Origin of the sequence: Paenibacillus sp. FSL E2-8871 (genome assembly GCF_038000345.1) — a bacterium.
GTDB lineage: Bacteria > Bacillota > Bacilli > Paenibacillales > Paenibacillaceae > Paenibacillus_AQ.
Genome location: NZ_JBBOBV010000001.1, coordinates 634,384 through 749,726, shown reverse-complemented (window position 1 = coordinate 749,726; position 115,343 = coordinate 634,384). Strand labels below are relative to the sequence as shown.

The following is a 115,343-nucleotide window of genomic DNA, read 5'->3' as shown; positions in this document are numbered from 1 at the left end:
CAAGCATAATCACCCGCGAGCAAAGGGCTTCAATATCTTGCAGGTCATGTGTAGTCAACAGTATGGTCGTTCCATGCTCACGGTTCATATCTTTAAGGAATTCACGGATCTCTGACTTCACCACAATATCTAAACCAATGGTTGGCTCGTCCAGAAATACAATCGAAGGGTTATGAAGTAATGCTGCGACTAATTCACAACGCATCCGCTGACCGAGACTGAGCTTACGAACAGGACGATTCAGTAGTTCTTGCAACTGCAATCGTTCGACCAATTCATCCAGCCGTTTCTTGAAGTCTTGTTCAGATACCCGGTATACCTTGCGCAGCAGCTGGAAGGATTCAATGACCCCAATGTCCCACCATAGCTGGCTGCGTTGCCCGAACACTACACCGATATTCTTCACGAATTTCTCGCGCTCCAAATAAGGAACATAACCACCCACCGTAAGATTTCCTGAAGTGGGTACGAGAATGCCCGTGAGCATTTTGATCGTGGTTGATTTCCCAGCACCGTTCTCGCCGATATAACCACAAATCTCACCTTCGGGAATGGAAAAGGAAATATCCTTCACAGCAGTTACTTCCGTATACTCCCTTTTAAACAAATCAGCGAAGGCCCCTTTGAGACCTTCGCGGTTTTTTTGTACTTTGAATGTTTTGCGTAAGTCTTGTACTTGAATAGCAGTCATATTGTACCTCACTAAGCTTAAAGTTGGGTTCCAGTAACCCATTATAATTGAAGAAGTGCAAAAGCACTACCTCAATTTTTACTTAGCCAGTCTTCCTACAATTGGATTCGCTTCTTTCACTGCCTCTAAATGTCCTGAACGAGCCACTTTGGTGCGTAAGTATTTCTCGTTAAAAGAAGATACATCTCCCCACAGCGGTACTCTTTTCACAGCATTCATACCTGCAGTCTTGAGAGCTTCCAGTTTCTTCGGATTGTTCGTAATTAACGTGACTGGTTTATGACGTAGATGTTGTAGAACGCTAATCGCTTCTTCATAATTTCTTGAATCATCAGAAAAACCCAGCTCTAAATTAGCCTCAACTGTATCGTATCCTTCTTCTTGTAAAAGATACGCTAAAGATTTGCTAAACAGTCCAATGCCTCTACCCTCATGGTTAGCAAGATAGAATAACGCACCTGAACCGTGCTCTACGATCATTTTCATGGACTGATGCAGTTGGAAGCCACAATCACAACGTTTGCTGCCAAAAATATCGCCGGTATGACAAATGCTATGCATCCGAATCAATGCTTCATCTGAGCCTTCGAAATCACCATATACTAAAACACTGGATTGCTGACCATCTGCGAGGCTCATGGATGGTAACTTTGAAATCAAAGCGGCTGTTGCTTTACTATTATCACCAAGAAGCTCTGCATCCGTAGTGTTCAGCCAGTTGTACCATTTAAAAGTAACAGTCTCTCCGTCTAAATTCACGGGTAAAGTAATCGGTCCAACTAATATATTTGTACTGTTTTCTAAAGGAATTCGAGTAATTTTATTTTGTAGGATAGAAATAATATCTGGTTTAATCATGGGTACACCTTCCTCAATGTCCATCGATGCTTAGCAGTAGCTAAACTTAAGGATCGAATATTAGTTAAAATATAAGTAACTATTTGTAAGTAAGTTTATCATTGTAATATAACTTCGTCAAGTTATAATATATCTTTAAATATTCATAATTACTTTATGTAAGTTTATGATATAATGAATGTCGAGGTGATATTATGAATGATTTCAACATGTGTCCTCGCTTTGAAAAAGCGGTAGACTTGCTAAGTAAACGTTGGGTCGCGCTGATCGTTTTCGTGCTTATGCCAGGTCCACGTCGTTTTGGCGAAATAGAAAGCTGTCTGTCCAATCTAAGTGGTAAAGTGTTATCTGACCGATTAAAAGAAATGGAAATCGAAGGTATTATTGAGCGAACCGTATATCCAGAAATGCCAGTACGCATTGAGTACTCCCTTACTCCAAAAGGAACCGCGTTGGCTCCTATACTTGGTGAAATTGGAAATTGGTCAACAGACTGGATTGAGCTTGGTGTTACAAATTAATCCGACTTATACTAACTTGAAGAGCCCTTTTTGTTCCGTAAATCCGGCAACAAAAAGGGCATTTTAAGTTCTTCGAAATATTGTTAAACTGCTATAGATCCTTCCGTTGAAAACGATACAATCCGATTAAGAACGCTATTAGTGTATAGAAGATCGCATAGACGATAAATGAATTAGATGGGACTGAGGTGAAGTTATCTAGCCCAAATAGACTATTGGAAGCGTTAAACATCCCGTTCATTTCGTTAATACTAAACAGTTCAGCAGTCATTCTGCGCTGTAACCCATCTACAGGCATAAGTAAGGACATTATACCCGTCATATTATTTAGAGTGCTAAGTGCTTCGGGCTTAGATAATAATGAACTACTTACCTTGTCAATCATTCCTCCTAGCCATCCTGCTCCATAAAGCATCGTCATAAAGACTCCATTCCCAAGGGCTGAGAAGAATCCTGAACCCAGCATAGAAACAGTTATTAGCAACGGTACGATGGAAGAAAAGAGCAAAAATGATTTGAATAACGCTAATCCATCTCTTGGAATTGCGGTATGGGCTTGTGTAATTAGCAATATAGAAACAAATAAAATAAGTGCATAACCTATTCCTAGTGTTACATAACCAAGCCAGCGACCTGCGTACCATTTCCAGCGTGGAATTGGTCTTGGAAGCAAGGCTTGCATCACTCCCTGCTCTGCCTCACCTGAAATGGCGGAAAACGAACTAAAAATAGCTAAAAAAGCAATTACAAATGCTCCGAAGAAAAATCCAAACGATAAAATAAATAAACCATTTGTAAAACGAATAAGGAGTTCTTCTCCGCTAGGAAAACTCGATCCGTGAGACATAGAACTTTGCCCGATCGTACCCGCAATAAACCAAAACCCAATAAGAAAGACCACGGTCATAATTAATGTCAGCACCATTACTCTTTTGCGCATCAGTTCTTTCCAGGTCATACCCATTATAATTCTCATTCGTGTTCACCTCTGTGGCTTAGTCCTGATACAGCATTCATAAACCACTCTTCTAGACGTTCTTGCTGATGTGAAACTTCATATAAGGTCATCCCTTGTTCTATAATCAGTGTATTCAGCCAACCCACCTGCTCTTCACTTTCCAGCTCCGCTTCCAACCAAACCCTACTACTGTCTATGGATTCTTCGGTATGGGAAGACACCCGGATCTGCAAGCCTGTCTGATCTTTTAGCCACGACAATAAAATAGGCGCATAGCCGCCTACTTTAAATCGCCAGCTCATACGCTTGTTTAACACCTCGGACACTTTACCATGCCGGAGAATAACTCCGTTATTTAGTAGCGCCATTCGGTCGCAAAGTACTTCAACATCCTCTAACAGATGAGAGTTTAGAAATATCGTAACCCCTTTTTCTTTTAGATTCTGTAATATACGCCGGACTTCCTGACGTCCGATTGGATCTAGTGCCGATGAGGGCTCATCCAAAAATACGATAGCCGGCTCATTAACAAGTGCACAAGCTAAACCCAGTCTTTGCTGCATTCCCTTAGAGTAATGCTTCACTCGGTCACGTCCACGCTTACCAATTCCAACCTCATCAAGAAGTTGTGGAATTCTCTTATCTGCTACAGACCGCTGCATTCCGCATAGTCTTGCATGCAGCCTCACAACCTCCTCACCCGTTAGCCATTCCTGATAACGGTACAATTCGGGTAAATAACCGATTAGCGATTTAGCTTCTAGCGAACCAATCTTATGCCCGAACAGAGTTCCACTGCCACTTGATGGATGAATAAGTCCTACAAGCATTTTTACAAAGGTGCTTTTACCTGCACCGTTAGGGCCGAGGAAGCCAAAGGCTTCCCCTTTCCCTACAGTAATACTTACATCTCGACAACCGCGCCCGTTATCATATTCTTTAGTTAGGGACTTGGCTTCTATTGCTGCAGTACTCATGATTCAATCAGCTCCTGAACCTTGGTCATAAGCTTCTCTTTACTCGAATAGAGCTCACCTGACAAATTGAATAGCTGTCCATCCTGAATCCATGTAGCTTGATATACAGGACCGCGGCTGTATTCATAATTGTCAACGATGACTAAAGTGTCACCCACAGTTATTTGCTCCGTATTTTCACCAGCGATTAACGGCATTGGGATTTCTCCGGATAAGACCCTGCTTTGCATTAAGCTAGTCTTCAAGTAATCTGGGAGCAGTGGGAAATTCATTACAGCTTCCAAAGCCTCTTCCACTTTAATAGAAGGATCAACGTTAAGTACAGGTGCATTCATCTGCGACAGACTTGCCCAATGCGTTTCGTCAGATGAGAGATTGTAATTCACAAATTCCGGGATATGAAGTGTAATTGGTTTACCGTCAATCGATTCGGGCAGCAGATGTTCTGCTCCAATTTTTTTCAGGGCTTTGTTCACTTCGTCCACTTTCAGATTTAGCGTGATATCTTGTGAAGCACCCACCGTAACTGAATTATGCCCTTCCACTAAAGCAGCGGTTTTCGCTGGATAGCCTAGGGTAGCCTTCAGTTGATCCGCAGGCAACTCACCAATGTAAGCCCCGCTAGCGTTTGTAAACTCACCGAATTGATTAATTGATCGATTAAGTTCACCGTCTTCAGCCACCTGTGTGAAAATATTACGCAGATCACTCTCATGAACAACCGTAACCTGTTCCATCCGGAACTGATTCAGAATGGATGCCATTGCTGTGTTTCCTATTGGGGTCGCGAGAATGACTGCAAAAACAGCTACACTTGCTGCAACAACTCCTAGCTTCCGACGACGGTTCATACGCAGCCGACGCGGACGTTGCACTTTCTTATCAAGGGTAGTTACAAGTATGTCCTGTACTACCGTTGGAGTTGACTCTGATTCAATGTTCTCTAGATTTTCTGGTTGACTTAAGATAACAGAATCCTCAGTTTGAGCTTCCGTATGTTGACTCCATTTTGCCCATTGAGGATTATAAGGCTCATTCTCTAACTTACTCTGCAGCTTGACCCAGGCTTCGTCTGCACTTTGCTTATCTTTATCTTGCTTTCCTGAATAGTTATTCATTATTGTACCTCCTGATTTTAAAGATTACTTCGTAACTTCTCCTCAAAAGAAGTCTACTTCGTCTGGGGTATCGCCTTCGTTGCATTTTGTCTTAGTTTTTCTGTCGCTCGGTGAAGCAGGGTCCCTACTACTGGAGGTCTTACTCCAAGCTCTCCCGCGATTTCCACATAACTGTACCCCGAGTAGCGAAGAAGAAGCGCTTGTCTGTCTCTTTCAGGCAATTCATTCAGCCAGATGTGTACATCTTCCTGATCTAGCTTACTAATTATGACTTCTTCACCAGAAGGGGGAGATTCACTAGCATCATAAAGCTGCTCTTGTTTATTCTGCAGTCGCCGTTCCCTTGCTTTTTTGTCCAAATAATCATATCCAATACGAGTTAGGACTCTATGAAGCCAGGCACCCAGCGCTGCTGGATCATCTGGTGGATTACGGTACAATCTCAGAAAAACTTCTTGAGCTAAATCATCAGCCGCCGATTCATCACGTACCAAAGCGGCAAGCTTACGGCGGACAACAGGGTAATGTTCATAAAATATTGTTTTAAAAATTTCAGATTCCGGAATTTCCATCGTGTAAATCCTCCTTATCAGCTGCAGCTATAAGTAAGACGACTGTCAGTACATTTTTGTATCAGAATTCTTCATAATTATCATAACCCATTGTAAAACATACAAAAAGACAGCCCCTAATTAATAAGGTAACTGTCTTCATTATTGGTCTTACCTATCTGTTTTGATTCCAATTATCGAATTCGAATATATCGGTTAAGAATCTTTTTGGACAAAATACTCCGCTCCAGCTTAAGCTCCAGCAGCTGTTCTTTCCAATGTAACACTTCATCTGATTCTTCATTCTTACGCAGCTTCTCAAACAACTTCATGATCAATATGTTAACGGAATCAAACCGTGACCATAATTCTATCACACTTTCTTCTTGAACCTGAGGTTCTTCCGATACTGTGTTAAGATTCTTTAAGCTCTCTATGATGTCAGCCTGCCACTGTCCATCGTTAATTGCTTTGGCATAATTTAAAAGGTCCAGATAATCGTCGACTGACATATGTACCGACTCCTTTGTATGGTTATACCAAGTATTATACTAGGCATTATATATATTGCAACACTTTATACCTGTAAGTATACAAAAAAACAAGGGCTAGTATGCGGACTAGCCCTTGCTAATAAATTTAAACGGAGTACGTTAAGTTATAGTAACTTCTCGATTTCCTCTTTGTATTGCTCCGATTTCGGACCAAATACGATTTGTACAGCACCTTGACCAAGTCTCATTACACCCGAAGCACCGAGTTGTTTCAGAGCGGAATCTTTAACGGCTTTTTCGTCTTTAACGATCAGACGAAGGCGTGTAATACAAGCATCGATATTTTCGATGTTTGAAGGTCCGCCGATGTGCTCAAGAATTTGAGCAGCCTTGGAAGAAACAGCTGAACCTGTTCCGTTACCTCCAGTTGGTGCTACAAGCGCATCATCATCATCTTCGCGACCAGGGGTCTTAAGCTTGAACTTCGTGATGATAAAGCGGAACAACACATAGTACAGAACGAAGAAGCACAGACCTACAGGGATAAGAATCCATGCATTAGTGGATAGTTTCATGTTCACCAGGTAGTCAATCAAACCAGCGGAGAAGCCGAAACCAAGCTTAACATCTAGAATGTACATTAACGCCATAGAGAAACCAGTAAGTAAAGCATGCACTAAGTACAGTACTGGTGCCAAGAACATAAAGGAGAATTCAAGGGGTTCTGTGATCCCTGTTAAGAAGGAAGCGATAGCAGAACCGATAAAGATGGAAGCAACCATTTTACGTTTTTCTGGTTTAGCTGTATGAATAAATGCAAGAGCTGCACCTGGAAGCGCAAACATCATGATTGGGAAGAAGCCTGTCATAAACATCCCAGCTGTTTTGTCTCCAGCGAAGAAGCGATACAAGTCACCGTGTACCAATTCACCAGCTGCATTCGTAAAGTCACCAATTTGGAACCAAGCAATCGTATTAAGTACGTGGTGAAGTCCAATCGGAATCAACAAGCGGTTAGCTGTACCAAAGATGAAAGCTCCAACTGCACCCAGGGATACAACCCAGTTTCCGAAATCACTAATTACGTCTTGAATCGGACTCCAAATCATTCCAATTAATACGGCAAGAACCATCGTGGATGCTGCGGTAATAATTGGAACAAAACGTTTACCAGCAAAGAACCCGAGCCAATCTGGCATCTTTATATTGTGATATTTCTTATATAGAAATGCTGCCCAGGCACCGGCAAATATACCCCCAAGCACACCCATATTCAACACTACATCATCATTGATGAAGGAGAATTGAAGTGGTACGACAGCTAGTATCTTAGTCAGTACCATATATGCAATTACTGCTGACAAGGCTGCTACAGCGTCCTTGGCAAATCCAATGGCAACCCCGACAGCAAATATCAAAGCAAGATTTCCGAAGATCGCATTCGCACCGGCATTTAGGAATGGAGCAAAATATTGATTCAGGAATCCCCCTACTGTAGCTCCTAGATGCAAATCTTTTTCATAGTTAAGCAATCCAAACCCTTGAAGAATAGCTGCCGCTGGCATAGTAGCAACTGGAAGCATAAGCGACTTACCTAATTTTTGTAGAAAAGCCAACATAACAATATCATCCTTTCGATTCAATAGTAGTAATGCTCTATCAGCCTATTACTTTGAAGCCACTGTAAGAATCAGATCCTGTCCTGCTGTAACCTGACCATAATGTCCGTTCACTTGAGGTGGTGTTTCCTCCGTACTAGTCACGATTACAGGTGAAATTGTGTCACAGCCTGCTGCGCGAATAACGTCCAGATCAAATTCGATTAAGGTTTGACCTGCCTTCACTTGATCTCCAGAGGCAATATGACTGACAAATCCGTTGCCCTTAAGACTGACAGTATCGATTCCGATATGTAACAGCAATTGCACACCGGAGGAATGTTCCAGAATAACTGCATGACTCGATTTCACGATATGAGCAACCGTGCCATCAAAAGGAGCCTTTAGGATCCCCTCGGAAGGTCTGATTGCAACTCCGCTACCCATATGACCACCAGCAAAGGTTTCATCCGGAACCTCTGTTAATGAAACTGCTTCTCCGCTGATTGGTGCCATGATTTCGATTGTATGTCCAGTATGTTTCTCTTCTTTTTTTGATTTCCATTTGGAAAACATATGCTCCACTCCTCTAAAGATGTTAGTTTTGTTTCACTAAAGTCTGAAATAATCGATGTAAGTGCATCGCCAGGAAACACAGCTCTTCTTCCGGGATATCTACACCAAGAGATTTTTGCATCACTTTACCGAGCTTTTGAGATAACTTGTATTCTTCCTTGTATTCCTTCTTAATATGTTTCACAAAAGGATTATCTATTAGTGATCCCTTCAAAATACGTTCCAGTGAAAACCGTAAATGGATCATTAATCGAATATGATTCATACTGCCATGCTCAAAAGTTATATTCCGTTCTTGCTGTATCATGTCCAGAAGTTCACTTACAATATTAGATGCTTTTACTAACTGACCCACCGATACATTGTTAACTGCGGAGTACACATGATAAGTTAGAAATCCAACCTCGTCTTCGGGAATTTGCACCTGAAATTCAGCATTGATCTTCTCTGATGCCTTGTAAGCGATATCAAATTCCTTCGGAAAAGACATCTTAGTTTCTTGTAAAAAAGGATTAATAATATCCATCCCGTTGCGCAGACGGTAAATGGTGAACTGAATGTGGCTCGGGAGTGCCAAATAAATCTTGTCGTTTAATTTGTCAGGAAATTGACTTTGGATATCAGCAATTATTTCATCAGTTATTCTCATCACTTTGGGATCTATGTCTTCCAGCAATATTTGATACTGACTCCAGGATTCGCGGTCTTCTAGACGAAACAATTTCTCAATACGAGGATCGTTTCCTTCAATCACACCTGAACCTTTCACAGCAAAACCAATGCCTTTACCGATGATGACATATTCCTTGCCGTTCTTGCTTCCCTGAACCATTACAACGTTGTTCCCAATCACACGCTGTACTTGAAATTGCTCGATCTCCCGCGACAAGCTCATCACTCCTTTCCCATATTATCGTCAATTAGGAACAAAAAAAGCCAAGAAATGTCTCATCGAGATGAAGACAATCCTTGGCTCATGCCCTTAACGGTAACACGCCACTAAAATATAAATGATCATTTATGAACATATCATAAATCATGAACTGCTTACTCGTCAATGGTAAATTTATAAATGTCAAGCGCAGCTCCTGAACTCAAAAATTCACGAGTTACAAATAGCTTTCAATTTGGGGAAGCTTTTCTTTAAGCTGACGGACATTGGTCTCCAGTTTTAGAATGACCTCTTCTAATTCCTTAGGGTCGATACCTCGAAGTACAGGAACCTGAATTACCTCTGTGGCTTTTGTTTCTGATTTTAATTCTCGCATCTCCAGCTGCTGTTCTTGCCATTTATCCATCAGATCAGCAATTGTCGCATAAAAACGCTCATAATCCTTGATTACACTATCTAAAAATGTATCCACTTCCTCCGCATCGTAACCACGAAGCTTCATACTGAATTCTTTTTCATGTATGGTTAGAGCATCTAGAGTGATGCCAAGTTGGCTGAATAGCTTACGTTGTTTGTCCAATCGACGTTTCATATGTTCATCCATCATTTGTTACCTCCAAGTATATACTGCAATTATCCGGCAGTAACCATTATAACAGGGTGAGAGCATCCTGAAAATATAACTAAAGTTCCAGTTCTAGAAGTTATCCGCAACCGCTTTGTTTAAAATACCTAAGCAGCGATCAAGATCCGTCTTCACCTGCTTCTTATATAGCTTCGCTTTCTCTTCTCCATCGGAAGTAAAATGATATAAGACGATTTCTTGAAAATCTACCTTCGGGTCATTCCCTTTTAGCTGTTTAGTACGATATAAAATCCCTTGCTGTACCAGCTCATGCAAGGCGCGATAGATTTCGCTCTGTGGGGGGGAATATCCATGTGCCTTGAAATCTCTACGTAAATCCTCAAGCATCTGGTATCCATACCCGCGATGTTGTTCTACCATTGTTATAAGATACACCTTGATAAAAGCCCGTTGAGCAATCATAAACGCCATATAAACCCTCCTCATGTTGTGTTTTTTTGGTTAATCTTACCTTCTATAACTCTAGTATAAGCACTATTTTCCAACTTTCACAACATGAAATGTGGTAGTGGGTTCACTTTTTCCAATTTGTATAGAAATTTAATAGGGATAGATGATGAATTTATTGAAAGTAACTAGATAGAGTTGTTTATTTTGTGATTTTCTATTGTGAATTTTTCATATGATGAAAGTTGGTTTTCTCGAGTAATAAATAACGGTCATCGAGAACTTAACCCCATAAAGTTCTCGATGACCGCTGAATAATGATTGAACAATACCTTAGCGTTTATTGGCCTTGTGCCATTTAGCGAGTAATTCCTCTCGGTTCGCAGCAGCGATATCGAATCGATACGTAATCATTAATTTTTTCAGCTTAACAGAAGACAATAGCGGATGGATCTTAATATTCGGCATCACAGGTAAGGAAAATGCGGAATTCATATAATCTGTCTGAGCATCTGTTGACAGTACAAAATCTACCAGTTGCTTAGCAGCAGTCACGTTGTTCCCACCTTTCAAAATCGACACTGCGCCTATCTCCCATCCAGCTTGTGGAGGAATAGAAGATTGTATAGCATATCCCGAATTCTTAAATCGAAGCTGGTCGCCCATAAAGCTGATAACAGCAGCAACTTCACCTACTGCAAGCCGCTGCGCAGAACTAATTCCTGAGAATGTAGTTGATGAACTCTGCTTCTTAAGAGCACTCACCAATGCTAGAGCTTGCTCCTCCCCACGTTCTTGTGCAAGAGAGGCTAGCAATGTGTATCCTGTACCTGAGGTTTCTGGGTCCGGAATTTCAATTTTCCCCTTGAGCTCGGGACGTAATAAGTCTTCGTAGCGTTCCGGAAGAGGTAAAGCTACAAGCTGAGGATCTTGATTCCAGACCTGCTCATTTACACCAATAGCCAATGCACCCATGTATATACCTGTCCAATAGCCCATTTTATCTTTATAAATGTCGGGGATCTCATCAGCAACATGTGATGAATAGCGAATTAATTTCCCTTTGTTCTTGAGCTGCTCATGAAGATCAGCAGGCCCACCGAGAACAACATCAATGCCAGTCTTATTAATCGACATCAAATGGTAGCTTGCCTCACCGCCAGACATGCGAATAAGCTCATAAGACTGTCCCGTCTTCTTCTTATATTTTTCCAACAGAATACGCGCTTCATCCTCTTGAAAAATTACATATACTTTGAGAGGCTGATTGCTTTTCTGTCCAGGATAGAAATATATTAGAAGAAGTATTGTTACCGCAACCAATGACATGATAATTACCTTTATTCTCAATTAGAACGTCTCCTCCCGCTAAACTAGCCTATAGCCGCCGTTCTATAAAAAAACGATACGCCAAAAAAGGAAAACGACTGTTTTCCTTTTTTGGAACATCTACTTCAGTTTACGGACTAACCTTTTTAATAATATGAATTTTGTCTATTGCCGCACTCATCCGAACTTGACCATCGAAAGTCTTTTGACCAATATCATAAGCATCGACAATCCATTCTTTGCCCCATTGATCTGCAAGGAAATATCTTTCCTTTTCTCCTAGAAACATCGAGGATTGGACTACTCCCATGATGTTAAATCCGCTAATGTCCGGATGATTTAGTCGCAATGATTCGGGGCGAACACTCAGAAGAACTTCCTCACCCTCTGTCAGCTTCTCTTCTGTAGTAATAGTAACGTTATCCCCTCCAAAGCCGTAGCTAACTGTTGCCGTACCCTCTTTACTTTGCATGACTACTGCCTCAATAAAATTGGTAGAACCAATAAAATCAGCTACATATTGTGTACGAGGTTTATAATATATTTCGTGCGGCGTACCGTACTGATCGATAGCTCCTTTATTAAAAACAACGATCTGATCTGACATCGACAAAGCTTCCAATTGATCATGCGTTACATATATTACGGTTAGTCCAAGTTCCTGTTGAATTGTTCGCAGTTCAACGCGTACCTCTTCACGTAATTTAGCATCTAGATTACTTAGTGGCTCATCCAGGAGAATAATCGGCGAATTCATCACTAAGGCACGAGCCATAGCTACACGTTGCTGTTGTCCACCAGACATTTCATGGGGATATCGCTCTTCAAGTCCGGATAATTTGACCTGGGCCATAACAGCCATTACCCGTTCCTGTACTTCTGCTTCAGGTCTTTTCTTAATATCTAGTCCATAAGCAATATTATCAAATACCGTCATATGCGGGAACAAGGCATATTCCTGGAACACCATTGGAGTGCCCCTTTTATATGGAGGTAATTCATTAACCAAATTCCCATCAATCCACACCTCACCATCATCGATGGTATAGAAACCCGCGATGGAACGTAATAAAGTCGTCTTCCCACAACCACTCGGACCAAGGAAGGTGATGAACTTCCCCCGTTCAATCTTTAAGTTGATATTTTTCAAGACATGGTTATTGCCGAACACTTTATTCACATTTTTCAAATCTAGTAGTATGTTGGATTCCATCGTGCCCACTCCCTTCAAAATCATTAGAAATCAAATATTTTCACTTTGGAACGGAAGATCAACTTGATTACTCCCAGTGTTCCAAGCGTTGCACCCATCAAACCCACTGCCACAGCGGCTGCCCAATAATAGGTTCCCGTTTCGGCATAGTTAAAGATCGATACTGCTGCAACAACCCATTTAGGGGTAATTAGGAAGATTATCGTACTCAAAGTATTCATATTTTTCATAAACGCATAGACAAAGTTCGCTACGACGGTTTTTTGCAACATTGGAAATACAATCGTTGTTAGCGTCTTACGGCTACTCGCACCCAGATTGGTGGCTGCTTCTTCGATCGATTTATCCACTTGTTTAAAAGACGCAGTCAAGCCCCGATAACCTACAGGCATCTGTTTAAGTAACATCGCAATGACAATCAATGCTGCAGATCCCTGCAAAACAATCGGACCTTTACTAAACGCAACAATCAGTGCAAGACCAACGAATGTTCCTGGAAGCGCAATTGGAAGAACCGCGCTGAAATCTAGTAATTTTTTACCTGGAAAAGGTTTGCGAACTACTATATAGGCGAGCACTAATGCAAGAGCCACCGCCAGCAACGCACTAATTAGCGATAACACTAAGCTGTTCAAAACGGCTGGACTAGATGAACTAAAGACAACTTTCATAATATGATCCAGTGTGAACGTATTATCTCGACCAAAGTTTTTCGTAAAGGCGAAAAGAATGGTGATCGCAAACATCGAAATAATGAACAATGAGATTAAACTGTTAAAAGAGAAAAGTAATGCATCTGTCCTCTTAGATGTAGTGATACGTTTCAAACCAGATACCGGCTTACCAGTTATCGTTGAGTAGGAGCCTTTAGATAAAATCTTATTCTGAACCCAGAATACAATCAGTGCAGGAATTACTAAGATAATCCCCATGACCGAAGCTAGTCCTGCCTCGTTATTAATGATTTCTCCGTAAATTTCAACTGCTAAAAGTGAATAGTTACCACCAATTAGCTTTGGATTTCCGAAGTCAGCGAAGCAGTTAATCGCTACCAGCAAGAATGCGTTAATAACACCTGGAAGTGCAAGTTTCAGCGTAATCGTCCTGAATAATTTAAACCCTCTCGCCCCAAGATTCTGTGCTGCTATCTCCAGATTCGGTGATATAGCGCGGAGCACACCTGTTATAGTCATGTAGGCAAGTGGAAAATAGGATATCGTCTGAACAATCCACAGCCCCGGTAATCCATACAAATCAAGCTCAAAATTAAAGTTGGTATTTAACCATTGTGAGATCATTCCCCCACGTCCAAAAAGCAATAGGAATGCTAAACCACTCATAACCGAAGGAGCTAATAATGGAATAAAGGCTATAAATCGAAAGAACTTCTTTCCTCTGATGTTACTGTAGTGAATCGCATACGCATAAATAAATCCAAACACTGTTGCTGTAAAAGCGGATAATGATGAGCTAACTACCGTATTTAATAGCGCTTTTCCATAACGGGGTTTACTAAAAAACGTTGCCCAATTATCAAATCCAGATGTAAACACAACGACTACCAGCGGATAAATAACAAATAGAATGAGAAATGCAAAGCTAGTCAGTACAAGTACGAGTGACGATGGATCTTTAAAGAGCCTGTTGATCGACTCCCCAATGCCTTTTTTTTCTTTCATAGGGGGCGACTCCCACCTTTCTGCCATCCAATTTGAGGGGCATTACAGTCACCATATATAGTCCAGCCATGCAATACCCCTATTGGCTCTTTTATTTCAAATCTTTTAATGCATTTTGCAACTCTTTACGCTGCGATGCTGCTTTTAACAAATCATAAGCATCGTTGTATTTCGTTGTTTCAATATCAATGCCACCTTTAGGAATCGGTACTGATGCTTTAACGGATACTGCGTATGCAGATTGCGTATACAACTCACCCGGTTCATTGGTAAGCATATAGTCCATAAGCTTCTTCGCAGCCTCTGTATTAGGTCCACCCTTAACAATGGATAAGGCTCCAACTTCATAACCTGCTGCTTCTGGAACAACACTAACAATTGGGTTGCCTTGGTATTTAATCTTCAATTGATCGCCTAGGAAAGTCACACCAATTGTATACTCCCCTTTAGCAGCTTTCTGAATGGGCTCAATGCCAGACTTAGGTCTTTCCTTAAGGTTAGGTAGCAACTGTTTGATATAGTTCAACATCTCATCATCACCCCATACTTGGGCTAAAGAAGCTACTGCTGTATATGCTGTACCCGATGTTGCTGGATCAGACATACCGATTTCACCTTTGAATTTAGGATCGAGTAAATCCTTAAAAGTTTCAGGGTATGGATCACTACCATATTTCTCTTTCCAACGTTCTTCATTAATACCTATAGCGATTGGATTTAGATAAAACCCTGTCCAGAAGCCATCTTTGTCTTTCATATTGTCAGCGATGTCAGAAGCATTCGGAGAAGCGTAAGCTTCCAATGAACCTGCCTCTTTCAGTACTTGGTGCGAATCTGCTGGCCCTCCCATCAGAAAGTCGGCTTGTGGATTCGACATTTCATTCTGTACACGGGATACCGCTTCTCCACTTGGCAAACGTAGGATGTCATAGTCAATTCCGGTTTCAGCTTTGAATTTATCCAGAATTTTACGAGCCTCTTCCTCTTGAAAAATGGAATATACGGTAATTTTTTTGATTTCTTTACCGCCAAATACTCCTGATTTATACATGAAGAACCCCGCTACCAACACAACTACTATGACTGACAATAAAATGACTGACTTACTGTTTTTTTTCTTTCTCGCCATAGACTAAACCATCCCTTCAAGATCAGTATGAGGCATTATTTAGTTTGAAATAGACTCTTTGATTGGTCTCATCCAGAAGGTCATAGACCACGAAGTAAGCACCGTTATAGCAATCCACATGGATCCAGTGCTTTTTCACTCGATAATCATTCGTGAGCTGAATGACAAAGTGAGCATCGGGTGTACGTTGTAAGTCATCAAAATGGCTGAAATCGATAATACGCTCTGCTGCACGAATCTGCGATATCAATGCCTTCCTCTCAACCTGAGTGAGAGCTGTAAGTACTCCCTGCTGTAGTGTAAACACATCATTAATCTTGTTTTCCACAGCAGATCCAATACTCGACGTTGTTAACATCTTATCGATGAGTGTACTTTGCAGCTTGCGGATAGTAGCACTTACATTAAGCGAATTAACTGACTCTGCACCGAAGTGAAACGCATTCGTTTCCACTTGAAAAGGAATATCTTCTTGATCCAGATAGGCCATCGTTCCCGTCAACAGAAGTCTCGGAACCAACTGTTGTGGACGCTGCATTCCTGATGATAACAACCCAGAAAAAGTAGATCTCAATTTCAGCAATTCCTTCGGATCCTCAATGGATATCGTCCCTAGGCCTGGATACGTAATATCCACGCGCATCGGAACGCCAGCAATGCGGTCAAGTTGATCCTCCTGTCGAGGTACAACATGCACTTCATCAAGAGGTATTCGAAAAGTGTAAGCGCACATGCCGATTAGCAGACTGCCTATGATGACTTGCAACAAGATGAGGCGAAACCATGAAAGCCCTTTCTTATCCTCTGGCACTTACTTTAACCTCCTCATATATCAGAAAAATTTTAAATTTGTATCAGTTTTGTAACAGCGCTTACATTTGTTGTGTTAAGGGGAATCTCAGCTGAATCTCTGTCCCCTTCTTCTCCGAGCTAGTAATGACGATACTCCCTCCTTGAAGTTCCATAAACTGTTTACATAGAGGTAATCCTAACCCATGTGATTCGTTTGAAATAATACGATCCTGTTTTTCTGCCGAGGGTAGAAATAATATACTTTGCAATTGTTGCGATATCCCTCTCCCGTTATCTATGATACGAACCAGCCCAAAGCCCTCATGCTCCATTAACTCGATATAGAGATTTGTGCATTCGCTATGCTTAATAGCGTTATCAATCACGTTAAATAGAACTTGCTGAGTTCTCTTGGGATCTAAATTCACTTCACAAGATGAGATCTTTAGCGTGGTAACAATCGCGGATTTTTGAAGGGTCGGCTCTAAGATTCGTAGACTATCCATAATGACAGCCCCTAAATCAGTACACTCCAGCTTGATACGCCAAGCCTCATCACCAATCAGTGAGGTCTGTAACAAATCCTCAACCATATTTAACAACCGAGTACTCTCTTTACGGATATAGGTATTACACTCCTGTATATCATCCTTCTTATTCATTCTTTCAATTAAATCCGAAAACCCGATAATCGAAGTTAATGGTGTTTTTAATTCATGAGTTATGTTGTCGTAGAAAGCTTTCTGCTTTCCCTGTTCATACTTTAACATTTTGATATGATGTTGCAGCGCATCCGACATATGATTGAAATCCTTAGCTAATTCTCCTACCTCATCCTGACTACTCGCCTGTATCTTTCTGCTAAAATCGCCAATGGATACAAGCTTAAGCGCCTGCTGCAAGGCATGTAGAGGCCTCACCAACAAAGATGAGAATGAATAGCTGACCATAAGCGAAAAAATTAAACATCCTACAGCTGCAGCGATGAACCATGTGCGCATCTGGTTTAATGTCTGCAAATTCTCATGGAGGTCCAATAAATATCGAAATCCACCCACAATTTCTCCTTCATACCAGAAGGGAACTGAGTAGATTAGATATTGTGTACCTTCACCTGCAGTTATGACTGTGGCAGCATTACCAGTAAGCGCTTTCTGAATATCGTTACGTTTAAGTAAGTTTTCTTTATCGCTGCTGCTCCCAACAATCGTCTCATCTAGTGCGAATAGTTGTACTTGAAAATTGCTGTTTGACGCCAAATGCGACGCAATAAAGGGGGCGTACTTACCTGAAAATAATTGTTCTATATTAATTTTCTGATCACTGACAATCTTCAATGCCTCAATACGATGCAAGCCAAAATACTGACTTAACGTCTGAGTATCCCGTTTAATCATACTTTGGTTAAGCGTATAATTAACGATAAAAAACATCGCTGTGAGCAGCATAACAATCGTAACGGCATGCTGAATAAACATTTTATTTCGCAGCCCCATCTTCTATACCTCCAGCTTATAGCCTGTCCCATGTATAGTGGCGATCAGATGCTCGTTGGGTTTCATTTTCTCCCGAAGACGGTTTACCACCATGTCCACGGATCTTGTATGCCCATAATAATCATAACCCCAGACCTGATCAAGCAAGTCTTCGCGAGTGAAAACTTTCTTAGGATGAGCACATAAGAGCCACATGAAGTCAAACTCTTTACTAGTTGTCTTAAGCCATTGTTCCCCTATCTTACAGGTACGTCCATTCTTATCAATTTCAATAGGTCCAATCTTGATCACTTCAGGAGGCGCCACCATCTTCATTCGTCTCATAACTGCCTTAATGCGCTCGATAAGTTCCCTTGTCTCAAAAGGTTTCGTTAGATAATCATCTGCTCCCAACTGAAAGCCAAGGATTTTATCATTCATTTCATTCTTAGCGGTGAGCACGATTACCGGTACTGACTTATACTGTTGTTGAAGCATTTGAAGAAGCTCGAACCCGGAACGGTCAGGTAACATAAGATCTAACAGAATTAAATCGGCAGACCATGTTGCAAGTTCATCCCACGCCTTAGTCACCGTTCCTACAGCTTTCGTCTGATACCCTTCCACCTCTAAGCTCAATTTTAGCAGCATTTGAATGCTGGGATCGTCTTCAATAATTAAAATATTCATACGTAGCCCTCTTTTCCTTAGATGCTATTTTACACTGAACTTTCATATTTTTAGTTACCCTCTTATAATAGCGGATATCGTTCAATACGAAAACGCTTTCCATTTATGTACAAATAGAAATACAAATCAAACAATGAAAAAAAACCCCCATTAAATGGGAGTGTTAAATTTGTACTATATTTACTATTTAATATGCCGAATCAGCGATTGTGCTCATAATTGTTCATCTCTGTTTTTCTCTATAAACTCATCCTTCGTCAATCCGAACAATATCAAATCATAATATCTTCCATTCGTGTAAATGACTTTCCGCCGCACGCCCTCTTGCACGCATCCGACTTTCTTTAACATCCCTATAGAACCTTCATTACCTTCAAGCGCACATTCATTGAATTTATTTAGCCGTCGCTCGAAAAAAGCATATTTTAAGAGGATGGTTATAGCTCTCGTTCCATACCCTTTACCTCGATGATCTTTATCCACCTGCACACCTATACTGAACGTACCATTTTTCTCGTCAATGCTATTGAGATTTACGCCGCCAACATTTTCACCATGCAAATCTTCGATCGTAAACATTAGTCTATCGGATGAGAATTCAGCGTAAGTCTCCGCAAAATTTTTGGCTTCGGCAATGGTGGGTGGTAGTTCAACTGCACATTGTAAGAGTCGCCGCGCTGGAGTATCGAATCGGTTCGTATAATAACCTTCCCAATCCCCTTCTTGTATTGAACGCAATCTAATTTGGTCATCTTTCCAGTAATAATTGCTATAATCTATCTCTCTCATTTTCTAGCCTCCAAATAATATTGGGATTGTTTTTTTATAATAAACATTACTTTATAAGCATGTAGTAAGATATAACCATTAAACGTGACTATGAAAAACACTTTGGAAAAGAGGCATACTTATGAGTGATTACCAATTGGTAAGTGATTATAAGCATATCGAAAAATATAAAGAAAGCTTTAATGCCTTAGCTAAATCGATCTTCGGGATTGATTTCTCGCCATGGTATGAACAAGGAGGCTGGAGTGACAAGTATATTTGTTATTCCTACATCGATAGGGACCATGTGATCGCAAATGCGTCCATAAACAAAATGACGATTCTCATAAATCAAAAAGAGTATAACGCCATTCAAATTGGCACTGTAATGACACAACCTGATTATCGCATGCAAGGATTATCCAGGAAATTAATAGATCATATTATCGCGAAATACGAACATGAATATGACTTCATTTACTTATTTGCAAACGACAGTGCTTTGGACTTTTATCCTAAATTCGGATTTGAACGTATGCAAGAAAGCAGCTTTTCGATTAACGCTTCTAATCTTAGAAATCAAGCGTCTAAAATCTTCTCTGTGCGTCCCTTATCTATGAATAACTCCGTTGATTTCACCATGATAAAAAAATTCGCTGAAGAAAAAGTTCCGGTGTCCTCTATACTCAGCGTTGTAAACAATGAACATCAGCTGCTGTTTTATTTTATCCTTCCTTTCCATGATTCTTTTTACTATATTGAAGAAGCTGACGTCGTAGTGGTCTTTAGACATGAGGAGCATCAGCTTCATATTTTTGATATTATCAGTACTAAAAGTATAGATATTAACGCGATATTGAATAGCATTATTTCTCCTGAAACGGAGGTTATACATTTTCATTTCACACCAGATTTCAATATAGATCACATGGAGACCGAATTTATTCCCGAGAGTGAGGATGTGTTATTTGTACGTCCACTTTTAAAAGAACTACCTAAACATTTCATTTTCCCCATAACCTCACATGCCTAGATAGGATGAAGAAGGCTGCCCTCCGGCAGCCCTTTTATTAATTTTAGAAATTATAAATTCCCCGCCTATACTCGCTTAAACGCTTACCACCCTTAGAAGAACGCAGAACGTTTATGCTTGATCGTTCACTGGAATATACATGCTCTGTATCTCTTGTACTCCTGGAACAAATCCTAGATTCGTATAAACAGACTCCGCGTCATTACCTTCCATGACATATAATCTAAGGAGAGGATACTTATCTTTAAGGAGACTTAGTCCTCTTTTCATCATCAGTGTCGCTAACCCTTTGCCTCTATAACTGGGCATTACACCAATACTATAAACCGCTGCGTAATCGTCTTGTAAACCCAAGAGACAATTCGCAATTAACTGTCCCGATTTCCTATCATACACAAGCGTTGACGCGGTAAGTAATGCTTCATTAGTATAATTCGGTTCTTCACTTGGAATAAAATCTTCATAAGAGAATTTTTTTCTTCTAGTCGCCTCGAGACTTCCATTAAAGCTTGCATAGCTACATTCGGCGATCTGATCTTCAAGAATAAAGCGTTTAGCTCCTTTTCCATCCTCTTCGATCTGTGGACTTTCAATTCTAAATTCTTCGTTCCATTCCACCTCAAAATGATCTGTAGGACGCTGCATCCAGCGACATCTGAACTCATCAGGCCAAAATCCTGCCCGCGCAAATAAATGAACTTGATCTGGTAGAACCTCAAATGTTTTTATAGGCTCCGTTCGGTCAGACCAATAGATCAAAAGCTTTTTTAGAAGTTTAAGCACCACAAATGTATCGTTAAAAGGTGGAATAACAAATAAATGATAGATCCGATTAGGCGACATCCTTACTCCACCTATTTTCGTCTCCCCTTTATAGATCCAATAAGCATTCTTTTGGGCAGAATTGAACCCATCTTCTCTAAAAAAGCCAATATATTGAATATTATAATAAATGGAGCAATACACTCCCCACTCTTTCGAATCAGCCTTACGAATTGAATAATCATTACTTAACTCATACGATATTTCATCCTCAGACCATCCCATTAATTGCATGTACAATTCCTCCTCGCTGCTACTTCACCTTCTATTTTCTATAGTATCACTTCTTAAAGTAAATGATTGGTAATAAACACTTATAATGATTATTTACTAAACTACAGCAAGTATAATTGCATCTGGAAGTCCAATATATAAGAAGAAACCTTATAATAAAAAAAAAACTGCCTATTGGCAGTCTTATCCTCAATAAATTCTAGAGCATAGCAAAATGGCGGTTCCCACAGCGATAATACCTGCTAACGTTACAAATAGGACATACCCTCTCTTTGTTCTAGTAACCGTGTGATTATCATAAAATTCAGGTTTTCGTACGATTCCAAACCATAGATCCGCGATTAAATTCACGACCACTAGAGAGAAATTTTTTATTACCCCCACGTCATCACTCCTTTTCAACTTTAGCTAGCCAAGTTTATTATTAATTTCACTTAGTGACTCATTCATTTCGTCCATTTTCTTGATCATCGCATATTGATTGCTAATCATCATGATTAAACCAATAAAGAACAAAATCACAAGAAGTAAACTCATACTGCACTTCCTTTCAGTAGCTGAATTCATTCACTCTGGACATTCAAGCTCCGAGCAAATCCTGACCTCCATGACGGGTACAGTGGACTCCATTCGTAATCCATTCGAGCTTTCGTATTGGAGGCTCCGCGTTCCCATCCTGCTCTGCCTTCTTGAACATTAGGAGCAGGAGCACCTATGGTATCTGAATAAGCTGATAACCAATCCAATCCATTAGCAGGCTCGTCGTCTACGATGTTCACAGGACCTGAAGGCCAGTTCAGAGCAAGCACCGCCGCGTTAGCTGCATCCTCCACATGTAGGAATGATACAACTGCATCTGTCGCTGTCACTCGTCCTTGACGAATTTCCTCTGTCATATAGCCATTAGTGTCATACCAAGTTCCTTGGCCGTACAACATTCCATACCGCAAGATCACATGATTGGGGATCTCGGCAACTGCTTTCTCTAATGAGCATATACCTTCAATCGTTCTTATCCGAGGCTCTAAAGCCTTCAGATCTAAAGGAGTTTCCTCCGTAGCTGGCTCCTCTCCAGCTTCATAAGCCCAAGAAATTCTTTGTGCAATGATTTGTTCCACGCCTGCTGCAAGGGAAGCATCCACAATATTTCGTGTTCCTTCTATTCTTATCCTCGAATTATCTGAGAAATTCCGCTGACTTAGTGAAGTTAGCTGATGAATAACCACTTCTGGCTGTGCTTTGTGAATGGACGCAAATACGGCCTCTCGATCGAAGACATCCGCGACTACCGCCTGCGCTCCACACATCTCAATAAATGCTCTATTTTCTTCCTTATGGGTCATTCCGACAACCTCATGCCCTGCTTCTAATAACTTGGGTAGCAATAGCCGTCCAATCACGCCTGCTGCACCGGCTACAAATATCTTCATCTAAGCCCTCCTTAAGAACAGCCTCTAAGTATAAACATTGCTATGTACATCAGAAATAACTGCCATGTTATCTGCTTTGTGCATTTTTCAGTTACTTCTCAAACGTCCAATTATAATTTGGATTATTATCCATATCATACCACATGCATAATAAAGACTGCACCTCACAGCTTATCGCTAGGAGGTGCAGTCTTTAATGGATTGTTTATAGTAAAAGTAGGTCGATTAACATTTTAAATTTTATCTCGGTTGTAAACTTCAGCCGTTCGGTCTGCTCTGTTAGCCATCGAATTACCTAGTCGAGTGTCTTCGTTATAGACGCCTTCGTAACGCTGCGCATTTAGTGAGCGATTGTCTCGGAACACATCATGCGCTTGATACCCTCGTCCATTATCCTCAACTAGCACAAGGATCTTGCCACTTTCAACGTATCCTTCGTACTCTTTTGCCTCATCCTCAGGAATGCCAAGACCGATCAAGCCACCAACTAAGCCACCTGCACCTGCACCCACGGCTACACCTGTTAACGTTGCCACAATAGGTCCCGCTGCCAGAATAGGACCAATCCCCGGAATTGCGAGCGCTCCGATACCTGCTAGCAGTCCGGTAACACCACCCAATACGCCGCCTGTAGCTGCACCTGTTGCAACACCCTCGGGAGCTTTTGTGCCTGTATCATCCGAAATATGTCTTAGCTCATCGCGATCACGTGTGATTACTGATATTTCATCATTACTAAACCCTTGATTGTGAAGTCCTTCAATTGCTCTGGTTGCTTCTTGTTCTGTATCAAAGATACCTACGATTTTTTTAGTCACTTGAAGCCCTCCTTAGTAATTGTCTTCGCTAGTTAATTACCCTGTAAGCTGAAGACAAAACATCTAATTAAAATTTCAAGTGCACGAAGGAGCCTATTATTTCTTGGGACGTGTTCGATTGGTCGGAATTGCTTGTAAGGGGTCGTCTGGCCAATAGTGCTTCGGATAACGTCCTTTTAGATCCTTTTTAACCTCAAAATAAGTACCACGCCAAAAGCTTGCAAGATCAGAAGTCACCTGCATCGGTCTTCTTGCCGGTGACAAAAGATGAAGCAAGACAGGTACCTTTCCCCCACCAATTCTAGGGGTGTCTATCTGTCCAAACATCTCTTGTAATCGTACCGCCAGTACGGGAGTAGCTGGATTAGCATAGTCCACGGGCACACGCGAACCACTAGGAACTGTTATATGTGTCGGCGCTTCCTGTTCAAGAAGCTGTCGCTGATTCCAGTCCAGCAACCCCTCAAGAGCACGGGATAACGGGATTCGCTGAAGGTCGCGCAAGTTACGCATACCGTGAATGTAAGGTAATAGCCATTCATCAAGCGTCTCAATCAATGCTTCATCAGAGACATCCGGCCAATCTGAACGTAAGGCGTGCATAAACATTAGCCGCTCACGAAGCTGCAGAGGTCCCTTTTCCCACGGTAAGATATCAATCCCATCCTCTGCGATTACACTTAGCAGTACTTTCGCTGTTTCTTCTGCGGAGGGTCTTTCATGTGACGTTTCTTTTAAGACAAGAGCGCCAAGCATCGTTCGGCGGCGTTTCTTCACACTTCCACTTTCTTTATCCCAATGCACGTCAGAATCCTCTGTGATGTGATCTATATGATATTTAAGCAGTTGTCCTTCTTCAAGCTCAGCTGCCAGCAAGATTGCACCTTGTGTGGCTCGATCGTCAACAGACGCAGCCACAATATAAGCGGATCGTGCCAGCGGTTGCCCTTCCCGCATGGCCACGCCACGACCGGCGGAGAGCAGAAACGCGCCATCACCGCGTTTCTGCCCGATACGGTCGGGATAGGCGAACGACAGAAGCAGCCCGCAGAGACTGATGTCGTTCACGGTCCCGCCCGGCGCTGCTTGCAGCTGCGCCAGGAAATTGCGGCTCTCGCGCACCACCGCGCGCAGAGCCGCAGAGTCCGCTCCGCCCGTGTCGGCGGAGCGTTCGAACCGGAGCAGCGCCTCTACGCGGAGCGTGAGGTCGCAATCTAGTGCCGCGGGACCCTTGAACAGGTCCCGCTCTTGCAGCAGCGCCGCCAGCCGGCAGGCGAGCGGTGCTGCATTAAGCTCTGCCGCGCGCAGCAGCATATGCGCGGCTCGCGGGTGCGCGCCAAGCGCGGCCATGCTGCGGCCGTGCGGCGTGATGGCGCCGCCGGCGTCCAGCGCGCCGAGCTGGCGCAGTAACGCGGTGCCCTGCGCATAGGGCGCAGCGGGCGGCGCGTCAAGCCAAGCTAGCGCGGCAGGATCGCGCACGCCCCACAGCGCCAGCTCCAAAGCGAGCTGCGCAAGATCCGTCTCCATAATCTCCGGCACATTGTCATCCGGAAGGCGATTATGCTCCTCCTGACTCCACAGCCTGTAGCATACGCCCGGAGCTGTCCGCCCGGCCCGTCCTCGCCGCTGATCGGCAGAGGCTTTCGATACCGGAACCGTCGTAAGACTTGGCATTCCCGTACGCGGAGAGAAAATCTGCGTACGACGCAGCCCTGTATCAATTACCGTTCGCACACCTTCGATCGTCAAGCTTGTCTCCGCAATGGAGGTCGCTAGTACGACTTTACGTTCGCCGTTTATGGATGGAGCCACTGCAGCATCCTGCATAGCCTGTGGTAATTGTCCGTATAAAGGACGAAGCACTATCCCGTCAGGCAGTTTTCCATGTTCCAACTCATTTTGGGTTCTGCGAATCTCCCGTTCACCCGGCAAGAATACAAGTACATCTCCCGGCTGTTCAGCAAGCGCATGTCTCACTGCGGCTGTGGCCGATTTTTCAATCGGAAGATTCCCTGTAGTTGGGGTATAAATAGTTTCCACCGGATAGGTTCGTCCCGGACAATCAACTACTGGCGCATCGCCCAGCATAACCGAGACCCGTTCACTATCCAGTGTTGCTGACATAATCAGAATCCGAAGATCATCACGCAGCACTGCCTGCGCTTCCAGCGCCAGAGCAAGTCCCAGATCCGCATGTAGACTACGCTCATGGAACTCATCAAAAATAATCAGACCCACATCCCCTAGTGATGGATCACTCTGAAGCATCCTCGTTAAGACACCTTCAGTCACTACAACAATTCGTGTATTCTTGCCTACCTTAGTGTCGTTCCGCATCCGATAACCTACCGTCTGTCCAACACTTTCTCCAAGATTGGACGCCATGTAAGTTGCAGCTGATCTAGCGGCAAGTCTTCTAGGCTCAAGCATAAGAATGCTTTTACCAGCCATCCATGGCTCGTCCAGAAATGCCGGAGGCGTTCCAGTTGTTTTGCCCGCACCGGGTTCTGCGATCAGAACAGCTGCCCGTGTTGAGCGAAGTATGTGTTTCAGGTCTGGAAGCACCTGTATAATTGGAAGCTGTTTCATTATATCTCTCCATCGTTTGTAATAATATGTTATGATTTCCTTTGATGTGGTCTAAACCCTATTCATCATGTGCGAAAAAACTTCAAAGATCAAGACAAACTGTACTTACCATTTCAAGTATAACTTTCTTATATTATAAAAAAGGAGACTTTCTAAAATGCTCGTAACTAAAGCCACTATTTCAGATTTATCTATACTTAGCAAGATCGATAGCATGGTCATTGGCAGCGAAATTCGCAAACCTAAAATTGAACAATATATTCTAAACGAGCAATGTGTTGTAGCATCGATTAACAGTGAGTATGTCGGTTTTGCTTGTTACGATACCACTTTTTTCGAATGCTGTTTTATTCAGCTCGTAATTGTGAATCCCAATTTCAGACGTCTTGGCATTGCAGGTGCACTTATTCGTTACATTGAAGAACACTCTCCAACCCCCAAGCTGTTTACATCCACCAATGAATCCAATACGATCATGCAGCAAGTGTGTCTTTCTCTAGGATTTGTAAGAAGCGGAATCATTGAGAATTTAGACGATGGTGATCCAGAATGGGTATATTTCAAGCAAGTAAAATGAAATACACTTGTGAAGCGAAGCACGCAAAAAGGCAGCTCTTTCGTCTCTTTATGGACTAAGAGCTGCCTTTATATCACACTATTTATCCTCATGTCCATACAACATGACCCTAATAAGCGTTATTCTTCTTCCCTAATTATCTGTTCATGTATTTGAACACTGTATTGCATATAAGCAGGATTACTATCTAAGCCTCGTTCACGCAGAAGCTCTTGCAGACGCAGCCTTTTCAAAGACAATTTTGCCCGGATTGCCTTACCTTCACTAGTTTCAGTGCCTCCGCTATTGTGGCAGGCAGCAAGCAGCCCTTCGAGGGTAACGCATTCTGCACGCAAAGATACTTCTTCGGGCACCAGCCCGGAATTCTTCATAATTTTGAAAGACATGCGTAATTCTTCTGGCACGCCCGATAAATCCTCAAGCTCCAGTGGCTTGCCATGCCCAGGTAAATCTCCAAATTCCCCATTACGCATAGATTCCTGAATCCGCTGCTCAACCAGCCAGGACATCATCCCCATATACGCAGCCTCCTTCACCAATACCACTACTATGATCTATCCCGTCTAAGCAAAAGTATGGTAAGCAGAATTGCGTCTATTTTAGCATAAATAACTGTAGATTTACATCAAACTGCCGCAATGCATTCTTATAAAAGACGATCCTTCTCCGTTCTATGAATCTTCCTCGTCATCGCAGATCGTTCGGACTAAGGAGCCCTTATTTCGCAATTTCAGGCTATTTTGCTACACTATCGGACTCAGTTGCACCTATTCACGCAAATACACCCTATTTTTAATAGAAATTGTGGAAATAAGAGCTATGCAGTCCGATACCGCTAAAATAAGCACTAAAAAGCTCAAATAGCTGCAATGCAGTCCGAAAAGTCTGCGCATCCTCATATTCGCCTCCGCAGATCGCTCAGGACTCAAGAGTCCCCATTCCGCAAATTCAATTCATTCTGCTACACCATCATTATCTGCTCCCTGTCCGCAACATATTACAGACGCCTAACCAAACCGTACAATAGTTTTTTTTCATGCGAACAATTGTTATACTCGTTCTAATAAGCCTCAACTCAACAAGAAAAACGCCTGACGTCGTCCTTGGAGGTAGAGTTACAAGCTGAGTACATCCGTAATTCCATACTCGTATCCATATACACCTTCGTAGTGAGGTTCCGCTTACGGACCGAATGGCTTTATTTCGATGAAATGAGCACATCTATTAGGGACGGACCGTATTGCACTTATTCCCTAATAACAAGCCCCTTCCCGGTGATCTGGGGCGAATAACAGCGCTGGCTCGTTTACGTTACCGGCGGCACATTGTATTCGGTTTTTCGCATACATTTGGCTCGTTTACGTTACCGGCGGCACATTGTATTCGATTTTTCGCATACATTTGGCTCGTTTATGTTACCGTCGGCACATTGTATTCGATTTTTCGCATACATTTGGCTCATTTACGTTATTGGCGGCACATTTGTATTCGGTTTTTCGCATACATTTGTCCGTAGGCTCGACTAAAACATGCATTTCGGAGGATATAAGGTCCGCTCGGTTTTTAGAATCTGACGGATGACTCCTCGTTTATTTCATGTCTCCTGCTTCTTCACGTTCACCCCTCTTCCTCTTTCTTCGGAGTTATCCACATTTTTTTTGTATTGTATAATTTCCTAAACAATAAAAAAAGGACTACAGCAGTAGTCCAAAGGAGAAATATAACATGATAGCTAACCTCAAAAAAACAGATGATCATTATGTCGCTCGTTTCGAACGTCAATTAAAACATCCCGCATCAGAAATCTGGTCCTTTCTGACAGAGAATAAGAAGCTTGCTTTATGGTTCACTGAATTACGTGTTGAAGACCTGTGTGAAGGTGGATTAATCAAGTTTGATATGCAAGACGGAACCTTTGAGGAAATGACGATTACCGCCTTGCAACATGAATCTGTTTTTGAATTTACGTGGGCTGAAGATTCCGTTCGCTTTGAGCTATATCCTAATTCAGAAGGCTGCCTTCTCGTCTTGAATGAAACGATCCGAACGCTCACGCCACACACACCCCGAGATTTAGCTGGCTGGCATGTATGTCTGGACGTGATCCAGCATCTTCTGGATGGTACGACGCTGGAGTCACGAAAAGCTGAATGGAACGTTTGGTATGAACGATACCGAGAAGCGATCTCTAAATTAGGACAATAAGGATTCTGCTCCATCAATCACAATTTGCGCACCTGTAATATGAATAGATTCATCGGAAGCCAAAAAAGAAACTAGATCGGCAACATTATCCGGTTTACCCGGCCCATCCGCCAGCGGCTGCGCACCATCGGGAAATTCAATCGGAATGACGATCGCTTCTACTTCTTCGTTCATTTCAGTGGTTTCATCTATATTGGTAGCAATCGCCCCAGGGCAGATCACATTCACTCGAATTTTAAACTTAGCTAGCTCAAGTGCAGCCATTTTGGCAAAAGCTACCTGTCCAGCTTTGGTAGTACTATATGTAGACCACCCAAAGCTGGCAAATCTAGTATTCCCATTGATGGAGCTAGTGATGATAATGCTACCTTTCCCTTTATCCTTCAGATGAGGGATCGTATATTTTAATGTCAAAAAGGTCCCCGTCAAGTTCACCGACATCGTGCGCTCCCAATCACTCAAGCTCAGTTCCTCTATTGGTCCCACCGCACCATTGATTCCCGCGTTAGCGAATACTACATCTAAGCCGCCGAATTGTTCGACTGTCCTGCGCACGGCTTCCTCCATCCCTTTTTCATCCGAAGTGTTTACCTCTATGGCCAATGCACAATCTTTGCGAAACTTGTTTAGCTTATCCGCCAAAGATGAGGTACGTTCAAGATTCAAATCAAAAAGCGCTACATTAGCACCTTCCCTCGCCAACTTAATAGCGGTAGCCCGACCAATTCCTGAACCCGCTCCTGTTATAATTGCAGTTTTTCCAATAAATCTTTGTTTCTTAGCTATGTTTGGACTCATATGTAATCTCTCCCTTAAGATCTCTTAGTGATGTACTATGGATCAAGATTACCCAAATACATGTACACTGGAATCATCTTCACAAAAAAACTCCCCGTTCAAAAGCTTGAACTGAGAGTTTCATCTAGATCTATACATCTAATTGTCCAACTTCCGCACATCCACTTTCACGGTCAGAGTGCCTGCTCCACCACGATATACACCTTTTACAGGTACAATATCTTTGTAGTCCCGTCCGTGACCTAACTTAATGTAACGCCAATTGACCTCAACATTATTCGTCGGATCGAAACCAAGCCAACCTGTACCCGGAATGTGAGTCTCCACCCAAGCATGAGAGGCTTGCTCAAAATTAGCATTACTCCCTTGCAGATCACCAACAAAATGATATCCACTTACATATCTGGAAGGCAGACCGACACTACGGCAGACAGCAATCATTAGATGAGCATAATCCTGACATACACCGCGTTTAAGCTTCAGTGCTTTTTTTACCGTAGTATTTACACTTGTAGCCTCAGGGTCATAGGTGAACTGTTCATAAATCGTCGCCGATAATTTAAGAATCCATTCATACATATCCTCTGCTTCATTAAAAGGGTACTGTGAGGCAAACTCCACTAATTCAGGCGTCACCTCGGTATAACGTGTCGGCAAAATAAACTCAATATATCGGTTCTGAAATCCCTCGTCATTTAACAATCTAATTTGTTCTTCAAGAGATGTTCTCGGGAGATCTGTCCCCTGAGCTTTATCCAGTGTAACTACAGTAGCTTTAGTGTGGATGACCATCTCCGTATGCGGCTTATTAACCGAATAGGCATGGACCCGATTTCCGAAGAAATCCTCATAGGTTAAAAGATTTGCTGGAGGGTAAATATCCACTTCATGGTGATAACAGGATTGGCGATAATTCGTGCGTGGCGTGAGTCTGATCTCATTGACACTGTCCGTAACCGGCTCTGGATAGCTGTATGTGGTGGTATGATTGATTTGAATCTTCATACAGACACTCCTTCTCGCCGAAAAAAGGCGCCCTCCATTGTTTTACCAAGTTTTTGACAGGATATCACCAGCGATTTAAGCACATCTTCCACTAGCTCGCCGGACATTTCTTCCTTTTCCATATAATCCAGCTCTGCTTTTAGCTTACCTGCTTGCCGGATAACCTTCTCATGACCTGAACCTTTCTCTGAGGGATCTAGTTCAAGCTTTGCTAAATGCTCTTCCAGCTGATGAAAAGAAAAACGAATGGAACGCGGAAATTTGGGATTCGCAATCAAGAAATCTAAAATGCTCTCCGGGGACATAGCATCTGCATAATAACGGCGAAACGCCTGGTACCCACTAACGGATTTAAGCACCGCCTGCAACTGAGTATAAACCGCGTCAAGCTCCTTAAATCGGCATGAGGCAATGACTGCCTGCAAGATACGAGTTGTATTCTCTGCCCGCTCTAGAAAGCGTCCGCTCTCAATGAAATGCCACTCATTCCCTCTAAGCATTACCGACTGCTCTGCTCCGAGAAACATGGCTGTACGCTCCTTAACTTGCTGATAGAACTGATGTGGGCCGCTCATAATATCTGCTACAGACCGCTCACCAAGCCATAGGTTGAAGCTGTTGACAACATCCCATAATTCACTTGGAAGCTGCTGACGGAGTGTTCGCAGATTATTTCTAGCATGATGTACACAAGAGAATAATGAATTAGAATTGCCTAAATCAAGTGTGATGAAAGATAGGACATCCTGCTCGGAAAAGGTTTCGAACTGCTGCATATATTCACCTCGAACGCCTAGCGCATCGATTAACCTTGACCATTTATGTCCTTCTTCATGAAAATCCTCTTCCTGCTGGATATGATAATGAACATTGATTAGCCGCGCATGATTCTCTGCCCTTTCAATATATCTGCCGATCCAGAACAAAGCTTCAGCATTTCGATTCAGCATCTCCAGCCACTCCCTTATTTAACAAATTGATGCTGCATTTTGTTAATCATCAACAAGCCTCACTAGGTTGTATCAAGCCATGACCCAAGTATCTTTTACGCCACCACCTTGCGAGGAGTTTACGACCAACGACCCTTCTTTCATAGCCACCCGTGTCAATCCCCCAGGTATAACATGTGGCTTACGGTCAGCACCCATTAATACAAAAGCTCGAAGGTCGATATGTCTCGGTGCCATTGTTCCTCCTGACAATACCGGTGCTCTAGATAGAGACATGATCGGCTGCGCAATATAACGCTCCGGATCTGCGATAATCTTCATTCGAAATTCAGCGAGTTCTTCTTTCGTAGCTTCGCTTCCGATCAACATTCCATAACCCCCGGATAAAGAGGTTTCCTTAACAACCATTTCAGATAGGTTCTCAAGGACATATAAACGTTCATCAGGCCTGCCTAGCAAATAGGTCGGGACATTCCCAAGAATCGGTTCTTCATTCAGATAATAACGAATCATATCCGGTACATATACATACATCGCTTTATCATCAGCAACACCAGTCCCCGGGGCATTAGCAATCGCTACATTCCCTGCCCGATACGCATTCATCAGTCCCGCCACCCCTAGAAGTGAATCCGGCTGAAAAGCTAACGGATCGATGAAATCATCATCCAAACGGCGATATAGTACATCTAAGCGGCGAAGTCCGTTCATTTCTTTCAAATATATTTTGTGATCCTTTGCAACCAAATCTCGTCCTTCAACCAAATGTATACCCATCTGTTGTGCTAGAAAAGCATGCTCATAATAAGCAGAATTGTATTCCCCAGGTGTAAGGAGTGCTATAACCGGATCTGACTTTCGTGAGGGTGATAGACTGCGAAGAACGGATAAGAAACGATTCAAGCTATGATCAACATCTCGGATGGAGCTGGCAAAGGACAATTCAGGAAACAACTGATTCATAAGAGTTCTGCCTTTAAAAAGATATGAAAAACCTGAAGGCGTTCGTAGATTATCTTCAAGCACATAATATTGCCCATCATGATGGCGGATCAGATCGATTCCCGAGGTAGTGATGTAGGCTCCACCAGGTACCCTTAGACCAGCCATTTCTGGCCGGAAATAACAGTTAGAGATGATCATACGCCTTGGGACTATTCCATCTTTTACGATGTACTGCTCATGGTAGATATCATGAATGAACAGATTCAAAGCCGTGATACGCTGAATAATTCCAGCCTCTAGCCTCTCCCATTCATTCTTAGGAATAATGCGTGGAATCATATCGAAGGGAATCGTACGCTCCATGGGATGATCCTGAGCCGGATTGTATAGCGTAAAAGTAATTCCTTCCTCCATCATCCTGCGCTGCATCAATTTCTGCTTACCCTGCAGCTCTTCGGAGCTCATTCCGGAAAACATGCGATTCACATGTCTGTAATGCGGCCGGACATTTCTCTTATCTGCATACATTTCATCGAAAAAATGTTGCAGCGGATACGGAGACAGACCTGGCAGAGGATCTAATTTGGACATGAGCCCGACTCCTTTCGATAAATGTTATCTTTACTAACAAGTCATACTTTAATTTCTGAAAATATCCAAGAAAATATTGTTTTGTATTCCCATAATACGTAAATCCTATTACCAATGTCAATATATATAACAGAGAAATGCGATCTCTGAATATTTCCTTGTTTTGGAATCGCTTCCTTTCTCTCTTATATAGGTTGCCGGAGCTGAAATGTAGTTTCTTCATTGAATTGTATGCAGGAGTAGTGACAAGCATTACTATTATGAATTTTTCATATGTTGTATTTTTTATATAGTTGTCTGGGAAGGTGATTTCAGTTATATGGTATAATTTGGAACGTTAGGAGAGTGAACAAATGGATCACAAATATACTATGACCATGGAGCAGGAAGAGGCTAGGCGGGATCATATTTTTCTTTTATTTGGCTTGTCCGAAGCTGGTTCGATGAAGGTAGCACTTAGTCGTGTAGGCAGTCGTCATTTAATAAGAGTACTTTCATTTAATGAGACGTTCTCTGCTGGACCGCTGTGCAAATTACCTAATGCTGAAGGGTGTCAAGCCCGTGAGTTATGGTTTCAGGAACGATTTCCGGATCAGGGTTATCATCTCAATCCCCAGCATACACTGGGAGCCATGATTCAGACCTTAAAAGAAATTCCCGAGGACAAAAAAATCACTATTTGGTGCGGAGACAACTCCCATGATCAGACAGGTTTACGATTTGCACTTTCTGTTCTTAGTGAGAGGAAGCAACCTATTTATGTTATAAATCCAATCGAAGCTTATGAGGAGCTTCCCGGGATTACTGAACAATATAGCATGGGCTTATCTCCCCAGTCCTTGGGTCAGCTCCCAAACGAAGCTGTGCAAATTATTATCAAAAACACCGAAAATACGCAACCCCTTACCTCCGCGCAGAGAAAACAGTATGAGCTGGAGTGGCAAGAAATCAGCAACACTGAGGATATGCTTCGAGTCTGGTCCAAAGGTCAGCTAACGAATGTACCCGAAACATACTATGACGAAGACATTCTATCCTTAATTCTGCAACTGCAAAAGAATGAACAGGGAGATCATTTCGTAAATGCAGGACTTATTGTAGGTGCAATTATAGGGCAGTGGAATTTATTTATCAGTACCTCATTTATAGAATATCGCTTCTGGAGGCTTATTAGTGAGGGAAAGCTGTTATTTAAAGGGATACCCTACGCGATGCATTTGTACTTTTTAAGAATTCCTTAGAGGTCACTACATTAACAACTAACAAATATTTTATAAAAAAGGAATGCCCTCATAAACTAAATATAGCTTCGAGGACATTCCTTGTAAATATGACTTCTTTATGATCATGTGTTGGTATGGATTACACTTACTCTTCCGATTCTTCTGACTCTTCCTCAGCAATTAATCCGGCAAAAAGAGCATGCACGAACTGCTGAGAATCAAATGGCTGCAAGTCTTCCATCTTTTCTCCGAGCCCTACGAGCTTCACTGGTAAGTTCATTTCCTGACGAATGGCTACTACAATTCCGCCTTTAGCTGTACCATCCAGCTTCGTCAAGACGAGCCCTGTTACCCCACTCTTTTCACCAAATAGCTTGGCTTGAGTAAGCGCATTTTGACCTGTGGTCGCATCTAGCACCATCAGTACTTCATGCGGAGCACTAGGAATTTCTCTTTGAATAACGCGGAAAATCTTGTTGAGCTCTTCCATCAGATTGCTCTTATTCTGAAGTCTGCCTGCCGTATCGCAAATCAAGATATCTACATTCCGCTGCTTAGCCGCTTGAACAGCATCGAACATAACAGCGGCTGGGTCAGAGCCAGCTTGTTGCTTAATTACGTCTACGCCAGCACGTTGACCCCAAACTTCGAGCTGCTCAATCGCTCCGGCACGGAACGTATCCCCTGCGGCCAAAAGAACTTTTTTACCCTCTTGTTTGTAACGATGTGCTAGTTTACCGATCGTAGTCGTCTTGCCTACTCCATTTACCCCAACGAACAAGATAACTGTAATGCCATCCGGATTTTCCTTCAGGCTGTTATCGTCATCGCCGCGCAGCAATTCCATGAGCTTACGGGACAAAATGGGTTGCAGCTCAGCTGCATCTTCAATTCGTTTTTGCTTCACTTCGGCGCGCAGATCCTCGACAAGTGTCATTACTGTATTAACACCTACGTCCGCACCAATCAAGATTTCTTCCAGCTCTTCGTAGAACTCTTCATCTATTTTTTTACGGCGGATAATCAGGTCTGCTACCTTTTCGACAAAGCCTTTACGGGTTTTCTCTAATCCGTCGCGGAATTGTTTGGTTACACTTTCCGTTTTGCCGGAAATGCTTTCTTTTAACTTCCTGAAAAAGCTCATTTGTTTCCTCCTAAAAGTTTTGTGAGCGACACTTCATTGATTTAACTTCGTACAAAACTCGCTTCGAAAGCAGATACTTAAAAAAATCACCATTTCGGCAAGCCGTTAAGCGATCTCTGCTTCCTCATCCTCTAACCGTACAGAGACAAGCTTAGATACTCCGCCTTCTTCCATCGTCACTCCGTAGAGCACATCCGCCTCTTCCATCGTTCCTTTGCGGTGTGTAACGACGATAAATTGCGTTTGTTCCGAGAACTCACGCAAATACTGTGCAAAACGCACGACATTCGCTTCATCTAACGCAGCCTCTACCTCATCCAGTACGCAGAACGGAACCGGCTTCACTTGCAGGATGGCAAACAAGAGAGCCATCGCAGTTAAGGCGCGTTCCCCACCAGATAGGAGCTGCAGGTTTTGAAGCTTTTTACCCGGTGGTTGGGCTACGATATCTATACCTGTTTCAAGCATATGTTCTGGATCCAGCAGCATGAGATCAGCTCGACCGCCTCCGAACAGCTTCGAGAATACCGTACCAAATTGTTTACGGATCGCATCAAAGGTCTGTTTGAATCGTTTGGACATTTCATCTTCCATCTCACGGATAACTTGATACAGGGTAGTCTTGGCTTCGACCAGGTCATCTTTTTGTCCACTGAGGAAGGTATAACGCTCATGAACACGCTGATACTCTTCAATCGCACCTAAGTTCACTTCGCCCAATGCAGAAATGCTGCGTTTCAGACGCTGTACATCCGCTTGTGCGGCAGGCACATCTTCGGGCACAGGATAACGTTGCTTCGCTAGTTCATAGCTTAGCTCGTAATCATCACTCAGCTTACGAAGAATATTATCAAGTTCAACATCGAGACGACCCACAGAAACTTCAGTAGAACGCAGCTTGTCCTCCACGACTCTAAGTGCCTGACGCTGATCCTTGGTCTTGCCCTCCTCTAGCTCAAGCTTACGGGTTAACGCTGAACGTTCCGCCCGAGCTAGATCCAAAGTACCGGCTGTCTCTTCCTTCTTCAGACGATAACTATTCAAATCTTCTTTCTGTTTCACGGTTTCCAAAGCATTACTAGCCAAATCCTGTTCGATCGTATGTAACAGATTACGATTCTGGCGCAGCTCTTTATCCTGTGATCCCGCATCTTGTCTTAGACGACGTAATTGCTCCTCCAAGGAGAAGATCTCCTGATCGAGCTTGCCTTCCGAAACCTTCATACTGGTCAGCTTACCTTGCAACTCTTCCTTAGCGGATTCATTCGCTTTACGCGCCGATTCGGCATTACGGATACCCTCATGAGCTTCCTTCTCTTCCTTCTCGAGACGTTCAAGCTCAGCAGAGGCTTGTTTCCGAGTCTCCTCCAGCGTGCGGACCTCACTTTCAAAGCCACTACGTTCCGCGCCTGTGCTCTCCACTTGTTCCTGCACATGCCGAAGCTCCTGTTCAAGCTGCTTCAAATCGCCAGAAACACGTTGCTCTTCCAGTCTCTTCTCATCACCATCACGGCGCAGGTCCTCTAGCTTCACGCTAGCGTTCTCCTGCTCTTCACGAAGTCTGGCTATGCCTTGTTTCAGCTTAACAATTTGACGCTCGCTCTCTTCGATCTCACTGCTCAGCTGATCCAGCTGGCGTTTACGACTAAGTAAGCTATTGTTCTTCTTATGTTGGCTACCACCAGTCATGGAGCCCCCGGCATTGACTACATCACCCTCTAGCGTAACCACACGATAACGATACTGGCATCTTGCGGCGATGCGGTTGGCCTGCTCCAGGCTCTCAGCAATAACTACATTACCAAGCAAACTGCCAACAATACTTGCATACTTATCATCGTATCCAACGAGTTCGGAACCAATTCCAACAAAACCTTCAGCATCTTCCACCATTCCTCGGTCGCTACCGGAAATTTGGCGTGGCCGGATAACATCGAGTGGTAGAAAAGTAGCTCGTCCCAATTGACGTTGCTTCAGGAAAGATATCGCTTGACGAGACACGCTCTCATTATCCATAACCACGTGTTGCAGCGATGCACCCAGCGCGGTCTCAACAGCCATTTCCAGCTTCTCCGGAACGGAGATGAGTTCAGCAACCGCACCATGCACACCGTTAAGCTGTCCTTTACGAGCTCCTTTGAGAACTTCTTTAACCCCAAGCATAAAGCCATCGAAATCATCCTGCATTTCTTTCATGGTCTCGTGACGGGAGACTTGTGCTTCCCGCTTCTGTTCCCACTTTCTCAGACCTGATTGCGTCTCTTCAATCAGCTTCTGACGTTTACTAAGTTGTTCACTTTCAGTAATATAAGCACCACGAAGATTGCTTAGTTCTTTTCCAAGCTGGGCAATCTTGTCTTTTAGCCCTTTCTGGTTAGCAGACAGCTCATCATGCCGTGCAGTCCATTTGCCGCTTTCTTCTTCACTGCGGCTCATACGACGCTCCAGGTTCTCCTTCTGTTGATCCGCGTAACGAATTTCGTTACGTGCATTCGCCATAAGGTTCATTAACTCCAGGAGAGCACTTTTCAGCTTCTCCTCCTGGCTCTGACTAATACCGTCAGCGACACCTTCGAGTCTTGCCTCTTCCGCTTCGATCTGTTTCCGAAGCTCAACAAGCTTAAGCCGGGACGCTTCGAGCTTAGCTTCTAAATCCCCAAGCTCACGCTGTCGGTCCGCAGAACGCTCACCTACAGAACCTAATGTGAGCATTAACTGTTCACGGTTGCTCTCAAGATTACGCTTGCGTTCCTTCAACACTTCCCCGTAACCTTCGCTCTTCTCATAAGCTTCACTATAACGGAGCAATTGCTCTTGCTGCTTCTCGATCTGTTCTTCTAACGCGCGCAGTTCAGCACGTCCGCTTTCCAGCTTGGCATCATGGGCTGAGACAACTGTAGATAACTCCAGTTGCTCATCCTTTAAAGTTTCGAGCTTAGCGTTACCTTCCTGCCAAGCTGTATGAATGCCTTCAATCTGATGCACATAGACTGAAATTTCCTGATGCTTCAGTTGTTCCCGAAGCTCTTTAAAGCGAATGGCCTTCTCCGACTGATCCTTTAGGGGACCAATCTGATCCTCAAGCTCACTAATCAAATCGTGAATACGAAGCAAGTTTTGCTCCGTGTCGTCAAGCTTTCGACTTGCATCTTTTTTGCGCGATTTATATTTTACAATACCCGATGCCTCTTCGAATATGCCTCGCCGATCCTCGGAACGAGTACTCAGAATCTCTTCAATCCGACCCTGTCCGATAATCGAATAAGCCTCACGCCCGATACCGGTATCCATGAACAGCTCTGTGATATCCTTCAGTCGGCAGGATTGCTTATTAATTAAATATTCACTCTCACCACTACGGTGAACACGCCGAGTCACTGTAACTTCGCTGAAATCCAGTGGAAGCGTGTGATCCTCATTATCGAGCGTAAGTGATACTTCACCATAATTCACAGCTTTACGCGCGTCACTACCGGCAAAAATAATATCTTCCATCTTGCCGCCACGCAGTGATTTAGCACTCTGTTCGCCGAGCACCCAGCGTATGCCGTCAGAAATATTGCTCTTGCCGCTTCCGTTCGGACCCACTACGGCCGTTATTCCGCGCACAAATTCCATTTCTGTTTTGTCGGCAAATGATTTAAAACCAGCTAATTCTATCCGTTTCAAAAACATACTTGCCTATCACCTCTGACCCATTATACCATAGCGTTTATTCGCCTAAAATAGCTTCAAAATGAAGCTTGGCTATTCTTTCGAAAAAGAGCAGCAACGGTCTGAGCTCCGCCTAAACGCCGGTATTCAGACCTTTGCTGCTCTCCTCCGCTTGTCCACATGATGCAAAATTCAGGCACCATCTTCTTTCAGATGCAACAGTGCAGCTGCTGCAGCCTGCTGCTCTGCTTCCTTTTTCGAGCGGCCGCTCCCTTTACCAAGTGAACGGTTAGTCATTAACACTTCAGAGACGAATTCACGCTCATGCGCGGGTCCCCGTTCTTCAATGATCCGATATTCCAACGTACCCATATTGTGCTGCTGAATTAGCTCTTGCAGTTCCGTCTTATAATCAGTCATCTGCATTTGCAGTTTCCCATCCGTCTCCACAAGTGGAAATACGTGATTATCAAGAAAAGACCGTACATTTTCCAGCCCTTGGTCAAGATAAAGCGCTCCCACGAAGGATTCGAACACATCAGCCAGCAGGGCCGGGCGAGTACGTCCGCCCGTAAGTTCTTCCCCTTTTCCCAGCAGTACATAACGGCCAAAACCTAAACTCTCAGCGAACTTAACCAGCGAAGGCTCGCATACGATAGCGGCACGTAGCTTGGTCAGTTCCCCTTCAGGTCGATCTGGCAACAGATTGTACAAATATTCAGAAACCGTCAGCTCCAGTACAGCATCCCCTAGAAATTCGAGACGCTCATTGTCCTGATGCTGATTGAAACGGTGTTCATTCACATAAGATGCATGGGTAAAGGCCTGCTTCAGAAGCACAGAATCGTGAAATTGGATTTGAAGTTGCTGTTGTAACTGCTTCAGTTCTCCTTTCACCGCGCTGTCCCCTTACTGATTATATTTTTTTAGAATAACTGTTGCGTTATGTCCCCCGAATCCAAACGAATTCGACATTATAATATCAAGATCCGCTTTACGTGGAACATTAGGTACATAATCCAAATCACATTCCGGATCCTGGTTGTCCAAATTAATCGTTGGAGCAATCATGCCCTTTTGCAAAGAGAGTCCGCAGATAATAGCTTCTACTCCACCAGCAGCACCTAGAAGATGACCTGTCATGGATTTCGTTGAGCTAATAGCTACTTTATAGGCATGTTCACCTAATGCTTTCTTAACAGCAGCCGTTTCTGATCGATCTCCTACAGGCGTTGAAGTACCATGTGCGTTGATGTAATCAATATCTTCAGGAGAGATACCAGCATCACGGATTGCCATCTTCATGCAGCGTGCTGCACCATCTGGATCCGGTTCAGTCATATGGTGAGCATCAGCGCTTAGACCATAGCCGATTACCTCAGCATAAATCTTCGCTCCACGTTTCTCAGCATGTTCAAGGGATTCCAGAATCAAGATCCCAGCGCCCTCTCCCATAACGAAACCATCGCGATCTACATCAAATGGCCGACTAGCCTTCTCCGGCTCATCATTACGAGTGGACATCGCTCTCATTGCACAGAATCCTGCCATTCCTGTTGGACGAATGGTCGCTTCCGAACCACCGCAGATCATAGCATCCGCGTCTCCACGTTGAATCAGACGGAACGATTCCCCAATGGAATGACTTCCTGTAGCACAGGCTGTCACTGTAGTCGTATTCGGTCCCTTTGCACCGAGGTTAATGGACAGCTGCCCAGAACCCATGTTAGCGATCATCATCGGGATAAAGAACGGGCTAACCCGTTTTGGCCCTTTTTCAAGCAACAGATTATGATTGTCTTCCCAAGTACCAAGACCACCGATACCCGAACCAACAGATACACCGATCCGTTCAGCATCGATATCTTCACCGATCTTAAGTCCACTGTCTCTCAATGCATCTTCACCAGCAGCCACTGCAAATTGTACAAAACGGTCCATTTTGCGGGCTTCCTTGCGGCCAAAAAGAGCCTCCGGATCAAAGTCTTTAACTGATGAAGCAATTTGCGTAGTGTATTCACTGACATCAAACGCTTCAACCATCGATACACCTGATTTACCGCTCATCAGATTATCCCAGAACGTCTCCAAGTCTTTCCCCAGTGACGTAATTACGCCCATCCCGGTTACAACCACTCTATGACTCAAACACAATCACCCCATCTATAGGCTGTATACATTATATTCAGTACTTATATACTGCAAATTATTACTATATGAACAGCGATCACCGCATCATTAAAGCTTCTGCGGTTCTGTTATAATCCCTATGAAGCTGCACATGGCAACCTGTAATACAACTTTAATGCTGTATAAATGAGGAGAAGCCCCGCCCAAGTTGGAACGGGACTCTCAATCATATGACTCTAGGTATGAGATTGTATGTACTTCACAACTTCACCCACGGTCGTAATCGTCTCTGCATCTTCATCAGAGATTTCCATGTCGAATTCATCTTCCAATTCCATAACCAATTCTACTACATCAAGAGAATCAGCACCTAAATCATCTTTGAAAGACGCTTCTAATGTTACCTCAGCTTCATCGGCACCTAAGCGGTCGATGACAATGCGTTTTACACGCTCTAATACATCGGACATCCGGTTCACCTCCTCTTTTGGTATTATACGAGATATGAGGTCAAAATACCATAGACCGCAAAAAACGCTTTCCTGATCCCTCACATTTCATCTTTAAAACAGCGTAATTTCTCCCAAGCATAAACGCTTTCGGCGTCCTTATAAGGACGGTAAGTGTTTAAGCAAGAAATATAAAGATAAAGTATAGTGTGAAACTTATACTTTTCTTATATTTTCAAAGGAGAATTACATATACATCCCGCCATCCACGTGTAGTGTCTGGCCGGTCATATAAGCGGCGCCTTCAGAAGCTAAGAAAACAACTGTCATAGCTACTTCTTCCGGACGCCCAAGGCGAGCTAGTGGAATGCCCTTCTCTAGCTCACTGCGAACTTCTTCAGAGAGCTCACGTGTCATATCTGTATCAATAAACCCAGGAGCAATACAGTTGACGGTGATGCCCCGCGAAGAAAGCTCACGAGCCGATGCCTTCGTTAAACCGATGACACCAGCCTTAGCTGCAGAGTAATTAGCCTGACCAGGGTTACCTGTCACGCCCACAACCGAGGAAATATTAATGATTCGGCCATAGCGCTGTTTCATCATCGGACGTGTTGCTGCCTTAAGGCAATTAAACACACCTTTCAGATTCGTCTCAATCACTTGATCGAACTCTTCCTCTTTCATGCGCATAATCAGGTTGTCCCTAGTAATGCCGGCATTATTGACAACAATGTCAATACGTCCCCAGGTATTAAGAACCTCTTTCACAAGGCTCTCGGCCTGTTCACTATTGCCGACATCTCCACGGAGTGCAATACCCTCCGAGCCAAGCTCGACAATACGGGCCACAGTCTCCTGTGCCGCCGCTTCACTTCCAGCATAGTTCACGGCCACCTTTACACCGTGTTCTGCAAGAGCAAGCGCGATACTACGACCAATGCCACGTGAGCCGCCAGTTACAAGGGCCGTTTGGCCCCGCAATGCTGAGAACATAGTCTAATCCCCTTTCAATCATGATGCTGTTGTCAAAATGTTAAACCATTTCTTACAAAACAGTTTGGACACTTTCAAGTGTATTAATGTTGATTACTTTGACTGTTTTATCTATTTTGCGGATCAGACCTGCCAGAACACTGCCAGAACCAATCTCAACAAAAGTGTCAACACCATCCGCAATCAACCATTCAATACTGTCTTGCCAAAGCACAGGAGAATACACCTGACGAACAAGCAGTTCGCGAATTTCTTCGGGATCTGTTACCGGTGATGCAGTGACGTTAACGATGACAGGTACATTTGGAGTGTTGAAGGTTACTTTCTTCAACTCTTCTGCCAAACGATCTGCAGCAGCTCTCATCATAGAAGAGTGAAAAGGTCCACTTACTTCTAGCGGAATTGCCCGCTTGCCACCAGCTTCTTTAACACGCTGCACAACACCATTAACGCCTTCCTGAGATCCGGAAACAACGATCTGACCTGGACAGTTAACGTTAGCCAGTTCTACAACACCATTCTCTTCAGAAATAGTTTGGCATAATGCTGCCAGCGCTTCACGTTCTGCGCCAAGCACTGCAGCCATTGCACCTTGTCCTCCTGGAACAGCTTCTTCCATGAAACGGCCTCTCAAGCGTACAAGTGTTACAGCATCTTCATATGACAACACACCCGCAGCTACTAGTGCACTGTATTCACCAAGGCTATGACCAGCAACATAATCCGGCTTCAATCCTTGTTCACGTAGAGCTTCAAGATAGGCTACGCTTGCTGTAAGAAGCGCTGGTTGCGTGTTTACCGTTTGCTTCAACTCACTGTCCGGTCCTTCAAAAATCAGCTTACTTAGTGGAAATCCGAGAACTTCATCCCCTTTCTCGAACACTGCACGGCTGTTTGGAAGAGCATCATAAACATCCTTGCCCATTCCAACTGCTTGTGCTCCCTGACCGGGAAAGACGAATGCAATTTTACTCATAAGTATGAACTCCTTCCCGTATAACGGTCTTAGCTTATTACCAGATCAATACAGATGCGCCCCAAGTCAAGCCACCGCCGAATCCAACCATCAGGACGGTGTCGCCTTCTTTCATACGTCCTTCTTCCGCCGCTTCAACAAGCGCTAGTGGAATGGAGGCAGCCGAAGTATTGGCATATTTATCAACATTGATTACACATTTCTCTGGTGGCAAATCAAGACGCTGCATAGCGGATTGAATGATACGAATATTCGCTTGGTGAGGTACGAACAAATCGATATCTTCCTTACCCAGACCAGCTTTAGTAAGCACACGTTCTGTAGCTGAGCCCATTACACGAACAGCAAATTTAAAGACTTCACGGCCATTCATATAAATGAAATGCTTCTTATCTTCAACGGTTTGCTGAGAGGCAGGCAAGCGCGAACCGCCGGCTTCTAGCTTAAGCAAGTTCCCTCCAGAGCCTTCAGCACCCAGATCAAAGGATTGGAAACCACGACCTTCCGGAACCTCACCAATGATAACTGCACCTGCTCCATCACCAAACAAGACACAAGTATTGCGATCTGTATAATCTGTGATGCGGGATAAAGTATCCGCACCTATAATAAGTGCATTATTGTACATTCCGTTCTGAATAAAGCCAACCGCAGTAGCTAAGCTGTATACAAAACCAGAGCAGGCTGCTGACAAGTCAAAAGCCGCAGCGCCTTTAGCACCCAGTTTATCCTGTAAAATACAGGCTGTAGAAGGGAAAGCACTATCAGGTGTTACTGTTGCAATAATAATAAGATCCAAATCTTCGGCTTTCATTCCAGCGGAATCAAGTGCCTTGAGTGCTGCTTCATACGCTAGATCAGAAGTTGCCTCGTGAGGCGCAGCAATATGTCTCTCGCGAATGCCTGTCCGACTGACGATCCACTCATCGTTAGTCTCCACTATTTTTTCCAGATCGCTATTTGTCAATATTTTCTCAGGTACATATTTCCCAGTTCCTATAATTCCAACCGGTCGCAACTGTCTCATGTCGTCACTCACTTCCCGCTAATTTCCTTGGATATACTTGGCACAAGATCGGCTTGTAGAGCAATCCGCGCTTGTCTTACCGCATTCTTAACTGCATTTCCGTCAGAAGATCCGTGGCCCTTAACTACCAATCCGCTAAGACCGAGTAGTGGTGCACCACCGTGCTCTTTGTAATCCATTTTACCCTTTAAAGCTCTAAGCTCCGGCATCAGCATAGCCGCGCCAAGCTTAGTCTTCAGAGAACGACTAAATTGCTCCTTGAGCAAAGAGAACAAAGCACCCGCCGTACCCTCAAGAGACTTTAGCAAAATATTACCGGCAAATCCATCGCAGACAAGCACATCGCAATTCCCTGTCAGTACGTCACGTGCCTCAACATTACCGATAAAATGAATGCCTGGCAAGTTCTCAAGCAGCGGATAAGCTTCTTTCGTCAGTTCGTTACCCTTTCCAGGCTCCGTCCCTACATTCAGAAGTCCCACACGCGGCTTAGCAATACCATGAACCTTGCTCCGGTAAATGCTGCCCATCAGCGCATATTGTACCAGATGTTCAGGCTTCGCATCCATGTTAGCACCAAGATCAAGAGCCAGTACGCCAACATCGTCAAGCGTTGGAATCATAGGCGCCAGTGCAGGACGTTCAATTCCCTGCATTCGACCAACTACGAGGAGTCCTGTGGTCATTAGCGCACCCGTGTTACCCGACGAAATCATAGCATCTGCTTCACCTTCACGCACCATTCGTCCTGCTACAACCATGGATGAGTCTTTTTTACGACGAACTGCCTTAACCGGCTCTTCATCAGAACCAATGACGTCTCCTGCATGACGTATTGTCAGATTAGATGGCTTGTCTTTGAGTAGTGGCTCTAATCTGGCTTCGTCACCAACGAGCACAATCTGCGTATCTTTCCATTCCGCGGCCGCGGACAACGCCCCCTCGACATTACATTCAGGAGCGTTGTCCCCGCCCATGGCATCAATGGCGATCAGCACTATGGTTACCCCCTTCACTGTGTTCATCATTTGCGGACCGATACACTATAAAATGGCCCTGAAACACTAGTTCTTCTCCGACATAGGTGAATACGTCCACCTCTGCTTTGCCACCCCTACCGGCGAGTGAGCGCACCTGTGCTTTGGCAATACACTTCTCACCTAGCTGAACTGTGCGTACAAAACGTATATCGGCTGAAGCAGTCAGAGCAATTTCATCGTTGATAACGGCAACCGCAAGCGAGTTCGCTTGAGCAAACACATAGTGACCACGAGCGATCCCATTTCTAGAGAACACATGGTCTTCGCGAATCTCAAATATCGAAATCCCACTCTTGTCCAATTGTAAATCCACAATATCTCCGATGACTTCATCCGCAGGCAAAGAGCGCACCTGATCATAGGAGTGCTCTGCCATTTGCTTCATTCGTTCACGCAGTTCCGGTATCCCCAGCTCCATTCGGTCTAACCGAATCGTCTGAATGCTAACTTTTAGCTGACGAGTCAACTCCCGATCCGTTACAAAAGGATTACCTGCGATTATATGTAGCAGCTGTTGCTGACGTTCTTTCTTGGACATCCGCTCGATTGCGGCTCACCTCCTGGCACGTGCCAAGCATAAACGCTTTCGGCGTCCTTATGGACGATAAGCGTTTAAGCGAGAAATATAAGACATCAAGTATAGGTGCATAACTTATACTTTCTTATATTTTAAAGAAAGCATTCGGCCGCTTGAATGGCCGCTGTTATATTAGGTCAAATAACCTTAAACATTATTTAGAACCAGGTACTAATATGTAGTATAAAGCATGCCGCACCAAAAATAAAGCATTGACTTCTGGGCGACTTATGTTTGGATAAGCATAAACGCCTCAGCGTCCCTAATAGACGGTAAGCGTTTGTGCAAAAAATATAAGGATAATGTATAGCGTAAAACTTATATATTCTTATATTTCAAAAAAAATAGTACTTCACCGATAGTGAAGTACTATTTATTCCGAAACTATTGTTTGATGATTTCTCTTGCTTTGTAAGTTCCGCAAACTTTACATACGTGGTGAGCCAATTTCAACTCTCCGCATTGTTCGCATTTCACCATGCCCGGCACAACCAACTTAAAGTGGGTGCGACGTTTGTCACGGCGTGTTTTAGACGTTCTACGTTGTGGTACTGCCATGTGTTCCACCTCCTTGTGATATTTCTGTCAGCCTGCTCCTCAGAGCAGAATGTGTTTTGTTGTAATGTTTCATTTGAAAAAGTCTTTCAACCCAGCGAGTCGAGGATCGATCACTGTGTTGTCGCAACTGCAGGTGCCTTCGTTCAAGTTCTGTCCGCATTTCTGACAAAGACCAAGACAGTCTGCCTTGCACAATACCGAATCCGGTAAGTGCAGTACGAAATTTTCTTCCACATAAGGAATAAGATCCACAACCTCATCCTTGACGTAAATGAGTTCCTCATCTTCGTCATCATCTGGAAGAACTGGCTGCTTAAGCCACTTGAAAGTCTCAGCAAAAGGAATGTTCAAATCACTTTTGACCTCCGTGAGACAACGTGAACATAACATGTCCACATCTCCACTCAGTTTTCCCACCACGTTCACACAATCGGTTCCCGCGGGCAGCGCTTTAAGGTCCACTGAGAGCGGAGCAACAGCTAGAATATCCTTGCGCCCTTTGACTACCTCGCTGACATCCACAACATCGTGAATATGTAACGGTTCGTCGGCATTCGCTAATTTGCGAAAGTGAATCTGCATAACTTATCACTCCCAAACAAACAAAATTTATTATACCTAGTATTATATACCTTTGTCAACCATTTTCCCTTTATATTGTTTCAGGAATTGGAGAGAATTATGATATAACTATTAGTGTAAATCAAAATGACAGCATATGCGAACTGAGTTTCTAAATATTAATCCTACTAATCTCTACAAGCATATAGGATAGGTGCATAACTTGTACCTTCTTATATTTTAAATAATGGTTACATACGGAGGGAAGCAGCAGTGACAACAGTTGGAATAATAGCAGAATACAATCCATTACATAACGGACATGTCCATCACTTCACCGAAGCCAAAAGGCTATCTGGCGCTGAGCGCGTCATTGTCATCATGAGCGGTCCCTTTACTCAGCGCGGCGAGCCGGCGGCGGTAAGCAAGCAAGCCCGGACAGAGATGGCGCTACGAATGGGCGCCGACCTCGTCATTGAGCTGCCGGTGGCCTATGCTGTACAGCCGGCAGAATGGTTCGCCTTCGGAGCAGTTGCACTGCTGGAAGCGACCGGAGTCGTGGACAGCTTGTGCTTCGGCTCCGAAGCCGGCACTTTGGGTTCGCTGCTTCCTCTGGCCAAGTATCTGGCAGAGGAAAGCAACGAACTTCAGAGCGAGATCCGCCGCCGCATGGCGCTCGGAGCGAGCTTCCCCGCCGCATACAGCGCAGCGGCGGCGGTGGCCTTTGAAGGAACTCTCCATGAAGAGGAGAGTCCCGGCGATGCTGGCGAGCTGCTGCGCCAGCCGAATAACAGCCTTGGCTTGCATTATCTCATCGCCTTGCAGCGGCTGAATAGTAAGATAAAACCGCTAACCGTTCCGCGAACAGCAGCCGGATTCCACGATCCTTTGCAAGTTGGCTCATCGATCGCAAGCGCCACTGCTATTCGCAAGCTGCTGCAAGAAGGCGGCTCTCCAGCAGCATACATGCCGGAATATAGCGTGTCCATATTAGAAAGAGAGCATGCAGCAGGTAGGGGTCCTCTGGAATTGGAGCATTTCCGAGGTCCCCTCCGTCACTTACTCTCTACACGTACCGCTGCCGAGCTACGAACCATCCAAGACATGAATGAAGGCTTGGAGAATAGAATCCTTCGACTTATGCCCGATCTTGAACAATTCTCTGTCTCGGGTTTGCTTCAAGCCCTTAAGAGCAAGCGTTATACGCACACACGACTGCAACGTCTACTACTACACATTTTGCTAAATCATACAAAGGAAGAAATGACCCCTTCTGTACTAGCGGAGGGGCCCGGATATATTCGAATCCTTGGTTTTAGAGAAAGCGGACGAGCTCTCCTTAAAGAGATGAAACAAAAAGCAACCTTACCCATCGTCATGCGGCCGTCACTGTGCTCCCATCCACAACTTGAACGAGACCTTCAAGCCGCGTCTGCTTTCGCAGGAGCTTTTCGAGAACCTCACAGAACCGATATCTATCGCGATTATTTGGAACCTCCGGTCATGGTTTGACCGGTAGTTCCTCCATATACTTCAGTGCTTCATCCAGTGTCGATATGGGTACCAACTTCATAGATGTGCCGATTTTATCAGCTTTCGTTTTGGCTTCGTCGTAATTCTTAACAGGAACGAAAAAAATCTCCGCCCCTTCTCGATCCGCTGCAACAATCTTATGCTTCACTCCACCGATAGCACCTACCACACCCTCAGCGTCGATCGTGCCCGTTCCTGCAACCCTATGACCTTTGGTTAAATCACCAGGCGTAAGCCGGTTGTAAATCTCCATAGTGAACATCAGACCTGCAGAAGGACCGCCAACATTCGTATCCACAAAGCTGACCGCTTTGCCTTGTTCTTTAGGTTTTACCTTTTGAACTGCGGCTATAGTGACTCCAAAACCAGGTCGAACTGCAGTACCTTCTTTATCTTTGATCTCGACAAGTGTCACTTGTTCCTTTACTTCCTTACCGTTTCTTTGTAAAACAACAGCGACCTGATCACCGATTTTTTTTGTTGAAAGTAAAGCTGAAAGTGCTTCCGGATCGGGTATCTTCTGGCCTTCTACACTTATGATTCTGTCACCCGGCTGGAATTGTCCTTTATTACTGGCAACCGGAACTGAAAAAACATACAAATAATCCACAATATCCTCATACGGAATTCCTGCAGCATGATAGGCCGCCTGAACGGAGTAAGATTGCGAGCTGTTCATATAAAAAACCTGCTCCGCAGCATACTCATCTTCAGACTTATCTCCTAACCGTGTTTCTTTCCGCACAACCTCTGAATTGGAGTTAAAAACAGAGGCGACCAGCAACGCCACATTAGCGTAACTAGCAGATACTGTAGTCATCATGAAGGTTCCTTCCTCAGCTGGATCAGCATTTTCCACTTTAATCATAGGGGCAACTTCAGAGGCACTACCCGGTTGATATACGATGTAAGGGGTGTTCATAAAAACAAATACATACACGATAACTACAAACGTAAAGAGGTAAGCTGTGGCACGGAATCCCGGCCGATGCTTCAACTGCTTCACTACTCTTCCCTTCTTTCCCACGGCACATTTAGGATATGAATGTTTGAACTTCATTACCGCTTCGACTAGTGGTTTGGCATGATGGTTGTCTACTCTGCATAAATTGATAACACATCCGCTATGCCTTAAGTTATGAAGAGGTGATTCTAGAAATGAACAATATTAAAATACGCCGGCTAGCTAGTCGCTCCACACCTTTTTTATCTGGGGTGATCGCAATCCTGTTAGCCATTGCCATCATCATCTCACCAGAAAGCTCTTTCGAGGCTTCTCTCCAAGGGTTAAAGCTCTGGTGGACACTCGTATTCCCTGCACTTCTACCCTTCTTGATGCTGTCTGAGATGCTAACCGCTTCGGGCTTCGTACATGGTTTCGGAGTGCTCCTGGAACCATTGATGAAAAAGGTCTTTCGACTGCCTGGTGCGAGTGGTTGGACTTTGGCGCTTGGAATCACTGCTGGATTCCCCGGCGGGGCTGGAGGTGTAATGCAGCTTCATAAGCAGGGCAGCATTTCGGACAAGGAAGCCGCTCGTCTTGCTTCACTTACGCATTTCGCCAGTCCAGTAACCCTGCTCATTGTGATTGGTGTAGCTTTCCTACATAGTCCTACAGCAGGTTACTTTCTACTTGCTATCCACTGGGTTTCAGGACTTTTGGCCAGTTATACAGACGCTCTTTTAAATGGCCGGCTAGACAATCCGCAGCCTTCTGTAAAAGAAAGCACGAATACCAAACGACCTTCTTTATATAGTCGTGTCCAACTTGCAGCCACTGAAGCCAGATCAAGAGATGGCCGAAGCTTCGGTAGACTTCTTGGGGAATCAGTAGCTACAGCGGTACAAAATTTGATGGTTGTGGGCGGTTACATGATTATGTTCGCCGTGGTCATCAATATCATTACTACGGTACTTCCTGCATTGCCAGCCGCTCTGCCAGCGAGCTTGCTCGAGATTCATTTAGGAGCCGACGCTATAAGCAAAGGGCTCTCGAGCATCGGAGCCGGAGCATCAGATGTACTAGGCTTAGCCTTGCTCTCTGCTGCACTAGGCTGGAGCGGGCTCTGCGCGCAGCTACAGGTGCTGACGTTGCTTAAACAAGCAAATGTACGATTCCTCCCCTATGCTGTCGTTCGCCTGATGCATGGCGTTTATGCTTTTTTATTAACACTGCTACTATGGAAACCACTTTTAGTAATAAGTGAGGCTGCCTTGCCTGCGCTCGCTGATTCACAATCCATACCAAACAGAACCATTAATGTAACTGCCATATGGAGCTCTTTTCCACAGTTGCTTAGTCTGCAATCGCTTCTGCTAATCATCCTATTGGCATTATCCGCAACGATATATCTCGTTAGCGCTTTTCGCCATCGGCTCGATTAAATTTAAGCTTCATCGCCTGTTCCACCTCAGGCGTCACGAAGTCAGACACATTCCCGCCAAAATGGGCAATTTCTTTTACAACGCTGGAGCTTAAATAGGAATATTTCGGATTAGTCATCATAAAGATCGTTTCCGCATCCGGATCCAGACTATGGTTGATAGATGCGTTTTGCAGTTCATATTCAAAGTCAGTTACGGTACGAATACCACGTACAATGACTTGAGCATCTTTTTGACGAACATAATTGACTAATAGATCCCTAAAGCTGTCGATTTCCACATTGGGAATATCAGCTGTCGCCTGTCTTAAAAGCTCTGTCCGCTCTTCTACAGTAAACAGCGGGTTCTTACTCAAATTATTAAGCACCGTTACGATTAAACGGTCGAATTGCTTGGATGCGCGCCGAATAATATCCATATGTCCCATAGTCACGGGATCAAAAGTGCCTGGATAGATGGCAACACGTTCTTTTCTAATTTGCTGACTCATTCTCTACCTCCTCACCAGTCTCGTTTTCCACAGAAGGATTAGCTTCATACTGATAAATAGAAATTGTCGTTTCTCCGTATACGGCCTGACGCAGCCTATAAAATCCTGGGATATCCTCAGGATAGGCATAACTTGATTCATGCTCCAGAACAATGATTGCGTCCTCTTGCAGCATTCCTTTTTCTACCATAGACAGCATCAGCTCATCACCGTGCTTCAATCGGTAGGGAGGATCTAGAAAGACTAAATCAAAAACACGTCCACGCTTCTCCAATGCACTCAGCGCTCTTCCTGCTTCATTTCGGTACACTTGCGCACTCGCTTCAAGATTTGTCGCTTTCAAATTGGCACGAATGGTGTCAATACTCTTGGGATCCATATCTACAAATACGGCACTTTCCATCCCTCTGCTTAAAGCTTCGATACCCAAACCACCTGTACCTGCGAACAAATCCAGTACCGCTCCACCTTCAAAATATGGACCGATCATACTGAATACAGCTTCCTTCACCTTATCGGTTGTAGGTCTTGTTCCACTTCCCGGCACACTTTTTAGTGGTCTTCCTTTTGCACTTCCCGATACCACTCTCACCGTCAATCACCCGCTCTATGTCTCTGTTTGTTATACCCAAAAGGGCATAAGTCCACGCCTATCGTAACACATTTGCGCGATGAAATAAAAAATTTGTCTAGATATGAAAAATGGAAAGATCAAGACTATTCCGATAAATAAGTCTTCCTTATGTATAAGACTGGGCTTCCAGGGACATCATGTAATTATCGACACCACAAATGTCGTAGACAACCGCGGAGCAGGCTTACGTTTCCCCATAAGCTCTTCGTCCGGTTTCTCCTCTCCCATGAAAGGGGCCCTAGAGATAGGGCCCCGAATTTATGTTTAAAGACATTAAAAGTTATTATTATAAATGGAATAACCAATACAAAATTACTAGTTTCGGACAATGAAAGACACCCGCCGACCCCTTAAGGTTGACGGGTTCGCTTAATGTTGTCCTGTCTGGAAGCCATTAGATCGTAGGTTCGTTGGTTTGATTCCTCGCAATCTTTAGAATCTATTAAACATCCGCGCATTTCATTCAACTGTATCATCACTACCTAAGTCATTATCGATTTGCTGTTGTCTTTTTTTATTTATATTCCGTAACACTAGGTGTGTAAGAAAATAAACAATTATAAAAGATACAAAGATTAAAATAATGCTCCATACATTTCTTTCTCCCGCCAAAACTATAAGCAACGATACACAAATCCCACCTGAAATAATGCTGTTTAGGAGCAGTCTTTTGTTTGTGTGACTTTTGGAATCCCAAATATCAACACCGTCAGACAAGTGCCGTATAGTTATATATATTCCAATACCAATCAAACAGAAAACCTCGACTGCAAATTGTGCAAATGGAGCATTCATTATGAATTGTTGAATCAGAATTGATATTAGCAAACAATACACTAATATATGATAAGCATCACTTTGAATTTTTCTTCTTTGAGACACTATTCGTTCATCATTCATTTTGCTGTTCTTCATTATTATCACTCCCTATAATCCGAATTATAATATATTTATTACATAATGCAATTTATATATTGCATTTAAATGTGACTAAAAAGCAAACATGAGCAATAAGTTTGCTAAAAAGTATATCAAACATAAAAGGACCGCCTTTAGGAACGATATATAGCTCCTTCTCCAATGGACTATTCTCATATAGAGCATGTACCATATAAAAAAATTCCAATTGTTACGACAATGATTAATAGTATAAAAACGGATGAAAGATTGGTATCTTTTTGACTGTTATTTAATGTAGCCTAAATCGGCATAACACCATAAAAAAAGCCTACTTCCAGCATAAATGCCAGAAGCAGACTTTTTTATATATCTAGAATATGCATGCGCTCGTAATAATTACTAACAAGATGAATAATACTAAGATTGCGCCTGTAGAAGTAAAAGCACCACCAACATGACCAAATTCAGCTCCCATGTGAAGACCTCCTCCGTATTTTAGAATACACCACAGGATATGTATTAACCCCATTAAAAGATTGGGCGAACGGTTAAAAATAAAACCCCGCCAATTGCGCGAGGTTAGTGTAAAGATGTCTAATCAGAAACTAATATTCCGTCAAAGCTTTCTGGACCCACACGTACTGTTCCAAGAAGACTAGAAGAAACAAATGCAGTATAAGTGAGTTGAGGTGTGATTGCAGGTAAGAAGTCTGCTGCCGAGAAGGTTATCACTTGCGGTGCCAGTATACTAAGGCCAAAAGTTGAAGTAGCAGAATACACTTTCGGATCCGTAGGCAAAGTTCCTCTTACAATCGTAACTGTAATACCCACCAATGACAGCGGTAGAGTAACAGATATCGTCCCTTTTAGCAGCACACGCGGGTTCGTAGTCACTCCTGCAGTTATCAAACCAATTTGTCCAAACAACTGTGGCGTGTTAATTGCTGTAATCGGGATAGCTATCGAATTGGCGAGACTGGCATTTTGTGATGTTCTAGCGTCAAGATAGGTTCCCATAGTTACACCTCCTTTTTCTTTTCATACCATAATATATTAGTCATCTTGATAGAATGCGTAGTCATTTTACCAGTGAGAAAGGATTGATTTTAAAAAAATGAATACGACAGAATCATTTATCGTCTGTTTTAGTTCCATCCCTTTTGTTAAAAGCAAGCTCAAATAACCCCGTCGCCGAAAGTCCTGCTAGCCCTCCAGCCCATAGCCGCAGGATCAGATTCATATCAGTGAACGGATAGGCCACTGCTCCAACCAGCAAGCCAATAGCTAATCCAACAACCGGTACAATATTCCGCGGAAGTCGCACGCTATTCTTCACAAGTTGTACAAGTGCCATTACGAAAACAGCCAGCACAGAAGCAAAGGCAAGCACACTGTTGAGCGCATCATTATACATGGTGTTTAATCCTCCTTATTTCATTTTCCACTACCAGAAGCAAGTAAGCCTGCACGGTTCAGCACTGTTATTATGCGATAGAAGTCATAACTGCCACCTGACGGTGTATCTAGCAGCCCTGCAGCACTCGCTGCCTTTACTGCCGCTTCAGCCCATGGGGGTACATTCATCACTGCTCGGTCTTCAATTAAAGTCACACGATCTGAAAGCTTAGTAATCGACTGACCTTGTTCCTGCATACCTGTTTTTAGCGTATCCTTGCTACCCGTAAGGCTCACAATAAGAGCACGCAATTCTTTTATTTCCGTTTCCAGACTAGCCAGCCTTTGTTTATCCTCTGCCGACATTTCGTCATCACCTTCCTTGGCTTCATCATCATATTTATACAGATTGTAGGTATTCATGATTTGGATTAGCTTTGCTGCATAGTTTGGGTCGGTAGCATAACCAGCGGCAGCAATCTCTTGTGCGGCTACCTTGCCACTAGCACCAAGCACCTTGCTGTAAAGATTACGATTCCACGAAACACCATTCACAATCAACGCGGAATGATCCGCAACAGATTCTCCCCAGTTGTTATAGGCCCGAAAAAGAGCTTCTACTTTAACAGCTTTACCATTAACATATTCAGTAGTTTGCACAGTAATACTACCGGCTGGTCCGCTACCTTTAATCCCAAACAAATTGTTGGCCTTAACAGTCAATCCGCTGCTGCCAAAGCCCGATTCCAGCGCCGCTTGAGCTATCGTTAGCGATGCCGGAATCTTGCTGATCTGCATGTCCTTTACAGCAAAATTTGCGATCTTCGCAATAAACTCGGTCTCCGTCATTTCATCACTTCCTCTCCTTTTATTAAATGCTGACCATAATGAAATGCTTGTGCATATCCCTACTAATAGAGCGTCATTGCTAGATTCCATTCAAAATAAACGTCAAAACACGCGCCCAAAGAGCGCGTGTTAGTATTTGATAATTCGAATGTGACATAAGTAGCTGAAAAGAATTAAATGAAGCATGCAACTAACATAGGGCTATTGGTCCTGCTCACATGAGCAATTTACTTCTCGTAGATTCATAATATGTAATTATAAGTAAAATTGTCTTGAAGTTTCATTAAAACTAGCGTAACATATAGTATTAATTGACTATATAGGAGGGTCTAATAGACTATGCCTTCATATTACTTTAGAGAACTATGGACACCCTTACGCTGGGTAGGCATTAAATTTTTCCGTGATGACGAAGGTTTTCTTTGGATTAAATGGTGGGCCAAACCCAGAAAAAGACTGCGTTAACCGTTAAGCAAGCAAATATACATAAGAAGTTTCATACAATGTGCATATGTATTTCTTGATAACAATCTAAAGGGGCATCAACCGCTACAACATTAGCAGCTGATGCCCCTATTCCTAGTTCCCTACCTTAGCCCCAAAAGAGCGTGCTAACAGTACAGCCTGATCTATATCCATACGAACACCTTGCAGATCCAAACTTTTCAAATCAATTCCTTCAACAATAGCATCCCGTAGGTCAGCCCCCTTAAGCTTGCATTGAGACAGCTGTACACGGCTCAGATCAGCCCCTCGAAGATCACTTTTTTGCAAATTACAACCCATTAGATCGGCCTCAGTAAATCGAATCCCGCGCAGATCCTGTCTGCTAAGATTGGTATGTCTCAGGTTCGTGTAGGACCAGTCCCCGCCGATAAGTGTGATCCCGTCCAAATAAGCATTTGAGAAATCAGAGCCTACCATTTTACAATCTTCAAATTTAGATACGAACAGATTCGCACCCGTGAACTTACAGTTAGTAAAAGCCGAGCCTTTATGGTGTGATGCATTGAGCATGGCTCCAGTAAAATCGCAATCTATAAATCGGCAGCCGATGGAAGTCATCTCTTCCATAGAGCTTCCCTTGAAGGAACACTGCTCAAATGTACAGTTATTTAGTTCCCCGTCCTGTAGACTTCCTTGGTCAAAATTGTGTTTTTGGAACGTTTCATTAAGGTATTGGTACATGTTAAGTCTCATCACCTTCATTAGGATTAAATAAATTTATTCTTATTAAAAATAGCACTTTAGTAGATTGTTCTCAACAATCTCTTTCGATATAATTGCAAATAAACGATATGGAGGGAAATTATGGATGTGTCCAGCAGGAAAGAACCATTTCGCTATGTAATGAACCAGCCGCTTGAATGCTGGATTGAAGTTCCAATAAGTAGTAGCGGTCCGGGTGCCGGAAAGCTAACAGAAGCTGTGTTGCTCGATCTTAGCCGATCTGGCTGCAAAGTGCGCACCCCCCTGAATCTTCGATTCACGGCGGGCGATACAAAGCTAGTGATTCATCTTCAATTAAACGAAGAAAAGCTTCAACTCGTGGGCAGCGTCCGTTGGGGCTGGATGTTCGGACTCGGCCAATACCAATATGGAGTTAAACTTAAATTGAACGAGGACGAAGAAGAACAGCTACATAGAGAACTCGATATATGGACAGCCTCTCTAAATGTAGAGGGCCTGTAGAATTCTACATAACAGATGCCCTTCTCATGGAAAGGCGTCTTTTTTTTGCATAAAAACGAAGACAAAGCTAATCGCTCTGCCTCCGTTCTAAAAAACGTTATTTCACCGTGTACCTATGACTCCACTCTTTTCTTAACGAGTTGAACAATAGCAAATACTAGAATCACAATAATCACAGCTTCGAACAGGGTAGGAAGTAAACCAAGAACATACTGAGAGGTCTCAATATTATTTAATTTAGTAGCCTCATCCGTCACTTCAAATCGAAAAGCTCTTTCCAAAGTGATATTTTTATGATCGAACATCGATGTTTCTATTAAAGAAATTAAATACTGTATTACAAAAAAAACAGCTATCCCAATCCATACTCTTCCTTTCACTCTCACACTCATTGCAACGGTCATGGAGAACATCACGAGTAACATAGAGTAGGCGGAAGCCCAAAAGACTATTAGCACTGTATAGGCGGAAATCAGCCAAAATTTTTCCGGTAAAAACGAAGTTGAAAACATCATAATATCAACTGCTAAATGAATATAAGCAACTAGAAATAAACAGAGTAACGAACCTAAGAACAGCATTATCGGTGAGAGAACGGTGTACAGGACTGGTACTGGCACAAGCCTACGATTGAATAATCTCAGGTTCTGACCGAAGGTGCGCAGACTAAAAAAGAGAAGCACTACACCTGCTACGGCATAGGAAGTGACGTTCATCATGAACATCTCTTGATCTGAACGAACAGTAAATCCTATCACAAACTGCACAAGAATGGTGATAACAAAAACAGCAAGAAACTTATCTCTATCTCGTCTAAAATCATACTTCACTAGCTTTAGCATTCTGCGTACACCTCTCTGAACAGTTCGTCTATGCTTTTACCTTGGCGCATCCGGATATCTTCTACCGCCGTATGCATCACAATTTCTCCCTCTTTTATAAAAATCACATCATCAAAGATCCGCTCGATATCCGATACTAAATGAGTAGAAAGGAGAATGGTGCTGTCCTCTTCATAAAACTCTACTAACGCGTTAAGAATTTTAGTTCTAGCTACTGGATCAACACCACCGATTGGCTCATCCAGTAAATACAGGCTAGCTCGGCGTGATAAAGCAAGTGTAAGCTGTAGACGTTCATTCATCCCTTTGGACAAATCCTTCACCTTATCTTGAGCTCTTAGCTTCATAAACTCCAACATTCGAGAAGCCTTAGTCTGATCAAAATCCGGATAGAAATCACTTTGGAACTTTAGAGCATCCTTAACATTCATCCAGGATTCTGTAAGCGGCTTATCGGGCATAAATGACACTACTGCTTTACTATCTATGCCTACAGCCCCTCCAATAATGGATACACGACCGGAAGTAGGCTGTGTCAGCCCGGCTATGATTTTCATAAGTGTACTTTTACCGCTGCCGTTACTGCCCAGCAGTCCCGTGATTTTACCCGCACTCAGATTAAAGGATACTCCGCGGAGGGCGTGCTTGGATCTATATTTTTTTGTAACGTCATGAATCTCAAGTATATTTTCCAACTTGCTTATCCCCCTATTCTCCATCCTTGTTTCGGATACTCTCTGCTACTGCCGCTAAAATATCTTCACCTTGAAAACCAAGGTCCTGCATGCCACGAATGAAACGATCTAGTACATCCTTTGCCATTTCTTTTTTGATGGTCAAAATAGTTCCTTCATTACTAGTGACGTATCTTCCCATTCCACGCCGGGTCTCCACGATTTCTTCACGCTCCAGTTCCTGAAAGGTTCTTTGTACTGTATTCGGATTAATCTGCAGTTCATTGGCAAGCTCTCGTACCGAGAGAATTTTATCTCCTGGTTTTAACTTACCTGTAACGATTTCTCCTTTGATATAATTCATGATCTGAATATAAATCGGCAGGTTGTTATCGAATTCGATTGTCATGATTAAGCAACATCCCTTCGTCTAAAGACGGAGAAGCCTATGAGTAGAAAGACAGCTGTGTATAAAACTAGCATTACTATGGAAAAGGTCAGCGTCATTCCAGGTATAGGTGCTCCTCCACCTTCATAAGCAGCTAAATTTAGGTTGGGGAATAATACATATTTATAAAATTCACGAAAAATAACCAATTTGTCTATCATCAGCATAAACATTGTAGCACCAATTGTAACACCCGTAGATGTTGTCAAAATCCCGATCATAAAAGCAAGTGTTGTATATACAACTGTACTAACTGAGTTATACATTATACTGGTTAACATCTCACGAATACCTGCCTCACCACCACTCAAGCCAAACCATAAAGCTCCTGATGAAAAAACCGCCAACATGCCGACAACTGCCACTGAGAACGCGTAAATCAACACAACAGCATATTTGGACGCAAGTATTGCTGTACGACTTCTCGCACGGATTAGAAGGAATTTGATGGTGCCCTGACTATATTCTTTTGAGACAATACCCGCTGTTCCGATGATTGCGAGAATGGTAATCACTTGCCCAATCCCTTGTGAAAGCAGCATCATTGCTGAAAAGTCATAAGCTGATCCAAACATATCAGGTGAGGCAGAATGAACAATATAACCTAATAGCATGGATATTAGAATTAATATCAGGTAAGGTACAAAAAACGTACGTTTCTTCGAGAGCTTGAGCCATTCATTAACAACCAAATTATTAAAGCTACGCAATTCGGTTTCCTCCTGTCCATTTCAAGAAATCTTCCTCTAAGCTTTGTTTATTCTCTGCAATCCGGTAAATACCTACCCCTTTATTACTAAAAGTCGACACTAGTTCTGGCACTTTACTGTCATGCAGATTTATTGTCACCTCAGAACGAGCACTATCCATAGACAATAGCTCTGCGTATTCTAAACCTTCCAAGATGTTAATTGCTGATTCTACTGAGCCTACACGAATGGTTAGTTTCACATCTGCAGCTGTCTCCTGCTCCCCACCAATCGCTGTAACGGTCACTAATTTGCCGTTCTGAATCACGATGGCCCGGTGACAAATTTGTTCAATTTCAGTCAGTAAGTGGCTGGATATTAGAATAGAAATCCCTTCAACCTCAGCAATCCTACGCATATAATCACGCATTTCTCGTATGCCTGCTGGGTCAAGACCGTTCGTAGGTTCATCTAGAATCAATAACTTTGGTCGGTTCAGTAACGCCTGAGCAATCCCAAGACGTTGACGCATACCAAGCGAATAGGCCTTCACTTTCTTATTCATCGCTTCCTGAAGTCCTACCAATTCCACAACCTCATCAATTCTTCCAGCCTCAATATTATCTGTCATTCTCTGGTATTGCTTTAGATTATCAAGCCCTGTCATATACGAATAGAACTCTGGATTTTCAATAATCGCTCCAATATGTCCAATAGCTTTATTAAAATCACTCTTAACACTGTGACCTTGAACGATCACATCGCCTTCACTCATCCGTATAAGACCCGTCATCATCCGAATCGTTGTTGTCTTCCCTGCACCATTGGGTCCCAATAGCCCAACAATTTCTCCCTTACGGATATCAAATGTCAGCTTATCCACAATGGATTTCCCTTTAATGATCTTGCTTACCCCATTCATCTGCAGCACGATTGAATCCTGCATGCGTTCATCACTTCCCTGCTTCATGGTAATCCTCCCTGCCATCTTTTGTATTATTGATGAGTTTGTTTTAATGTGTCGGTGTTATAGTTGAATAGTACACTAATATATTGTTGATGTAAAGCCCGAAATTATGGATTACGCAAAATAAGGGCTTTCTATTAGACTATCTGCCAAACCAAAAATTGAAATGAACATAGATTAGATTACAAAGGAGGAATGACAAATGAAAAAAGAAGCTCATGTATCACAGACTTATCCACGCTTAACTGTTTACGATGAAGAAAACTTTAGGGGTAACAGTAGAATCTATACTGGCAACCTGGGCATTCGTAATACGGACAACATCCTCGATGGTATTGAGAGTCTTCGTTTCTTCTCTACCAGCAGCAATGCAACACTGGTACTGTTCACAAGAACTAGGTTTAGAGGGAACTTCCGCGTACTCCGTGGTAACCGCAGCATCCGTGATTTGGACGACTTCATTTCCGGTAATGATGTGGAATCCATTATTTCAACTAATCAAAGATTAACTCTTGAACAGATTCGCAATATCCGCAGCAGCGGTACTTTGCCTGCGGGATATCGCTTGATCTAACATTTCCATTCAACTAGAAAGGAGCAATCTGGAGAAAGAGCCCAGGTTACTCCTTTTTCCCAACTTATCTTCTGAGGTTAAATAGTTAGTAAATTTACCTGCTAAATCAATCCAACAAGGAGAGATGAAATATGGTAACCATAAAAGCAGCGTCCGTACTCTATCCCAGATTAAGAGTATATAGTGAGGAGAACTTTCGTGGGCTCCGCAGAACCTATCGCGGCAACCTAGGCATTGCAGATATTGATGCAGTCCTTACTGGAATAGAAAGCTTACGCTTTTTCTCCACGAATCCGAACGCTACGCTTGTGTTGTTCGATCGTTCTCGCTTCCGTGACAATTTCGTAATTCTGCGTGGTAACCGCAGCATTCGCGAACTGGATGACTTTCTCCGTAGAGGAGATGTCGAATCGCTCATTTCAAGCAATCAGCGGCTGACTCCGGCGCAGGTTCGCGCCATACAGCGCACTGGTAGCTTGCCTTCAGGATACCGTTTGATCTAATTACTTGAGGACGCAGTTTAAGCTATAAGCTTAAGGTGCGTCCTCATTTATTTTCCGCTATAATGACTCCATACATATTAATAGAAAGAAGGTATCTTTTTGGAACCAATCGTTTCTACCCGATGGCTGCTTGCTCGGTTATACGAACCTGAACTGGTTATAGTCGATTGCCGTTTTTTACTTACGGATCCGGAAGCTGGGCGTAAAGCCTATACGGAAGATCATATTCCCGGCGCAATCTATATTCATCTAGAAGAACAACTCTCCGCTCCAGTAAGCTCACACGGGGGGCGCCACCCCCTACCTGAAATCTCGAAGCTAACCACCGCTCTTAGCAAGGTTGGTATTAACAGAGATAGTATTGTCGTTGCTTATGATGATCAAGGTGGTGCCTACGCTTCCCGTCTGTGGTGGATGCTTAAATATTTGGGACATGAACGTGTGTTTGTAATGGATGAAGGCTACTCTGCTTGGAAAAAAGCATCCTTCCCCGTCAGTGATCATCAAGCGGTTAGGATTCCTAGCCAGTATGAAGCAGATGTTCAGAAGAAGATGCTTGCTAGCATGGAAGATGTGCAAAATGTAGTTAACGACGGTGGCGCACTATTGATTGATTCCCGCGAGTCCCGTCGCTATGAAGGGCTGGAAGAACCGATTGATCCGAAGGCAGGTCATATTCCTGGGGCGATCAATAAGTTCTGGAAAGAAGTACTGGATGAGCAAGGACGCTGGAAATCAACTGAGGTGCTGAAAGAGCATTATGAGGGAATTGATCCTGAGCAAGAGATTATCGTGTACTGTGGTTCAGGTGTAAGTGCTTGCCCGAATGTGCTCGCGCTCGGAAAAGCTGGGTATAGGAATGTGAAATTGTATGCGGGTAGTTGGAGTGATTGGATTTCTTATGAGGAGAATCCGGTGGCGATAGGAGAAGAATAGCAACCGCGAGGGATTTGGATAAGTAGTTTTGTGGACTGGACTGTGTGATGAGGAAGATCCCAGTTCAGTCCTTTTTGGGTTATTTTGCAAACAATCTGCAAACAGGAATGCGGAGAAAGTAGTTGCAAAGCACCTAAAGCATCGACTTGATAGCAACTGAAATAAACTAGTGTTGAATGCTTAGAATTGCAAAATTGAAATAATGTATGCTTTGTTCTAATTGCATTTAATAGAACTTATTGGTAGATTGAATCCAAGGACAATATTGTTACTTAAAAATTCATACGTTAGGAGGATTAGTAATTGAAACAAAATTGGTTATTTGATTTCGAAGAGTATCTGAACTCTGAAAAAGAAATGGCTCAATCCTCTATATCTAACTATTTGAGATACATCAGACGCTTTTTAGATATAGCAGACTCCATTAGTTCTCCTTTTGATGCGCATCAGTTCTTCAAAACCTCAAATATTGAAGCTTACTATAACTCTAAATCAGGCAGTATAGCCAGTGCCGTTCTAAGTGCATTCGCAGATTTTTTACTGAGAGAGGAAGAAATCAATAAGCAAGAACTCCTCATTATAAAAGATAGGATAATTGAATTAAAGAAGCCGATGGGACCAACTAATGATTTTGAAATCTTATCTGATACTGAAATTCAGTTTATACTTAGTAATAATATTCATTATAGATTCCTCAATGATCCAGGTCGCCCAGATGATGAAATTTCTATCGTAGGCCCAGCTATTTGGTCACTCGCCTTAACGGGGTTTGAACAACAAGAACTGATGGAGTTAAAGCTTGGAGACTTAGACGTATCACACAATTATTTTCGAGTGCGGAATCTTTATAAAGGTTCCGATGAACTTATGGCAGAATGGATCACACTAGATAATATTACAAAGTCAAAGATAACCCACTATCTCGATCATAGAGCAAAATTGAACTCTAAATATGATAACTTATTTCTTTTCAACAATGAGCCATTAGATAATGATTCCATCAATGATACTTTTAGAATTTTTAAACGAGCAGGGAACTGCGATAAATTCAAGAATGGCGGAGTTGTATCAGCACAAATGCTAGTTCGTTCCAAATTAATCCAATCCCTTAAACAGACTAGTGGAAAATGTTTAATAGATATTATAAAAATTTTCGGTATGAATAATGCTCAAGTAACATATTCGATTCGAACTTATCTAGCTAATAGTATTACATCATGAATAAAGACTGCTAAAAATAGGTATTGTAGTCTCTTTTTTCATACCATTCGAGCCGATAATCGTGTCGGATACTTTTCAAGCTCCAGAGACAAATCTTTAATCTTTATGTTGGTTTATAAAATATTCCATATATAATTCAACCAATGCGTTATACTTAAGTTACTTATTTCACAAAAATTCAAGTAAAGCGGTGAGCTGATGGGGTCATGGAAAAAAGCAATTTTTCAACCGAAGTCACTTGAAGAATTAATAAATTCTGCATGCGTAGTAATTGATACTAATGTTCTATTAGCCGCATATCAATGGAAGGAAGTTACTGTAAACGAAGTGCTAGATGCTTTAAATCAGCTTGCGGAAGCAGGGCGGTTGCTAATTCCTAATCAGGTAGTAACTGAGTTCGCTAAGAACAGACCTGGTAGAATTATTGAAATGGTCAGGTATCTTCAACAAATATCGCAATCATTACAACCTCAAAAGAAACTTGATCAAACAATCCCTGCATTATATGTTACAGAAAATTATGATGAGATTTTGCAACTTGAGAAGGACTACATAGAAGCCTTAAATAAATATAAAGCAGGTCTGAAATCTCTTAAAATGAACCTAATTGGACTTTATCAACAAGATCCTATCCTAGAAAAGCTTGAAGGCATACTGTCAAAATCATATTATGAACCCACTGAAATATTGTCAAATGCTGACTTGGAAAAGGCCGCCCAAGAGCGTTTTAAGAATAAAATTCCTCCTGGCTATAAAGATTCTAATAAGGAAGAAAACAATTCTGGAGACTATATTATATGGGCAAATATTTTGACAATTAAAGCAGATGTTATTTTTATTACTGCTGATAAAAAGCCTGACTGGACAATTAAAGACCCTGATGATAATGTAATCTGCGCCAGAAGAGAACTTATTGAGGAATTTTATGAATCTTCTAATGGTCATTCATTTGTTTTAGTTTCGCCTAAAGACTTCTTCTCCAAGTTTAAACCTAACGTAAGCGAGATAATACAAGACGATCTCTCAAATTCACATACTATCGTCGCTATGCCAGTAGAACAAGTTAAAACAGTAAGCAATACCATTGAACGGATAAAATCCATGATCGAAAAAGGATACTTCAACTCAGAAACCGCTAAAAAAGCTGAGTATCTTTTAAGTAATTTAGAAATTTATAATGACGATATTGATGTAAAGTTGGATACAATTCTGACGTTACTCGAAAACGATGTAAAAGACAGAAATAAGCAGAACATTCTACTGGAGCAATTTTAAGATTTCCGAATGAGTTTTCCTAGTTCGGAACACTAAGTGATCCAAGATAAGTTAGGAGATGATGACTTATTACCGTCAGCCTACCAAGTTTTCGATAAATATATTAAAGGAATATCCAGACAAATCTTAAAGACTAAAAGAAATAAAAATTAATACTCCACCACCCTGGAAGGGCCTGGAGCAAGCCTAGCTTAGCAAGCAAAGCTTGAGGATCTTGCTTTAAGATAAAATATTATTTATATTTTATTTCATTGTCACTTCGCTGTCACCTCTTGCTACCCATAGTCACCCCGGTGACAGCACCCAATCCTCCGTATCTACAGTTCTTAGCTCATCCTTTGTCACTCCGTCACCCTCTTTGTCTGTTCCAAGCCTCTTGTTCTTTTGTTATTGCTTGTCCTTGGGTTATCATCACGTCCCCTGAGTCGCAATGTAACAAACCCCATTAAGCCGCCCCTTGTCGGCGGGTTCGAAACGTTGTTACCTTAATAACAAACAGTGACAGTCATCTGGGTTTAAGAGCACCCAGTGACTGCCACTAGTTTAGTGAAGTATTTCTACTGTGTTGTGCGAGGTGACAATGGGGCATAGCTGATCTTGAAAGGAAGGTTTAGCTGCACTCTTTAAAAGATCATCTAGTTTCTCAACAGCCTCTTGCTGCAACGTCGGAAATAGATGTGAATAGCGATCCATCGTGATAGTAATACTTGAGTGACCCAAACGTTCACTAACAACTTTAGGATGTATCCCCATTTTAAGGAGGATCGACGCATGTGTGTGCCTAAGGTCGTGAAACCTGATCTTTGGCAATCCAGATTTCCTCAATAACTCTAACCAGCGAGATTCTAGGAAGTAAGGATTAACCGGAAAGCCGTTCTTCGTCTGTACTACTAATCCGTGATTGTTGTATTCCGTGCCCTTCTTTTCAGATGTCTTAACATCCCCTTCCAAAAGGAGCTGATGTTTCTTAAGAGCATTTATAGTTTGTTGTGTAAGAACGATTGACCGAATACCTGCTCTTGTCTTTGGTTCTTGAAAGATGTGTCCAACAACACCGCGAGTGTATGACCTTCTAACAGTAAGCTTATTTGTCTTAAAATCAATGTCATCCCATTTCACCCCAAGTACTTCTCCACGCCGCATGCCAGTAGTCGCTGCTAGTAAAAAGATAATGTAGTAGCGGCTATCTTTAGTAAATTCTAAGAATTTCACTAACTCATCCTCTGTCCATACCTTCGTCTCAGCTTTAGGGACCTTCGGAGGTTTTACCAAATCTGAAACATTTCTCGTTAACTGCCCCCACTGCACCGCCGTCTTTAAAGCATCATGCAGTACCTTATGCACGTGATTAATTGTTTGCGGGGAAAGCTTTCTTTCACCATTTTGTAATCGATCATACATGCTAACCAAATGTTGCGGTGCTAAGTTAACCATTTTATATTGCCCTAGTTGAGGAATGATGTGGTAGTTCACCAACCAACGATAGGTCTTGTACGTACCAGGACGAACATTCATTTGTTTCTGCGCTAACCAAGATGTAAAGAAAGTTGCGACATCATCCTTCGTCGGCTCTATGAAAGTATCCGTATTCAACTCATGCAAAGCCTTCGTCAAAGCTTTCTCTGCTTCAACCATTGTCTCAAAGCCACTCTTGCTCTTTTGTCTTCTTTTTCCCGTTTCTGGATGGCGACCATATTCAACTACGTAACACCACTTATTTCCGCGCTTACTTACACAACCTCTCATCGCATACCCTCCTGACTTTCATATTTTTGCCGTAAAAAAACGCCCGTCCACTTAAAAGCGAACAGACGCGTTCCAATTGTCTTGCTTATTGATGCTTGATTGGTTCTTCCTACAACCTTTAACAATCGAAATAATCCAGCTGTTAAAGATATGCTAATCGTAACAGGGTTATTGGCAACTCAACAATTAGTATGAGAGACTCCTTTATGAAGGGGATGATACCTCCTACTACGTAGTTCCCACGGGTTACTTCCGGCATTAGCCGGAACGTTTCTAACTAGTTCCCTACACCTACACCTATCCTAAACAATCCACACAAACAATAACCAAACTATATCCAACAACTAATCTATCCCCCTACTCTCCACTCCCTCAACAGCACTTACCACCCTCTTCAAATTCAACCTTTACTCACCGATCCCCAACCTTTCTAAATCTCTAATCCCTCTCAAGTCTTCATCTCACAACAAACACAAACAACCGCCAATAGCCTATCAACAAAACTCAAATCTGCTCCGAAACTCTAATAACTTCTCCAACAACACTTTATATCCATGTCTACACCAACTTCAAACAGTCCATGGAGTAAACTATGCCAAGGAATCCCCATTCCAAAGACATCCCCTTAACACTCCATAATTGAACACAAAACAACTGCTCAGATATCTTTGTAAGAGCAAACACTCATAATAATAAGCTTCGTAGATGTGAGTATCCACGCATTCGCTAACCAGCTTACTTCAATTGATCATAAAAATATTTATTGACTACACTTTATTATGGTAATCGTATCATCTCGACATTCCCCTTCAAATTAGCAAAGTTCCAGCGTGCTTCCAATAACCTAGAATCGTGATAAACTCTCCTACTTTCGCTACTGTGTATATCATGTTGGATAATCTTATTCTCACCTATCACTTTAAATCCGTTTAGTCCTGTTAGAGCATTAATACCAAAACCTACTCTAAACCACCTTAGATTCACACTTAAAGAAAGAGAAATTATTCAAGACCATCATGTCTTTCTTTGAAATAGATTACTTCATCTAATAATCATATTCTTTCAAACTAAACTAGAGTCAAAGTATACAATTAATATCGATTGATTTTGTATAGTGGAACACAGAAATTATTACCTATTTAGGATAAACTAAAAGTAATTTGAAAATAGTTCAAGACAGTACATATATTATTTAAGGGAGATTAGTTCATGTTAAAGAAAATTCTTAGAACATCATTGGCGGTTAGTTTAGTAGGTCTACTCTTAGAATCGGGATCTTTGCAAGAAGGAAAGGTTGCAACTGCAGCAGCTGCGCCTACAACTACTAAGGCACCGGTAGTTATGACGGATAATCTTAGTAAATATGGTTTGGAAAAAGAAGTGACGTTCCCACTAACCACAACAGTAAATGGTCTTTCTTACACGATTCACAAGATGATGATTTATGATATCAAGTCAGCAGATGCACAAGCTCTTATGAAAAAGTATAAGTATCCAGCCACAGTGGATTATTATCCTAACGCCAAATATTTCATCTGGACTAAGATCTCTATCGTCAACAACAGTAAAAGCACCATGGGTATCTACGCTAGAGACACAAACAAGAAATGGAAGTTGGTACTGGATGAAGGAAAACAATTCGAGCCAGTAATCCCGATGGCTACACTTGGCAAGTTCAATAGTAAAGAGGCCCTGTGGGACTTCATTCTTAAGCCAGGGGAGAAGCTTGATACTTACCAAGCTTTTGAGTACGATGGCAGCTTTAAAAGTCTGCGTATTCTCATGACTTATAAAGATAATATGAAAGAGGTATATATCGCCAATTCTCAAAAATAAGCGAGGTCGGCAAGCACCGCCAGCTTGGCGTTTTTAAACTGGTATCCTAGAATTTCCATAGGACTCGTCAAGGGCGGTGTTAGCTGTGCTTTACAAATTAAAGATTATTCAGAGACACAGCGCCTCTACTCCTCCAATGGGTAGGGGCGTCTGATTTGAATCGGGAGCCAAAGGGCTGGCCTCCCTTGGTCTTTTATGCCCCAAGGAATATTGTAATAACCCAGAGCTTTCCAGGCCAAGAGAAGATATTTTCCGTTTGTCCGGAGCGATATCAATTTGATGACTCTTAATAAACACGAAGAAACCTCAGTCCTTTTGAAGGAGCTGAGGCTCTAGGTTGTGTGGATGGATTTAGGGACGTTAGTCAACGTAAATTACAACTCTTCCGTAGCTGACAGCTAGAATCTCAAGAGTGACACCACCCGACTTGATTGTGGTGCTTGCATCTTCAAGACCCTTAGTGATAGCTGCCTTGACATCAGATCCATTTGGGAGACCCATAGCACCCATTGCTGCAAGAACTGCTTTAAGACGATCAGGTCTAACTGTATCGGTCTTAGCGTCGAGCATTGCGCTCATCGAAACAACCTGTGTGCTGCCACCAGTAGTAGTGTCGCTATAAGACATGATCACACTACCAGAGGATGTTTGAATGAAGGCTGCTTTTTGACCAGTATTATAACCAGCCGAGAAACCCAAACCGCTGACGGCGGCGTTAAGTTTCTTTGCAACAGCTTCTAGGGAAGCGTTATAGCCATCTACTACTTCAATACCACCGAGAGGGACTTTGTCTTCTCCCAATTCAACGGTGTCACTTGGAGTAGTCGGTCTAGTTTGCAAGTCAGTGTTACCTGTCTTGTCTAGAACGTTTTTGATGAATACCAGTGCCTCAGCACGAGTAAGGGTATCTTTACCCTTGTAGCCGTCCACTGTGTTGGAAGTTTTACCTCCGGCCAAACCATTCACCAGCATGTACTTGATCGCGTTGTCTCCAGTAAAGTTCTTACCTTGAGTACCGGCGATGATTTCAGCTACAGCTCCACGAGTGATCTTAGCGTTCCGGTTCGAACCAACTGGGTAGTTGTTTGCCTTGGCGATCTTGTAGAACGGGTCCGACCAACGTTCGCCAGATGCCGCTTTTTGTTCACCTTCGTACGTCCGGATCAACATACTTATAAACTCTTCCTCAGTTACGACATTGTTTGGCTTGAATGATCCATCTCCATAACCAGAGGTGATCTTATTTCCTGCACCCCACTCAACTGCTGAGTAAGCCCAATGACTCCCTCCCACATCCTTGAAGGCTGTTGCAAATATTGTAGTAGGAGCCGAAATGATTGCTGCTGTCAAAGAAAACCCTACCAGAAGTTTCTTGTACTTCTTGTCCATAAAACATTCCCCCTTCTAAATTCTACGACATTATAACGTTATCAATATTTATTGAACAAGATAATACTCGTACAACTTTAGCTTATGTATTTCACTAATTTTATTTTCTCTGGAGTAATACCGATATTATGTTTAGAACAATTGACCAAAATCATCATTAGGAAGAAGTGAACTCTGTGTTTCAGTCCGTTTTAGACGCACCTCTATTTAAAGATATAAATGTGACCGATTCAGAATATGTATTATCGAAATTCTCTGAACGTTTCTACCCTAAGGATAAAGTTCTTTTCCTGCAGGGAGATCCAGGTTTGGATATGTATGTAATAAAGTCTGGTTCGCTAAAGATCTTCCGTGAGGTAGAAGGAAAAGAACTCATTCTGGGCCATCAATTTCCCGGTGAGACGATTGGCGAGCTCGAAACAGTCCATAGCTGCAACTCACGCTTAGCTTCTGTAGCAACCCTTGAGAAGACAGTTCTATGGGCAATCCGCAAAGCTGATCTAGAAGATCTAATGAACCTGTATCCACAAATTCTACGCAAGCTTTTCTACGTCGTAAGCGAAAGACTGGACCAAGCAGATAGGAAGATGGAATATTTAGCCTTTCTTTCCAGCAAGATTAGGATCGCCAACTTACTCCTAGATCTGCACTCCAACTTTGGAGTAGAGGTACACGAAGGATTCCTACTCAACTGGAAGACTACACACCAGCACATGGCACACATGATTGGTGTAAGCCGCGAATCCGAAACGATAGGTTTGCAGGAATTGCAAGTAGCACAAATCATCTCCATACGAAATAAATATATAACGATTACCAATTTATCTGCACTAAAACTGTTGGCGAATGATGAAGAAGCCTCTACTAACGATCGTGAATGGCACCCTTCTTCGTCCTACAAGTATAGTACTACGTTACGCTCCTAGCTTCTGTGTTCCAGCTAACAAAACAGAAGCAACATCAGTCACAGCGCAATCCTTAAGTGAAGCTTTCCACTATGTTACCAGCTGCGGCCGAATGGTCATCAGCTTCTTTGCTTTTTCCCAAAGCTCTCCACTGATCCAAGCACCAAAGAACTATCCAACTTGCCGGAGAAATATTCTGAATGTACAAGAATCGTAGAGAAGGAATCGGAAGCCCTTGAGCCGCTGAACACTTTTCACTAAACGTTGGAATCAACTTTGATCTGAAAGCTGTCAACGAGCCCCTTGCCTGAAGTGGCTTTGACCCTCCACCTTGAAATTATAGAACTCCAGGAGACATAGATTCGTGTAAACACAGGGATTGCGCGCTTGAATTTATGTGTGGTAGGATCTGCTAACGTTAGCAATTCAAGGAGGAATAGCAGTGGGGAAAGAGTTGTTTGAGTTGGGTGAGATTGTGGTCACACCTGGAGCCATGGAACTGATCTCACAGTTCGGTGTTCTTTTTGTACTAAACTGCCATGTAAGCGGAAACTACGGAAATGTAAGCGAGGTGGATTGGAAACTCAACCAGTGGGCAATCAGCCATGGAGAACGAATCATCAGCACATACTCTGGAATTTGGGAGAAGGCAGTGTTTGTTGTTACAGAAAGGGACCGAAGCGTGACAACGGTGTTACTGTGGGAGGAGTACTGAGTGACGACACCAACCCTACCTGATCTCAAACGGGTTAAGAAGCGTTTCGGAAGGAGCTTGTGAACAAGTGAACCAACAGACTCCACCTCGCCCCAACCTGCTCAGGTAGGGTACCCGTAACCCTGGAGAGGGGCGATCAGGAAACAACCAGACCTAAAACGGCACACCACCCCACAGTTTTTTGGAATTTGTTTTCATTTTGGATTTTTTGTTTTTCTTTTTAAATATTATTTTTTTCTTTTAGGTCGGGTTGTTTCCTCGTCACCCTTCTCTACGTTTGTGGGTACCCTACCTGAGCAGGTCGGGGTGAGGTCGGGCGTTGTTCTGTGAGTCGTAGTCTAGGACTACGAGAACTCTACCTCTTCAAGTAGGATCTTTTGGAAGTAGTGAACCAAACAAAAGAGGAAGCGATCTGCTTCCTCTCAAAAGGCGTACTTTAATCTTCTTGTTCGAGCTCTTCGCCAGCACTCATACTAAGCATTTCATATTTTTGCTTTGACCATTCGCTTGCCGCTATCAATCCATTCGTCTCTTCTTCCAGCTTCGCTGCGTTTATAATGACACATTTACTGTCGGTGCCGTGCAATGATACTCCCTTACCTACTTGTATGGATTTTAAATCTCGCAGGCCACTCAAAATGACATCTTTATCAAAGTCGATTGTTTCATTCCTCGTATATTCTTTAAACTTATCCATCCACCATGCTTGGTGGAATTTGAAACCTAGTTTCTCACTCCAATCAAACATCTTCTTCAGCTGATAAGAAGGATCAACGTGATAAGTTTGGACAAACTGGAGAAATTCAATATATATTGGTTGAACTTGGTTTTTTCTTCTCTGGCTGCTGACAAGTTCCATCATCTCTCGGAACGTCTCGTCTGTGTAAGGCTCCATACCAACCAGCATTTGAAGATCTTTCATCATAACAAACCCCATAGCAAGCGAGTGCAAGATTTCAGCTTCTCGGGGGGTAGGAGCCATTTTTGTATAGGTCTTGGCTGTTTCATGCCACTCAGTCCAGCGTTCTTGCTGCTCGATTAAATACTGTAGATATCCGGCAATAAACCTACCGTTCTCTTTCTTGTTACCAAGAACGTCCATTATTAGTTCTTTGTTGCCGCTTTGCTCTGAAGGCTTAAACTCCAGTTGAATCATTCGATCCTGAACGGCTTCGTTACTGATCCGCTTATTGGCAGCCATTGCCCATGGTGCCTGAAGTTTGTAGGTTTCGTTTCCCGCCAAATGCCCTCTTTTATAATCGGATCGATCAAACAGCATCTTTAACATATTGGAAATATCGTCTCCGTCTTTCTTATTAGGACTTTCTGTGGTATTTATGGGAAAAGCGTTTGTGCAAGCCATCGCATCTCTAATAGGTTGTTTAGTAGAGTTCATTGCCAATTCTTTCGTCTTTGCATTTCCAAAGTAGGTTGATAAAATTTTTAAGCATGTTGATTTCCCAGCACCTTTCTCCCCATAAAGATAGAGAATTGGCAAGTTAGTGACATATTCCTCCATCAGCCAATCGCTCAGCAGTGCCGCCAAATACCAGGCTAATGGCACTAAGGCCTTTTTGCCCGTGAACAATTCCGGCAAACTTTCGAGCATGTTTTTCACCGTATCATGCCAAGGATTTCCAATATATTCATTCCTAATTCTTACCTGACTATCTAAGTGCTTTTTCCCTATAACTTGTACCAGTTTTCCATCCAATACTTCCATTGTCGATGGCTTGAGATAAAGGATTTGCTCGTCCTCATCCAAAACGGTAAAATAATATTTTTTGCTGGAGTTGTGATAGAACAATCCAACATAGTCAGCTTGATCCACTGTTATCCTGGCCTGCTTTGCTACATGCACCATGAGTTGCTCAAAGTCAGCATAGCTATGACAAGTAAGCAAAACAGTACTCAAGTTATTCTTCAAGGTAATCAATAACTTCTTTTTATCAGCCTGCATTTCACCGGTTATGATAATATTGGTTCGTAGCTGATTGTCTTCACTAATATCAACCAGCAGAGCCTCCTCTTTAGCTCCCACTTTGATTTTCCTCACATTCCGGAAAAGGAAGTTGCTAAGGGGCTCCTCGTATAGTTTTCCTTCTTTGTTAAACTTGAGAATATAGTACCCATTGGTTTTCTCAAATAGCCCTGGCTTCTCAGGAATATCGTCTAGTTGTTTCAAATCAGGCCGCTTTTCTTCAATTTCCAATAATAACTCTTCCAGTGGATTTTTATCTATCATTAGTAACAATACTCCTTCCACTTTCCAAAGTATGGTGCAACCCGGTATGGTTCCCTGAGAACAAGCGGATCGTCCCAATGCTGTCCCAGTGTGATGCCAGCTTCTATTGCTATCTTCCTGATGAGTTCTTTCCCAACCTCAGAGTTGAATTCTTGCCCCATTTTTAGAAGCCAAAACGCCCCGTCTTTCCGCTCAAACGGAATCGCCATTTTGAGGATTTGTTCTTCGAAGAGATCGGCATCATTCTCAGTGGGCCACTCAAACCAGAATGACCTAACTTGCTTATTCCAGGTCGGATACTTAGCGTAGAGTCGAGTGTCTCCAAGCAGATGTTTCAATATCCAGTATTCTTTTGCTTTGACACCTCGAATCGCTTCCCCCTTGTACACACCAAAATCCGTCGAATCAGAAAAGTGTTCTAGGTATGATTTATACCCGCCATTCTGTTCCCATCTATACAATTGCTCTCGGTCTTCGGCCGTGAGTGAAATTCTTGAACTATAGTAACTGTAGCTTGGAGGAGCACCATACAAGGCAATGAAGTTAAGAGCGCAAGTCTTTGCCTCCCTCTTTGGACAACTCCAACCATTCTCCTCCAGGAATCTACAGGAGGGTGGTTCTCCCGATTGCTGCAAGTAATTAAGCTTGTTGTAAAATGCCCGTTCTGTATCCTGCTCCGAGTATACATTCTGAGAAGCACTATCTAGTAAGCTACGATCATAGTTTCTACTGACAGTATGGGCCAGTTCTCTTCCAGCTTCGCCAAAAACGGCAATATTGGTTAGAATGCTTGTCCATACAGTATTGCTGAACTGATTAGGATCGTTAAGACTAGCCTTAATTGCTTCACAATCCTGCATTCGTTTCAATTGCCCTTCCAAACGTCCGAGTTCTAACCAGCGTACTTCATCTGCCCTACTTACCGTTTCTATACGCTGAACCGGAGGTGCTGTTAGATGCCTCTTTTCTTTAAGCTTTGGATGATCGACAGGGACGCGATTAGCATAGGCTTCCTCAAGCTTGGCCCATTGATCGGGATATGGCTTCTCGTCACCATCAACAAAGACACAATTTCCGTTAAGCATGGCCTTCCCTTGAAGGGGAAGCCCAATTAGATTTCCGTACCCCTTTGTATGATCTTGAGTCGGAAAGAGCCTATCCAGCGATTTACCAATGTCATTACCTTTCTCAAACTTTCCGTAAATTGGTATTTTCGCTTCAATTAGAGCATTAAGCATGAGCGTTCTTGCCGCATATCCTTCGACAGGTTGATCGAAAAACACCCACACATGGAACCCGACTCCGGAAAAGCTTCGTTCTACTAGCGAGTAGATCCCTTCTGCCTGTAGGTGTTTGTTCAGTCTCCAAGCATGTTCAAACGCTTCGGAGTGCTCATCGAAATCAGCCGAAACGAAGATACAGGTATTTTGGGGATGAGGTTCCAAAGGATAGATACCCAAACGTTGAATACCTTCCAGATGTGTACGCACTTGTCCTTCTCCAAAAGGCCGATTGAAGCCTGCATCCTTGACGGGTTCCCACCCTTTCTGACCAGGATGATTTTCCTTTTTCATAGCGTACGCACTCCGTCTATGCGCGAATAGGTCTAACATCAAGCGTGTTTGCCGTGGGGTGGGTGTAATCATTGAGTGAGTGCTCCTTTCTTCTTGATGACAGCATTACCCAACATAACCCCTTAGCTTGTCAAGTTTACATAACATTAAATGATTCTATAGCCCAACTATGCTCGCTTGCAGAAGCACTTTATAGCTTATGTGCATGTTTTTGAGTTCTTTTATCTTTCTGTTCAAGAAACCATTGTTTGGCATTTTTTCTATTAATCCATACTGATCCATCAGCTAACTTCTCCGCTGGTAACCCTCGCTGTCTCCATACTGCTACTAGACGACTGCTAACACCAAGCTTCTGTGCAAACTTACTTTGCTGAAAAGAGTTTGTAGGAGTTTGCTCCTTCATCACAGCGTTGCGGTGAGTGTCCCACCATTCTTGGCACGAATTAGTATGAAACTCATAAGTTCCGATATCACTAAGCCAATTGAAAGGAAACTCAGGATGTTTACTTATTATTCTCCGAACTGTAATTGGGCTGCATCCTAGTACTTTCGCAATTCTATTCACTCCATATACGAGCATAGCGCATTCCTCCAATGAGATAAAATTCTATTATTGATAAGGAATCTTATCTCATGGATGGAGTGTTCAACAAGAGATACGGCACAATTTTTTTTAAGTCAGACTAAGTGACTTCTGCTCTACTTCTGAGAATTCCAATAACTAGATCCTTTTACTAATCCTCCGACGAGACTATTACCATATTTACACACTGTACTTTTTTTCACATCATTATTCCAATGATCAAATGTCCCTGCACCGAGAAGTCCTGAAACGTAGTTCTTGAAGTCAGGGTGTCGCTTGTTTTGTGCGTGCTTTATACTACGGAGGTAAAGCCCGTATAAGCGTGCTTCCAGCCCAACCAGCGAATTCAGCTTGTCGCCTTCGTGTTTAAGTGTTTCCAGAGCGTTATAACCTAGTATTCCTCCAGCGGCTTCGAACCATCGACCTCTGTTGTGACCTTTGAGAAAGCCGCGCCGCAAGTCTTCGAATTCCGCTTTTTCTACTGCTGTTTTGACCTGCACGGGCATATTTGGATATAAATAGTTCAGAAGGAATTCCGGTTCGGCCTGATCAATGATGATTTGTGACTTCTGGCTAGGCTCCTCTGGATAGCCGATAAAAAGTTTGATTCCATTAACAACATTCTGAACTCGAGCATCAACCCAATTACTTGCCTGGTTTATATCAACACGCCAATTCTGTGATTTATAATCGTATATATTCGATTTCACTCCACAGACTTGCACCACAGGGAACCAAGATACCGTTATCCAATCTTCTAGAACAGCCTTTGATACATTAAAGACTTTACAAGCTTGACTAATTGTTATTAGGCCAATTTGATTCAGAGGTTGCTGCACTATCACATTATTTATCAACAATTGAAGTTCCTCCCGATAAATTAAAGTTATAATGTTTCTTGAAAAACATATGGGACACTTGAATCCCGACTCTCCTTCCATCTGATTACGGGGCACAAAAAAGGCTGCCCCAACAGACATCCCCTTTTAACAGAGAGACATCTGTGGCGCAGCCCTATAAAGTAGTCATCACAGACTACGAGCTTATTATGAAATTAACCACCAGTTACACTACTCATAATAGTTTACTAGCAGATGTGCTTGGGTCTTGCGCCAAATACTGAGCCCCCTTAAAGTTTATCAATATACTCATTATACATAATCCATTCATGATAGCAAGCTCAAGTTTCCTTCCGCAATTGGAGCAAGTAGCAAATGTTTCTCATCAAACATGCTTTAATTGGGCCGGTATTCATAGTATTATTCACTCATTTATAAAGTTACGAAGTTTCCCACACTCCCTCCCTGCGACTATAAGAATGATTGGATTAAATTTTAATTTATTTATCATTATGCATTTTTATGCATTTTTATATTGTTGAATTTACTTTTCCGAATATGAACACATTGTGAATTACCAGTTTTGAATCAAATTTATTGTCTATTTGAATCATCTTCTGGTGACTTATTAGCAAACAACATGCCAACAAGCAGCAAACAACAGAGCTGCAATTATTCAGCAATCAATTGCATAACGCAGAATGTTCTCAATTCTTGTTATAGCTTCACTAAGTTTTCTATTTTGTCTAATAAGTCTATAGATGGAAGAACAACTCTCCGCTCCAGTAAGCTCACACGGGGGGCGCCACCCCCTACCAGAAATCTCGAAGCTAACCACCGTTCTTAGCAAGGTTGGCATTAACAGAGATAGTATTGTCGTTGCTTATGATGATCAAGGTGGTGCCTACGCTTCCCGTCTGTGGTGGATGCTTAAATATTTGGGACATGAACGTGTGTTTGTAATGGATGAAGGCTACTCTGCTTGGAAAAAAGCGTCCTTCCCCGTCAGTGATCATCAAGCGGTTAGGATTCCTAGCCAGTATGAAGCAGATGTTCAGAAGAAGATGCTTGCTAGCATGGAAGATGTGCAAAATGTAGTTAACGACGGTCGCGCACTATTGATTGATTCCCGCGAGTCCCGTCGCTATGAAGGGCTGGAAGAACCGATTGATCCGAAGGCAGGTCATATTCCTGGGGCGATCAATAAGTTCTGGAAAGAAGTGCTGGATGAGCAAGGACGCTGGAAATCAACTGAGGTGCTGAAAGAGCATTATGAGGGAATTGATCCTGAGCAAGAAATTATCGTGTACTGTGGTTCAGGTGTAAGTGCCTGCCCGAATGTGCTCGCGCTCGGAAAAGCTGGGTATAGGAATGTGAAATTGTATGCGGGTAGTTGGAGTGATTGGATTTCTTATGAGGAGAATCCGGTGGCGATAGGAGAAGAATAGAATAAGAACCCGTTCGCGGATTCTTGTGATTCCCTGGAAATCAGAGGCCTGATTTACCAGAATGGAAAAATATCGTTTTCGGTTTTTCGTGTATATTTGGCTCGTTTAGCTTCCGGTGGCACATTGTATTCGGTTTTTCGCATACATTTGGCTCGTTCAAATTGCCGGCGGCACTTTGTATTCGATTTTTCGCATACATTTGGCTCGTTTACCTACCGTCGACACATTGTGTTCGGTTTTTCGCATACATTTGGCTCGTTTACCTACCGTCGGCACATTGTGTTCGGTTTTTCGCATACACATGCCTCCTTCAGCTTGCCGGCGGCACATTGTATTCACTTTTTCGCATACACATGCCTCCTTCAGCTTGCCGGCGGCACATTGTATTCACTTTTTCGCATACATTTGGCTCGTTTACCTACCGTCGGCACATTGTGTTCGGTTTTTCGCATACATTGGCTCGTTCAGCTTACCGGTGGCACACTATATTCGATTTTTCTCATACATTTGGCTCGTTTACTTACCGTCGGCATATTGTGTTCGGTTTTCCGCATACACATGCCTCCTTCAACTTACCGGCGGCACTTTGTATTCGATTTTTCGCATACATTTGGCTCGTTCAGCTTGGCGGTGGCACATTGTATTCGGTTTTTCGCATACATTTGGCTCGTTCAGCTTGCCGGTGGCACATTGTATTCGATTTTCCGCATACATTTGGCTCATTTATGTTACCTTTGGCACTTTGTGTTCGGTTTTTCGCATACATTTGGCTCATTTACGTAACCGGTGGCACATTGTATTCACTTTTTCGCATACATTTGGCTCGTTCAGCTTGCCGGTGGCACATTGTATTCGATTTTTCGCATACATTTGGCTCATTTACGTAACGGCGGCACATTGTATTCACTTTTTCGCATACATTTGGCTCGTTTACCTACCGTCGGCACATTGTGTTCGGTTTTTCGCATACATTTGCTCATTTACGTTACCGACGGCACATTGTATTCGATTTTTCATTCACATTCTCACGACGGACTTCATCTTCAAACTAAATCTGGACTTTGTAGCGTACCAATATATTCATAGTAAATGATCCGCTGAGATGAACCTCTTGCCACCGGGCGAAATTTTCCTTTATCCACCAGCTGACGGCAGTATTTAATGATCGTCATCGTGTGCAATTCCAGTTCTCTCGCGGCATCAGCCGGGCGAAGGACTCGATGGTGCCGGATGGCTGCCCGCATCAGATCGCGCTCGATTCTGGAATAGGCTCTCTCAACGGTTGTCTTCGCAGACTTTTCTGCTAACAAATAAGAAAAGAGAATGTTCCGCAGCGCGGAGAGAATGAAGGATGGATTTTCTTTTAGCTCATCCAGCGAGATATAGAGCACCGTGCAGTCTTGAGATTGTAGAAAAAGCCCGCGGTTCAAGTCCATCCGGTATTTGCTACGATCCGTTCCATGTGAGCCATAGTCCATGATCTCAAATGCAATACGCGACGCTCCAATCTCCCACAAAATATCCACAAAATAGGATCTGCCGCGCCAGTCCTTAACTTCATATTCTGGGTGTAATCCGTGAAAATGTCCGGCTAGAGGCCACCACACCCGCTCGACAAACAAGCGATTTCCGTAACCATGACCGCGTTTAAGTGCATCGAGCCGCTCTCCCTTCCTTTGTTTAAGATGATTACATAACCATTCATTATGCTCCCTCTCGAAACCCATTACCTATCCCCTCGCTCTGCAACGAAATATGTTTTTAATCATACAAAACCCCGCCTCTATTCCAAAAGGAAAGGAGACGGGGCATTCTTTGCCTCGTTTGGTTTTATCTATACATAGTGTGCCACATTATCATTAGAATGCACAATAGGAAATCGGCAGAATCAATCAAAATAAATAAGCCCAGTAAAATCTCCCAAAAATTCTATCACCCTATATTCTATTTATTTCCATATTTATATCCTCTTTTCTTTTAGTATTTTCACTATTAACACATTTATATATGTCATATTTTACCTTTTCTATTTTTGGGTTTACTTTCCATTTTAATCAACTGCCTGCCCGGGGGTATTATCGCTGGAGAAGGCCGGATATACAAATATACAACGGTATGCAGTAAGTTAGAGTGATTGGGTTTCGTATGGGGATTACGGTTGCTCTTGAGGAAGATTAAAGTTAAAATCGCGTGCTTGATATCTGGTTAAACGATTATATGAAGGAGAAACAACTGTCAGCATACCGGAGTATCTGGCCGCATTTCTGCGAAACGGTCCGCTGAGGACTCCCGTTCCATTCTGAGTAGTGCTCACCCTATCTGAGGACGGTTGGTCCGCGTTGGGTTCAACCAGGATTTTCTGTATAATGGTAAACGTTACGTCGGATGTGATGTTAAACGCACGAAATGACAAGTAAACAAAGTCCATCCGGCGTTTGAAACCACGAACCGGAAAGGATGAAGTAAATTGAGTTATACGGAACTGCTGGAACGGAAGAGCGAAATCTTGAAGAAAACGGTCGAGAACTGGGTTTTGAAAGAAAATCGCGACGGACTAAACCTTCAAGAGGCTCATATTTACCAGAATATACTCAAGGAATTTCATCAGAACGAACATGAATTGAATGGGGTACGAGACGAGGAAGCAGTTAAGCGTCAGGACAACGGATCCACGGAAAAAGAAGACACTGTAACAGCTCGCAAACATGAGGCGCAAACGGCTTGATCTCAGAAGACGTACGCGTAAGAATATGAGAGGCTGCCCGGGAAGTTTGGGCAGCTTTTTACGTACAATCAATTCGCTGCCGGCCTCCGAAGCAAACGCTCTAAAATCCAGACGTTCGTATAATCCAGCAACCTGAGGATATCGCTCTATGATGTTAACCTTTTCTGTGCCAAGTAAACCATTAGAGTACAAAGCTAACTCCTGTGTGTCACGACAGCCCGAATGTGCTGGCGGTGCTGGCGGTGCTGGAGGTGGCCCGTATACCTCACACTGGAGTTTCTCAGATGTATTCGAATTCAACAATTTATATTTGTAAATATTTGCATGATAGATGGAAGACCAATACAAAAGTTTGTACTGTTAAGGTAACAGTTCAGCACATAATTTTCTATCCTATTAGGTATTAATGCCTGATGAAACTATCAACCTTCTGGACAATCCTTCCTCTAGTTGTATATAGTGTATAACGAAAGTGGCACTTAGTGAGCAAGGTACTAGGAGGAGAAATACCAAATGGCAAATATATTGGTAGTAGAAGATGAACGAGCGATTAATGATTTAATTACAATGAATCTCAAGCTGGTTGGACATACATATAGCAAGGCTTACCGTGGACCGGAGGTTTTCGAAATTCTGGAGCGTGAAAAGACTGATTTGATTCTGCTGGATGTTATGCTTCCGGAATTGGATGGTTTTGAGGTGATGCAGCGGATTGCACATTTGCAGGTTCCAGTGATTTTGATCACCGCCAAGAATTCTTTGGCTGACCGCATTAAAGGCTTCGAGCTGGGCGCGGATGATTATATCATTAAACCCTTTGAAATCCTTGAATTGCTGGCAAGAATCAATGTAGTCCTGCGCAGGGGTGAAAAAGGCACTTCCAGCTTCATTTGCGATAAAGTTGAGGTGCGTTACCTGGAACGGCAAGTTTTAGTAGATCAGACACCGGTTGATTTGACCGTTAGGGAATTCGAGCTGCTTGAGGTATTAATTCGTAACCGGAATATTGCATTGTCGAGGGAAAAGCTGCTGGAATTGGCGTGGGGCTATGATTTTGAGGGCGACACCCGCACCGTGGATGTTCACATCCGGCAGCTACGTAAAAAGCTGGGCTGGGAAGAACGGATCAAAACCATTTTCAAGCTAGGCTACCGCCTGGAAGTTCAGAGCTAATCATGAGATTCTGGCATAAGATTCTGCTGTCGGTACTCGCTCTCTTTATTGCTGCTCTGGATGTAAGTGTCATTATGGTGATGAAAAAAAGCTGGCAGCTAAACATGGACAGTGAAATGCAGAGAGCATCCAGTGAGCAATTGTTAATCGCCAACAATATTTATGAGAACCTTAATTCTATTCAAGCACGGGGAACGGCATTGACCCCTATTCTACTGGCTAGCGTCTCTGAGTCCTATGGCGATTACTACCGTAAGCAGGGAATCTATTTACAGCTATGGGAGAACGACCGAATGATTTACCCTCCCCAAAAAGGACAATTCGGGAAATCTAATTTTGGAAAAAGCGATCGGCCTGAATCCTCAGACGAACGCTCTATTCAGCTCTCCGCTCAGCTTCCTGCTCCTTACCAGCATTTGCTGCTTGTCTATCAGCGTGATATCAGTGAGCTCTTCAACAAGCAACAGGAACTGAACCGCTTTTTTGTAATGATTAACTGGATCGTGGGACCCGTTCTGCTGCTTCTTCTTTATCTTCTAATCCGGCATCTAAGCAAGCCGCTAAAGCTCCTATCAGAGACCAGCAAAACAATCGCCGAAGGCGACTATACGAAACGGGTGCAACTGCGCAGCAAAGATGAATTTGGCGAACTGGCCTTGAACTTCAACCGGATGGCGGAGGCCGTGGAACAGAGGGTTACCGAACTCTCGGACATGGCTGAAGAGAAACAAAGGATGGTGGATAATTTGGCCCACGAGTTGCGCACGCCTTTGACCAGCATGCAGGGGTTCGCCGAGTTTCTGACCACGGCCAATATTGGACAGGAAGAACAGCAAACTGCAGGTGGCTATATTCTTAGTGAAACCCTTCGTCTCAAGAATCTGGCCTTCAAGCTGCTGGATTTGTCTGTCCTCCGGCATCAGCCGTTGGCACTTCAGCAGGTGGATATTTCGGAACTATTTCAAGCTATCCAACAGACGGAGCGCCCAAAATTGACGGATGCTGGCATAAGATTTCATGTCCAACATACGATTTCAAATGTCTGGGGAGATCCCGATTTACTAGCTTCATTATTGGTAAATCTGGTTGAGAATGCGATTCATGCCTCCAAGCAAGGCAGCGAAATCCACATGCTAGCCTATGAGCTGGATGGAGAAGCCGTGCTAGAAATCCGTGATACGGGAACCGGAATCACCGCAGAGATGGCTAAACGTGTGTTTGAACCTTTCTATCGGGGAGACCAGGCTCGTTCACGTGAATATGGCGGCGCTGGCCTAGGATTATCCTTATGTCGGCAAATTGCTGAAGCGCATAAGGCCAGACTGTCCTTAAACTCTGTCCTCGGCGAGGGAACTAGCATCAGACTCTTTTTACAACTCTATAACAACTGCCCTCCTACTCTATAACATCTTTGGATTAAGGTTAGGAAGATTCATCATCATCCGATCCCAATGGAGGTTAAGTTAAATGAAGAACAACAAGATTTCCGCTACACTCGCTGTACTCGTGTTCTCTGGAAGCGTGCTGGCGGTGAGCGCAATGATTGTCCCAGGATTTGTGAACACCACCGCCGCCAAGAGCATTTCTGCAGTACAAGACTCGGGCAATCTAACCTTGAACAGCAGCAAGGCACCCGTACTAAAAGTAGAAGCAGAAGCTCCGGTATCTACTGTGAACAGAGATCTAGAGCAGCTGATGACCCGAGAAGAAATGCAGCAAATTTATGATTTTGCGGACAAGCCCAATAACGAAATTATCACCATCGGAAGGGAGATGACCGAGGATGAAATAAACCGGAGGCTGATATTGGAAGACCAGTATGTGTATGACGGCCTTCGTCCCAAGCAACTGTTCCCGTTAAAATCGGGACAAGCGGAGTTTTATTTTGACTTGGAGAAAAACACGCTCAAGTATCCGAATCGGACATTGACTGACGAGGAACTGTTACAATATATTGACTGGTTCTACCGGGAGGCCTATGCCTTGTCCAAGCGGAATATTGTAACCCCTCAAGAAACAGGGAATTTGAGCCAGACCGACGCCGTCGCCATGGCCGCTTCAAGCGTGCGTAAAATATTCGGAGCTGACGTCTCCAAGCTTGAAGTAAAAGCAAGCCAAGGAGAATCCATGCTATCAAAGAAAAAGACCTGGATGGTAATCTTCGCCCCTTATAAAACCAACACCTTAAGAGGACAAGGTAAGGAATTTTGGCAATATACCGTAATTATTGATCCCTCTACCCGGACGGTAATAGATACGACCGCAGCTAATTTTTCACTCACAAGAACTCCTGTCAATGCTGAAGCAGCCATCGCTGTCCAAAAGGATGCAACCTGGATTAACGAGGCTACAAAAATAGTTACAGACAGACAAGGAGAAACCCGAAAAATCGTCATGGCTTCCCTGACAGACACTGACGTAAATAATAAGCGTGGCATGGTCGCAGTCAAAATGTTGCTCGAAGACGGCAGCAGTTATACTGCAGAGTTACGCTACCCAGATCAGACTCTTCGGTGCCTCATCTATGAAGAAGCAGAAGCTGCCAAATAGGATCATTCTAGCGGTTCATCTCGTAAGAGGGGAATCCGATAGCCAATAGGTAAGAATATACATGAAGAGTCTGCTCATAGCGCGGACTTTTTGTGCTTAAGGATATATCCTTGATGCACTTGAACAATCAGCTTGGTCATCTCCTCCGCTTGCAGCAGTGCCAAGAGCGGATCGGACAAGAAAAACCTCTCCCATTGCAGTTCTATTATTTCGCAGATGGCTGCCCAATTAAGTTCAGTTATATTCAGCATTTGCCAATCAATGCCGCTCTGGTAGCTTCTCAGAACCAGCAGATAATTATTCTTGTATTGGCTATATCCTGCTCCTCAATCCAGATCGACTCAATGTTCTGCTCGAACAGTTCCCACCACATATTCTATAGTGGCTGTAGCCCCAGAAGCCCATAGGCAACCACCCCGGGTGGATGCATTCCCACGATCCTAATCTTCTGACTTTAATTCGGCTAGCTGGGCCAGCTCATCGCCAAAACTTCAAATCTATCGTATTATGGACAGGCAGTTAATACCCTCAGATAACAGAAAGGAAATACTTCTAATGATTCTCTTCATTCACCGCAAGGATCTTCGGACTAGCGATCTTCCGGCCTTCGAGGCCATACGTTCTTCTGGCTCTCGCAGCCTTCATGTGTTGATTCTGGAGCCTTTTCTGCTGCGCAAACAACGCTATCTTGAGCATAGCGGGGTAAACTTCCTGACGCAGGTCTCAAGACTTCAGCAGGAGTACGCAACCGGGGGCAAGCAGCTACATATTCTTTATGGCGAGCCTGATATTATTGTCAAGAGGCTGAGCGAAACCTACCCAATTCAGGAATTAATGGTTCATGCCGATTACACCCCTTATGCATTACAAAGAGACATGAGCCTGCGCGATACGTCGGCTTCACTCAGCATCTGTTTCACAATTTTTCACGACAGCATGCTCTGCGATCTGGAAGATTTCATGGATTGGTGCGGGCGGCGAGAGCCCTTCAAGGTATTCACACCGTTCTACCGCCGCTGGCGCAGCTTCATGGCAGAGCGGTTTCATCCGCCTTATTCTTCACCCTTGGCTGAGTTGTCAACGTCCACGCTGGACGAGAGAATTGCCGAAGATTTCAAGATTCCAGAGGAGATTAGACTTCAGTTTGAAGAGCTAGCGTCTTCAGGAAAGAAGATAGATGCAAGCGATATGCTTGAGCAATTTATAGACTCGCATTTACGGGATTATCACGTGAGCCGTGACAGGTATGCACAGGAAGGCACCAGCCGGATCAGCCGACACCTCAATACGGGTACCATTTCGGCACGCACTGTGTATACTCGGCTGGCGGAAGCAGAAACCGACGGGGAAGAATGGTTGCGACAGCTAGCCTGGCGGGATTTCTATCTGTATCAGGCCCGGCTGGATGCTGATTTCTTCAGCTATGAGAAGGTGTATGATTTGAGCATGCTAGGTACGAAATACTTTGAGGCCTGGTCTACGGGAAGAACTGGCATTCCGGTAATCGATGCCGCCATGATCCAACTGAACACAACCGGCTGGATGCCGAATCGACTACGAATGATTACTGCCATGTTTCTTACTAAAAATCTGGGCTGTCCATTTATTTACGGGGAGCGTTACTTCCGGCTGAAGCTGAGCGATTATGATAATGTGCTGAACCGAGGCGGCTGGCTGTGGAGCTCCTCGCTCGGATTCGATGCCTCCCCTTACTTCAGGGTCATGAATCCGGTAACACAGTCCCAGACTCATGACCCTAGCGGAGATTATATACGCACCTGGCTGCCGGAGCTGGCAGATTTGTCCGATAAAGCTATTCACCTGCCTAGACCCTATGCCATCGTTGATCTTAAGCAGTCACGGGCGCTGGCGATTGAGGTATATAAAGAAATCCTGAACAGCAAAGGAGCGGCGGTGAAACCTACTAGCGGAAATGAGCTATAGCCTGCTTGCGCTTCCCTGCTCTTCTTGCAATATCACCAGAATTTCTGCTGTTCCTGCAGACAACTGGATTAAATCTGCGGACAGCAGTTTTGTCTGCTCATGCAGTACCCAGGATTCATCGGTGCCCTCCAGATAACGGGTGACAAAATGAAGAAAGACATCGATTTTCCTCAGCAGCATCAGCACTGGAATGGCGCTGATTTCGGCTGGGGTGAGGCGGATACTGCGGCTGAAGCCCCGGCAAAAATCACGAATCATCTTCTTTTCCTCCGCATGCCCAAGCAGCCCAGATAGAATAACCGCTGGCTCCATGACCCGCAAATCATATGTACAGAACTCAAAATCAAGCAGCGAGGACACCTGCCCCGAGTCTTCTGAACGTACCAGCAGATTAGAAGCGTTCAAGTCACCATGTACCAGTTGGTGAGGCATTCCCTCCAGTTCATTCAGCGAACCTGTAATATTTCCATAAGCTCTGTAGAGCATAACCAGCTCATCCCCCAGATCCGTAAAAGGTTCCGGCGGATTCAGGCACAGCTCACGAATGACTTCTACACCGCATAACGGATAGGACGTCCGTAATTCATAATATGGCCGGTACACCGGAGTAAGGCCGGGATCAATAACTGACAGCACTTCAGATAAAATACCCGTTGCCTCTCCAAAGGATTCTAGATAGGAAACCTCTTCCTCCGTAGGTGAAACTCCATCGATATATCGGAACAAGCAGGCGAATTTGCCATTCTCCCCTAACTGAATCAAAGTTTCACCGGTAGTCGTTAGAATAGGAACAGGTACGTTGAAACGCAAAGCTCGTGTTCCAAGCTGCTGCAGCACAGCATGCTCAAACTCAATCTTGTTTCTGTCCTTGTGTGTATCATATATGCGAAGGACTGCGCGTTTCCCGCTATTTTCCACAAAATAAGTGGTGTTGTTCCAACCCCCGCTCCGCTTCCGTAGCGTTCCACTCCATTCCGGCCAAGCTTGACTTACTATAGTTTCCACAGCGTATGCCTCTCTCTCATAAGTCTTTCAACTCATAGGCAATTGTAAAAGCAGGGAATGCCTGTGTCAATTCCCCTAAATCGGATTCAATGGATGCTATCGATTCCAAACGCTAGCTGCTTGGTACAAGAGTGACCTGATTTCGTACGATGATTTGATATAAGCATTGATGGGTTGTTTGACCACCACTTGTATGAAAAAAAAACACAAAATCAAGAGCATTTGTGATGAAGCCTATATATACAGGAATCATGATCCGGCAAAGGCGAGAGATATCATTTAAGAAGGATTTAAAAGCTATCCTCATAACGATGTTCTGTTGATCAATCTTCAGTACGCGAGCAATTCTTCGAATAATCAGGACACAACCATCAATATTGTAAGCAAGTTAAAGTGAGACATGATGTGACGCGCTGTTTTATTTTACCAAGTTGTCTGAGCTTGCTTCCATTACAGCCGCAACAATTCAATACAAAAGCTGCAGACAAGCTACTAACTTTATCGCACATACAAGTAGAGCAACCGGCTACCTTATACCAAGGTATCAGTTTTTTTACTGGAAGAACAAGAGATCGCCTGTTCTCAAGCACCTGAACGACGAATAGCCTCTTTACAGGGCTATTCGAGGTCAGATACCTGACGTACCCAGGATTTAACTAGCTGAGGTCAGGATGCCAGAGAACAGTAACTCTAAAAGCAGTTTCTGACAGAGATTCCAGCTGGAGTGACTGGCTTAGCTATAAGGAGAATGCAGTGGTGACGGGAGAGATTAATTGCAGTGAGAGATTAAGATAAGTAATTTGGTAGACTCAAACGGAAGAAAATCAATGCAATGCTCCTCTGCGATGTCCATGCTGACCGATTGATGGCCCCATCGAGCTGCAAATCACAAGCCCCTGATAACTCCTAAGCCAAACTGAAAAGTACTGTTTTGGTGCCGATTAACGTTGAACCGCTGTTTACAAAATAATAGTTAGATGCTGCATCCAGCGTTAGCGGACCGGTCCAGGTAATTGTGCCAAACTGGCTGCTAAAAATCCCGGTTGGCGGCACATCTGCCAAAGCAAGTGTTACAGTGACTGCACCAATAATATTTGTGTTTGTGATATGGGAATAGCCGCGAACATTAATTATCCCATCCGACTGGCTGTCAACCATACGCTGAATGTTAAGCCCAGTATGAACCATTGTATTGATGCGACTATGATATAGATAGGTGTTTAAGTTACCCATGTGTCCCGATTGGACGATATCTCCGACTACCCGGGCATTCAGAAGCTGAAATTCTATCGTTGTAAAGGGATCCCCCACAGCAACATTCTGGAAAGTAATATTGCCGCTGATAATGGCTCCGTCCGTATAATTCGTATGTGTGCTTACGGATGTGCCGTTATCAAACGTGCCTAACACAGTTACCGGGCGCGCATCAAAGGTGGGTCCTTGTACGAGATATACGTCTTCGGCAGCCTGACTAGTCTGAATCGTTACATTACGGGGGGTTGAAGATGCGAAATTCGCCAGATCAGAATTGCCAAGCACCCACGGGCCCAGACCAAGCAACTGAATGTGCCGGGCTGGCGGGATGACAATATCTTCATCAAAAATCGAATTTGCCGCAATTAGCACAATGCAGCGTGCTCTCATACCGATTGCCACTGCCAAAGGACTGTTGGCTGCTTCATCTATTGCAGCCTGCAGTGATTTGAATGGGTTAAACGGAGATCCACTGCCCGGCCCTGGAACTGCTGAATCCGCCCAAAAGATCGTTTCCCCCCATTCGAAAACTGTTGTTCCTGCGGTATCAAGAACTTCAGAGGAAACAAGCCGGTGAGCTGTGACCAGCTGCCCTGACGAATTTTTCCCCCATGCTGAGATTTGAGTCACTTCTGAAGCAGCCTCCTCCAGGGTGAAAATAAATTCAAATGCATTTAGATCGGCGTAGTAGTTTTTCGTTATCACTTGATTGGGAGAGAGTACAAATTCATCTTGCGCATACAGTGTTCGGGTTCCGTTCAATACATAACCTTCTACCTGAATCGTCGAAGATATTATCGAATCCCGGTTAACGAATTTGATCGTTACCTGTTGTGTGGGTCTAACCCCGCTGACAGGACTATTCTCAATTGGCCCGGTTGATAAGATAGTCATATCTACTCCTCCTAAATTGTAGTCAAAGTCTCTATCAGACTCCACAAATTAATATATGTCTGAGTATTAGGAGATACTGTACATTACAGCAATAATATAATGCGTCTACACGGTTCACTGACCGCGTAAATAGCTTCATACCGAAAATCCTTCTCTAGCCTCTATTATGTAATCAATGCCCCTGTTCACAACATAATTCATTAATGCCGTGCATATCCCTGAAGCGTTCAACTTCTTCTGGAAAGAACGCAAAATGCAGATGGAAGCTACAAAAGTGCCGAGGAGTTGCAGGAGCATTTCTCCAAGCTGGATAAGGACGGTTAAACGAATGTGCGGTTGTATGCGGGAAGCTGGAGTGACTGGATTTCGTATGAGGAGAATCCGGTGGCTACTGGAGAATAGTTAACATGAAGAACCTGCGCCGAACGCGGGTTTTTCGTGCTGGAGTTATGGCGATGTAAGGTTTGTACAGAGTAACATAAATTATTTCAAGTCAACAGGGAGTCAACCATTGGCCTGAGAAAGCAGTTACACCGTGGTAACAGCGATACACTATAGAGCGCCGGACTTAACATGGTGAAGGCAGTATGAGTAACTCCGAAAGATAGTAAGTTTTATTCCAAGCACAAGTCGCTTTCAAAGATTGTTAAAATCAACAAATCAAAACTCAAGTCAACAGTTAGCTAACCTCAACTACCACTTTTAGCTGTTTAGATCGGTCAAATTTTCCAATGCGTTTTCAGCTGTGTACTCCTTTTCAATGTTTGGAGAAATTTATAATTTGCCTTCGATTTAAATAGCGCTGCGGTCAACAGTCAAATAATCAGCTAGGTCGCTGCGGGTAAACGGAATTTCAAAACAGGCGGAATTGTTTTTGGGTCTGGAGTGCCAAATAATGCAGGATACGGTCCCGCAGCGATTTGTGGGAGACCAGATCCAGCTTTTGATAGATAGACCGGTTGTTCTCAAGCAGCAGGGCCAACATATTCTCAATGATCCGGCCCCTTAAATGGCAAGTGTCCTGGCTGGGCCGGACAATTTTATTTATTTTGATAAACAGAATCCGGCATTCCGAACCCGCCACCGCTTCATAGCCGCTGTGCTCTTGGACAAGGCGAAGCGCCGTTTCGCCAAAGATTTCTCCATCCCCGAGTTCCGAGAACATTAATCTCATGCCTGAGATATTATCTTTGTACAGCAAAACATTACCATGGATAATAATGCCCACCGAATCCAGAATATCGTCTTTTTTAAAAACAACCTCCTTCCGCGCAAAATCCTTAATTGTGCCCTGCAGACAGTTCAGCTCTTGCTTCCTACAAGGATCATTATCCTCATCAGCTGTCAGGAGGCATGCGGCAGCGCAGCCGTTCGCTGAAGGATCTGGGCCTGTTGAAGATTCCCGCCGAAATTCTGGAGCAGCTGCTGACGGCGCAGTAATTGCTGAATGAAGTAGAGCATTTCAAAATCAAGTATATAGAAAACGCGAATCCGGGTGGCACTGCCCTGAACTCGCGTTTTTTTGTTAAGTTATTCGGTTATGTATTTCTATCGCCTATTTGGCCGGGTATCGCTTCAACTGCTGCTCAAACACGGTATTGTAGTAAAACTTTCGCGGATAGGTATCCTCCTTCAACAACTTGTAAAGTACGGATTGACCTTCTTCATAACGGACCGCAAATTCACATTCATCATAAAAGCGCCGGGACAGCTCGCGGATCAAGTCTATCTCGGACGAACAGCGCCATCCGAAATAAATCATATCTAGCTGGTCCAGCGGATCACGGTAAGTGTCGAGGACAATACAAGCGTTTGGCTGCACTGGATTGCTGTAAACGAGCACATGTCCGTTGTGAACAGGGTTGGCAAAAAAATGTTCATAAATCTCCGCAACGGGTACTGTAATGCCCAATTGATCCATGATGATCTGAAAATTTGGGTGCGCAATGTAGGCATCATTATGCTCATCCGGGTACTCTACCAATTCTGTAATGGATGCCATGACCCCAAATTCATACTTCATATGAACATCCTCCTTGTTGATTGCTTGAAAAATATCCCTATGCTTGCTATGATAAAAAAATTATTGAGATGAGAGGCGATTTTTATGAAAAAAAATCTGCATTCTATCACGCTCAGGGAACTGGAATACAGCTACATACTGGGCATGAGAATCTATGACAAACGGAGTCTGTTTTGAATTAAAGGTTTATCATAAAAAAATGTAAAGCTCCACCCGCTACGCATCCAAATCCTAACATGGGATGACCCTATTACCGGTTGTCCGCTGAATACAGGCTATCTTCTGCAAAACCATAAAAAAGGCTGGGACGGCATCCGGACAATAGAGATCATATATGGATTAGATGCTATGCAGAAAATGGGCTACGATATTACTTCATTGCGCACTTCTATATAAATTAGGTGAATGAAGTTAGCGGTTGCGTATCAGTCAAAAACCTGTTCCAGTGCTTGCGGATTATAAGGACTGATTATTTTATATGCATTCAAATGAGGATTGCTTAAATCATTGTCATAGATGATTATATGCTGTCTGCTTTTTAAAATAATATCAAATCGTTGCTTGCAATCAGCCTGAACTATCGTAATATAATAACTAAAGTTTTTGTCAGAACTGACATTTCGGGCCGATTTCATTAATTGAACATGAGAGAAATCAGTAAAAATCCGCTCAATAACAGCAGGATCGGTAATAATGATGTCTTTCTTTTCACCGGGAACTGAAGACAATCGCGAGATTTCTAGAGAGGCGATTTCTTCCAAACGGACGGTATTGGCTACGATTCGTTTAAACGAAGTATAGCGGCTTGCTGTATAGGCCATTAAAGAGACACCTACCCCTGTCAGAAGCGCACCGACAAGCATGTATTTTCTATTTTTATCCATTTCCCCATTCCTCCCAGTAATACGATTCTGTAAACTACAATTATAAAACTATAAAGACATCGGTGCAAATCTGCTTACTTTAACTTCTCCATAACAGTACATCAGCATTTAAAATCTTTACTCGCCTCCTTCCTATCGGAAGTATAATTGATAATCATTATCAACCGTAAAAGCTGGAAGCAATATACAAACAAGAAGTCCGAAAAAAGCAGTTAAGCATCACCTAAAAAAATAACAATTCGCCTCTATTCGGTAGCTGCAATGTGCCAAGCCAACAGGCTAATTGTTAAGATCTCCCTCACCCCCCATCATCTTGAAATCCCGCACCAGTCAAGGGTTTATCCTGTGCGTTATCTATTTTAATTTAATTTTTTTATTCTCAAAATTACTATTTCGAAAATCTCACTATCTTCCGATATGTTCTTATGAGCTATTTGCTCAGAAACAACTTGGGGGAGATGGTAGCATGTTACAACAACTAAAAAAAAGGCGGTTTGGTTCATCAAGCATAGCAAATACTTTGTCCATTGTACTTTTAGTTATTATTGTTGTCGTCTTCTCAATCTTGGGAACCTTTATGTTTTCCAGCACTCGCAGCATACTTGTGAAACAACAAGAATCTATGCTTCAGACCAAAACACAGGCACTTGTCAGTCAATTTGATGCACTATTTAAGGAAAAGGGTTCACTGGTCAAGCAAATGTCAACGAATAACTTATTCAAACAATACATCGAAACCACCGAAGCTCCTGAAATGGCCAAGACTTCACCGCATGCCGCTGAAGTAGCAAAGACACTAGCTGCCATTGTAAAGGTGGAACCCACTTTTGCAGATGCATGGATTGCTAGTACTGCCGGCAAAGGTTTTTACATCCTCAACAATGGTACGACATCAGATGCTGCTTTTAACATTAAAGAACGGCCGTATTATAAGCCAGCAATCGAAGCAGACGGCCTATACTACTCCGATCCTTATATTGACATCACTACAGGCGATATGCTGATGGGTATTTTTTATCCGATAAAAAATGACAACAATACATTAATCGGTTTTGTCGCGGTTGATATAGCGTCTAAAAATATCCCTGAGATAATGGAAAGCTATAAGCTAGGCAGCACTGGTTATTCCATTCTCGCCTCCAAAACAGGTGATATTCTGTATCACCCAGACCAATCTAAGGTCACAAAGGAAAAGATTAATGAGCTGCCAGGTGATCTTGGGGGGATCGGCAAGAAAATGATCGCTGGTGAATCTGGAGTACATCTGATTAATGACAACGGAGAACGCCGTTACATCGGCTATGCTACAAGTAAAGATACCGGCTGGTCCGTAGGTTTAACTATTTCAGAGCGTGAAGTGCTCTCCGAATTAAAAAAGTTCACCTGGATTACTATTGGCGGGTTTGTTGCAGCGGCGATTCTGCTCGTTCTATTTTCGTATATCACGCTCCGTTATCTGCTCAGATCCATACCGAAGCTGCTTACCAAAATCAAACGGGTGGAAAATGGGGATTTGACGGTTCAATTTGATGCCTATTCCAACAACGAAATTGGACAGATCTCCAACGGAATATTCAACATGGTCCAGAAAATTCAAGGGATGCTCCAAATAGTGGGTACCTCCGCTCAGGTATTAAACCAATCCTCAAAGGATCTGCAATCTATTTCTTCCCGTACAGCTATAACGATGAACGATACAGCCACAGCCATTAATGAGATTGCGAATGCAACCAACTATCAGTCGATCGAAACGGATACCATTTTGCAAAAAACCGGATCATTATCTGGTCAAATTGACGAAATCGCAAATGATGCCATAGCCATAGAGACGATGGTGCAGGCTTCTGCCGACCAGAGCGAACTGGGGTTGGGTGTGTTGGATCAGTTATCAAAATGGGCAGAAGAAAATCACAACTCCACTCATTCGATATCGTCTGCCATCCATGATATTGATCAAAGCCGTCATGAAATTTCGAGCATCGTGGACACGGTACATCAAATCGCTACGCAAACCAATCTGCTGGCGCTAAATGCTTCCATAGAAGCAGCACGTGCGGGAGAACAGGGACGCGGATTTGCCGTTGTTGCCGGAGAGGTTCGCAAGTTGGCGGAGCAGACTGCACAGGCTACACAGGAGATTGGCAGAAAGGTTCATGAAATCGAAGAGAAAACTAGAGCATCTGTGGAATACACAGCCCAAGGGCTTGAAATTGCCGAAGAAAATGCAAAATCCGTGGAGGCTACGAAACAGGTATTCTTTAGCATCAACAGCGATTTGGAGGCTTTGAGATTACGTATGATTCAAATCAGCAGCAACACCTCCAAAGTCCATAAACACAAAGATGAAATCCTACAGGCACTCGAAATCATTTCTTCAACTACAGAAGAGAATTCCGCTTCGACGGAAGAAGTTAGCGCAAGCACGCAGGAACAATTAGACAGCATTGAACAGGTTGCCGAGCTATCCCAGCAACTCAACCAGTTGTCCAAAAAGCTTCAGGACGAATTAAACCAGTTCCAAGTCGAATAGTCCTTTAGTCATCCGTAAGTTATGCAGTCATGAGACCGTCCTCCCTTGTATAAAAAATTAAGCAGCCAGTGTATGCCGATAATCTATCGGCACGCACTGGCTGCTTTTAGTTTCAATTCACTAGTAAAGGTCTCTTCAATCGTACACAGTACAAAGAAACTGTACCGAAACCTCCCCCCTTTCTGGATGCCATACAACCAGCTGAACGAGCGACTGACAATGACTCCTCTCAGATTATCAATTCTAAGCCTGTTATGATTAGTATCGAGCAGTATGAACATAGTCCCCCCGCTGTCGAGTCCCAGCATCTGTGCTGAGATAACACTGCCGTTCTTTTGCGCCAGCTGCGCTGATTGCTGGAGATAATACCTCCAGGAGGATCTGCCATTTTCATTATCATTCTGAGATTCCGGATAAGTAATTGTCATAGGTATATCCTATGCCCGACATTTGGTTATTCACGACTGCACCACTGGATTGATATAAAGAATAGGTCAGTATGAACAACAATGTAGTCAGAAGAATCGTACAAACACTCAAGATTAATATATTCTATTTACGGAGAGCAACACGGAAAGACAACCGGTACTTCTCCGGCAATGATTTACTACACGGTTGGCGGCCCGCCCCCCCCCCTTTGATCGGGCGGGGCTGTGCTGAAATTGAAATGTTTAACAAATCATGAATCTCTTGCTTCATAAACGAAAACACAGCACATATCGTTATAAGCAGTGTTCCACCGACTGGAATTAAGATACCGTTGACAACAGATCCGAAATGAATCCCGGGTTCAAAATATGGAAAGGAATAGGTACTTTCCAGCATCCCCATAAGCACGTTGGAGCCAAGATACCCAAACCCCGTCACCAAGAGGCAACCCGTGATCGCAATTCCTAAAGTGAACTTTGCCAGAACAAAAGATATTTGCCTCCTGGTAAAGCCAAGCGCCATAAAACATCCAAAATCTTGCTTGTGTAATGCCATGAAGCGTGTAAAAAAAACATATAAAAGATTAACAAAGATCTCAATCCCAGCACTATCAAAAAAGACTGCGCCAGACCTTTGTTTGATTCCAACGCCTTTGTCCAAATTGCATTTAATAGAATATTTTGGTAGATTGAATCCATGAACTTGTTAACGGACTGATCAGCGTAAATATTGTTCAAAACTAAGCGTATTGCTATCGAGGGGAGATCAGATTTCTATGAATATAGCCGTCAAATTGATGCAAAAATTCAAAGACCGCGATACCCAGAATAAGCTGAAAGTTTATCAGGACAAAGTGGAGCTCATCAGAAAACGGAATTTGGAAGCATGGGACGATGGGCAGCTTCAAGCGGAATCCCTCCGGCTACAAAAAGAAGCAAAATCAGGTACACCTTTGGATGAGCTGCTTATCGCTGCTTATGCGTTAGTATGCGAGGCAGCGAAGAGAAAGCTTGGATTAAATCCATACGATGTCCAGATCATGGCTGCCATCGCTCTACACGAGAGATTCTTGATCGAGCAGCATACCGGTGAAGGAAAAACACTTTCTGCTGTTATGCCTGCATATCTAAATGCACTGACTGGCAAAGGCATTCATGTGCTGACTTTTAACGATTATTTAGCCAAACGGGATGCGGAATGGATGGGCCCGATCTATCGTTTCCTCGGATTAACGGTAAACTCGGTTCAAGCGGGCATGAGCCTGTCCGAGAAACAGGAAGCATACGCCAAGGATATAACCTATGTTACGGCCAAAGAAGCGGGATTCGATTACTTGCGCGACACAATTGCACTAAACGAAGCCGATACCGTTCATCGTCCTTTCCACTACGTCATCGTCGACGAAGCGGATTCGCTGCTTCTCGACGAAGCTCGGGTGCCACTAGTCATAAGCGGTGATTCTCCCTCTTCCAGGAGCGACGGCTTTCGTTTCGCAGAAGTAGCTCGGCAGCTCAAGCGAGATGAGCATTACGACTTCGACGAGTTCCAGCGGAACGTTTACTTAAATGAAACAGGCGCTGCGCAAGCGGAATCGCTGCTGGGATGCGGCAATTTGTACGATAGCCATAACAGTCACTTGCTGACATCATTAAATTGCGCGCTGCATGCAGAATCGTTATTAAAGAAAGACGTCGATTACATCGTCCGGGACGGAAAAATCGAGCTGATCGAAGAATACACCGGCCGAGTGGCGGAGAACCGGTATTTGCCGGACGGGCTTCAAGCCGCGCTTACGGCAAAAGAAGGGCTGTACTCCATAGCCGGCGGGAAAATCCTCGGGACGATCACCATTCAACACTTCATCAGCCTGTATCCGCAGATTTGCGGAATGACGGCTACCGCTCATGCATCCGCAATGGACTTCGAAGATATTTATGCGCTGCAGGTGCTGCAAATTCCGCCGAACCGGCCAAACATCCGGATCGACCATCTGCACCGGATTTATACCCATAAAGATGCCAAACTTAAGGCACTCGTACAAGAAATCTCATCCGTCCATAGGACGGGACGTCCAATTCTCATTGGTACGTCAAGCGTCGAAGAGTCTGCCATACTGGCAGAGGCACTAGCAGTTGCTGGCGTACCTTGCCATGTTCTAAATGCGAAAAACGATGCGGAAGAGGCAAACATCATCGCCAAAGCGGGAGAAACCGGTGCAGTGACGGTGTCTACAAATATGGCGGGACGCGGGGTCGACATCCGGCTCGGCGGCGTCGACCCCACGCAAGCGGAGGTAATCGCAAAGCTAGGCGGGTTGTACGTAATTGCCACCCATGTGAACGAAAGCGTGCGAATCGACGACCAGTTGCGCGGGCGTTCCGGTCGCCAAGGCGACCCGGGGGCCTCCGTTTTTTATGTAAGCTTGGAGGACGAGTTACTGCTTCGCTTCGGCATCCATAAAGCAGTTCGCGCTCCCAGGCAGGAAGAGGCTCTTGAAGAGACGGGGCTCAGCAGCAAGATCACAAGTATTCAGCGGATTGTTATGGGCCAGAACTTTGATATCCACAAGGAACTGAACTGTTATTCGGATATGGTGGAGGATCAGAGGCGAATTCTATACGCGGAGCGGCTGCGAATTTTGAAAGGTGAGCAGCCGTTGAGCCCAGCGGAGCAACGGGTACGGCTTTTTTATATCGACGAATTCTGGGCTGACCATCTTGCTTACGTTTCTTACCTTCGCGAAGGCATTCACTTGGAGAGCCTTGCCAGCCGCAATCCAATCGACGAATTTCATGCGCAAATCACTGAAGCCTACGAGCAAATTCCTTCTAAAATAAATATCGCGTCGGAAAATATGCTTGAAAAGCTCGGGGGTTCGAATGATCCGGCAGAGTGGGAAAAGTTCGGTTTGAAAAGCCCTGCTTCCACCCGGACTTATATTATCAACGATCAATACCTACAGAGTAAGCGAACCTCATGGACCGGAACGACCGTATTTGCTTATTGGCTTCGCACTGTTGCGAGGCCGATATTCAAGCTGTCAAAATATTGATGCAACGATGGGGCGGTTAGCCCCTACTCCTCTAGCTCATCCAGCTTCGCTTCCAACTCAGCCAGCTTGCGATTCGCTTGATCCAATATCTCCTGTTGTTCTGCGGTTTTTGCTCGTTTTATTTCTTTTTTGATGACCACAATCTGCTGTTCCAAATAGAGAATTTCAGCTTCATTTCCTGCGTTGTTCCACATCTGTGAATAAGTCATTGTCGGTCTCCTTTTTTCTAATTAAGAAAAGCCTTCCATAAAGTTCAATCGAACTTTAGGAGAGCTTCTTTTTTTATCTACACAAGGGTTTCAAGTTCTCGCTTCTAGCAAAATTCTACTCTTGTGATGCTTCCTGTATTAAAGGCATCCCAGCTTCAACTAAACGTTTGTTTCGAATGAAGATAATGGACAGTATTACAATTAACACCCCTGTTCCAACAAGGAGCCATTCAATCTCAATTACATCCGCGAGCGGACCGAATATCAGCATTCCAATTGGCATCATGGAAGTCGATATCATACCAAAGACTCCGAATATGCGTCCCAAGTAATCCGGATCTACCTTCTCTTGTAGCATTACGGTTGTCGGTGTATTAAAGACGGGCATAGCTACGCCGAAAATAGCCATCATAACCAAGTAGATCCAAAAAACAGGTACAATACCCAAAGCGAACGTACATACACCCATAATTAAGCTAGCAAAAGTCATTGTATATACTTTGTTTCGAAAGCCGCCCCATGAAGCAATAATTGCTCCGCCAGCCATCATACCGATAGAAAAAGCAATTTCAATGGCTGTTAATCGCCAATAATCATCTCCGAAGCTGCGTGTCACTTGTAGCGGTGTTAAAAATGCAGCCGGTGCCATCAATACGAAGAAAAAGGCGAAAAAAATGAAAAAAGTTTTGAGAAAGCTGTGGTTTTTAATATAGCTTAAACCCTGTTTAAAATCGTCCAAATAGCTTGTCGTTTGTTTATCAGTCGCTTTTTTATGCAACGGTATTTTCAAAAAGAAAGATAATGTTAAGATCGCTATCGCCGCTGTGATAACATCGATAAAGAAAATGACCTCAATTGTTGCCAATGAAAGCAATGACGCGCTAACGATAGGTGCAACAAACATCATTAGTGCTTGAAGACTTCCGTTAATCCCATTTACTTTCGTCAGCTTATCCTCTGGTACAATTTGAGGTAATATTGCCCCAACCGCAGGAGATTGAACCCCAGCTCCGAGCGCACGAACTGCAGCAATGGCGAACAACAACCATATCTCATCATAACCAAGCAAAAATGTAATGGCTAAAATCAGTGTAACAAAGGCAATCATGGCATCTGCTATCATAATAAGATATTTCCGGTTGAAACGGTCCGCCCATACACCTGCAAACGGTGATAATAAAAAGGTAGGAATGAATCCACAAATAATAAATAATGTCATCATCATACCTGATTTTGTTGTAAGCGTAACGTACCACATAATAGCATATTGAACTAAAGCAGAACCGAATAACGAAAATGTTTGACTACTTAGAAAGATAATTATATCCCGTTTCCAATGTTTTTTGTTTTGTGCTTCGTTTGGTATCACTATAACTTACTCCCCCATTTTTAAAAAATATCATTCATTCCCCATTCGCCTATTAAAATTAATTACCAAATCCGGTACTTCTAATTCTATGTACAAAAATTTTATATAAATCACATTTCTAGAATAGCACAGAAATATTCCCCCCACCATTCAGCCAGCATCTTAAAATTATCCTGTGCACACAAAGAGCCGGTATCCCCCTCTTTCGAGAAGCCACCGGCTCTTTTTTACGTCTATTTCATTCTCCGTTTATACACTCGCATTGCGGAAGCCCAGAAAAACGCAAGTATTGCTAAACTCCATAATACCGCCACAAGCGTAGTTTTATCTGCCGTTCCTCCGAGTAAAAGTGAACGAATACTCTCGATAAGCGGTGTCATGGGCTGATATTCTGCGAATACGCGTATAGCCGAAGGCATGCTGTCGGTCGGCGCAAAGGCAGAACTAACGAATAAAAGTAACATCAAAATGTAAGAAAATACTCCTGCTCCTTCAAATGATTTAGCAAGCAAGCCGAAGGTGACGGCAATCCAAGTAAACGCAAGTACGCTAAGCAACAAAATACCAATGGCTAATACCCAGCCGAGCACATCTGCTTTCGGTCGAAATCCCATTCCGAAGGCAACAAGGAAAATGGCAAGCAAGGAAATGACGTTAAAAACTAATGAAGCAACCACATGACCGCCTAGAATAGAAGCTTTTGCGATCGGCATGGAGTGGAAACGCTCGAATATGCCTTTCGTGAGATCGTTATTGATACGAAGAGAAGAATAAGCCACGCCACTAGCAATGCAAAAGAGCAATATTCCGGGTACAATATAATTGATATAGCTTACATCACCGGTGTTCATCGCTCCGCCAAAGATGTAAACAAAGAGCAGCATGATCATGATTGGCATGGCTATGACGGTAATAATCGTGTCGATGCTACGTGTGGAATGGCGAATGACACGCCCACTCATTACGGCGGTATCGCCTAGAAAATGAATGAATTTCATCGGGAGTCCTCCTTTTTGCTAGTGACGATCGCGAGAAAAACATCCTCAAGCGAGGGCAGTTTCTGCGCAAACTCGGCAATTTCTATGTCAGCTTCCGCTGCTTTCGTTAGCAGACGCATCATCTGTCTCGTACTTCCGTCTGTAATGACGGATAGCGTGAGATTGTTCAAATCTGCAGTCGCGTTAAATTCCTCTAAAAGATCTTGTGCTTGATTTAGCGTTGTTTCATTGTCGAATCGAAGCTCGATATGACCCTTAGGCAATCTATTTTTTAGCTCCGCGGGACTGCCGCTTGCCACGATATGACCTTCGTGTAAGATCGCGATTTGATCGGCTAGATGGTCAGCTTCCTCTAAATACTGTGTAGTTAAAAAAACAGTGACACCTGATCTCGCTAAATCCTTGATCATATCCCACATAGCAAGACGCGCTTGCGGGTCAAGTCCGGTGGTCGGCTCATCGAGAAAAATGACCGAAGGGTTACCCAGTAAGCTCATGGCCAAATCCAAGCGCCGACACATCCCTCCGGAATACGTGGAGATTCGGCGATCAGCGGCATCGAGCAAGTCAAAACGACGTAATAACTCATCGGCTTGTTTCTCAGGATCTTTCAAATGGCGGAGTTTGGCCATCATTCGCAGATTCTCGCGTCCGGTCAGGATATAGTCTGCGGTGACGCTTTGTCCTGTCAGGCTGATTTCCTTACGTACTTGCTCTGGTTGCTTAGTTACATCTTCTCCATTAATCTTTGCGCTTCCGTTGTCGGGCTGGAGCAGGGTGGCAAGAATTTTGATCATAGTAGTTTTACCCGCGCCGTTGGACCCTAGAAGCGCAAAAGTTGAACCCTTCTGAACAGTGAAGTCCACCCCCCGCAACACTTCCACGTTTTTATAGGATTTTTTGAGGCCTATTACTTCAATCGCCCAATTGTTCGATGTCATCCTAATCCCCCCTATCTTCCAAGTTTTTTGTGAATGGACTCGTTCATTTTGGCTCGCATTTTCCCTGTCCAAGTCTGAGCGGAAACGTCCTCGAGCAGCCCGTCACAGAACGCCATTACGTCATTCCCTACGATCTCCAGAACATCTCGACCTTCAGCAGCTCCCATCTCAAACATGTCAAGCATTTCGGGAAACAGGTTGATGACGCTAGAATCGTTAGTTGAGAAGTTCAGCATGTAGCGCGATGCGATATTGTAAACTTCTCGGTAATCGTTCGGAAGCGCTTTTGAACGTTTTACGCACTCTTTATAAGCCTTTTTTTGTTCACGTAAATCTTTAAATTTAGCGAGCATGTTCTTATACACGGCTATCCTCCTTCAGTTGGGTAAGTCTTGACGAAACATATCCCCATTTCTCCCAAAACATGGACAGTTCCCGTAATCCCTCTTCATTTAAACTATAAAATTTCCTTGGTGGTCCTATATCGGACGGTTTTTTCTCGATATCGACGAGTTTATTTTTTTCTAACCGTATCAAGATGGTGTAGACCGTTCCTTCAACAACATCTACGAAACCGAGCGCATTTAGCGTTTTTACGATTTCATACCCATAGGTTTCTTTCCGGCTGATGATTTCAAGTACACAGCCTTCCAAAACTCCTTTCAGCATTTCTGTTAGGTTATCCATTTAAATCCTCCAATGCTACTCTGTATTGCTTAGTACCACTATATAGTAACACCGAGTAGTGGAATTGTAAATAGGGAGAAAAGGGAGTTTTTTCATAATATTATGACCGTTGAGGTGACTGGATCGCTTACATCGTGATTGGTTTACGATCGAGGAATATGATATCAACGGGTAGTCAACAAGTGATAGTGACATTGTATATATCCATTAAGATTTGAACATCTAAAAAATGCTATGTTTAGAAAGACATTTAGTAAATGACAAAAAATAATTTAAAAAGGCAGGTTGTAATGATTATGAACAACAAATCTCTTTACAGGTCTATAGTATTGGCTCTTGGTTTGACCTTCGTCACGTCGTATAGCGGCAGCATCATTTCAGCGGAGAAGACGTTAGCTGAAACAGGAACGGACGCGCTTGGGGTAGGTTTTACCGGCTCTTGTAGTTATTTGGGTTGTAGGATACTTACATCAATTTTCACAAAAATGAGTGACTTCAGGCAAAAAATAAGCGGCCTCAGTCCCATGGACCAAGGCCGCTTAACCGTCTTATATTATTTGTATTATCAATTTGACAGGGTGTACTTCAAACGCTGGTAGACGATCTGCATGCCTGCAACACTTCGTTCTTTAATGCGAAACGACAGTCCAACCTGTCGTATTTGCCAAAATGTGATAATCACATGTTTCCTTGCGCCGTTTAACGTCCACATCCAGTACACCGCTACCAAGACGAAGCCTGCGGACGGAGAGCCAGTCCATTCCCACAGGCAACATGGGATGAAGCGATATTTGTCGCGTCATATAATCAAGCTGCATACCGAGCATAACTTCAATAAACACGAAAGGTGTAGCGGCTGCCCACGCCTGAGGGGAGCATGCGACAGGATAGTGAATCGGCGTGCCCTTATCCGCGGAATAACCGCAGAACAGTTCCGGCAGGCGATGATTTTCAAAGCTAGAACTGGCGGCAAGTAAGCCCTCTATAACGGTCACCGCTTCCTTATGGAAGCCTTCGTGATTCAGTCCCATTAGACACAGTGAGTTATCGTGCGGCCAAACGCTTCCGTTATGATAGCTGATCGGATTGTAGCCCTTTTCGCCCTCTGCCATCGTCCGAATTCCGTAACCGCTGAACATTTCCTTTGATAGTAGTTTGTCGGCGACTGCTGCTGCCCTATCCGGATTCAACATGCCGGACATGAGCACGTGTCCAGGATTCGAAGTAACAGTTTCAACCTGTTCTCTGCCGCAATCGAGTGCCAGCGCATAAAATCGGTCGCTTTCCACCCAGAATTCCTTCTCGAACAGCTTCGACAGCTCCTCAGCTTCGGCGATAAGATCGCTGGACCAGGCGATCATTTTGTTATCGTTCGAATACGGCTTCATCGTGCGGAGAAGCTCCGCAATCGTCGTCTTAGCCTGATAGACATATCCTTGCACTTCGGCGAGAGCGATTGGAGCTTGCGCATATTCTCCGTTGCGATGTACTACGGAATTGGACGAGTCCTTCCACCCCTGATTCGTAATCCCTTTGGCGGATTCTTTGTTATATGTCACAAAGCTGCTTTCATCCAAATCGCCGCATGTATCGATCCATTCCAGCGCCCGCCTGATGTTGGGCATCATCTCTTCAAACAATGGTATATCGTCGGTCCATTTGACATATTCACCGATCAGGATCAGAAACAGTGGCGTTGCGTCTACCGTACCATAATACGGTTTAAACGGCACCTGGTTCGTATTCGCTAGCTCGCCATCGCGTATCTCGTGCATAATTTTTCCCGGCTGCTCGTCGCGCCAGCTATCCGACTTTTCACCTTGATAGCGAGCCATCGTCATAATGGTGCCCTTGGCGATTTCGGGATGAACAGGTAGTAACTGCAAAGCCGTGATCAGGCTGTCGCGTCCGAACGGTACAGCATACCAAGGCAAGCCGGCCACAGGAAACAAGCCAAAACCGAGATCCGTGAGCAACGCCCTGATATCCGACAAACCGCGCCGATAGAGGCTATCGAAAACCGGATGATTACTGGCCACCCCTGTCGATCTTTGCTCCCAATCCGCATACATGCGCTGTAGCTCTTGTATAGCATCAGCATGCGAATGGCGCTCGGGGTAGGTTTCATCGATGACCGGAACAAAGAACAGATCGATCGATGCCGATTGCCCCGCTTCCAAATCCATATAATAAGCGATCCCCGCTCCGTCATTCGAAACAGTGACTTGGCCCGGCGCTTCCATCCACTCGACGAGTAGCGACCGCTTTACGTCGTCAACCCCACCGTAATCGATAGAAAACCCCGACGCCAGTTGTCGGACCCCTGTCTTCCGTCCGAAGTGGCCCTCTTGAAATCCGCGAATGACAAACATATCTTGGAAATCGGCATCAATCTCCAGCTCAATGCTGAAACGTTGAAGATGTGGGTTGAAGTTGGTTGCGCGAATCGTTTCATAGAGAATGCCCTTATAGATAAATCGCGTCCGCTTAATCTCGACGGATTCACGCCATAGCTTTTCTCCATCTTTGATATCCGGATTCGTAAGCACAATATTCGAGACATAGTTCCGGTCAGACTCAGATGCAAGGACAATCGGCTTTGCCCCATTAACGGTCAACTTCAAATGGTTGAGAAACCGCGTATCTTTCGTATATAAACCGAAGCCTTCCGTAGAATCAGTCGATATATCGCCGGATAAATCCGTAACGAGAAACAAATCGTTTTCTTTTATGACGCTATATGCCACTTCTGCACCTCGTTCGTATGTTTATTATCCCTTAACCCCGGAAGAAGCTACGCTTTGCTGCACTTGCTCCTGAACAAGCACGTAAATCACAATCCCCGGGAGAATCACCATCATTAGCGCAGCGAACATTCTTGTATAATTGTAGGAGAATGCTTCATTAAAAAATTCCAGTGCCACCGGCAATGTTCTGTTCTTCTCGCTGGTAGTCAATATCAGCGCGTAGAAGTATTCATTCCAATTGTTCAAGAACATTAAAATGCCGGCTGTCGAGATGCCCGATTTGGCCAACGGCATATTTACGTTCCAAAAGATTCTCCAGAAGCCCGCGCCGTCGATTAAAGCTGATTCGTCAAGATCTTTGGGAATTGCGATAAACGATAACCGCAGGATGAACAATGCCAGCGCCATGCCGAACGACGCATAGACTAGGATCAATGCGGCCTTCGTATCATAGAGATCGAGGTTCATGATGATCGTGAAGATAGGCTGCGCGCGGGCGTATCCCGGGATCAGCAACGTTATGGTACAAAGGATAAATAAGAACGATTTGCCGCGAAAATTGAATTTCCCGAAAATATAACCGGCCATCGTGTAAATGAACAGCGCAATCAAAGTCGAGGCTATCGCAATGAACATGGAATTCATAAAGTACCCCAAAAAGTTGTACTGTGTGAAAACATCCATGTATGCTTGAAAATCAATTTTTTTCGGCAGTGAAAAAGGATCATTCAATATTTCTTTGTTTGATTTGAAGGAAGAAAACAGAATCCATAAAATCGGGAATATCGACACCAAGACCGTAAACGTCATGACACTGTAAGAGACGATGAGTTCAGGCCATTTTCGGATGTTTATTATCACTTTCACACCCCCCTCAATAAGTACTCTCGTTCATCTTGAACAGCCTGTTGATCAGCAGAAGGACCAGGATGCCAAGCAGAATCATGATCGTTGCTGCCGCGTTGGCGTAACCATAGTTGTAATTAACGATGCCGTCATAGAGCATCAGCGTTATGTTATAGGTATCGTTGCCCGGCCCACCTCGGGAGGTAAGTGCCACTTCCTCGAATCCGGCGATGCGCGCAGTGACAGACAATATGATGCCTGTTCCGATCGCTTTTTTGACAAGCGGCAGGTTTATGTGCCGGATCATCCCCCACTCGCTCGCTCCGTCCAACAGCGCAGCTTCATGTACTTCCTTGGGAATGGCCATCAAATCGTTATAGACGATCAAGGTAACGTACACCGCATAAAATAACCAAGTGAGCGTAATTGCGAAAAAAGAGGCAGGGGAATCGAAAAACCAGTTGACATGAAAATCCGAAAAGCCAATGCTCCTGATTATATGGTTCAAAATGCCGATTTCATCGTTGAAGAACAGTTTATAAATGATCGCCCAAGCAGCGGCGGAGATAACCATCGGCACCATAAACACTCCCCGAACGAATCTCCATCCGATATGTTTCTTGTACAAAACGAACGCAACCAGTGTGCCGAATCCGACGTGCATCGTAGCCGCAATAAGCGACCATAGCAGGATATTACGCAAGGCAATGAAAAAGGTGTTGTCATACGTAATAAGATGAATGTAATTATTTACACCGTTAAATTCGGGGGCGCGCAGACCGTCCCACTCCATAAATCCCGTCACTAGCACCGTTCCGATCGGGACGATATAAAACAAAGCCAGCACGAGAACCGTTGGCGCCAAGAACGCCGCAATCCATACATTCAACCACTTGATTTTCATTTTTTCACCTCTTTTTCTGCAATGAGCCCTCTCACTACGAGGAGAGGGCTCATCCGTTGTGGCTTATTTTTTGAATTGTTGCGCTTTCTTCGTTAAATGCTCGGCGAATTCCTCCGGCGTCATTTTGTCTTGTGCCAGCAGCGGTAGATAGCCGCTAAACTCTTTGGACGAAATCTGATCCGGCCACACATCCGCCATGGATTGAGCGATCATCTTCAAATCGCTGGTCACGGACCGATTCATCTCAGCCAAAATCGGATTCAGCTTGGAGGTGAACTCGGCGGAAGTCTGAATATTTGGAGCTTGCCCGCCTTCGGCAACCATATATGCTTCGATTTCCTCGGGAGAACGGATAAATTCGATGAACGCAAGTGCCGCTTCCGTCTCCTCCTGCTTAAGCCCCTTCGGAATCCACCAAGAATACTCGGCTGTCGTAGCCAGCCCAATGCCGCCGGGATAGAGAGAAACGCCGACCTTCTTGTCAAAGCCTTCCGGCGCTTTCGTCGTATCCGAGAAGTCACCGACCATCCAAGTCCCGTTCGCGATAATCGCCGTTTTTTCGTTCAGGAAGTTGTTGGCGGAATCCGCGTAAGCGGCGCCGAGCGCATTGTCCGTCGTGTATTCCTTGAGCCACTTTTGTACTTCACCAAATGCCTTGACCCACATCTGACTCGTATAATCGAATTCCTTGTCTGCGCGGTTGCTCTTCAGCACTTCTTCAGCTCCTGGCTCGTTGGCCATGAAAGCGGATGCAAGAAGCATCGTGGTCCAGGCGTTTTCCCCTGTCATCAGTGAAAGCGGTGTGATCCCTTTGTCCTTAAGTGCTTGAAGCGCCTGATCGAATTCTTCGAAATTCATTTGCGCGATTGGTTTTGTAATTCCCGCGTCTGCAAACATTTCTTTATTGTAGAACAAGCCGATCGGACGAACTACGGAAGACGGCATGGTGTAAATCTTACCATCTCTAGTATTGAATGCGACGGAATCCTCGATCAGAGTCGCTTTCAATTCCGGCTTTGAATCCAAAAATGGCTTCAGGTCGTAAATCTCGTCTTTTTCGATTAGAGTCTCGACAAGCTCATTGGCTCCTTTTTCGATAAGTGCGGGCAGCTCTTTTTGCTGCCAAAGAAGCTTGATTTTGTCATTATAGTCATCGTTCGGCACTTCTTCGATTTGAATTTCATATTTGTCGGTATACTTTGTGTTGAAGCGCTCTACTTGCGGTAGGAAAAATTTTGCCCCTACGTTCTGACCTGACTTATAATGTGGAATTTTAAGTACAACTTTTTCTTGTACGGCGGTTTCCGCCGGTTTGTCGGTGCTTTCCCCCGACGAGCTTGGCGTACCCGATGCGTTCCCTCCTTCGTTGTTGGACCCGCATCCTGTTAAACCCAGTGCCATGGTCAAACACAGCATCGATACGATTTTGAATCTCTTCATAAGCCCATTTCTCCCCTTTTAGTCAGTAGTTTTTATTTAAAGATTTCCGAAGGAAATCCTTAAAACGGTGTCTGACGGAGATTTCCAAAACGTTTCGGAAAAAGGATGCAAAAAAGCCATTAGCCTTTTTGCAACCGATCCGTACTCTCACGGATAATGAGCCGATTTTCAAGCACGATTTTATGCTTGACATTGCGCCCTTCTATCATGTCGATGAGCATCTGCGCTGCTTGATAGCCCATCTCGTATTTTTCCTGACGTACAGTGGTCAGTTTGGGCGTGCTGTAGGAGGCTATCGAGATGTCGTCAAAGCCGATCACTGAAATGGAATCAGGTATTGCCCTGCCCATCTGCTCCAATTCTTTCATCACGCCCAGCGCCATAATATCGCTGGAGCATACGACAGCTGTAGTTTCGGGGTGGCGCGACAGGATTTTGCCAATGGCATCCGCCCCCCCCTCTTCCGAAAAGCGGCCGTCTTCAACCCTGCTGACATCGTAGGCGATGTCAGCCTCCTGCAAGCCCAGCATGTATCCTGACAAGCGATCTGCGCAGATAGCCGCTTCTTTATAACCATTTATGAAAGCAATATTGCGGTGTCCCTGCTGGATCAAATGACGGACGGCATCCCTGACTCCACTTACATTATCAGTCGTGACGTGGCCGACCCGCTCGCCGGCGACAGGGATGTCGATTAACACGGAAGGGAACATAGATTGATCGGTGACCTCTCTTAAATAGGGATCAGTTGTCTTTAGCCCCTTCAGGATAACCCCGTCAACATTGCGCTCCCGACAAAGGTCCGAATAGGTTTTATTCATTTGTTTGTTCGGGTTCGTACTGAACAAAATGATATCGTAATTCAGCTCGCTGGACCGGTCGCTAATGCCGCACAACACCTCGAACGAAAAAGCAGCTTTGACGCTGTCGCGCGTAAGCTCCGAAATGATAACGCCGATCGTATTCGTTTTTTTCAGTACTAGACTTTGTGCCTGAGCGTTCGGCCGGTAGGACATTTTTTCGGCCAGCTTCTTGATCCGGTTTCTCGTTTTTTCATTGACGTCGGAGTAGCCGTTCAACGCGCGGGATACAGTAGTAATGGATACGCCTGCCGCTTTAGCGATATCTTTGATTGTAGGTGACATATAAAAACCTCAAACTTTCCAAAACGTTTTGGTAATGCTACAATCAATATAGCATCACATGTAAGCGATTGCAATCTTTTATTGGCACTTTTTGGATGGAAGCATTTACGACAAAATAACCGGAGGTTGAATGAATTGCCGAAACTGGAAATTTACTTGATCACGCAAGGCGACGATTTGGGGGGAAGCTATTCCGCCAACAAGGCCATCCACGAGGCGTGGCGTAACGGCGTGCTCCGCAATGGTTCATTAATGGCAAATGGCATAGCGGTACAGGACGCTGCGAAGCTATTTGCTCAGGAGGATGGATTTTGCATTGGCCTTCATTGCACCCTGCATGCAGAGTGGGACCGTGTTCGCTGGGGTCCGGTGTTGTCACCAAAACAGGTTCCGAGCTTAGTACTCGAAGACGGCACTTTTCACCGCTCTCCTGCAGACTGGAAAACGTCGGGATTTGAAATTTCGGAGGTGATGGCCGAATTACAAGCTCAACTGGAAGCAGTCAGAAAGCTGGGCTTCAAACCTTATTACGCTGATACGCATATGGGTTTCGAGCGAATCGACGAACGGCTCACTCACCTATTCGATAATTGGTGTGAAAGCGAAGGGTTAATGTCCTACCGAAACGTTTGCATGAATATTAGTTATAACCGAACAGGCCAAAGAAAAGATCCCGTATTGAACGTCATTCAAGCATTGGAATCCGTCCCCTCCGGCATTTATCGCCTAGTCACGCACCCTACATTTATGGATGAGGAGATCCTTAATTTCGGAAATGCGCAGCATACCGGCGAACATATCGCTAGGGAGAGAGACGCCGACCGCAGACTGTTCCAAGACGAACGACTCAAGCGGTATATTGCCCAGAACGGAATTCGCACCATTCGTTACGACGAGCTCTGGAAATATTGCTAATCGCATAAAAACCCAGTTAATAACCTTCAAACTATGAGATTCCTTTCAATAGTTTTTTCTAATCCTTGGTTTAATTTACATGTAATGAATAATAGGATATCCACCAAATGTGGACAATGTACAAGGGGAATCATGGTTACGTACATTAAAACAATAACAATGTTTTATTAGTACAACATGCATTCAAAGAGGTGGAACTTTTGCCTATTAAAAATGGTAATCAATACATCGAACGAATCGACCGGCAAAATATCAATATCTGGTACAAAGGAACGCGTATACAAGGGCCCTTATCCAAACATCCCGCATTTCAAGGCCTCATACAAACACAAGCCGAAATGTACGACATGCAGTGTGATGAGCGTTATTTAGCGCAGATGACCTACCCTTCACCTGATACCGGAGAGCTTGTTGGTCTATCTTTTCTCCCACCCAAAAATATCGAAGATTTAGAACGCCGAAGAAAAATGATTGAAATATGGTCGAATAGGCATCACGGTTTTTTAGGCCGCTCCCCAGATTATATGAATACGGCAATCATGTCTCTGTTCACAGCTGCCGATATCCTTGAGGACCTTCATCCAAAATATGCCGAAAACCTCAGGAGATATTATGCCTACTGCCGAGATCATGACATTACATTATCCCATGCTTTCATCCAGCCTCAAGCTAGTAAAATATCTGGTCAGATTGATGCTACAGAGGATTCTATTGCTGCTAAGGTCGTAGAAATCAATGAAGAAGGGATGCTTGTAACTGGTGCTTTTATGATGGCAACACAAGGGGCTACATGCGATGAAATGCTTGTTTTCCCTACTCCTTCACCTTCCCTTGTGGATGATGATAATCCCTTCGCGTTTGCCTTTGCAGTACCCAATGATCTGCCAGGGATAACTTTTTTTTGCCGTGAAAGCTACGCAGCCAAATCCAACTACGACCATCCGTTAAGTTCAAAATATGAAGAAATGGATACACTTGTTATATTTGACCGCGTACTTATCCCTCATGATCGTATATTTTATTACGGAGATGAGATCTACTGTGCCCGATTGTTCGGCGAGAGTCACTTTCACACCCATATTGCCCACCAAATCATTACCCGCTATATTGCAAAGACCGAGTTCTTTCTCGGTGTACTAGAGTCTTTGGCGGAAGAACAAAATGTTGAGCTTGAGCCCTACACCATTCTGCCGATTTCAAGAATACTAACGTTTCTAGAAACATTCAGAGCGTTAAGACTCGCCTCTGAAGTCGGAGCATCCCACGACAAATTTGGATATCTCGTTCCTGATAAAGGCCCCCTTCTAGCTTCAACCATTCACTTTTCAGAGTTTTATCCGAAGATGGTTGAAATGGTTCAAAATCTAAGTTCAAGTGGTCTTATCATGATCACCTCTGAATCGGACTTCAGTTCAAGTGCCGGTTCGTACCTCCATCAGTATTTGAAGGGGAATGTCTCGGATGCTTGGTATCGAAATGCCTTATTCCGGCTCGCTTGGGAACTAGGAGCGGGTCCATTCGGTGGCCGTCAAACCCAGTTTGAGCGGTTATTTTTTGGGAATTCTGAAACAGTGGCATGGCGTATGTACAATAGCTACGATAATCACGAATACTTCCGTCAAATCATTCACGAATTTATTTCACCAGAAGACCCCCTCCCTAATTCAACAACAGATGTAGTTTCTAATTGAGCTTTTTGTTTATTTTTCATGTTGAATTGAACTTTTCGAATTGCTCCCACGGCCAGGTGACATGAAATACTATAGCCCTGGCTGGAGCGTTAAGACTTAGAAATCGCACCTAATTATGCGAGATCAGTGTTACAATTTTTTCAGCACGAATACTCATCCCTTCAGTTACTCCTTTGTTAATAACCAAAAAAGAAGAGCCAGAGCACTCACAATTGCACCTAACAAACTCACTCCGTTCCAGCCAAAGTAAACATAGATACTGGTAGATGCGATCGACCCAGTGGCGCTGCCAATGGAATAAAAAATCATGTAACCGGCAGTAAGCCTACTGCGTGCCTCAGGTCGCAAAGTAAGGATCATGCTCTGATTGGTGACATGTACGGCTTGTACTGCAAGATCAAGAAGGATAATACCAACGATTAATGCAATAAGCGAATGTTGAACATAACTTATTGGCAACCATGATATGAGCAAAAGAATCAATGCCACACCGGTGGTCTTCTGCCCTAAACCTCGATCGGCGAGGCGACCTGCTCGCGCTGCTGCTAACGCGCCTGCAACACCTGCGAGACCAAATGCTCCAATCGCTGTATGTGAAAGAGAAAACGGTGGGGCGCTGAGAGGTAATACTAGAGACGTCCATAATATACTGAAAGCGGTAAAAATCATCATGCCTAGTGCAGCACGGATTCTAAGAGTTCGTTCCTGAGCAAACAACGTGAACATTGAACGAATCAACTGTAGGTAAGATAATGATTCTCTTTTGTGCTCATAATGTGGCAACACCCGAAACAATACACACGCCATGATTAGTGTTAATACCGCGGAAACAAGGTAGACAGAACGCCAACCTGCTAAATCCATTAATACGCCAGCGAAAGTTCGCGCCAGTAGAATACCAATTACGATTCCACTTGTCACAACACCAACGACACGCCCACGTTCGGCTGGAGCAGCCAAAGTTGCCGCGAATGCAACGAGCGTCTGTGTCACTACGGCTAGAAACCCAACCGCTGCTATACCTATGAATAACACTTTACTGCTGGTGGCAGTACCAACGACAATTAAAGCCAATACGGATAGAATCATCTGTCCAGCGATCAGCCAACGCCGATTTAATAGATCACCCAGAGGCACTAGTAATAACAGTCCAAGTGCATAAAAAATTTGAGTGATTGTAATAACAAGTCCAACGAATGAATGAGAAATACCAAACTCGTTCGAAATAGCGTCCAGTAAAGGTTGCGCATAATAAATGTTAGCAACAACTATTCCGCAGGCGATGGAAAATAAAAGTGCCACATTACGAGATATTATTGATACAGGCACTGGTTCCGACGCTCTAAGCCCTCCTCGTACTTTTTCAGTTTTTTTGACTGTTTGATCCGCTATAATAGCTTTCGATTCCTCAACAGATTCCCCCAAAGATAACGCCTCCTGATTAACTTTTATCAAATTCATACATTACATACCGATCAGTATGTAAATACGTTTGACAAATATAACTCAAAAAAAAGATAACTGTCAAGAGATTAGCTTATGAACAATTATGAACAATCGAAAATTAGAAGCCGACTATATATACGTTCATTTCTTATTGACATAATAATTTTCAAACCATAAAATAATATCATACCGTTCGATATGAAAAGAGGGAGTTAGTATGGCTCGACCACGTGAATTTGATGAAGAAAAAGCATTGGATGCAGCTATGCAAGTATTTTGGGAAAAAGGGTTCGAGGCTACCTCTTTAAGCGACCTGACATCAAGAATGGGTATTCAGCGGCCTAGCATCTACTCTACCTTCGGAGATAAAAAAGGACTATTTGAAGCTGCGTTGCGGAAATATACGAGTTCTCATGCTGCCTATGTTCGTAACAAGCTTCAAAACAATTCTTCTGTTAAAGAGGCATTCCGTGACTTTTTCGAAAATATAGTGGCAAAAGAATATGGACAACATCCGAACTGGGGATGCTTTTGCATTAATTCGATGGTTGAACTTTCACCCCACGATGAGAAATTTGAGC

General features: G+C 43.6%; 111 protein-coding genes and 1 pseudogene (2 of these 112 only partly in view). 29 read left to right on the top strand and 83 right to left on the bottom strand.

All coding sequences use genetic code 11. The features are described 5' to 3' along the window. Both NYE25_RS03490 and NYE25_RS03485 read right to left on the bottom strand, forming a co-directional pair. Positions 1-691, bottom strand: partial view of an ABC transporter ATP-binding protein gene (locus NYE25_RS03490; protein WP_341145122.1) — the 5' portion only. It extends 365 nt beyond the left edge of the window; 691 of the gene's 1,056 nt are visible here — the first part of the coding sequence; its start codon is at positions 689-691; the stop codon falls past the left edge of the window. 78 nt (positions 692-769) lie between these two features. Continuing rightward, positions 770-1,549: a GTP cyclohydrolase II gene (locus tag NYE25_RS03485; RefSeq protein WP_341145121.1), complete on the bottom strand. Its 780-nt coding sequence runs from the start codon at positions 1,547-1,549 to the stop codon at positions 770-772. A 194-nt stretch (positions 1,550-1,743) separates the two neighbouring features. Between NYE25_RS03485 and NYE25_RS03480 the strand changes: the two genes are divergently transcribed. Next, a complete protein-coding gene (locus NYE25_RS03480) occupies positions 1,744-2,070 on the top strand; it encodes a winged helix-turn-helix transcriptional regulator (protein ID WP_042127276.1) in 327 nt (108 codons plus the stop codon). Between the two features lie 91 nt (positions 2,071-2,161). Here NYE25_RS03480 and NYE25_RS03475 read toward each other — a convergent pair whose 3' ends face one another. The 18 genes from NYE25_RS03475 to NYE25_RS03390 all read right to left on the bottom strand — a co-directional run bounded on the left by NYE25_RS03475 (position 2,162) and on the right by NYE25_RS03390 (position 19,363). Continuing rightward, positions 2,162-3,046, bottom strand: a complete 885-nt coding sequence (locus NYE25_RS03475) for an ABC transporter permease subunit (protein ID WP_042187770.1) — start codon at positions 3,044-3,046, stop codon at positions 2,162-2,164. Further along, the gene (locus NYE25_RS03470) at positions 3,043-4,005 is read right to left on the bottom strand and encodes an ABC transporter ATP-binding protein (RefSeq protein WP_341054417.1); all 963 of its coding nucleotides are present in this window, start codon (positions 4,003-4,005) and stop codon (positions 3,043-3,045) included. Before NYE25_RS03470 ends, NYE25_RS03475 begins: the two co-directional genes overlap by 4 nt. Next, positions 4,002-5,123, bottom strand: a complete 1,122-nt coding sequence (locus tag NYE25_RS03465) for a hypothetical protein (RefSeq protein ID WP_341145120.1) — start codon at positions 5,121-5,123, stop codon at positions 4,002-4,004. The genes NYE25_RS03470 and NYE25_RS03465 overlap by 4 nt, the downstream gene beginning before the upstream one ends. 53 nt (positions 5,124-5,176) lie before the next feature. Beyond that, on the bottom strand, positions 5,177-5,695 hold the full coding sequence (locus NYE25_RS03460; protein ID WP_076286416.1) for a sigma-70 family RNA polymerase sigma factor: 519 nt from the start codon (positions 5,693-5,695) through the stop codon (positions 5,177-5,179). A 173-nt stretch (positions 5,696-5,868) separates the two neighbouring features. Beyond that, positions 5,869-6,186, bottom strand: a complete 318-nt coding sequence (locus NYE25_RS03455) for a hypothetical protein (protein ID WP_042187762.1) — start codon at positions 6,184-6,186, stop codon at positions 5,869-5,871. 146 nt (positions 6,187-6,332) lie between these two features. Continuing rightward, positions 6,333-7,787, bottom strand: coding sequence for an N-acetylglucosamine-specific PTS transporter subunit IIBC (nagE, locus tag NYE25_RS03450; protein WP_341054412.1), 1,455 nt, complete (start codon positions 7,785-7,787; stop codon positions 6,333-6,335). 48 nt (positions 7,788-7,835) lie between these two features. After that, positions 7,836-8,342, bottom strand: coding sequence for a PTS sugar transporter subunit IIA (locus NYE25_RS03445; RefSeq protein ID WP_042187759.1), 507 nt, complete (start codon positions 8,340-8,342; stop codon positions 7,836-7,838). Between the two features lie 22 nt (positions 8,343-8,364). Next, positions 8,365-9,237: a PRD domain-containing protein gene (locus tag NYE25_RS03440; RefSeq protein ID WP_042187757.1), complete on the bottom strand. Its 873-nt coding sequence runs from the start codon at positions 9,235-9,237 to the stop codon at positions 8,365-8,367. Positions 9,238-9,451: 214 nt separating this feature from the next. After that, complete coding sequence (locus tag NYE25_RS03435) at positions 9,452-9,838, bottom strand: DivIVA domain-containing protein (RefSeq protein ID WP_042187755.1); 387 nt, start codon at positions 9,836-9,838, stop codon at positions 9,452-9,454. Between the two features lie 93 nt (positions 9,839-9,931). Then, a complete protein-coding gene (locus NYE25_RS03430; RefSeq protein ID WP_042127258.1) occupies positions 9,932-10,291 on the bottom strand; it encodes a helix-turn-helix transcriptional regulator in 360 nt (119 codons plus the stop codon). Between the two features lie 309 nt (positions 10,292-10,600). After that, positions 10,601-11,617 (bottom strand): extracellular solute-binding protein, encoded by a 1,017-nt coding sequence (locus NYE25_RS03425; protein WP_341145119.1) that lies wholly within the window; start codon positions 11,615-11,617, stop codon positions 10,601-10,603. Positions 11,618-11,726: 109 nt separating this feature from the next. Continuing rightward, positions 11,727-12,809 (bottom strand): ABC transporter ATP-binding protein, encoded by a 1,083-nt coding sequence (locus tag NYE25_RS03420; protein WP_341054408.1) that lies wholly within the window; start codon positions 12,807-12,809, stop codon positions 11,727-11,729. Positions 12,810-12,832: 23 nt separating this feature from the next. After that, the gene (locus tag NYE25_RS03415; RefSeq protein ID WP_076286420.1) at positions 12,833-14,488 is read right to left on the bottom strand and encodes an ABC transporter permease; all 1,656 of its coding nucleotides are present in this window, start codon (positions 14,486-14,488) and stop codon (positions 12,833-12,835) included. A gap of 91 nt (positions 14,489-14,579) precedes the next feature. After that, positions 14,580-15,617, bottom strand: a complete 1,038-nt coding sequence (locus tag NYE25_RS03410; RefSeq protein ID WP_341054407.1) for an ABC transporter substrate-binding protein — start codon at positions 15,615-15,617, stop codon at positions 14,580-14,582. A gap of 22 nt (positions 15,618-15,639) precedes the next feature. After that, on the bottom strand, positions 15,640-16,428 hold the full coding sequence (locus NYE25_RS03405; RefSeq protein WP_341145118.1) for a DUF3919 family protein: 789 nt from the start codon (positions 16,426-16,428) through the stop codon (positions 15,640-15,642). A gap of 61 nt (positions 16,429-16,489) precedes the next feature. Then, positions 16,490-17,905: a sensor histidine kinase gene (locus tag NYE25_RS03400; protein WP_341145117.1), complete on the bottom strand. Its 1,416-nt coding sequence runs from the start codon at positions 17,903-17,905 to the stop codon at positions 16,490-16,492. A gap of 3 nt (positions 17,906-17,908) precedes the next feature. Continuing rightward, on the bottom strand, positions 17,909-18,574 hold the full coding sequence (locus tag NYE25_RS03395; RefSeq protein WP_076298889.1) for a response regulator transcription factor: 666 nt from the start codon (positions 18,572-18,574) through the stop codon (positions 17,909-17,911). A 213-nt stretch (positions 18,575-18,787) separates the two neighbouring features. Beyond that, on the bottom strand, positions 18,788-19,363 hold the full coding sequence (locus NYE25_RS03390; RefSeq protein WP_341145116.1) for a GNAT family N-acetyltransferase: 576 nt from the start codon (positions 19,361-19,363) through the stop codon (positions 18,788-18,790). Between the two features lie 121 nt (positions 19,364-19,484). Between NYE25_RS03390 and NYE25_RS03385 the strand changes: the two genes are divergently transcribed. Beyond that, positions 19,485-20,375 (top strand): GNAT family N-acetyltransferase, encoded by an 891-nt coding sequence (locus tag NYE25_RS03385; RefSeq protein WP_341145115.1) that lies wholly within the window; start codon positions 19,485-19,487, stop codon positions 20,373-20,375. Between the two features lie 111 nt (positions 20,376-20,486). Here NYE25_RS03385 and NYE25_RS03380 read toward each other — a convergent pair whose 3' ends face one another. From NYE25_RS03380 to hrpB, 5 genes are all read right to left on the bottom strand, one after another. Beyond that, on the bottom strand, positions 20,487-21,431 hold the full coding sequence (locus NYE25_RS03380; protein WP_341145114.1) for a GNAT family N-acetyltransferase: 945 nt from the start codon (positions 21,429-21,431) through the stop codon (positions 20,487-20,489). Between the two features lie 408 nt (positions 21,432-21,839). Continuing rightward, entirely contained in the window at positions 21,840-21,968 is a 129-nt protein-coding gene (locus tag NYE25_RS03375) for a hypothetical protein (RefSeq protein WP_256716254.1), read from the bottom strand. Between the two features lie 26 nt (positions 21,969-21,994). Then, on the bottom strand, positions 21,995-22,861 hold the full coding sequence (locus NYE25_RS03370) for an NAD-dependent epimerase/dehydratase family protein (protein ID WP_341145113.1): 867 nt from the start codon (positions 22,859-22,861) through the stop codon (positions 21,995-21,997). Positions 22,862-23,094: 233 nt separating this feature from the next. Continuing rightward, positions 23,095-23,679 carry a general stress protein gene (locus NYE25_RS03365; protein WP_042187728.1) on the bottom strand — a complete coding sequence of 195 codons (585 nt, stop codon included), beginning with the start codon at positions 23,677-23,679 and terminating at the stop codon, positions 23,095-23,097. Positions 23,680-23,775: 96 nt separating this feature from the next. Further along, positions 23,776-26,268: an ATP-dependent helicase HrpB gene (gene hrpB / locus NYE25_RS03360; protein ID WP_341145112.1), complete on the bottom strand. Its 2,493-nt coding sequence runs from the start codon at positions 26,266-26,268 to the stop codon at positions 23,776-23,778. A gap of 157 nt (positions 26,269-26,425) precedes the next feature. Here hrpB and NYE25_RS03355 point away from each other — a divergent pair, with 157 nt between their 5' ends. Then, positions 26,426-26,845: a GNAT family N-acetyltransferase gene (locus tag NYE25_RS03355; RefSeq protein WP_341145111.1), complete on the top strand. Its 420-nt coding sequence runs from the start codon at positions 26,426-26,428 to the stop codon at positions 26,843-26,845. Between the two features lie 119 nt (positions 26,846-26,964). On the opposite strand, the gene NYE25_RS03350 is transcribed toward NYE25_RS03355, so the two are convergent. Next, the gene (locus NYE25_RS03350) at positions 26,965-27,363 is read right to left on the bottom strand and encodes a DnaJ family domain-containing protein (RefSeq protein WP_341145110.1); all 399 of its coding nucleotides are present in this window, start codon (positions 27,361-27,363) and stop codon (positions 26,965-26,967) included. A 1,207-nt stretch (positions 27,364-28,570) separates the two neighbouring features. On the opposite strand from NYE25_RS03350, the gene NYE25_RS03345 reads away from it, so the two are divergent. Then, positions 28,571-29,050 (top strand): SRPBCC family protein, encoded by a 480-nt coding sequence (locus NYE25_RS03345; protein WP_341145109.1) that lies wholly within the window; start codon positions 28,571-28,573, stop codon positions 29,048-29,050. Here NYE25_RS03345 and NYE25_RS03340 read toward each other — a convergent pair. The 4 genes from NYE25_RS03340 to NYE25_RS03325 form a co-directional block, all read right to left on the bottom strand. Further along, complete coding sequence (locus tag NYE25_RS03340) at positions 29,039-29,848, bottom strand: SDR family oxidoreductase (RefSeq protein WP_341145108.1); 810 nt, start codon at positions 29,846-29,848, stop codon at positions 29,039-29,041. The genes NYE25_RS03345 and NYE25_RS03340 overlap by 12 nt on opposite strands. Before the next feature lie 138 nt (positions 29,849-29,986). After that, positions 29,987-30,853, bottom strand: a complete 867-nt coding sequence (locus NYE25_RS03335; protein ID WP_042187715.1) for a transglutaminase family protein — start codon at positions 30,851-30,853, stop codon at positions 29,987-29,989. After that, positions 30,850-31,803, bottom strand: a complete 954-nt coding sequence (locus tag NYE25_RS03330; RefSeq protein ID WP_076282772.1) for an alpha-E domain-containing protein — start codon at positions 31,801-31,803, stop codon at positions 30,850-30,852. The genes NYE25_RS03335 and NYE25_RS03330 overlap by 4 nt, the downstream gene beginning before the upstream one ends. Before the next feature lie 72 nt (positions 31,804-31,875). Continuing rightward, positions 31,876-33,339, bottom strand: coding sequence for a circularly permuted type 2 ATP-grasp protein (locus NYE25_RS03325; RefSeq protein WP_341145107.1), 1,464 nt, complete (start codon positions 33,337-33,339; stop codon positions 31,876-31,878). Between the two features lie 353 nt (positions 33,340-33,692). Here NYE25_RS03325 and NYE25_RS03320 point away from each other — a divergent pair, with 353 nt between their 5' ends. After that, positions 33,693-34,580 carry a DUF1835 domain-containing protein gene (locus NYE25_RS03320; RefSeq protein ID WP_341145106.1) on the top strand — a complete coding sequence of 296 codons (888 nt, stop codon included), beginning with the start codon at positions 33,693-33,695 and terminating at the stop codon, positions 34,578-34,580. Between the two features lie 127 nt (positions 34,581-34,707). Here the strand turns inward: NYE25_RS03320 and ftsY are convergent, their stop codons facing one another. The 12 genes from ftsY to NYE25_RS03260 all read right to left on the bottom strand — a co-directional run bounded on the left by ftsY (position 34,708) and on the right by NYE25_RS03260 (position 47,695). Then, complete coding sequence (gene ftsY, locus NYE25_RS03315) at positions 34,708-35,706, bottom strand: signal recognition particle-docking protein FtsY (protein WP_042187710.1); 999 nt, start codon at positions 35,704-35,706, stop codon at positions 34,708-34,710. 105 nt (positions 35,707-35,811) lie between these two features. Next, positions 35,812-39,381, bottom strand: coding sequence for a chromosome segregation protein SMC (gene smc, locus NYE25_RS03310; RefSeq protein ID WP_149644311.1), 3,570 nt, complete (start codon positions 39,379-39,381; stop codon positions 35,812-35,814). A gap of 171 nt (positions 39,382-39,552) precedes the next feature. Next, positions 39,553-40,257, bottom strand: a complete 705-nt coding sequence (rnc, locus tag NYE25_RS03305) for a ribonuclease III (RefSeq protein ID WP_341145105.1) — start codon at positions 40,255-40,257, stop codon at positions 39,553-39,555. 12 nt (positions 40,258-40,269) lie between these two features. Beyond that, the gene (gene fabF, locus NYE25_RS03300) at positions 40,270-41,508 is read right to left on the bottom strand and encodes a beta-ketoacyl-ACP synthase II (protein ID WP_341145104.1); all 1,239 of its coding nucleotides are present in this window, start codon (positions 41,506-41,508) and stop codon (positions 40,270-40,272) included. A gap of 218 nt (positions 41,509-41,726) precedes the next feature. After that, positions 41,727-41,960 carry an acyl carrier protein gene (locus NYE25_RS03295; RefSeq protein ID WP_036686493.1) on the bottom strand — a complete coding sequence of 78 codons (234 nt, stop codon included), beginning with the start codon at positions 41,958-41,960 and terminating at the stop codon, positions 41,727-41,729. 225 nt (positions 41,961-42,185) lie between these two features. Next, positions 42,186-42,935, bottom strand: a complete 750-nt coding sequence (fabG, locus tag NYE25_RS03290) for a 3-oxoacyl-[acyl-carrier-protein] reductase (RefSeq protein WP_042187706.1) — start codon at positions 42,933-42,935, stop codon at positions 42,186-42,188. Positions 42,936-42,987: 52 nt separating this feature from the next. After that, positions 42,988-43,911, bottom strand: a complete 924-nt coding sequence (fabD, locus tag NYE25_RS03285) for an ACP S-malonyltransferase (protein ID WP_042187705.1) — start codon at positions 43,909-43,911, stop codon at positions 42,988-42,990. A gap of 37 nt (positions 43,912-43,948) precedes the next feature. Next, complete coding sequence (locus tag NYE25_RS03280; protein WP_139328492.1) at positions 43,949-44,938, bottom strand: beta-ketoacyl-ACP synthase III; 990 nt, start codon at positions 44,936-44,938, stop codon at positions 43,949-43,951. Positions 44,939-44,946: 8 nt separating this feature from the next. Beyond that, entirely contained in the window at positions 44,947-45,936 is a 990-nt protein-coding gene (gene plsX / locus NYE25_RS03275) for a phosphate acyltransferase PlsX (RefSeq protein ID WP_042187701.1), read from the bottom strand. Next, the gene (gene fapR / locus NYE25_RS03270; RefSeq protein ID WP_042127208.1) at positions 45,920-46,516 is read right to left on the bottom strand and encodes a transcription factor FapR; all 597 of its coding nucleotides are present in this window, start codon (positions 46,514-46,516) and stop codon (positions 45,920-45,922) included. The genes plsX and fapR overlap by 17 nt, the downstream gene beginning before the upstream one ends. 423 nt (positions 46,517-46,939) lie before the next feature. After that, the gene (rpmF, locus tag NYE25_RS03265; protein WP_019911234.1) at positions 46,940-47,113 is read right to left on the bottom strand and encodes a 50S ribosomal protein L32; all 174 of its coding nucleotides are present in this window, start codon (positions 47,111-47,113) and stop codon (positions 46,940-46,942) included. A gap of 69 nt (positions 47,114-47,182) precedes the next feature. After that, positions 47,183-47,695, bottom strand: coding sequence for a YceD family protein (locus NYE25_RS03260; protein ID WP_042187699.1), 513 nt, complete (start codon positions 47,693-47,695; stop codon positions 47,183-47,185). Positions 47,696-47,947: 252 nt separating this feature from the next. Here NYE25_RS03260 and NYE25_RS03255 point away from each other — a divergent pair, with 252 nt between their 5' ends. Then, entirely contained in the window at positions 47,948-49,186 is a 1,239-nt protein-coding gene (locus NYE25_RS03255) for a nucleotidyltransferase (RefSeq protein ID WP_341145103.1), read from the top strand. On the opposite strand, the gene NYE25_RS03250 is transcribed toward NYE25_RS03255, so the two are convergent. After that, positions 49,176-50,213 (bottom strand): SepM family pheromone-processing serine protease, encoded by a 1,038-nt coding sequence (locus NYE25_RS03250; RefSeq protein WP_341145102.1) that lies wholly within the window; start codon positions 50,211-50,213, stop codon positions 49,176-49,178. The two genes, NYE25_RS03255 and NYE25_RS03250, sit on opposite strands and share 11 nt — an antisense overlap. Before the next feature lie 152 nt (positions 50,214-50,365). On the opposite strand from NYE25_RS03250, the gene NYE25_RS03245 reads away from it, so the two are divergent. Continuing rightward, positions 50,366-51,592, top strand: a complete 1,227-nt coding sequence (locus NYE25_RS03245) for a nucleoside recognition domain-containing protein (RefSeq protein ID WP_341145101.1) — start codon at positions 50,366-50,368, stop codon at positions 51,590-51,592. On the opposite strand, the gene coaD is transcribed toward NYE25_RS03245, so the two are convergent. The 8 genes from coaD to NYE25_RS03205 form a co-directional block, all read right to left on the bottom strand. Further along, complete coding sequence (gene coaD / locus NYE25_RS03240; RefSeq protein ID WP_076282781.1) at positions 51,564-52,082, bottom strand: pantetheine-phosphate adenylyltransferase; 519 nt, start codon at positions 52,080-52,082, stop codon at positions 51,564-51,566. The two genes, NYE25_RS03245 and coaD, sit on opposite strands and share 29 nt — an antisense overlap. After that, a complete protein-coding gene (gene rsmD / locus NYE25_RS03235; protein WP_341145100.1) occupies positions 52,066-52,674 on the bottom strand; it encodes a 16S rRNA (guanine(966)-N(2))-methyltransferase RsmD in 609 nt (202 codons plus the stop codon). Before rsmD ends, coaD begins: the two co-directional genes overlap by 17 nt. A gap of 501 nt (positions 52,675-53,175) precedes the next feature. Beyond that, complete coding sequence (locus tag NYE25_RS03230; RefSeq protein ID WP_341145099.1) at positions 53,176-53,631, bottom strand: DUF6773 family protein; 456 nt, start codon at positions 53,629-53,631, stop codon at positions 53,176-53,178. 355 nt (positions 53,632-53,986) lie between these two features. Beyond that, a complete protein-coding gene (locus NYE25_RS03225) occupies positions 53,987-54,091 on the bottom strand; it encodes a sporulation protein YjcZ (protein WP_081389784.1) in 105 nt (34 codons plus the stop codon). A 119-nt stretch (positions 54,092-54,210) separates the two neighbouring features. Further along, entirely contained in the window at positions 54,211-54,633 is a 423-nt protein-coding gene (locus NYE25_RS03220) for a hypothetical protein (RefSeq protein WP_076282783.1), read from the bottom strand. 112 nt (positions 54,634-54,745) lie between these two features. Further along, entirely contained in the window at positions 54,746-55,030 is a 285-nt protein-coding gene (locus NYE25_RS03215) for a holin (RefSeq protein ID WP_339247685.1), read from the bottom strand. 20 nt (positions 55,031-55,050) lie between these two features. Beyond that, positions 55,051-55,860 (bottom strand): glycoside hydrolase family 73 protein, encoded by an 810-nt coding sequence (locus tag NYE25_RS03210; protein WP_341145098.1) that lies wholly within the window; start codon positions 55,858-55,860, stop codon positions 55,051-55,053. 579 nt (positions 55,861-56,439) lie between these two features. After that, positions 56,440-57,048: a pentapeptide repeat-containing protein gene (locus tag NYE25_RS03205; RefSeq protein WP_076298872.1), complete on the bottom strand. Its 609-nt coding sequence runs from the start codon at positions 57,046-57,048 to the stop codon at positions 56,440-56,442. Between the two features lie 123 nt (positions 57,049-57,171). On the opposite strand from NYE25_RS03205, the gene NYE25_RS03200 reads away from it, so the two are divergent. After that, positions 57,172-57,552 (top strand): PilZ domain-containing protein, encoded by a 381-nt coding sequence (locus NYE25_RS03200; protein WP_042187677.1) that lies wholly within the window; start codon positions 57,172-57,174, stop codon positions 57,550-57,552. Between the two features lie 113 nt (positions 57,553-57,665). Here the strand turns inward: NYE25_RS03200 and NYE25_RS03195 are convergent, their stop codons facing one another. Genes NYE25_RS03195 through NYE25_RS03175 form a run of 5 tightly spaced genes read right to left on the bottom strand, consistent with a single transcriptional unit; the run spans position 57,666 to position 61,175 of the window. Continuing rightward, the gene (locus NYE25_RS03195) at positions 57,666-58,394 is read right to left on the bottom strand and encodes a hypothetical protein (RefSeq protein ID WP_341145097.1); all 729 of its coding nucleotides are present in this window, start codon (positions 58,392-58,394) and stop codon (positions 57,666-57,668) included. Then, positions 58,388-59,089 carry an ABC transporter ATP-binding protein gene (locus tag NYE25_RS03190; protein ID WP_339270882.1) on the bottom strand — a complete coding sequence of 234 codons (702 nt, stop codon included), beginning with the start codon at positions 59,087-59,089 and terminating at the stop codon, positions 58,388-58,390. The genes NYE25_RS03195 and NYE25_RS03190 overlap by 7 nt, the downstream gene beginning before the upstream one ends. 13 nt (positions 59,090-59,102) lie before the next feature. Continuing rightward, positions 59,103-59,477 carry a GntR family transcriptional regulator gene (locus tag NYE25_RS03185; RefSeq protein WP_042187671.1) on the bottom strand — a complete coding sequence of 125 codons (375 nt, stop codon included), beginning with the start codon at positions 59,475-59,477 and terminating at the stop codon, positions 59,103-59,105. Positions 59,478-59,479: 2 nt separating this feature from the next. Continuing rightward, positions 59,480-60,226: an ABC transporter permease gene (locus tag NYE25_RS03180; RefSeq protein WP_341145096.1), complete on the bottom strand. Its 747-nt coding sequence runs from the start codon at positions 60,224-60,226 to the stop codon at positions 59,480-59,482. Next, on the bottom strand, positions 60,219-61,175 hold the full coding sequence (locus NYE25_RS03175) for an ABC transporter ATP-binding protein (protein ID WP_341145095.1): 957 nt from the start codon (positions 61,173-61,175) through the stop codon (positions 60,219-60,221). The genes NYE25_RS03180 and NYE25_RS03175 overlap by 8 nt, the downstream gene beginning before the upstream one ends. Positions 61,176-61,374: 199 nt before the next feature. Here NYE25_RS03175 and NYE25_RS03170 point away from each other — a divergent pair, with 199 nt between their 5' ends. The 5 genes from NYE25_RS03170 (at position 61,375) to NYE25_RS03150 (ending at position 65,681) form a co-directional block, all read left to right on the top strand. After that, positions 61,375-61,746: a hypothetical protein gene (locus NYE25_RS03170; RefSeq protein ID WP_341145094.1), complete on the top strand. Its 372-nt coding sequence runs from the start codon at positions 61,375-61,377 to the stop codon at positions 61,744-61,746. A gap of 131 nt (positions 61,747-61,877) precedes the next feature. After that, the gene (locus NYE25_RS03165) at positions 61,878-62,249 is read left to right on the top strand and encodes a hypothetical protein (protein WP_341054356.1); all 372 of its coding nucleotides are present in this window, start codon (positions 61,878-61,880) and stop codon (positions 62,247-62,249) included. 99 nt (positions 62,250-62,348) lie between these two features. After that, a complete protein-coding gene (locus tag NYE25_RS03160) occupies positions 62,349-63,185 on the top strand; it encodes a sulfurtransferase (RefSeq protein WP_341145093.1) in 837 nt (278 codons plus the stop codon). A 303-nt stretch (positions 63,186-63,488) separates the two neighbouring features. Then, positions 63,489-64,406, top strand: coding sequence for a hypothetical protein (locus tag NYE25_RS03155; protein ID WP_341145092.1), 918 nt, complete (start codon positions 63,489-63,491; stop codon positions 64,404-64,406). 198 nt (positions 64,407-64,604) lie between these two features. Next, a complete protein-coding gene (locus NYE25_RS03150; RefSeq protein ID WP_341145091.1) occupies positions 64,605-65,681 on the top strand; it encodes a PIN-like domain-containing protein in 1,077 nt (358 codons plus the stop codon). Positions 65,682-66,224: 543 nt separating this feature from the next. Here NYE25_RS03150 and NYE25_RS03145 read toward each other — a convergent pair. Next, positions 66,225-67,427 carry a site-specific integrase gene (locus NYE25_RS03145; protein ID WP_341145090.1) on the bottom strand — a complete coding sequence of 401 codons (1,203 nt, stop codon included), beginning with the start codon at positions 67,425-67,427 and terminating at the stop codon, positions 66,225-66,227. A 1,209-nt stretch (positions 67,428-68,636) separates the two neighbouring features. On the opposite strand from NYE25_RS03145, the gene NYE25_RS03140 reads away from it, so the two are divergent. Next, positions 68,637-69,263, top strand: a complete 627-nt coding sequence (locus NYE25_RS03140) for a hypothetical protein (protein ID WP_341145089.1) — start codon at positions 68,637-68,639, stop codon at positions 69,261-69,263. A 360-nt stretch (positions 69,264-69,623) separates the two neighbouring features. Here NYE25_RS03140 and NYE25_RS03135 read toward each other — a convergent pair whose 3' ends face one another. Continuing rightward, a complete protein-coding gene (locus NYE25_RS03135; RefSeq protein ID WP_341145088.1) occupies positions 69,624-70,652 on the bottom strand; it encodes an S-layer homology domain-containing protein in 1,029 nt (342 codons plus the stop codon). A gap of 176 nt (positions 70,653-70,828) precedes the next feature. Here NYE25_RS03135 and NYE25_RS03130 point away from each other — a divergent pair, with 176 nt between their 5' ends. Together NYE25_RS03130 and NYE25_RS03125 are read left to right on the top strand one after the other, a co-directional pair. Then, positions 70,829-71,578 (top strand): Crp/Fnr family transcriptional regulator, encoded by a 750-nt coding sequence (locus NYE25_RS03130; protein ID WP_341145087.1) that lies wholly within the window; start codon positions 70,829-70,831, stop codon positions 71,576-71,578. A 421-nt stretch (positions 71,579-71,999) separates the two neighbouring features. After that, positions 72,000-72,272: a hypothetical protein gene (locus tag NYE25_RS03125; RefSeq protein ID WP_339803280.1), complete on the top strand. Its 273-nt coding sequence runs from the start codon at positions 72,000-72,002 to the stop codon at positions 72,270-72,272. Between the two features lie 436 nt (positions 72,273-72,708). Here the strand turns inward: NYE25_RS03125 and NYE25_RS03120 are convergent, their stop codons facing one another. From NYE25_RS03120 to NYE25_RS03105, 4 genes are all read right to left on the bottom strand, one after another. After that, on the bottom strand, positions 72,709-74,517 hold the full coding sequence (locus tag NYE25_RS03120; protein WP_341145086.1) for a hypothetical protein: 1,809 nt from the start codon (positions 74,515-74,517) through the stop codon (positions 72,709-72,711). Then, a complete protein-coding gene (locus NYE25_RS03115) occupies positions 74,517-76,130 on the bottom strand; it encodes a TOTE conflict system archaeo-eukaryotic primase domain-containing protein (RefSeq protein ID WP_445667167.1) in 1,614 nt (537 codons plus the stop codon). The genes NYE25_RS03120 and NYE25_RS03115 overlap by 1 nt, the downstream gene beginning before the upstream one ends. 151 nt (positions 76,131-76,281) lie before the next feature. Continuing rightward, positions 76,282-76,671, bottom strand: coding sequence for a hypothetical protein (locus NYE25_RS03110; protein WP_341145084.1), 390 nt, complete (start codon positions 76,669-76,671; stop codon positions 76,282-76,284). A gap of 119 nt (positions 76,672-76,790) precedes the next feature. Beyond that, a complete protein-coding gene (locus NYE25_RS03105; protein ID WP_341145083.1) occupies positions 76,791-77,534 on the bottom strand; it encodes a hypothetical protein in 744 nt (247 codons plus the stop codon). A 740-nt stretch (positions 77,535-78,274) separates the two neighbouring features. On the opposite strand from NYE25_RS03105, the gene NYE25_RS03100 reads away from it, so the two are divergent. Further along, the gene (locus tag NYE25_RS03100) at positions 78,275-78,961 is read left to right on the top strand and encodes a sulfurtransferase (protein WP_341145082.1); all 687 of its coding nucleotides are present in this window, start codon (positions 78,275-78,277) and stop codon (positions 78,959-78,961) included. 156 nt (positions 78,962-79,117) lie between these two features. Here the strand turns inward: NYE25_RS03100 and NYE25_RS03095 are convergent, their stop codons facing one another. Together NYE25_RS03095 and NYE25_RS03090 are read right to left on the bottom strand one after the other, a co-directional pair. After that, positions 79,118-79,258: a hypothetical protein gene (locus NYE25_RS03095; protein ID WP_341145081.1), complete on the bottom strand. Its 141-nt coding sequence runs from the start codon at positions 79,256-79,258 to the stop codon at positions 79,118-79,120. A gap of 746 nt (positions 79,259-80,004) precedes the next feature. Further along, on the bottom strand, positions 80,005-80,688 hold the full coding sequence (locus tag NYE25_RS03090; RefSeq protein WP_339270858.1) for a hypothetical protein: 684 nt from the start codon (positions 80,686-80,688) through the stop codon (positions 80,005-80,007). 740 nt (positions 80,689-81,428) lie between these two features. On the opposite strand from NYE25_RS03090, the gene NYE25_RS03085 reads away from it, so the two are divergent. From NYE25_RS03085 to NYE25_RS03060, 6 genes are all read left to right on the top strand, one after another. After that, on the top strand, positions 81,429-81,686 hold the full coding sequence (locus NYE25_RS03085; protein ID WP_042187657.1) for a hypothetical protein: 258 nt from the start codon (positions 81,429-81,431) through the stop codon (positions 81,684-81,686). A 148-nt stretch (positions 81,687-81,834) separates the two neighbouring features. After that, the gene (locus NYE25_RS03080) at positions 81,835-82,002 is read left to right on the top strand and encodes a hypothetical protein (protein ID WP_341145080.1); all 168 of its coding nucleotides are present in this window, start codon (positions 81,835-81,837) and stop codon (positions 82,000-82,002) included. Positions 82,003-82,199: 197 nt separating this feature from the next. Beyond that, the gene (locus tag NYE25_RS03075) at positions 82,200-82,859 is read left to right on the top strand and encodes a response regulator transcription factor (protein WP_341145079.1); all 660 of its coding nucleotides are present in this window, start codon (positions 82,200-82,202) and stop codon (positions 82,857-82,859) included. Positions 82,860-82,861: 2 nt separating this feature from the next. Next, the gene (locus tag NYE25_RS03070; protein ID WP_341145078.1) at positions 82,862-84,265 is read left to right on the top strand and encodes a sensor histidine kinase; all 1,404 of its coding nucleotides are present in this window, start codon (positions 82,862-82,864) and stop codon (positions 84,263-84,265) included. Positions 84,266-84,326: 61 nt separating this feature from the next. Then, positions 84,327-85,409, top strand: a complete 1,083-nt coding sequence (locus NYE25_RS03065) for a hypothetical protein (protein WP_341145077.1) — start codon at positions 84,327-84,329, stop codon at positions 85,407-85,409. A gap of 555 nt (positions 85,410-85,964) precedes the next feature. Next, the gene (locus NYE25_RS03060; RefSeq protein ID WP_341145076.1) at positions 85,965-87,353 is read left to right on the top strand and encodes a cryptochrome/photolyase family protein; all 1,389 of its coding nucleotides are present in this window, start codon (positions 85,965-85,967) and stop codon (positions 87,351-87,353) included. Here NYE25_RS03060 and NYE25_RS03055 read toward each other — a convergent pair. Both NYE25_RS03055 and NYE25_RS03050 read right to left on the bottom strand, forming a co-directional pair. Then, the gene (locus NYE25_RS03055) at positions 87,348-88,358 is read right to left on the bottom strand and encodes a phosphotransferase enzyme family protein (protein WP_341145075.1); all 1,011 of its coding nucleotides are present in this window, start codon (positions 88,356-88,358) and stop codon (positions 87,348-87,350) included. The two genes, NYE25_RS03060 and NYE25_RS03055, sit on opposite strands and share 6 nt — an antisense overlap. 906 nt (positions 88,359-89,264) lie before the next feature. Next, positions 89,265-90,506 carry a hypothetical protein gene (locus NYE25_RS03050; protein ID WP_341145074.1) on the bottom strand — a complete coding sequence of 414 codons (1,242 nt, stop codon included), beginning with the start codon at positions 90,504-90,506 and terminating at the stop codon, positions 89,265-89,267. 205 nt (positions 90,507-90,711) lie between these two features. On the opposite strand from NYE25_RS03050, the pseudogene NYE25_RS03045 reads away from it, so the two are divergent. Next, positions 90,712-90,908: pseudogene (locus tag NYE25_RS03045) on the top strand (sulfurtransferase); the annotation flags it as partial. Between the two features lie 451 nt (positions 90,909-91,359). Here the strand turns inward: NYE25_RS03045 and NYE25_RS03040 are convergent. The 3 genes from NYE25_RS03040 to NYE25_RS03030 all read right to left on the bottom strand — a co-directional run bounded on the left by NYE25_RS03040 (position 91,360) and on the right by NYE25_RS03030 (position 93,413). Beyond that, a complete protein-coding gene (locus tag NYE25_RS03040; protein ID WP_341145073.1) occupies positions 91,360-91,734 on the bottom strand; it encodes a Crp/Fnr family transcriptional regulator in 375 nt (124 codons plus the stop codon). Positions 91,735-92,061: 327 nt separating this feature from the next. After that, positions 92,062-92,529, bottom strand: a complete 468-nt coding sequence (locus tag NYE25_RS03035; RefSeq protein ID WP_341145072.1) for a hypothetical protein — start codon at positions 92,527-92,529, stop codon at positions 92,062-92,064. A gap of 425 nt (positions 92,530-92,954) precedes the next feature. Further along, a complete protein-coding gene (locus tag NYE25_RS03030; RefSeq protein ID WP_341145071.1) occupies positions 92,955-93,413 on the bottom strand; it encodes a hypothetical protein in 459 nt (152 codons plus the stop codon). 466 nt (positions 93,414-93,879) lie between these two features. Between NYE25_RS03030 and NYE25_RS03025 the strand changes: the two genes are divergently transcribed. Next, on the top strand, positions 93,880-95,943 hold the full coding sequence (locus NYE25_RS03025) for a methyl-accepting chemotaxis protein (protein ID WP_341145070.1): 2,064 nt from the start codon (positions 93,880-93,882) through the stop codon (positions 95,941-95,943). Positions 95,944-96,026: 83 nt separating this feature from the next. Here the strand turns inward: NYE25_RS03025 and NYE25_RS03020 are convergent, their stop codons facing one another. Further along, positions 96,027-96,371, bottom strand: a complete 345-nt coding sequence (locus tag NYE25_RS03020; RefSeq protein WP_341145069.1) for a hypothetical protein — start codon at positions 96,369-96,371, stop codon at positions 96,027-96,029. Between the two features lie 124 nt (positions 96,372-96,495). Continuing rightward, on the bottom strand, positions 96,496-97,032 hold the full coding sequence (locus tag NYE25_RS03015; RefSeq protein ID WP_341145068.1) for an ABC transporter permease: 537 nt from the start codon (positions 97,030-97,032) through the stop codon (positions 96,496-96,498). A 115-nt stretch (positions 97,033-97,147) separates the two neighbouring features. On the opposite strand from NYE25_RS03015, the gene NYE25_RS03010 reads away from it, so the two are divergent. Then, positions 97,148-99,424 (top strand): preprotein translocase subunit SecA, encoded by a 2,277-nt coding sequence (locus NYE25_RS03010; RefSeq protein ID WP_341147673.1) that lies wholly within the window; start codon positions 97,148-97,150, stop codon positions 99,422-99,424. 23 nt (positions 99,425-99,447) lie between these two features. On the opposite strand, the gene NYE25_RS03005 is transcribed toward NYE25_RS03010, so the two are convergent. From NYE25_RS03005 to NYE25_RS02955, 11 genes are all read right to left on the bottom strand, one after another. Then, positions 99,448-99,633, bottom strand: a complete 186-nt coding sequence (locus NYE25_RS03005) for a hypothetical protein (RefSeq protein WP_341145067.1) — start codon at positions 99,631-99,633, stop codon at positions 99,448-99,450. Positions 99,634-99,748: 115 nt separating this feature from the next. After that, positions 99,749-101,002, bottom strand: coding sequence for an MFS transporter (locus NYE25_RS03000; protein WP_341145066.1), 1,254 nt, complete (start codon positions 101,000-101,002; stop codon positions 99,749-99,751). 233 nt (positions 101,003-101,235) lie between these two features. Continuing rightward, positions 101,236-102,000: an ABC transporter permease gene (locus tag NYE25_RS02995; RefSeq protein ID WP_042187644.1), complete on the bottom strand. Its 765-nt coding sequence runs from the start codon at positions 101,998-102,000 to the stop codon at positions 101,236-101,238. Next, positions 101,997-102,941: an ATP-binding cassette domain-containing protein gene (locus tag NYE25_RS02990; protein ID WP_341145065.1), complete on the bottom strand. Its 945-nt coding sequence runs from the start codon at positions 102,939-102,941 to the stop codon at positions 101,997-101,999. Before NYE25_RS02990 ends, NYE25_RS02995 begins: the two co-directional genes overlap by 4 nt. Positions 102,942-102,952: 11 nt before the next feature. Continuing rightward, positions 102,953-103,306: a DUF1048 domain-containing protein gene (locus NYE25_RS02985; RefSeq protein ID WP_052404266.1), complete on the bottom strand. Its 354-nt coding sequence runs from the start codon at positions 103,304-103,306 to the stop codon at positions 102,953-102,955. Beyond that, positions 103,299-103,628, bottom strand: coding sequence for a PadR family transcriptional regulator (locus NYE25_RS02980; RefSeq protein WP_341145064.1), 330 nt, complete (start codon positions 103,626-103,628; stop codon positions 103,299-103,301). Before NYE25_RS02980 ends, NYE25_RS02985 begins: the two co-directional genes overlap by 8 nt. 629 nt (positions 103,629-104,257) lie before the next feature. Beyond that, positions 104,258-106,375, bottom strand: coding sequence for an amylo-alpha-1,6-glucosidase (locus NYE25_RS02975; protein WP_341145063.1), 2,118 nt, complete (start codon positions 106,373-106,375; stop codon positions 104,258-104,260). Positions 106,376-106,399: 24 nt separating this feature from the next. Further along, complete coding sequence (locus NYE25_RS02970) at positions 106,400-107,236, bottom strand: carbohydrate ABC transporter permease (protein ID WP_341145062.1); 837 nt, start codon at positions 107,234-107,236, stop codon at positions 106,400-106,402. A 13-nt stretch (positions 107,237-107,249) separates the two neighbouring features. Next, positions 107,250-108,125 (bottom strand): carbohydrate ABC transporter permease, encoded by an 876-nt coding sequence (locus NYE25_RS02965; protein WP_341054319.1) that lies wholly within the window; start codon positions 108,123-108,125, stop codon positions 107,250-107,252. 63 nt (positions 108,126-108,188) lie between these two features. Continuing rightward, positions 108,189-109,565 (bottom strand): ABC transporter substrate-binding protein, encoded by a 1,377-nt coding sequence (locus tag NYE25_RS02960; protein WP_341145061.1) that lies wholly within the window; start codon positions 109,563-109,565, stop codon positions 108,189-108,191. A 119-nt stretch (positions 109,566-109,684) separates the two neighbouring features. Beyond that, positions 109,685-110,710 (bottom strand): LacI family DNA-binding transcriptional regulator, encoded by a 1,026-nt coding sequence (locus NYE25_RS02955; RefSeq protein ID WP_341054317.1) that lies wholly within the window; start codon positions 110,708-110,710, stop codon positions 109,685-109,687. Between the two features lie 135 nt (positions 110,711-110,845). On the opposite strand from NYE25_RS02955, the gene NYE25_RS02950 reads away from it, so the two are divergent. Together NYE25_RS02950 and NYE25_RS02945 are read left to right on the top strand one after the other, a co-directional pair. Then, positions 110,846-111,625, top strand: a complete 780-nt coding sequence (locus tag NYE25_RS02950; protein WP_341054315.1) for a ChbG/HpnK family deacetylase — start codon at positions 110,846-110,848, stop codon at positions 111,623-111,625. A 200-nt stretch (positions 111,626-111,825) separates the two neighbouring features. Further along, on the top strand, positions 111,826-113,316 hold the full coding sequence (locus NYE25_RS02945; protein WP_445667115.1) for a 4-hydroxyphenylacetate 3-hydroxylase family protein: 1,491 nt from the start codon (positions 111,826-111,828) through the stop codon (positions 113,314-113,316). A 165-nt stretch (positions 113,317-113,481) separates the two neighbouring features. On the opposite strand, the gene NYE25_RS02940 is transcribed toward NYE25_RS02945, so the two are convergent. After that, positions 113,482-114,777 carry an MFS transporter gene (locus NYE25_RS02940; RefSeq protein WP_341145059.1) on the bottom strand — a complete coding sequence of 432 codons (1,296 nt, stop codon included), beginning with the start codon at positions 114,775-114,777 and terminating at the stop codon, positions 113,482-113,484. Between the two features lie 202 nt (positions 114,778-114,979). Here NYE25_RS02940 and NYE25_RS02935 point away from each other — a divergent pair, with 202 nt between their 5' ends. Beyond that, positions 114,980-115,343: the 5' portion of a TetR/AcrR family transcriptional regulator gene (locus tag NYE25_RS02935; RefSeq protein ID WP_341145058.1), read on the top strand. It continues 218 nt past the right edge of the window; the window shows 364 of its 582 coding nt (coding positions 1-364); the start codon lies at positions 114,980-114,982; its stop codon lies off the right edge, out of view.

Bases quoted from the DNA above. Each gene is read 5' to 3' on its own strand.
- NYE25_RS03485 (WP_341145121.1), bottom strand. From the start codon at position 1,549: ATGATTAAACCAGATATTATTTCTATCCTACAAAATAAAATTACTCGA.
- NYE25_RS03480 (WP_042127276.1), top strand. From the start codon at position 1,744: ATGAATGATTTCAACATGTGTCCTCGCTTTGAAAAAGCGGTAGACTTG.
- NYE25_RS03475 (WP_042187770.1), bottom strand. From the start codon at position 3,046: ATGAGAATTATAATGGGTATGACCTGGAAAGAACTGATGCGCAAAAGA.
- NYE25_RS03470 (WP_341054417.1), bottom strand. From the start codon at position 4,005: ATGAGTACTGCAGCAATAGAAGCCAAGTCCCTAACTAAAGAATATGAT.
- NYE25_RS03465 (WP_341145120.1), bottom strand. From the start codon at position 5,123: ATGAATAACTATTCAGGAAAGCAAGATAAAGATAAGCAAAGTGCAGAC.
- NYE25_RS03460 (WP_076286416.1), bottom strand. From the start codon at position 5,695: ATGGAAATTCCGGAATCTGAAATTTTTAAAACAATATTTTATGAACAT.
- NYE25_RS03455 (WP_042187762.1), bottom strand. From the start codon at position 6,186: ATGTCAGTCGACGATTATCTGGACCTTTTAAATTATGCCAAAGCAATT.
- nagE (WP_341054412.1), bottom strand. From the start codon at position 7,787: ATGTTGGCTTTTCTACAAAAATTAGGTAAGTCGCTTATGCTTCCAGTT.
- NYE25_RS03445 (WP_042187759.1), bottom strand. From the start codon at position 8,342: ATGTTTTCCAAATGGAAATCAAAAAAAGAAGAGAAACATACTGGACAT.
- NYE25_RS03440 (WP_042187757.1), bottom strand. From the start codon at position 9,237: ATGAGCTTGTCGCGGGAGATCGAGCAATTTCAAGTACAGCGTGTGATT.
- NYE25_RS03435 (WP_042187755.1), bottom strand. From the start codon at position 9,838: ATGGATGAACATATGAAACGTCGATTGGACAAACAACGTAAGCTATTC.
- NYE25_RS03430 (WP_042127258.1), bottom strand. From the start codon at position 10,291: ATGGCGTTTATGATTGCTCAACGGGCTTTTATCAAGGTGTATCTTATA.
- NYE25_RS03420 (WP_341054408.1), bottom strand. From the start codon at position 12,809: ATGGAATCCAACATACTACTAGATTTGAAAAATGTGAATAAAGTGTTC.
- NYE25_RS03415 (WP_076286420.1), bottom strand. From the start codon at position 14,488: ATGAAAGAAAAAAAAGGCATTGGGGAGTCGATCAACAGGCTCTTTAAA.
- NYE25_RS03410 (WP_341054407.1), bottom strand. From the start codon at position 15,617: ATGGCGAGAAAGAAAAAAAACAGTAAGTCAGTCATTTTATTGTCAGTC.
- NYE25_RS03400 (WP_341145117.1), bottom strand. From the start codon at position 17,905: ATGGGGCTGCGAAATAAAATGTTTATTCAGCATGCCGTTACGATTGTT.
- NYE25_RS03395 (WP_076298889.1), bottom strand. From the start codon at position 18,574: ATGAATATTTTAATTATTGAAGACGATCCCAGCATTCAAATGCTGCTA.
- NYE25_RS03390 (WP_341145116.1), bottom strand. From the start codon at position 19,363: ATGAGAGAGATAGATTATAGCAATTATTACTGGAAAGATGACCAAATT.
- NYE25_RS03385 (WP_341145115.1), top strand. From the start codon at position 19,485: ATGAGTGATTACCAATTGGTAAGTGATTATAAGCATATCGAAAAATAT.
- NYE25_RS03380 (WP_341145114.1), bottom strand. From the start codon at position 21,431: ATGCAATTAATGGGATGGTCTGAGGATGAAATATCGTATGAGTTAAGT.
- NYE25_RS03375 (WP_256716254.1), bottom strand. From the start codon at position 21,968: ATGAGTTTACTTCTTGTGATTTTGTTCTTTATTGGTTTAATCATGATG.
- NYE25_RS03370 (WP_341145113.1), bottom strand. From the start codon at position 22,861: ATGAAGATATTTGTAGCCGGTGCAGCAGGCGTGATTGGACGGCTATTG.
- hrpB (WP_341145112.1), bottom strand. From the start codon at position 26,268: ATGAAACAGCTTCCAATTATACAGGTGCTTCCAGACCTGAAACACATA.
- NYE25_RS03355 (WP_341145111.1), top strand. From the start codon at position 26,426: ATGCTCGTAACTAAAGCCACTATTTCAGATTTATCTATACTTAGCAAG.
- NYE25_RS03350 (WP_341145110.1), bottom strand. From the start codon at position 27,363: ATGGGGATGATGTCCTGGCTGGTTGAGCAGCGGATTCAGGAATCTATG.
- NYE25_RS03345 (WP_341145109.1), top strand. From the start codon at position 28,571: ATGATAGCTAACCTCAAAAAAACAGATGATCATTATGTCGCTCGTTTC.
- NYE25_RS03340 (WP_341145108.1), bottom strand. From the start codon at position 29,848: ATGAGTCCAAACATAGCTAAGAAACAAAGATTTATTGGAAAAACTGCA.
- NYE25_RS03335 (WP_042187715.1), bottom strand. From the start codon at position 30,853: ATGAAGATTCAAATCAATCATACCACCACATACAGCTATCCAGAGCCG.
- NYE25_RS03330 (WP_076282772.1), bottom strand. From the start codon at position 31,803: ATGCTGAATCGAAATGCTGAAGCTTTGTTCTGGATCGGCAGATATATT.
- NYE25_RS03325 (WP_341145107.1), bottom strand. From the start codon at position 33,339: ATGTCCAAATTAGATCCTCTGCCAGGTCTGTCTCCGTATCCGCTGCAA.
- NYE25_RS03320 (WP_341145106.1), top strand. From the start codon at position 33,693: ATGGATCACAAATATACTATGACCATGGAGCAGGAAGAGGCTAGGCGG.
- ftsY (WP_042187710.1), bottom strand. From the start codon at position 35,706: ATGAGCTTTTTCAGGAAGTTAAAAGAAAGCATTTCCGGCAAAACGGAA.
- smc (WP_149644311.1), bottom strand. From the start codon at position 39,381: ATGTTTTTGAAACGGATAGAATTAGCTGGTTTTAAATCATTTGCCGAC.
- NYE25_RS03295 (WP_036686493.1), bottom strand. From the start codon at position 41,960: ATGTCCGATGTATTAGAGCGTGTAAAACGCATTGTCATCGACCGCTTA.
- fabG (WP_042187706.1), bottom strand. From the start codon at position 42,935: ATGTTCTCAGCATTGCGGGGCCAAACGGCCCTTGTAACTGGCGGCTCA.
- fabD (WP_042187705.1), bottom strand. From the start codon at position 43,911: ATGAGTAAAATTGCATTCGTCTTTCCCGGTCAGGGAGCACAAGCAGTT.
- NYE25_RS03280 (WP_139328492.1), bottom strand. From the start codon at position 44,938: ATGAGACAGTTGCGACCGGTTGGAATTATAGGAACTGGGAAATATGTA.
- fapR (WP_042127208.1), bottom strand. From the start codon at position 46,516: ATGTCCAAGAAAGAACGTCAGCAACAGCTGCTACATATAATCGCAGGT.
- rpmF (WP_019911234.1), bottom strand. From the start codon at position 47,113: ATGGCAGTACCACAACGTAGAACGTCTAAAACACGCCGTGACAAACGT.
- NYE25_RS03260 (WP_042187699.1), bottom strand. From the start codon at position 47,695: ATGCAGATTCACTTTCGCAAATTAGCGAATGCCGACGAACCGTTACAT.
- NYE25_RS03245 (WP_341145101.1), top strand. From the start codon at position 50,366: ATGAACAATATTAAAATACGCCGGCTAGCTAGTCGCTCCACACCTTTT.
- coaD (WP_076282781.1), bottom strand. From the start codon at position 52,082: ATGAGTCAGCAAATTAGAAAAGAACGTGTTGCCATCTATCCAGGCACT.
- NYE25_RS03230 (WP_341145099.1), bottom strand. From the start codon at position 53,631: ATGAAGAACAGCAAAATGAATGATGAACGAATAGTGTCTCAAAGAAGA.
- NYE25_RS03225 (WP_081389784.1), bottom strand. From the start codon at position 54,091: ATGGGAGCTGAATTTGGTCATGTTGGTGGTGCTTTTACTTCTACAGGC.
- NYE25_RS03220 (WP_076282783.1), bottom strand. From the start codon at position 54,633: ATGGGAACCTATCTTGACGCTAGAACATCACAAAATGCCAGTCTCGCC.
- NYE25_RS03215 (WP_339247685.1), bottom strand. From the start codon at position 55,030: ATGTATAATGATGCGCTCAACAGTGTGCTTGCCTTTGCTTCTGTGCTG.
- NYE25_RS03210 (WP_341145098.1), bottom strand. From the start codon at position 55,860: ATGACGGAGACCGAGTTTATTGCGAAGATCGCAAATTTTGCTGTAAAG.
- NYE25_RS03205 (WP_076298872.1), bottom strand. From the start codon at position 57,048: ATGTACCAATACCTTAATGAAACGTTCCAAAAACACAATTTTGACCAA.
- NYE25_RS03200 (WP_042187677.1), top strand. From the start codon at position 57,172: ATGGATGTGTCCAGCAGGAAAGAACCATTTCGCTATGTAATGAACCAG.
- NYE25_RS03195 (WP_341145097.1), bottom strand. From the start codon at position 58,394: ATGCTAAAGCTAGTGAAGTATGATTTTAGACGAGATAGAGATAAGTTT.
- NYE25_RS03185 (WP_042187671.1), bottom strand. From the start codon at position 59,477: ATGACAATCGAATTCGATAACAACCTGCCGATTTATATTCAGATCATG.
- NYE25_RS03175 (WP_341145095.1), bottom strand. From the start codon at position 61,175: ATGAAGCAGGGAAGTGATGAACGCATGCAGGATTCAATCGTGCTGCAG.
- NYE25_RS03170 (WP_341145094.1), top strand. From the start codon at position 61,375: ATGAAAAAAGAAGCTCATGTATCACAGACTTATCCACGCTTAACTGTT.
- NYE25_RS03165 (WP_341054356.1), top strand. From the start codon at position 61,878: ATGGTAACCATAAAAGCAGCGTCCGTACTCTATCCCAGATTAAGAGTA.
- NYE25_RS03150 (WP_341145091.1), top strand. From the start codon at position 64,605: ATGGGGTCATGGAAAAAAGCAATTTTTCAACCGAAGTCACTTGAAGAA.
- NYE25_RS03145 (WP_341145090.1), bottom strand. From the start codon at position 67,427: ATGAGAGGTTGTGTAAGTAAGCGCGGAAATAAGTGGTGTTACGTAGTT.
- NYE25_RS03140 (WP_341145089.1), top strand. From the start codon at position 68,637: ATGTTAAAGAAAATTCTTAGAACATCATTGGCGGTTAGTTTAGTAGGT.
- NYE25_RS03135 (WP_341145088.1), bottom strand. From the start codon at position 70,652: ATGGACAAGAAGTACAAGAAACTTCTGGTAGGGTTTTCTTTGACAGCA.
- NYE25_RS03120 (WP_341145086.1), bottom strand. From the start codon at position 74,517: ATGATAGATAAAAATCCACTGGAAGAGTTATTATTGGAAATTGAAGAA.
- NYE25_RS03115 (WP_445667167.1), bottom strand. From the start codon at position 76,130: ATGTTAGACCTATTCGCGCATAGACGGAGTGCGTACGCTATGAAAAAG.
- NYE25_RS03110 (WP_341145084.1), bottom strand. From the start codon at position 76,671: ATGCTCGTATATGGAGTGAATAGAATTGCGAAAGTACTAGGATGCAGC.
- NYE25_RS03100 (WP_341145082.1), top strand. From the start codon at position 78,275: ATGGAAGAACAACTCTCCGCTCCAGTAAGCTCACACGGGGGGCGCCAC.
- NYE25_RS03095 (WP_341145081.1), bottom strand. From the start codon at position 79,258: ATGCGAAAAACCGAACACAATGTGCCGACGGTAGGTAAACGAGCCAAA.
- NYE25_RS03090 (WP_339270858.1), bottom strand. From the start codon at position 80,688: ATGGGTTTCGAGAGGGAGCATAATGAATGGTTATGTAATCATCTTAAA.
- NYE25_RS03080 (WP_341145080.1), top strand. From the start codon at position 81,835: ATGATGTTAACCTTTTCTGTGCCAAGTAAACCATTAGAGTACAAAGCT.
- NYE25_RS03075 (WP_341145079.1), top strand. From the start codon at position 82,200: ATGGCAAATATATTGGTAGTAGAAGATGAACGAGCGATTAATGATTTA.
- NYE25_RS03070 (WP_341145078.1), top strand. From the start codon at position 82,862: ATGAGATTCTGGCATAAGATTCTGCTGTCGGTACTCGCTCTCTTTATT.
- NYE25_RS03065 (WP_341145077.1), top strand. From the start codon at position 84,327: ATGAAGAACAACAAGATTTCCGCTACACTCGCTGTACTCGTGTTCTCT.
- NYE25_RS03060 (WP_341145076.1), top strand. From the start codon at position 85,965: ATGATTCTCTTCATTCACCGCAAGGATCTTCGGACTAGCGATCTTCCG.
- NYE25_RS03050 (WP_341145074.1), bottom strand. From the start codon at position 90,506: ATGACTATCTTATCAACCGGGCCAATTGAGAATAGTCCTGTCAGCGGG.
- NYE25_RS03035 (WP_341145072.1), bottom strand. From the start codon at position 92,529: ATGAAGTATGAATTTGGGGTCATGGCATCCATTACAGAATTGGTAGAG.
- NYE25_RS03030 (WP_341145071.1), bottom strand. From the start codon at position 93,413: ATGGATAAAAATAGAAAATACATGCTTGTCGGTGCGCTTCTGACAGGG.
- NYE25_RS03025 (WP_341145070.1), top strand. From the start codon at position 93,880: ATGTTACAACAACTAAAAAAAAGGCGGTTTGGTTCATCAAGCATAGCA.
- NYE25_RS03020 (WP_341145069.1), bottom strand. From the start codon at position 96,371: ATGACAATTACTTATCCGGAATCTCAGAATGATAATGAAAATGGCAGA.
- NYE25_RS03010 (WP_341147673.1), top strand. From the start codon at position 97,148: ATGAATATAGCCGTCAAATTGATGCAAAAATTCAAAGACCGCGATACC.
- NYE25_RS03005 (WP_341145067.1), bottom strand. From the start codon at position 99,633: ATGACTTATTCACAGATGTGGAACAACGCAGGAAATGAAGCTGAAATT.
- NYE25_RS02995 (WP_042187644.1), bottom strand. From the start codon at position 102,000: ATGAAATTCATTCATTTTCTAGGCGATACCGCCGTAATGAGTGGGCGT.
- NYE25_RS02990 (WP_341145065.1), bottom strand. From the start codon at position 102,941: ATGACATCGAACAATTGGGCGATTGAAGTAATAGGCCTCAAAAAATCC.
- NYE25_RS02980 (WP_341145064.1), bottom strand. From the start codon at position 103,628: ATGGATAACCTAACAGAAATGCTGAAAGGAGTTTTGGAAGGCTGTGTA.
- NYE25_RS02965 (WP_341054319.1), bottom strand. From the start codon at position 108,125: ATGAAAATCAAGTGGTTGAATGTATGGATTGCGGCGTTCTTGGCGCCA.
- NYE25_RS02960 (WP_341145061.1), bottom strand. From the start codon at position 109,565: ATGAAGAGATTCAAAATCGTATCGATGCTGTGTTTGACCATGGCACTG.
- NYE25_RS02955 (WP_341054317.1), bottom strand. From the start codon at position 110,710: ATGTCACCTACAATCAAAGATATCGCTAAAGCGGCAGGCGTATCCATT.
- NYE25_RS02940 (WP_341145059.1), bottom strand. From the start codon at position 114,777: ATGAATTTGATAAAAGTTAATCAGGAGGCGTTATCTTTGGGGGAATCT.